Origin of the sequence: Nitrosomonas sp., assembly GCA_016703745.1 — a bacterium.
Taxonomy (GTDB): Bacteria; Pseudomonadota; Gammaproteobacteria; order Burkholderiales; family Nitrosomonadaceae; genus Nitrosomonas.
This window is the reverse complement of the sequence record JADJBK010000006.1, coordinates 519043-634385: the sequence shown is the minus strand read 5'-3', so window position 1 is coordinate 634385 and position 115343 is coordinate 519043. Positions and strand designations below refer to the sequence as shown.

General features: G+C 48.7%; 99 protein-coding genes, 3 tRNA genes, 1 other RNA gene and 2 pseudogenes (2 of these 105 only partly in view). 76 read left to right on the top strand and 29 right to left on the bottom strand.

The window, feature by feature from the left end; all coding sequences use genetic code 11:
* From IPG31_04035 to uca, 8 genes are all read left to right on the top strand, one after another.
* Window positions 1-179 carry the 3' portion of a succinate dehydrogenase assembly factor 2 gene (locus IPG31_04035; protein ID MBK6617558.1) on the top strand. 55 nt of this gene lie to the left of the window's left edge, so 179 of the gene's 234 nt are visible here — the last part of the coding sequence; its start codon lies off the left edge, out of view; it ends in the stop codon at window positions 177-179.
* 171 nt (window positions 180-350) lie between these two features.
* The gene (gene gltA / locus IPG31_04030; protein MBK6617557.1) at window positions 351-1640 is read left to right on the top strand and encodes a citrate (Si)-synthase; all 1290 of its coding nucleotides are present in this window, start codon (window positions 351-353) and stop codon (window positions 1638-1640) included.
* Between the two features lie 43 nt (window positions 1641-1683).
* Complete coding sequence (locus tag IPG31_04025; GenBank protein ID MBK6617556.1) at window positions 1684-4548, top strand: 2-oxoglutarate dehydrogenase E1 component; 2865 nt, start codon at window positions 1684-1686, stop codon at window positions 4546-4548.
* A 19-nt stretch (window positions 4549-4567) separates the two neighbouring features.
* Complete coding sequence (gene odhB, locus IPG31_04020) at window positions 4568-5881, top strand: 2-oxoglutarate dehydrogenase complex dihydrolipoyllysine-residue succinyltransferase (GenBank protein ID MBK6617555.1); 1314 nt, start codon at window positions 4568-4570, stop codon at window positions 5879-5881.
* Window positions 5882-6465: 584 nt separating this feature from the next.
* Window positions 6466-7881: an amino acid permease gene (locus tag IPG31_04015; protein ID MBK6617554.1), complete on the top strand. Its 1416-nt coding sequence runs from the start codon at window positions 6466-6468 to the stop codon at window positions 7879-7881.
* On the top strand, window positions 7878-8624 hold the full coding sequence (locus tag IPG31_04010) for an urea carboxylase-associated family protein (protein ID MBK6617553.1): 747 nt from the start codon (window positions 7878-7880) through the stop codon (window positions 8622-8624). The genes IPG31_04015 and IPG31_04010 overlap by 4 nt, the downstream gene beginning before the upstream one ends.
* Window positions 8621-9286 carry a DUF1989 domain-containing protein gene (locus IPG31_04005; protein MBK6617552.1) on the top strand — a complete coding sequence of 222 codons (666 nt, stop codon included), beginning with the start codon at window positions 8621-8623 and terminating at the stop codon, window positions 9284-9286. The genes IPG31_04010 and IPG31_04005 overlap by 4 nt, the downstream gene beginning before the upstream one ends.
* A 10-nt stretch (window positions 9287-9296) precedes the next feature.
* Window positions 9297-12923, top strand: a complete 3627-nt coding sequence (gene uca / locus IPG31_04000; protein MBK6617551.1) for an urea carboxylase — start codon at window positions 9297-9299, stop codon at window positions 12921-12923.
* 71 nt (window positions 12924-12994) lie between these two features.
* On the opposite strand, the gene IPG31_03995 is transcribed toward uca, so the two are convergent.
* The gene (locus tag IPG31_03995) at window positions 12995-13603 is read right to left on the bottom strand and encodes a glutathione S-transferase (protein MBK6617550.1); all 609 of its coding nucleotides are present in this window, start codon (window positions 13601-13603) and stop codon (window positions 12995-12997) included.
* 116 nt (window positions 13604-13719) lie between these two features.
* On the opposite strand from IPG31_03995, the gene purB reads away from it, so the two are divergent.
* The 4 genes from purB to dnaJ all read left to right on the top strand — a co-directional run bounded on the left by purB (window position 13720) and on the right by dnaJ (window position 19161).
* The gene (purB, locus tag IPG31_03990) at window positions 13720-15087 is read left to right on the top strand and encodes an adenylosuccinate lyase (GenBank protein MBK6617549.1); all 1368 of its coding nucleotides are present in this window, start codon (window positions 13720-13722) and stop codon (window positions 15085-15087) included.
* A 128-nt stretch (window positions 15088-15215) separates the two neighbouring features.
* On the top strand, window positions 15216-15818 hold the full coding sequence (gene grpE / locus IPG31_03985; protein MBK6617548.1) for a nucleotide exchange factor GrpE: 603 nt from the start codon (window positions 15216-15218) through the stop codon (window positions 15816-15818).
* Window positions 15819-15892: 74 nt separating this feature from the next.
* The gene (gene dnaK / locus IPG31_03980; GenBank protein MBK6617547.1) at window positions 15893-17839 is read left to right on the top strand and encodes a molecular chaperone DnaK; all 1947 of its coding nucleotides are present in this window, start codon (window positions 15893-15895) and stop codon (window positions 17837-17839) included.
* A gap of 215 nt (window positions 17840-18054) precedes the next feature.
* On the top strand, window positions 18055-19161 hold the full coding sequence (dnaJ, locus tag IPG31_03975) for a molecular chaperone DnaJ (protein MBK6617546.1): 1107 nt from the start codon (window positions 18055-18057) through the stop codon (window positions 19159-19161).
* 279 nt (window positions 19162-19440) lie between these two features.
* On the opposite strand, the gene IPG31_03970 is transcribed toward dnaJ, so the two are convergent.
* A complete protein-coding gene (locus IPG31_03970) occupies window positions 19441-20421 on the bottom strand; it encodes an IS5 family transposase (protein ID MBK6617545.1) in 981 nt (326 codons plus the stop codon).
* A gap of 258 nt (window positions 20422-20679) precedes the next feature.
* Here IPG31_03970 and IPG31_03965 point away from each other — a divergent pair, with 258 nt between their 5' ends.
* The gene (locus tag IPG31_03965) at window positions 20680-21708 is read left to right on the top strand and encodes a recombinase family protein (GenBank protein ID MBK6617544.1); all 1029 of its coding nucleotides are present in this window, start codon (window positions 20680-20682) and stop codon (window positions 21706-21708) included.
* A 41-nt stretch (window positions 21709-21749) separates the two neighbouring features.
* Complete coding sequence (locus IPG31_03960; protein ID MBK6617543.1) at window positions 21750-22151, top strand: hypothetical protein; 402 nt, start codon at window positions 21750-21752, stop codon at window positions 22149-22151.
* 248 nt (window positions 22152-22399) lie between these two features.
* Here the strand turns inward: IPG31_03960 and ssrA are convergent.
* Window positions 22400-22759: a transfer-messenger RNA gene (gene ssrA / locus IPG31_03955) on the bottom strand.
* Window positions 22760-23066: 307 nt separating this feature from the next.
* Between ssrA and IPG31_03950 the strand changes: the two genes are divergently transcribed.
* From IPG31_03950 to IPG31_03930, 5 genes are all read left to right on the top strand, one after another.
* Window positions 23067-23870: an outer membrane protein assembly factor BamD gene (locus tag IPG31_03950; protein MBK6617542.1), complete on the top strand. Its 804-nt coding sequence runs from the start codon at window positions 23067-23069 to the stop codon at window positions 23868-23870.
* A gap of 90 nt (window positions 23871-23960) precedes the next feature.
* Window positions 23961-24689 carry a hypothetical protein gene (locus IPG31_03945; GenBank protein ID MBK6617541.1) on the top strand — a complete coding sequence of 243 codons (729 nt, stop codon included), beginning with the start codon at window positions 23961-23963 and terminating at the stop codon, window positions 24687-24689.
* 145 nt (window positions 24690-24834) lie between these two features.
* Window positions 24835-25788, top strand: a complete 954-nt coding sequence (locus IPG31_03940; protein ID MBK6617540.1) for an acylglycerol kinase family protein — start codon at window positions 24835-24837, stop codon at window positions 25786-25788.
* An 11-nt stretch (window positions 25789-25799) separates the two neighbouring features.
* Entirely contained in the window at window positions 25800-26771 is a 972-nt protein-coding gene (locus IPG31_03935; protein MBK6617539.1) for a hypothetical protein, read from the top strand.
* Between the two features lie 90 nt (window positions 26772-26861).
* Entirely contained in the window at window positions 26862-27446 is a 585-nt protein-coding gene (locus IPG31_03930) for a DUF2959 domain-containing protein (protein MBK6617538.1), read from the top strand.
* A 54-nt stretch (window positions 27447-27500) separates the two neighbouring features.
* Here the strand turns inward: IPG31_03930 and IPG31_03925 are convergent, their stop codons facing one another.
* On the bottom strand, window positions 27501-27956 hold the full coding sequence (locus tag IPG31_03925; protein ID MBK6617537.1) for a DUF721 domain-containing protein: 456 nt from the start codon (window positions 27954-27956) through the stop codon (window positions 27501-27503).
* A gap of 23 nt (window positions 27957-27979) precedes the next feature.
* On the opposite strand from IPG31_03925, the gene IPG31_03920 reads away from it, so the two are divergent.
* Both IPG31_03920 and secA read left to right on the top strand, forming a co-directional pair.
* Window positions 27980-28897, top strand: a complete 918-nt coding sequence (locus IPG31_03920) for a M23 family metallopeptidase (GenBank protein MBK6617536.1) — start codon at window positions 27980-27982, stop codon at window positions 28895-28897.
* Between the two features lie 108 nt (window positions 28898-29005).
* Window positions 29006-31744, top strand: coding sequence for a preprotein translocase subunit SecA (gene secA, locus IPG31_03915; protein ID MBK6617535.1), 2739 nt, complete (start codon window positions 29006-29008; stop codon window positions 31742-31744).
* Between the two features lie 214 nt (window positions 31745-31958).
* Here the strand turns inward: secA and IPG31_03910 are convergent, their stop codons facing one another.
* Entirely contained in the window at window positions 31959-32405 is a 447-nt protein-coding gene (locus IPG31_03910; GenBank protein MBK6617534.1) for a universal stress protein, read from the bottom strand.
* A gap of 36 nt (window positions 32406-32441) precedes the next feature.
* A complete protein-coding gene (gene mutL / locus IPG31_03905; GenBank protein ID MBK6617533.1) occupies window positions 32442-34268 on the bottom strand; it encodes a DNA mismatch repair endonuclease MutL in 1827 nt (608 codons plus the stop codon).
* 244 nt (window positions 34269-34512) lie between these two features.
* Here mutL and rpiA point away from each other — a divergent pair, with 244 nt between their 5' ends.
* The 3 genes from rpiA to ppx all read left to right on the top strand — a co-directional run bounded on the left by rpiA (window position 34513) and on the right by ppx (window position 37619).
* On the top strand, window positions 34513-35172 hold the full coding sequence (gene rpiA, locus IPG31_03900; protein MBK6617532.1) for a ribose-5-phosphate isomerase RpiA: 660 nt from the start codon (window positions 34513-34515) through the stop codon (window positions 35170-35172).
* Between the two features lie 174 nt (window positions 35173-35346).
* Window positions 35347-36054, top strand: coding sequence for a phosphate signaling complex protein PhoU (gene phoU, locus IPG31_03895; GenBank protein ID MBK6617531.1), 708 nt, complete (start codon window positions 35347-35349; stop codon window positions 36052-36054).
* A 44-nt stretch (window positions 36055-36098) separates the two neighbouring features.
* Window positions 36099-37619 (top strand): exopolyphosphatase, encoded by a 1521-nt coding sequence (gene ppx, locus IPG31_03890; protein MBK6617530.1) that lies wholly within the window; start codon window positions 36099-36101, stop codon window positions 37617-37619.
* A 24-nt stretch (window positions 37620-37643) separates the two neighbouring features.
* Here the strand turns inward: ppx and phoB are convergent, their stop codons facing one another.
* Entirely contained in the window at window positions 37644-38366 is a 723-nt protein-coding gene (phoB, locus tag IPG31_03885) for a phosphate regulon transcriptional regulator PhoB (protein MBK6617529.1), read from the bottom strand.
* Between the two features lie 127 nt (window positions 38367-38493).
* The gene (locus IPG31_03880) at window positions 38494-39162 is read right to left on the bottom strand and encodes an arylesterase (protein MBK6617528.1); all 669 of its coding nucleotides are present in this window, start codon (window positions 39160-39162) and stop codon (window positions 38494-38496) included.
* On the opposite strand from IPG31_03880, the gene IPG31_03875 reads away from it, so the two are divergent.
* The gene (locus IPG31_03875) at window positions 39143-39871 is read left to right on the top strand and encodes an ABC transporter ATP-binding protein (protein ID MBK6617527.1); all 729 of its coding nucleotides are present in this window, start codon (window positions 39143-39145) and stop codon (window positions 39869-39871) included. The genes IPG31_03880 and IPG31_03875 overlap by 20 nt on opposite strands.
* A 16-nt stretch (window positions 39872-39887) precedes the next feature.
* Window positions 39888-42401, top strand: coding sequence for an ABC transporter permease (locus IPG31_03870; protein ID MBK6617526.1), 2514 nt, complete (start codon window positions 39888-39890; stop codon window positions 42399-42401).
* Between the two features lie 536 nt (window positions 42402-42937).
* Here IPG31_03870 and IPG31_03865 read toward each other — a convergent pair.
* Window positions 42938-43717 (bottom strand): methyltransferase domain-containing protein, encoded by a 780-nt coding sequence (locus IPG31_03865; GenBank protein MBK6617525.1) that lies wholly within the window; start codon window positions 43715-43717, stop codon window positions 42938-42940.
* Between the two features lie 337 nt (window positions 43718-44054).
* On the opposite strand from IPG31_03865, the gene IPG31_03860 reads away from it, so the two are divergent.
* Both IPG31_03860 and IPG31_03855 read left to right on the top strand, forming a co-directional pair.
* Window positions 44055-45698: an alginate export family protein gene (locus IPG31_03860; protein ID MBK6617524.1), complete on the top strand. Its 1644-nt coding sequence runs from the start codon at window positions 44055-44057 to the stop codon at window positions 45696-45698.
* Window positions 45699-45765: 67 nt separating this feature from the next.
* Window positions 45766-46071 carry an NrfJ gene (locus tag IPG31_03855; protein ID MBK6617523.1) on the top strand — a complete coding sequence of 102 codons (306 nt, stop codon included), beginning with the start codon at window positions 45766-45768 and terminating at the stop codon, window positions 46069-46071.
* Window positions 46072-46099: 28 nt separating this feature from the next.
* Here IPG31_03855 and uvrB read toward each other — a convergent pair whose 3' ends face one another.
* On the bottom strand, window positions 46100-48202 hold the full coding sequence (uvrB, locus tag IPG31_03850) for an excinuclease ABC subunit UvrB (protein MBK6617522.1): 2103 nt from the start codon (window positions 48200-48202) through the stop codon (window positions 46100-46102).
* A gap of 69 nt (window positions 48203-48271) precedes the next feature.
* Here uvrB and IPG31_03845 point away from each other — a divergent pair, with 69 nt between their 5' ends.
* From IPG31_03845 to IPG31_03780, 14 genes and pseudogenes are all read left to right on the top strand, one after another.
* Entirely contained in the window at window positions 48272-49465 is a 1194-nt protein-coding gene (locus IPG31_03845; protein ID MBK6617521.1) for a pyridoxal phosphate-dependent aminotransferase, read from the top strand.
* A 72-nt stretch (window positions 49466-49537) separates the two neighbouring features.
* A complete protein-coding gene (locus tag IPG31_03840) occupies window positions 49538-50317 on the top strand; it encodes an SDR family oxidoreductase (GenBank protein ID MBK6617520.1) in 780 nt (259 codons plus the stop codon).
* Window positions 50318-50700: 383 nt separating this feature from the next.
* Complete coding sequence (locus IPG31_03835) at window positions 50701-51117, top strand: rhodanese-like domain-containing protein (GenBank protein MBK6617519.1); 417 nt, start codon at window positions 50701-50703, stop codon at window positions 51115-51117.
* Between the two features lie 33 nt (window positions 51118-51150).
* A complete protein-coding gene (gene grxC / locus IPG31_03830) occupies window positions 51151-51408 on the top strand; it encodes a glutaredoxin 3 (GenBank protein ID MBK6617518.1) in 258 nt (85 codons plus the stop codon).
* Window positions 51409-51452: 44 nt separating this feature from the next.
* Window positions 51453-51953 (top strand): protein-export chaperone SecB, encoded by a 501-nt coding sequence (gene secB, locus IPG31_03825; GenBank protein MBK6617517.1) that lies wholly within the window; start codon window positions 51453-51455, stop codon window positions 51951-51953.
* A gap of 66 nt (window positions 51954-52019) precedes the next feature.
* Window positions 52020-52445, top strand: coding sequence for a hypothetical protein (locus IPG31_03820; protein ID MBK6617516.1), 426 nt, complete (start codon window positions 52020-52022; stop codon window positions 52443-52445).
* Window positions 52442-53443: an NAD(P)-dependent glycerol-3-phosphate dehydrogenase gene (locus IPG31_03815; protein ID MBK6617515.1), complete on the top strand. Its 1002-nt coding sequence runs from the start codon at window positions 52442-52444 to the stop codon at window positions 53441-53443. The genes IPG31_03820 and IPG31_03815 overlap by 4 nt, the downstream gene beginning before the upstream one ends.
* A gap of 206 nt (window positions 53444-53649) precedes the next feature.
* Complete coding sequence (locus IPG31_03810) at window positions 53650-53922, top strand: HU family DNA-binding protein (protein ID MBK6617514.1); 273 nt, start codon at window positions 53650-53652, stop codon at window positions 53920-53922.
* 29 nt (window positions 53923-53951) lie between these two features.
* Window positions 53952-54027: transfer RNA gene (locus IPG31_03805), tRNA-Val, on the top strand.
* Between the two features lie 73 nt (window positions 54028-54100).
* A tRNA-Asp gene (locus IPG31_03800) sits at window positions 54101-54177 on the top strand.
* 155 nt (window positions 54178-54332) lie between these two features.
* Window positions 54333-56222: a SurA N-terminal domain-containing protein gene (locus tag IPG31_03795; GenBank protein ID MBK6617513.1), complete on the top strand. Its 1890-nt coding sequence runs from the start codon at window positions 54333-54335 to the stop codon at window positions 56220-56222.
* A gap of 207 nt (window positions 56223-56429) precedes the next feature.
* Window positions 56430-57458 carry an N-acetyl-gamma-glutamyl-phosphate reductase gene (locus tag IPG31_03790; protein MBK6617512.1) on the top strand — a complete coding sequence of 343 codons (1029 nt, stop codon included), beginning with the start codon at window positions 56430-56432 and terminating at the stop codon, window positions 57456-57458.
* Window positions 57459-57492: 34 nt separating this feature from the next.
* Window positions 57493-58288: pseudogene (locus IPG31_03785) on the top strand (hypothetical protein).
* A complete protein-coding gene (locus IPG31_03780; protein ID MBK6617511.1) occupies window positions 58243-58674 on the top strand; it encodes a polymer-forming cytoskeletal protein in 432 nt (143 codons plus the stop codon). The pseudogene IPG31_03785 and the gene IPG31_03780 overlap by 46 nt, the downstream one beginning before the upstream one ends.
* Window positions 58675-58747: 73 nt before the next feature.
* On the opposite strand, the pseudogene IPG31_03775 reads toward IPG31_03780, so the two are convergent.
* Window positions 58748-59104: pseudogene (locus IPG31_03775) on the bottom strand (transposase).
* A gap of 198 nt (window positions 59105-59302) precedes the next feature.
* Between IPG31_03775 and IPG31_03770 the strand changes: the two are divergent.
* Together IPG31_03770 and IPG31_03765 are read left to right on the top strand one after the other, a co-directional pair.
* Window positions 59303-60601 carry an exo-alpha-sialidase gene (locus IPG31_03770; GenBank protein MBK6617510.1) on the top strand — a complete coding sequence of 433 codons (1299 nt, stop codon included), beginning with the start codon at window positions 59303-59305 and terminating at the stop codon, window positions 60599-60601.
* Window positions 60602-60627: 26 nt separating this feature from the next.
* Window positions 60628-61119 carry a TlpA family protein disulfide reductase gene (locus tag IPG31_03765; GenBank protein ID MBK6617509.1) on the top strand — a complete coding sequence of 164 codons (492 nt, stop codon included), beginning with the start codon at window positions 60628-60630 and terminating at the stop codon, window positions 61117-61119.
* A 5-nt stretch (window positions 61120-61124) separates the two neighbouring features.
* Here the strand turns inward: IPG31_03765 and IPG31_03760 are convergent, their stop codons facing one another.
* Both IPG31_03760 and IPG31_03755 read right to left on the bottom strand, forming a co-directional pair.
* The gene (locus IPG31_03760; GenBank protein ID MBK6617508.1) at window positions 61125-61853 is read right to left on the bottom strand and encodes a DUF2490 domain-containing protein; all 729 of its coding nucleotides are present in this window, start codon (window positions 61851-61853) and stop codon (window positions 61125-61127) included.
* Window positions 61854-62337: 484 nt separating this feature from the next.
* A tRNA-Ser gene (locus tag IPG31_03755) sits at window positions 62338-62430 on the bottom strand.
* A gap of 120 nt (window positions 62431-62550) precedes the next feature.
* Here IPG31_03755 and rfbC point away from each other — a divergent pair.
* The 6 genes from rfbC (at window position 62551) to IPG31_03725 (ending at window position 67422) form a co-directional block, all read left to right on the top strand.
* Window positions 62551-63105: a dTDP-4-dehydrorhamnose 3,5-epimerase gene (gene rfbC, locus IPG31_03750; GenBank protein ID MBK6617507.1), complete on the top strand. Its 555-nt coding sequence runs from the start codon at window positions 62551-62553 to the stop codon at window positions 63103-63105.
* Between the two features lie 21 nt (window positions 63106-63126).
* A complete protein-coding gene (gene radA, locus IPG31_03745) occupies window positions 63127-64485 on the top strand; it encodes a DNA repair protein RadA (protein ID MBK6617506.1) in 1359 nt (452 codons plus the stop codon).
* Between the two features lie 23 nt (window positions 64486-64508).
* Window positions 64509-65357 (top strand): hypothetical protein, encoded by an 849-nt coding sequence (locus tag IPG31_03740; protein MBK6617505.1) that lies wholly within the window; start codon window positions 64509-64511, stop codon window positions 65355-65357.
* An 85-nt stretch (window positions 65358-65442) separates the two neighbouring features.
* Entirely contained in the window at window positions 65443-65982 is a 540-nt protein-coding gene (locus IPG31_03735) for a polyisoprenoid-binding protein (protein MBK6617504.1), read from the top strand.
* 58 nt (window positions 65983-66040) lie between these two features.
* A complete protein-coding gene (locus IPG31_03730; GenBank protein MBK6617503.1) occupies window positions 66041-66958 on the top strand; it encodes an alpha/beta hydrolase in 918 nt (305 codons plus the stop codon).
* Between the two features lie 173 nt (window positions 66959-67131).
* Window positions 67132-67422, top strand: coding sequence for a transcriptional regulator (locus IPG31_03725; protein MBK6617502.1), 291 nt, complete (start codon window positions 67132-67134; stop codon window positions 67420-67422).
* A gap of 16 nt (window positions 67423-67438) precedes the next feature.
* On the opposite strand, the gene IPG31_03720 is transcribed toward IPG31_03725, so the two are convergent.
* Window positions 67439-68299 carry a radical SAM protein gene (locus IPG31_03720; protein MBK6617501.1) on the bottom strand — a complete coding sequence of 287 codons (861 nt, stop codon included), beginning with the start codon at window positions 68297-68299 and terminating at the stop codon, window positions 67439-67441.
* Window positions 68300-68435: 136 nt separating this feature from the next.
* Between IPG31_03720 and queD the strand changes: the two genes are divergently transcribed.
* The 3 genes from queD to IPG31_03705 are packed head-to-tail and all read left to right on the top strand — an operon-like array spanning window position 68436 to window position 70332.
* Window positions 68436-68891: a 6-carboxytetrahydropterin synthase QueD gene (queD, locus tag IPG31_03715; protein ID MBK6617500.1), complete on the top strand. Its 456-nt coding sequence runs from the start codon at window positions 68436-68438 to the stop codon at window positions 68889-68891.
* Window positions 68892-68903: 12 nt separating this feature from the next.
* Window positions 68904-69701 carry a TatD family hydrolase gene (locus IPG31_03710; protein MBK6617499.1) on the top strand — a complete coding sequence of 266 codons (798 nt, stop codon included), beginning with the start codon at window positions 68904-68906 and terminating at the stop codon, window positions 69699-69701.
* Window positions 69673-70332, top strand: a complete 660-nt coding sequence (locus IPG31_03705; GenBank protein ID MBK6617498.1) for an ankyrin repeat domain-containing protein — start codon at window positions 69673-69675, stop codon at window positions 70330-70332. Before IPG31_03710 ends, IPG31_03705 begins: the two co-directional genes overlap by 29 nt.
* Before the next feature lie 102 nt (window positions 70333-70434).
* Here IPG31_03705 and nadC read toward each other — a convergent pair whose 3' ends face one another.
* Entirely contained in the window at window positions 70435-71283 is an 849-nt protein-coding gene (gene nadC, locus IPG31_03700; GenBank protein ID MBK6617497.1) for a carboxylating nicotinate-nucleotide diphosphorylase, read from the bottom strand.
* A 42-nt stretch (window positions 71284-71325) separates the two neighbouring features.
* Between nadC and IPG31_03695 the strand changes: the two genes are divergently transcribed.
* The 4 genes from IPG31_03695 (at window position 71326) to bamC (ending at window position 77579) form a co-directional block, all read left to right on the top strand.
* The gene (locus tag IPG31_03695) at window positions 71326-72807 is read left to right on the top strand and encodes an FMN-binding glutamate synthase family protein (GenBank protein ID MBK6617496.1); all 1482 of its coding nucleotides are present in this window, start codon (window positions 71326-71328) and stop codon (window positions 72805-72807) included.
* 67 nt (window positions 72808-72874) lie between these two features.
* On the top strand, window positions 72875-75466 hold the full coding sequence (clpB, locus tag IPG31_03690; protein MBK6617495.1) for an ATP-dependent chaperone ClpB: 2592 nt from the start codon (window positions 72875-72877) through the stop codon (window positions 75464-75466).
* Between the two features lie 76 nt (window positions 75467-75542).
* Entirely contained in the window at window positions 75543-76421 is an 879-nt protein-coding gene (locus tag IPG31_03685; protein ID MBK6617494.1) for a 4-hydroxy-tetrahydrodipicolinate synthase, read from the top strand.
* 9 nt (window positions 76422-76430) lie between these two features.
* The gene (bamC, locus tag IPG31_03680; GenBank protein ID MBK6617493.1) at window positions 76431-77579 is read left to right on the top strand and encodes an outer membrane protein assembly factor BamC; all 1149 of its coding nucleotides are present in this window, start codon (window positions 76431-76433) and stop codon (window positions 77577-77579) included.
* Window positions 77580-77694: 115 nt separating this feature from the next.
* On the opposite strand, the gene IPG31_03675 is transcribed toward bamC, so the two are convergent.
* Window positions 77695-77835 (bottom strand): hypothetical protein, encoded by a 141-nt coding sequence (locus tag IPG31_03675; GenBank protein ID MBK6617492.1) that lies wholly within the window; start codon window positions 77833-77835, stop codon window positions 77695-77697.
* Between the two features lie 247 nt (window positions 77836-78082).
* Here IPG31_03675 and IPG31_03670 point away from each other — a divergent pair, with 247 nt between their 5' ends.
* From IPG31_03670 to IPG31_03660, 3 genes are all read left to right on the top strand, one after another.
* Window positions 78083-78703 carry an exopolysaccharide biosynthesis protein gene (locus IPG31_03670; protein MBK6617491.1) on the top strand — a complete coding sequence of 207 codons (621 nt, stop codon included), beginning with the start codon at window positions 78083-78085 and terminating at the stop codon, window positions 78701-78703.
* Between the two features lie 160 nt (window positions 78704-78863).
* Complete coding sequence (locus IPG31_03665; GenBank protein ID MBK6617490.1) at window positions 78864-79745, top strand: transglycosylase SLT domain-containing protein; 882 nt, start codon at window positions 78864-78866, stop codon at window positions 79743-79745.
* 245 nt (window positions 79746-79990) lie between these two features.
* On the top strand, window positions 79991-80149 hold the full coding sequence (locus tag IPG31_03660) for a hypothetical protein (GenBank protein MBK6617489.1): 159 nt from the start codon (window positions 79991-79993) through the stop codon (window positions 80147-80149).
* On the opposite strand, the gene IPG31_03655 is transcribed toward IPG31_03660, so the two are convergent.
* Both IPG31_03655 and IPG31_03650 read right to left on the bottom strand, forming a co-directional pair.
* The gene (locus IPG31_03655; GenBank protein MBK6617488.1) at window positions 80136-83171 is read right to left on the bottom strand and encodes an efflux RND transporter permease subunit; all 3036 of its coding nucleotides are present in this window, start codon (window positions 83169-83171) and stop codon (window positions 80136-80138) included. The two genes, IPG31_03660 and IPG31_03655, sit on opposite strands and share 14 nt — an antisense overlap.
* Window positions 83168-84223, bottom strand: coding sequence for an efflux RND transporter periplasmic adaptor subunit (locus IPG31_03650; protein ID MBK6617487.1), 1056 nt, complete (start codon window positions 84221-84223; stop codon window positions 83168-83170). Before IPG31_03650 ends, IPG31_03655 begins: the two co-directional genes overlap by 4 nt.
* 200 nt (window positions 84224-84423) lie before the next feature.
* On the opposite strand from IPG31_03650, the gene IPG31_03645 reads away from it, so the two are divergent.
* On the top strand, window positions 84424-84591 hold the full coding sequence (locus tag IPG31_03645; protein ID MBK6617486.1) for a transposase: 168 nt from the start codon (window positions 84424-84426) through the stop codon (window positions 84589-84591).
* Between the two features lie 148 nt (window positions 84592-84739).
* Here IPG31_03645 and IPG31_03640 read toward each other — a convergent pair whose 3' ends face one another.
* Complete coding sequence (locus IPG31_03640) at window positions 84740-85189, bottom strand: hypothetical protein (protein MBK6617485.1); 450 nt, start codon at window positions 85187-85189, stop codon at window positions 84740-84742.
* 304 nt (window positions 85190-85493) lie between these two features.
* Between IPG31_03640 and IPG31_03635 the strand changes: the two genes are divergently transcribed.
* The 8 genes from IPG31_03635 to IPG31_03600 all read left to right on the top strand — a co-directional run bounded on the left by IPG31_03635 (window position 85494) and on the right by IPG31_03600 (window position 94037).
* On the top strand, window positions 85494-85901 hold the full coding sequence (locus tag IPG31_03635; protein ID MBK6617484.1) for a hypothetical protein: 408 nt from the start codon (window positions 85494-85496) through the stop codon (window positions 85899-85901).
* Window positions 85902-86147: 246 nt separating this feature from the next.
* Complete coding sequence (locus IPG31_03630) at window positions 86148-86411, top strand: hypothetical protein (protein MBK6617483.1); 264 nt, start codon at window positions 86148-86150, stop codon at window positions 86409-86411.
* Window positions 86412-86610: 199 nt separating this feature from the next.
* Window positions 86611-87123 (top strand): DsrE family protein, encoded by a 513-nt coding sequence (locus tag IPG31_03625; GenBank protein ID MBK6617482.1) that lies wholly within the window; start codon window positions 86611-86613, stop codon window positions 87121-87123.
* A gap of 131 nt (window positions 87124-87254) precedes the next feature.
* The gene (locus tag IPG31_03620) at window positions 87255-88502 is read left to right on the top strand and encodes an exo-alpha-sialidase (GenBank protein ID MBK6617481.1); all 1248 of its coding nucleotides are present in this window, start codon (window positions 87255-87257) and stop codon (window positions 88500-88502) included.
* Between the two features lie 141 nt (window positions 88503-88643).
* On the top strand, window positions 88644-89987 hold the full coding sequence (gene gdhA, locus IPG31_03615) for an NADP-specific glutamate dehydrogenase (GenBank protein ID MBK6617480.1): 1344 nt from the start codon (window positions 88644-88646) through the stop codon (window positions 89985-89987).
* A gap of 182 nt (window positions 89988-90169) precedes the next feature.
* Window positions 90170-92083, top strand: coding sequence for a lytic transglycosylase domain-containing protein (locus IPG31_03610; GenBank protein MBK6617479.1), 1914 nt, complete (start codon window positions 90170-90172; stop codon window positions 92081-92083).
* A gap of 13 nt (window positions 92084-92096) precedes the next feature.
* A complete protein-coding gene (locus IPG31_03605; GenBank protein ID MBK6617478.1) occupies window positions 92097-93335 on the top strand; it encodes a multifunctional CCA addition/repair protein in 1239 nt (412 codons plus the stop codon).
* 300 nt (window positions 93336-93635) lie between these two features.
* Entirely contained in the window at window positions 93636-94037 is a 402-nt protein-coding gene (locus IPG31_03600; protein ID MBK6617477.1) for a hypothetical protein, read from the top strand.
* A 478-nt stretch (window positions 94038-94515) separates the two neighbouring features.
* Here IPG31_03600 and IPG31_03595 read toward each other — a convergent pair whose 3' ends face one another.
* From IPG31_03595 to cheA, 7 genes are all read right to left on the bottom strand, one after another.
* Window positions 94516-95598: a chemotaxis response regulator protein-glutamate methylesterase gene (locus IPG31_03595; GenBank protein ID MBK6617476.1), complete on the bottom strand. Its 1083-nt coding sequence runs from the start codon at window positions 95596-95598 to the stop codon at window positions 94516-94518.
* A 26-nt stretch (window positions 95599-95624) separates the two neighbouring features.
* The gene (gene cheD, locus IPG31_03590) at window positions 95625-96218 is read right to left on the bottom strand and encodes a chemoreceptor glutamine deamidase CheD (GenBank protein ID MBK6617475.1); all 594 of its coding nucleotides are present in this window, start codon (window positions 96216-96218) and stop codon (window positions 95625-95627) included.
* 4 nt (window positions 96219-96222) lie between these two features.
* The gene (locus IPG31_03585; protein MBK6617474.1) at window positions 96223-97011 is read right to left on the bottom strand and encodes a chemotaxis protein CheR; all 789 of its coding nucleotides are present in this window, start codon (window positions 97009-97011) and stop codon (window positions 96223-96225) included.
* A 130-nt stretch (window positions 97012-97141) separates the two neighbouring features.
* Window positions 97142-99448 carry a PAS domain-containing protein gene (locus tag IPG31_03580; protein MBK6617473.1) on the bottom strand — a complete coding sequence of 769 codons (2307 nt, stop codon included), beginning with the start codon at window positions 99446-99448 and terminating at the stop codon, window positions 97142-97144.
* A gap of 40 nt (window positions 99449-99488) precedes the next feature.
* On the bottom strand, window positions 99489-101741 hold the full coding sequence (locus tag IPG31_03575; GenBank protein ID MBK6617472.1) for an MCP four helix bundle domain-containing protein: 2253 nt from the start codon (window positions 101739-101741) through the stop codon (window positions 99489-99491).
* A 56-nt stretch (window positions 101742-101797) separates the two neighbouring features.
* Window positions 101798-102307 (bottom strand): chemotaxis protein CheW, encoded by a 510-nt coding sequence (locus tag IPG31_03570; protein MBK6617471.1) that lies wholly within the window; start codon window positions 102305-102307, stop codon window positions 101798-101800.
* 82 nt (window positions 102308-102389) lie between these two features.
* Complete coding sequence (cheA, locus tag IPG31_03565; protein ID MBK6617470.1) at window positions 102390-104492, bottom strand: chemotaxis protein CheA; 2103 nt, start codon at window positions 104490-104492, stop codon at window positions 102390-102392.
* A 226-nt stretch (window positions 104493-104718) separates the two neighbouring features.
* On the opposite strand from cheA, the gene IPG31_03560 reads away from it, so the two are divergent.
* The 7 genes from IPG31_03560 to IPG31_03530 all read left to right on the top strand — a co-directional run bounded on the left by IPG31_03560 (window position 104719) and on the right by IPG31_03530 (window position 111078).
* Window positions 104719-105174 carry a hypothetical protein gene (locus IPG31_03560; GenBank protein ID MBK6617469.1) on the top strand — a complete coding sequence of 152 codons (456 nt, stop codon included), beginning with the start codon at window positions 104719-104721 and terminating at the stop codon, window positions 105172-105174.
* Window positions 105175-105313: 139 nt separating this feature from the next.
* Window positions 105314-106828, top strand: coding sequence for a ubiquinone biosynthesis regulatory protein kinase UbiB (gene ubiB / locus IPG31_03555; protein ID MBK6617468.1), 1515 nt, complete (start codon window positions 105314-105316; stop codon window positions 106826-106828).
* Between the two features lie 51 nt (window positions 106829-106879).
* Window positions 106880-107968: an ABC transporter ATP-binding protein gene (locus IPG31_03550; GenBank protein MBK6617467.1), complete on the top strand. Its 1089-nt coding sequence runs from the start codon at window positions 106880-106882 to the stop codon at window positions 107966-107968.
* A gap of 3 nt (window positions 107969-107971) precedes the next feature.
* Window positions 107972-108886 (top strand): ABC transporter permease, encoded by a 915-nt coding sequence (locus IPG31_03545; GenBank protein ID MBK6617466.1) that lies wholly within the window; start codon window positions 107972-107974, stop codon window positions 108884-108886.
* Window positions 108883-109659, top strand: coding sequence for an ABC transporter permease subunit (locus IPG31_03540; GenBank protein ID MBK6617465.1), 777 nt, complete (start codon window positions 108883-108885; stop codon window positions 109657-109659). The genes IPG31_03545 and IPG31_03540 overlap by 4 nt, the downstream gene beginning before the upstream one ends.
* A gap of 4 nt (window positions 109660-109663) precedes the next feature.
* Window positions 109664-110764 (top strand): spermidine/putrescine ABC transporter substrate-binding protein, encoded by a 1101-nt coding sequence (locus tag IPG31_03535; protein MBK6617464.1) that lies wholly within the window; start codon window positions 109664-109666, stop codon window positions 110762-110764.
* Window positions 110765-110769: 5 nt separating this feature from the next.
* The gene (locus IPG31_03530) at window positions 110770-111078 is read left to right on the top strand and encodes a (2Fe-2S) ferredoxin domain-containing protein (GenBank protein ID MBK6617463.1); all 309 of its coding nucleotides are present in this window, start codon (window positions 110770-110772) and stop codon (window positions 111076-111078) included.
* A gap of 14 nt (window positions 111079-111092) precedes the next feature.
* On the opposite strand, the gene IPG31_03525 is transcribed toward IPG31_03530, so the two are convergent.
* The 3 genes in view from IPG31_03525 to IPG31_03515 are tightly spaced (at most 51 nt apart) and all read right to left on the bottom strand, a layout consistent with a single transcriptional unit that may run on beyond the window.
* Window positions 111093-113024, bottom strand: coding sequence for an amidotransferase 1, exosortase A system-associated (locus IPG31_03525; protein MBK6617462.1), 1932 nt, complete (start codon window positions 113022-113024; stop codon window positions 111093-111095).
* A gap of 31 nt (window positions 113025-113055) precedes the next feature.
* Complete coding sequence (gene xrtA / locus IPG31_03520; protein ID MBK6617461.1) at window positions 113056-114621, bottom strand: exosortase A; 1566 nt, start codon at window positions 114619-114621, stop codon at window positions 113056-113058.
* Between the two features lie 51 nt (window positions 114622-114672).
* On the bottom strand, window positions 114673-115343 hold the 3' portion of the coding sequence (locus IPG31_03515) for a TIGR03087 family PEP-CTERM/XrtA system glycosyltransferase (GenBank protein ID MBK6617460.1). The gene runs 547 nt beyond the window's last position; only the last 671 of its 1218 coding nucleotides appear in the window; its start codon lies off the right edge, out of view; its stop codon occupies window positions 114673-114675.

The following is a 115343-nucleotide window of genomic DNA, read 5'->3' as shown; positions in this document are numbered from 1 at the left end:
ATATTGTGCTGCAGCGTTTTCTCGACAATCAATACGCGCGACTGAGTGAAAGTCAGTGCCTTGAATTTGAAACGCTATTGTCACTTCCCGATCATGATCTATGGGCTATGATTGTGGCTAAGAACGATGCGTCTGATACGGCGCCATCCTCTGTTCTGGAACTTTTACGAAAAAGTTGATCCCCAGCGGCAGCAGGGAATTCATGGGGTGTATCCTCAAGCTGCGTTACATACAGTTAGTGTAACAATTTTTCGGCTGAAAACTTACCTGAGTCATCACTGGTTTGCTGCCTGGAAGCAGTCTGATCTATCGCCCCTGGCTTAATTTTAAAGATAAACGGAGTAAGTGTTATGACCAAAGAAAATACAGCTATCCTGTCACTAGGTGCAGGCAGGCAACCAGTTGAATTACCAATCCTGTCGGGCAGCGAGGGGCCAGATGTGATTGATATTCGCGCCTTGTATCCGCAGAGCGGTTTGTTCACTTATGATCCTGGTTTTGTGTCTACTGCCAGCAGTAAATCGGCGATTACTTTCATTGACGGAGACAATGGCGTATTACTTTATCGCGGCTATCCGATTGAACAATTGGCTGCCCGATGCGATTTTATGGAAGTCTGCTATCTGCTGCTCAATGGAGAGTTGCCAGATAAAAAACAAAAAGATCAGTTTGTCGGTACAGTTAAAAGCCACACCATGCTGCACGAACAGCTGGTCAAGTTTTTTAGTGGCTTCCGGCGAGATGCGCATCCAATGGCTGTCATGGTCGGTGTGGTTGGCGCCTTGTCGGCTTTTTATCATGAAGCAATGGATATTGCGGATGTCTTTCATCGTGAGGAGTCTGCGTTCCGCCTGATTGCCAAATTGCCAACCATCACCGCGATGGCCTACAAATACAACATTGGGCAGCCCTACATCTATCCACGCAATGACCTGGATTACACTGAAAATTTTCTGCATATGATGTTTGCTACACCTGCTGAAAAATATACCTCCAATCCTGTCATCGCCCGAGCGATGGACCGTATTCTCATTTTGCATGCAGACCATGAACAGAATGCGTCTACTTCAACCGTGCGGCTCGCCGGATCCAGCGGGGCCAATCCCTTTGCCTGCATCTCCGCAGGAATTGCCTGTTTGTGGGGGCCGGCACATGGTGGTGCGAACGAAGCCTGTCTCAATATGCTGGAAGAAATCGGTGATGTTTCACGTATTGGCGAATATATCAGCCGTGCTAAAGACAAAAATGATCCTTTCCGGTTAATGGGTTTTGGTCATCGGGTGTATAAAAACTTTGATCCACGTGCCAACCTGATGCGGGAAACCTGTCATGAAGTATTGAATGAACTGGGATTGCACAACGACCGCTTATTTAAGCTGGCACTGGAACTGGAGAAAATAGCCCTTGAGGACGATTATTTCATTTCCAGGAAACTGTATCCCAACGTTGATTTTTATTCGGGAATCGTACAACGTGCGCTGGGGATTCCAACTTCGATGTTTACATCAGTTTTTGCCATGGCGCGCACTGTTGGCTGGGTTGCACAATGGAATGAAATGATTTCTGATCCAGAACAAAAAATCGGTCGTCCCCGCCAACTTTATATCGGGACGCCCAGAAGGGATATGCCGAAATCCTGATTGATCCGCTCATACTTCTGCTATTGGACACATTGTGATGACGATGAATACATTTCTTGAAAACTCGATGTTGTTCGGGGCGAACGCAGCTTTCATCGAGATGCTGTATGAACAATATCTGCTGAATCCGGCGGATGTGCCTGCAGAGTGGCGAGAATATTTTGATGGTTTGCAGCAGACGGAAGCTATTTCTACCCGCGACATTCCCCATACTCCAATCATCGAGTCCCTGATGCACTCCACGGTAGTGCGAACTTCAGCAAAGCCCACACCTGCATTCGAACCCATTGTGACAAATGTGGAATCGGTTGAGCTGGAAATCAGGATTCGTAAACAGGTCGCTGTATTACAGTTGATCAATACCTATCGTTTCCTTGGAGTACGCCGGGCCAATCTGGATCCGCTCAATCTACAGCAAAAAGCGGACGTCCCTGAGCTGGATCCAGCGTTCTACGGGTTAAGCGATGCGGATATAGAACAGGTTTTTAATACCGGTTCACTAGCGGGACCACCACAGGCAACCTTGAAAGACATTATCCAGCGTTTGCAGCTGACCTATTGTGGCAGCATAGGCGCGGAATACATGTATATTGCGGATATCAAGCAAAAGCGCTGGATACAGAACCGGCTGGAATCCATCATGGCTCAGCCATCTCTTCCATCTGAGTATAAGCGCCATATACTCGAACGCTTGACTGCTGCGGAAGGATTCGAGAAATATCTGCATAATCGTTATGTTGGACAGAAACGTTTTTCTGGAGAGGGTAATGAAAGCCTGATTCTGTTGCTGGATAAACTGCTGCAACAGGCAGGCACGGCAGGGGTCAGAGAAATTGTGATTGGCATGGCCCATCGTGGGCGCCTCAATGTACTGGTCAATACATTGGGTAAAATGCCGTCTGAATTGTTTCAGGAATTCGAGGGCAAAAAACCCCAGTTGCTGACCTCTGGAGACGTCAAATATCATCAGGGGTTTTCTTCCGCCGTGATGACACCCGGCGGGGTTGTACACCTGGCGCTGGCATTCAACCCCTCGCATCTGGAAATCGTTAATCCCGTGGTAGAGGGATCGGTGCGCGCGCGCCAGCATCGTCTGGGCGACAAAACCGGTGATCTGGTGATTCCAGTGTTGATCCATGGGGACGCCGCGTTCGCGGGGCAGGGCGTGGTAATGGAAACGCTTAATCTTTCCCAGACTCGGGGCTATGGAACGGGTGGCACGATCCATATCATCATCAACAATCAGATAGGCTTTACCACGTCCGATCCGCGTGATAGCCGCTCTTCGCTTTATTGCACCGATGTCGCCAAAATGATTGACGCCCCGGTTTTCCATGTTAACGGTGATGATCCCGAAGCCGTGGTACTGATAACCGAAATTGCGCTGGATTTTCGCATGCAGTTTCGCAAGGATGTCGTAATTGATCTCATCTGTTTCCGCAAACAGGGACACAATGAACAAGATGAGCCTATGGTAACCCAGCCATCGATGTACCAAGTGATCAGGCAACATCCGGGTACGCGCAAATTGTATGCTGATAGACTGATTCAGCAGGCAGTCGTCGAAGAATCGGAAGTAGCCATGCTGGAGCAAGCTTACCGGGATGCGATGGATGCCGGTCACAATCCCAACAGGACCATTTGCTATGATTATAAGTCCCCGCATGGCGTGAATTGGGCCGTATTTCTCGAATCCAGCAAATGGAATCAGCCGGTCAAAACGGGTGTTCCAATTGAAGACTTGCGCTATCTGGCGCAGCGCCTTACCGATATCCCCGCTACATTCCAGTTACATTCCCGGATACAAAAAATTATCGACGATCGTCGTAAAATGGGTCAAGGCGAGTTGCCGCTTGATTGGGGTATGGCCGAGAATCTGGCTTATGCCTCCTTGTTGAAGGATGGGTATCCTCTTCGAATTTCGGGTCAGGACTGTGAGCGAGGTACATTTTTTCACCGACATGCGGTACTGCATGACCAGCAGCGCGAGCAGGATCAATGGGAAGATGGCATTTACATTCCGCTACGCTATGTCGCTCCCAAACAGCCCGATTTTGTGATTATCAATTCCATTCTGTCGGAAGAAGCGGTACTTGGCTTCGAATATGGCTATTCAACCGCGCAGCCTAATGAATTGGTTATCTGGGAGGCGCAATTTGGTGATTTTGCCAATGGCGCGCAGGTGGTGATTGACCAGTTTATTACGTCGGGCGAAGCCAAATGGGGGCGGCTGTGCGGCTTGGTCATGCTATTGCCACATGGTTACGAAGGGCAGGGGCCGGAACATTCTTCCGCGCGTCTGGAGCGCTTTCTGCAGCTCTGTGCAGAATACAATATTCAGGTATGCGTACCTTCCACCCCGGCACAGATTTTTCATCTGCTGCGTCGGCAGATGATTCGTGCCATGCGCAAGCCATTGATTGTGATGACGCCTAAAAGCATGCTGCGGCACAAGGAAGCCGTTTCCCCTCTGGAGGATCTTGCCAATGGCCAGTTTCAGGTTGTTATTGGGGAGACGGAAGCACTCAACGCCGCGAACATCAGGCGTGTCATTGTCTGTAGTGGCAAGATATATTATGAGCTCATCGCTTACCGGCGTGAACATGAGATTACCGACATAGCCATTATCCGCCTGGAGCAACTCTATCCATTTCCTCATGAAGAATTCCAGGCACAGATGAACCATTATGCGCACACTAGCGAAATACTATGGTGCCAGGAAGAGCCTGGCAATCAGGGCGCCTGGCACCGGATTCAGCACTATCTGTCGCGCCATATGCGGCCAGATCAGATACTGGGCTATGCGCTGCGACCCTCTGCCGCCTCGCCTTCCGTTGGCTACCTGGCACTGGATAGACTGAGACAGAAGGAAGTGATTGAAGCGGCTTTTCGTGACAAACTAGAGTGAATGATCCAAGGAGATTCTCATGTTGATCGAAGTCAAAGTTCCGGCCTTATCCGAATCAGTAACTGAAGCTACGCTGGTGAGCTGGCACAAAAAAAAGGGAGAGCGGGTTGAGCGGGGTGAAAACCTGATTGATATTGAAACAGACAAGGTGGTCATGGAATTGCCTGCGCCACAAACGGGTATTCTGACGGAGATCCTGAAAGAAGATGGCGCGACTGTTGCCGGTGAAGAGATTATTGCCAGAATCGATACCTCGGGAAAACAAACGAAAACAGCGTCTCCTGACACTGCCGCTGAAAAAGCAAAGACTGCAGACGACAAGCCGGAAAAAAAAGTAGAAACCCAATCAACATCGTCAGCAGATAAAACCACTTCCCATGGCACATCCGGGCTGCTACCCGCAGCAAAACATCTGGCGGCCGAGCATCATCTTGGAGCCGATGAGATTCAGACCATTCAGGGCACTGGCCGGGATGGGCGCATCGTCAAACAGGATATTCTTGATTATGTCGACAATAAAAACAAAGCAGAGGGCGATCAGCAGCCGGCAGACAGTTCTTTCGGATCAGTAAACACGCTCAGCGGTGGTGAAGCAGCTCAGCAGGCTGATACATCATCTCCTGCAACGACTGAGCGCCCTGAAAAAAGAGTGCCGATGACTCGTCTGCGGATGCGCATTGCCGAGAGACTGGTGCAATCACAATCAACCGCCGCGATTCTGACTACTTTCAATGAAGTCAACATGCAGGCGGTACTCGATCTGCGTGCTCTCTACAAAGAGAAATTTGAGAAAGAACATGGCGTAAAACTGGGTCTGATGTCGTTTTTCGTCAAAGCCACAGTGGCTGCGCTCAAAAAATATCCCATTATTAATGCGTCAGTAGATGGCAACGATATTATTTATCATGAATACTTTGATATCGGCATTGCCGTGGGCAGCCCGCGTGGGCTGGTCGTGCCGATTCTGCGCGATGCCGACAAACTTTCCTTCGCCGAAATCGAAACACGGATTGCCGATCTTGCCAGCCGCGCTCAGGAAGGCAAAATTACCCTCGAAGAACTGACGGGCGGGACCTTCTCCATCACCAATGGCGGTGTCTTTGGTTCGATGTTGTCCACCCCCATCATCAATCCGCCACAAAGTGCTATTCTCGGCATTCATGCCACCAAGCAGCGCCCGGTTGCCGAGAATGGCCAGGTCGTTATCCGTCCAATGAACTATTTTGCGCTATCCTATGATCATCGTATTATCGATGGGCGCGAAGCTGTATTATCACTGGCGGCGATCAAGGAAGCGCTGGAATACCCGCCCAGCCCGCTGTTCGAGCGTTAATATTGAGCCACGTCAGCGCAGCGTGGTTTCTGCTGAAGCAAGGGATAAGTTCATCATCAACAGGTCTTTCTATTGAGGAGAGAATAAAACCTTATGACTTGGGGTCAACAGCCAGCAATAAAAAAATTGTCGTTCCAAAATAGATTGGTTACACTGTCGGTAGTGACATGGTTCATGTTTTGTGACTGTTTTTTAATTAACAGATTGAGAGTGTTATAACTGGCTGCTATGGCAGCCAGGTTTATTGCAAACTAGGGTTCCGGCTTTCTGTAAACGGAAAGTGTCTGGTCCGAGAGTTTCAGGCTTCGTTGCTTGTTGTCATGACGAAGCTCCACGGAGGGATAAAAGCCCGGGAGATCATGCAGCGCCGCGTGCGTTGCACTCTCGGTCATTTTTATAACACGAGGAGTTTTGATGATGTTAAGCCCGAACTGCAGCCTGAACAGCAATACCCCATTCCTTCGTTTCCCCTTTCTTTTTTTCAGACAGCGAGTTGACTGTGATTGCGGCTGGTGCTCAATTCAGGCGTGGCTTTATTCGCCCGCAGGCGATGGGGTCGGCGCATGAGCTCGCGTCCTGAGGTGATGGTCGCTCATTCCGATGAGGCTGGGCAGCCCAGGTCAGCTGCGTTAAGTCGCAGCATGAGTATCTGGAACAGCTTTACGCTTGGGTTTGCAGTGGTTTCGCCAGTCGTTGGTCTGTATGCCATCATCGGGGTGCAAACTCAGGTAACGGGTGGAGGCTGGTTTGTGGCTCTGGTGATTTGTCTGCTGATGCAGTTGCTGGTCGCCACTGTTTATGCCGAACTGGCATCGCAGTTTCCCATCGCGGGTGGTGCCTATAAATGGGCGCGGCTTCTCGGTGGAAATATCACCGGCCACTATGCAGGTGTGATTTACGTTTGTTCCACCATCGCCATGTTGACAACGACTGCCTATACAGGCGGAATCTGGCTGTCGATTCTGTTCGATATGGCCAGCATAACCGGTAGATCGATGGTGTTGTGGGGACTGGTTTTTCTGCTGCTGTGCATGTTGATCAATCTGGCCCGTGATCAGGTATTCAAGCGCGTGATAGCACTCGGTGTTTTTGCTGAAATGATCGGTTCATTGGGTATCGCCATACTGCTATTCCTGTTTTTCCGAGAGCATCCCTTTTCAGAGTTATTTCAACATCTGGGAACGGGCAGTGCGCCAGACAGGACTTCCGCTTTCCTGGCTGCACTGGCGATTGCGGGCTGGGCCTTTATTGGATTCGATGCCTGTTCAACGACAGCGGAAGAAACACGTGAGCCCAAACGTATGGTTCCCCGGGCCATTTTTCTTGCGCTGATGGCGGTCGGTTCGGTGGTGGTATTCAACTCGGCTGCGATGACTCTGGCTCTGGATCATGATGATCTGGTCAAAACCAGTACCGGTTTTGATCCGTTAACGCCGCTGATTGCCTCACATCTGGGTGAATGGATCGAAAAACCTTTTCTGGCAATTATCGTTATCGCCTTTCTCGCCTGTGGCGCGGCAGTAGTCAGATATTCCTCACGTATCGTATTTTCAATGGCGCGGGAAGGTAATCTGCCGCAGCCACTATGTCGCATTACTCCTCGTGGTATGCCGCGTAATGCGATTCTTTTCACATTATCGTTATCCAGTCTGGGTTTGCTGCTTGGTCTGAGTGATGAAGCGGTGGCATTGATCATCTCTTTTGGCACGGGGGGGCTCTACGCCATGTTCACCATGACCACAGGTACGGCACTGTTTACCCGTCTGACAGGGCGTTGGGATCCTGCGCAGGGGGAATTGAAACTGGGTAAATGGGGATTGCCGATCAATCTTGTTGCATTTGCCTGGTCGCTGTTCGAATTCATTAATATCGCCTGGCCACGAAGCTATTTTGCCTCCTCAAACGCCCCTTGGTGGCAGCTATGGGCGGTGCCCCTGGTGCTGAGCGCGATTCTTGTTCTTACGACATTATCAATTTTGATTGACAGGAGGAAATCATGAGCAACTCAATCCATGAAGAACCGATGGCTATCTTGTGGCAGGAAAATATTCCGGGTGGATGTCACTGGTCTGGCATCTTGCGTCGGGGCATGACGTTGCGCCTGACCGATGTGGCTGGAGGTGCCAATGCGGCCACGTTATTTTTTAATGTGGAGGAGAAGCTGGAACGTTTCAATATGGCGGATACGCTGAAAACCCAGCATACGTTCTGCCTCACCCGTGGGCATGCCTGCCATTCTGACATGGGGCGTATTTTCTGCTGTATCACCCAGGATACCGCCGGCTGGCACGATTGTATCTGTGGGTTGAGCGATCGCCATCTGATTGAACGCCAGTACGGCATTACCCGTTATCAGGAATGCCGCAATGACAGGTATCGCAGTGGTCTCGATGGCCTGTTGATTGAATTAGGCAAGTGGGGACTGGGATGGCGGGATGTGGTGCCCAATATTAATTTTTTCAGCAAAGTGACGGCGGACGATATCGGGCAACTGACCTTTCACACGAACTATGCCGAGCCCGGTGCGCATGTGGATCTTGCCTTTACCATGGATACCCTGGTTGCGATTTCAACTGCGCCACATCCCCTGAATCCCGCAGTGCGCTATCAGCCGGGCGCAGTCAAGCTGGAAGCCTATGTCACGCCTTTGGCGCCGGATGGTAATGGTCGCGCTGAAAATGCACGCGCCTTGCGCAATACCGATCGGTTCTATGCTGCGGCCATAACAGGAGGACAAAAATGAATACCAACAGGATTATTGAAAGTCATCTTGATCCACAGTATGCAATCATCGATGAAATTTGTGCAGCTGGGGAACACTGGGTCAAACTCATCAAACAGGGGCAAATTTTTCGTATTGTTGATCTGGAGGGCAATCAGGCTGTCGATACTCTGTTCTTCAATGCTAAACAGCCAACAGAGCGTTACAGCGCAACCGATACCATCTGGCGGCAGAACCAGATTTACCTGGGGGAGGGCAGCAAGCTGTATTCCAATCAGGGTAATGTCATGCTGACGATTACCGCAGATACCTGCGGTCGCCACGATACGCTGGGGGGTGCCTGCTCGGCCGAGAGCAACACGACCCGCTACGCACCCGAGAAGTATTCCATGCATAGCTGTCGTGACAACTTTTTGCACGCATTCGCTCATGACCCCCTCTGTAAACAACTAAAGCTCGATAAACGCGACCTGACCTGCAATATTAATTTTTTTATGAATGTGCCGGTCACGGCGGCTGGCGGGCTGGAGTTTGCCGATGGAATGTCCGCGCCAAACAAATATGTTGAGATGCTGGCATACATGGATGTGCTGGTGCTGATTTCCAATTGTCCGCAGCTCAACAACCCCTGTAATGCTTACCACCCTACGCCGATCCGCTTGCTGATCTGGCATTCGCAATAGGAGTGTATTCATGTTTACCAAAATTCTGGTGGCCAATCGTGGTGCGATTGCCTGCCGCGTCATGCGTACCTTGCGTCACATGGGAATTCAAAGTGTTGCGGTTTATACCGGAGTGGATGCAGGTTCACGACACGTATTGGCAGCGAATGAAAGCTTCTGTATTGGCGAGGGGCCCGCGAGCGAAAGCTACCTCGATGCGGAAAAGGTGCTGGCCATTGCCCGTGAGTGTGGCGCACAGGCCATTCATCCCGGTTATGGATTTCTGAGTGAAAACGCTACCTTTGCCGAGCAATGTTGTGCCTCAAATATTGTTTTCCTGGGGCCGACACCGGAACAAATGCGTACCTTTGGTCTGAAACATACCGCGCGTGCACTGGCGCAACAATGGCAGGTTCCCCTGTTGCCCGGCACCGGTCTGCTCGATAGTATCGAAGATGCCTGCCGGGCAGCCAATCATATTGGTTATCCGGTCATGCTGAAAAGCTCGGCGGGGGGGGGCGGCATTGGCATGCGCCTGTGCTGGAACGAAGAAGAGTTGATCGATCAGTATGAAGCAGTCAGAACGCTGGCACAAAGCCACTTCAATGATGCTGCCGTATTTCTCGAGAAATTTATCGATCAGGCGCGCCATATCGAGGTGCAGATCTTTGGTGATGGCCGGGGTAAGGTTATTGCTTTAGGGGAACGTGATTGTTCGACGCAACGACGCAATCAGAAGATTATCGAAGAAACACCTGCACCCAATCTGGCACCAGCGATTCGTCAGGCAATGCTTGCGGCCGCCATTCGCCTGGGCGAGTCTATCCACTATCGTTCCGCCGGTACGGTGGAATTTCTGTTTGATGCGGCAACCGGTCAGTTCTATTTTCTTGAGGTTAATACCCGTCTGCAGGTGGAGCATGGGGTGACGGAAGCAGTCACGGGTATCGATTTGGTCGAATGGATGATATTACTGGGTGCGGAAGCACTGCCGTTGCTCGATGGCGTGGTGATCAAGCCACAGGGTGCGGCGATTCAAGCGCGTATTTACGCGGAAAATCCTGCAAAAAACTTTCAGCCTTCGAGTGGTTTATTGACGCATGTCGGGTTTCCCGATGAGGTTCGCGTGGAAACCTGGATTGAATCGGGTGCTGAAATATCTGCTTACTATGATCCCATGCTGGCCAAGATTATTGCCTATGCCGATACCCGCGAACAGGCGATTGATCAGCTGAAAACCGCACTGGATAAAACGCTGCTGTATGGCATCGAAACCAATCTCGATTACTTGCGGCAAATTCTCTCCAGTGAGCGCTTTCGCCATGGACAGATTACCACCCGGTTGCTTGCGGATTTTGGCTATCAGGCACATACGATGGAAGTGCTGAGTCCGGGTCTGCAGACTACAGTGCAGGACTATCCGGGCAGGTTGGGATACTGGCATGTTGGTGTGCCGCCTTCCGGGCCGATGGACAGCCTTGCTTTCCGTCTCGCCAACCGGCTGCTGGATCAGCCGGACGGCCTTGCAGGACTGGAAATTACGCTGGCTGGCCCCACGCTGAAGTTTCATTGCGATAGTCGGATTGCCGTATGTGGTGCGCAGATTGAAATCTGGCTGAACGATGAAGTGTTGCCATGCTGGCAGGCGCATACAGTCAAGGCGGGTTCGGTGCTGCGTTTCGGCAGGATCAATGGAGCGGGGAGTCGCGTCTACCTGGCGGTGCAGGGTGGGATACAGGTTCCAGAATATCTCGGCAGTCGCGCCACATTTATGTTGGGACAGTTTGGCGGACATGGCGGACGGGTGCTGCGCCCTGGCGATATGCTGAGTATTCTTCCTGCTGATTCCCCAGCTGTTGTTTGCCATACTCTTGCTCCTGAATGGATTCCTAAGTACTCCCATCACTGGGATATTGGCGTTCTCTATGGCCCGCACGGCGCACCGGATTTTTTCACGGATGCGGCCATTGAAATGTTTTTTTCAACCGACTGGAAAGTCCATCATCATTCCAGCCGTACCGGTATTCGCCTGATTGGTCCCAAACCGGAATGGGCGCGAGCTGATGGTGGCGAAGCCGGGCTGCACCCATCCAATATTCACGACAATCCCTATACAATTGGCGCAATTGATTTTACGGGCGACATGCCGATTATTTTGGGCCCGGATGGACCGAGTCTGGGTGGGTTTGTCTGTCCCGCAGTCATTGCGCACGCCGAGTTATGGAAGATTGGTCAGTTGCAGCCTGGTGATCAAGTCCGTTTTTATCGGATTGATTTGACTCAAGCACTGTGGCTCGACCAGCAGCAAACTGCGCTGATTGAGACACTGCGAGAAGTTGCTCCGCCGTTTGCCTCAAATTGGTCTGGCTATTCTGATCAAGCAGTTCTGTACAGATTGCCTGAAATGCCCGATCTGGAACGGGTGGAAGTCGTCTATCGTCAGGCAGGTGATCGGTACCTGCTAATCGAATACGGTCCATCCGTGCTCGATCTGGCTTTACGCTTGCGAGTGCATGCACTGATGACCAGGTTGCAGGAAGCCATTCAGGAACATAAATTGGGTGGAATCATTGATATCACACCAGGTATCCGTAGTCTGCAGATTCATTACGATCCCTATTTACTGCCACGCCAGAATTTGCTGGACAGACTGCTGGAGATAGAAACAGTATTACCACCCGCAAGCGAAATGGAGGTGCCAGGGCGCATGGTCTATCTGCCGCTTTCATGGGATGATCGCGCGACACGGCTGGCAATCGAAAAATATGCGCAGTCGGTGAGAGCAGATGCACCCTGGTGCCCGAGCAATATCGAATTTATCCGGCGTATTAATGGACTGGATAGTATCGAGGCAGTCAGGCAGATTGTTTTTGACGCAAGCTATCTGGTGATGGGACTGGGGGATGTTTATCTGGGCGCACCGGTTGCGACACCCATCGACCCGCGTCACCGGCTCGTCACTACCAAATACAATCCTGCACGCACCTGGACGCCGGAGAACGCGGTTGGAATCGGTGGTGCTTATCTGTGTGTCTACGGCATGGAAGGACCAGGTGGGTACCAGCTTGTCGGGCGCACGCTGCAAATGTGGAATCGTTATCGTCAGACCAAAGATTTCAGGCAAGACCATCCCTGGTTATTAAACTTTTTTGACCAGATCCGGTTTTATCCGGTTACGGAAACGGAGCTGCTCAAAATACGGCAGGATTTCGTAACCGGACGTTTCAAGTTATCCATGGATGACACAGTTTTCAGCTTGAAAGCGTATCAGGCGTTTCTGCGGGAGCAGGATGCGAGCATCAGTCAATTCAAAGCGCGCCAGCAAGCCGCGTTTGAGGCGGAATATCAGCGTTGGCAGGCGCAGGATCTGCTGGAATTCGCCAGCGAAGATGTCCTCGATCAGACCGATACGGCAAGTGAGCAGGATTTGCCAGACGGAGCGCATGCTGTCTGTTCCGATGTGACAGGTACGATCTGGAAATTATTGGTTGCGTCCGGGCAGCCGGTTAAAAGTGGTGAAACCCTGATCGTGATCGAATCGATGAAAATGGAAATCGCCCTCACGGCACCGGTCGATGCAGTCGTCGACAAGGTTTATTGCAAAGTGGGCGACTATATTGCCGCTGGGCAATTATTATTAATGCTGCAGGAAACCTGATAATTTCCAGGAATAACATATCAGTTGTTTAGTGCCGTGTTCGGCTATTGCCATAGGGAGCTTCTAAAAAGTCAGTCTGTTGGTATGGTTAATCTGAACGACTGCCGCTCGGCCAGCTTGTCGGCCAGACGGGCAAGGTTGGCGTAGGTAGTGCGCCAAGGATTTTGAGAGAAACGGAAGGATAAATAACCCAGTGCACAACCCAGCGTAATATCCGCTAAGGTCAGGGTTGATCCGGTACACCAGAGCTGGTCACCCAGTTCTGCCGCTGCTACCTGCAGTCCCAGATCGATTTTACGTTGCTGGCGCATCAGCCATTCCGGGCTTTGTTGTACCTGTGGGCGTTTATGTTCGAGATAAATGGTTGCACTCGCATCCATTATTCCGTCAGTCAGTGCTTCCCAGCGCTTGACAATAAATCTTGGCGCGCCTGAAGCTGGAATCAGCAGGGGATCATCCTTTAAGCTATCCAGATATTCAACGATAACGCGTGAATCATACAGCGGAGTGCCATCACTCAGCACCAATACAGGTACCTTGCCCAAGGGATTGAGTTTCGTTATCTGATTATCCGGGTTGAACGGCGGGTCGATAATGAGACCGGAGTCAATTTTTTTCTCGGCAAGTACGATACGTACTTTGCGGACATAGGGGCTGGTCAAAGAGCCAATCAGTTGCATAAGTTGATCCTTCTCAAACGATAAATCGTGATCATACAATGCAGCCTCATCCGTGAATACAGTACGTTGTGCTAAAATGCCGCCTTTTAACCAATTGATTGGGAATATCCTGGTTAATGAGCACTTCCCCGCTTCATGCACTCTCCCCATTGGATGGTCGTTATCAACAGAAAGTAGCCGGACTGCGACTTTACTTCAGCGAGTATGGGCTGATTCGCTACCGTGTACGGATCGAAATTGAATGGTTTAAGGCATTGGGTCAATCGATTCTGTTAAGAGAAGCCAATTTTCCGGTGGAATCGCTGGCAGAGCTGGATCAGCTGCTGGAAAATTTCTCTCTGAATGATGCGCAAGCGATTAAAACGATTGAAACGCAGACCAATCATGACGTTAAAGCGATTGAATATTGGTTGAAGCAGCAATTCGCCGGTCAGCCGGGTATGGCTGCATTCTCTGAATATATTCATTTTGGCTGTACTTCAGAGGATATCAATAATCTGTGCCACGGATTGATGCTGATTGATAGTCGTGATCAAGTGATGCTGCCCGCGCTTGATCGGATTATCGAGCAACTGGCGGCACTGGCAAGAGAGTTTGCCGATACGCCCATGCTGGCGCGCACACACGGTCAACCTGCCACCCCGACGACTATGGGTAAAGAGATTGCCAATTTTGTGCATCGATTGCGCCAGGGACGTAAAGGTCTGGCAAAGGTTGCCATTTCGGGAAAAATCAATGGGGCGGTTGGTAACTATAATGCTCATGTGGTGACTTATCCGGATGTGGATTGGGAATCTTTCGCACAAAATTTTGTGGAAGGGTTGGGACTGGGTTTTAATCCGTATACCACTCAGATCGAGCCGCATGACGGTCTTGCCGAGCTGTTCGATGCGTATGCCCGCATCAATACCATTTTGCTGGGTCTGAATCGCGATATCTGGGGATATATTTCACTGGGCTACTTTCGGCAGAAAACCCGAGCGGGTGAGGTTGGTTCTTCCACCATGCCACATAAGGTCAATCCAATTGATTTTGAGAATGCGGAGGGCAATATCGGAATTGCCAATGCCTTGCTGCATCATCTGGCTGAAAAATTGCCCGTCTCACGCTGGCAGCGCGATCTGACCGATTCGACGGTGCTACGTAATATGGGGGTGGCATTGGGTCATACTTTGCTCGCCTATGATTCCTGTCTGAAAGGGTTATGCAAACTGGAGATTAACCCGGTCCGCTTGTCGGCAGATTTACAGGGTGCGTGGGAGGTGCTGGCGGAACCTGTTCAAACGATTATGCGCCGGTATGGGATTGTCAATCCATATGAACAGCTTAAGGAGCTAACCCGTGGCAAAGGCGAAATCAATCAGGAAATATTGCAAAATTTTATTCGTCAGCTCGATATTCCAGAAGCTGAAAAAAACCGCTTGCTGCAGCTTTCTCCGCAAGCATACATTGGATTAGCTGCTCAATTGGCCAGACGTATCTAAACCTGGTTGGGCAGCACCATCAACGTGTTAAATCATATTCATTAAAAAAATTTTCAACCCGGCTAATAAAAGGGGTTGAAAAAAATGAATTGATCACAATATAGCGTGAATCATACTGGAGGAATTTTATGCAGGAATCGAATAATCAAGAGCCTATTGATATAAATAAACTCACGGGAGAGCTTGATGCTACAGCCACGGCAGATGTTGCTCCGTTTGCCGGTGATGAAATGATTCATACCGGAATGGAAGGTGAGACAGAATTGATGCCATCCATTGAGCAACTTTTGAAAGAGGCGGAACTGAGGGCGGTGGAGCATCATGATGCCTGGTTACGTGCCAAGGCAGAAACCGAAAATCTGCGAAAACGGACGCAGGCGGATATTACTAATGCTCATAAATACGCCATTGATAAATTCTCAGCGGAATTACTTCCGGTCATGGATAGTCTGGAAGCAGCACTCATGACCGAAAATGCCACAGTCGAGAACTTTAAGGATGGCATGGAGCTGACGCGCAAGCAGTTAATTGCAATTTTTGAGAAATTCAATATCCAGGTAATTGATCCGCAGGGAGAGAAATTTGATCCTCATCGCCATCAGGCGATGTGTACCATCGAATCGGATGCTGCTGCGAATACTGTCGTTCAGGTCATGCAAAAAGGCTATGCGCTGCACGATCGCGTTATTCGGCCAGCCATGGTTGCTGTCGCAAAATCAAGAGAAGCTTGATATTTTCGGGAAAGCTCCCACATACACTCACAGTCATTATTGATAACCAGAATTAAATTTTAAAGGAAAAAACAATGGGAAAAATTATTGGGATAGATCTGGGTACCACCAATTCATGTGTGGCCGTGATGGAAAATGGCAAGTCCAAAGTGATTGAGAACGCTGAGGGTACGCGTACTACACCCTCCATCGTGGCTTACACGGAGGAGGGTGAAGTTCTGGTGGGCGCTTCAGCCAAGCGCCAGGCTGTGACCAATCCGCAAAACACGCTGTTTGCCATCAAGCGCTTGATTGGACGGCGCTTTAACGAAGAAATGGTGCAGAAGGATATCAGCATGGTGCCTTACAAAATTACCCAGGCGGATAACAATGATGCGTGGGTTGAAGCCCGTGGCAAAAAAATTGCGCCACAGGAAGTATCTGCACAGATATTAATCAAAATGAAAAAAACTGCCGAGGATTATTTGGGAGAACCGGTTACGGAAGCCGTCATTACGGTGCCGGCGTACTTCAATGATTCTCAACGGCAGGCTACCAAGGATGCGGGGCGAATTGCGGGTCTGGAGGTTAAGCGAATCATTAATGAGCCCACTGCCGCAGCGTTGGCATTCGGACTGGATAAAAAGGAAGGAGATCGCAAAATTGCGGTGTATGACCTGGGTGGAGGCACATTCGATGTTTCAATCATTGAGATTGCGGAAGTCGAAGGTGAGCACCAGTTTGAAGTGTTGGCGACGAATGGCGATACTTTTCTGGGTGGAGAGGATTTTGATTCGCGTGTCATTGAGTATCTGGTGTCAGAATTCAAAAAGGAAAGCGGAATCGATCTGAAAAAAGACATGCTGGCCTTACAACGACTCAAGGATGCGGCGGAAAAAGCCAAAATTGAACTGTCTTCCAGCCAGCAAACAGAGGTGAATCTGCCTTATATCACCGCCGATGCGTCTGGCCCCAAACATTTGGCTGTAAAAATTACGCGTGCCAAATTAGAGAGTCTGGTCGAAGAACTGATAGAGCGCACCATTGAACCTTGCCGAATTGCAATTAAGGATGCCGGTTTGTCAGTTTCCGAGATCGCTGATGTGATTCTGGTGGGTGGGCAGACGCGCATGCCGAAGGTTCAGGATAAAGTGAAGGAAATTTTCGGCAAGGAACCGCGCAAGGACGTAAATCCGGATGAAGCGGTGGCCATTGGTGCTGCGGTCCAGGGCGGTGTTTTACAAGGGGATGTCAAGGATGTGTTGTTGCTGGATGTGACGCCGTTATCGCTCGGTATTGAAACCCTGGGAGGCGTGATGACTAAGTTAATCCAGAAGAACACTACTATTCCAACCAAAGCGCAACAGGTTTTTTCTACTGCGGATGACAGCCAGACTGCCGTGACGATTCATGTGCTACAGGGCGAGCGTGAAATGGCGTCTGGCAATAAGAGTCTGGGGCAATTCAATTTGACTGATATTCCACCCGCGCCGCGAGGTATGCCACAGATTGAGGTGGCTTTTGATATTGATGCTAATGGTATCTTGCATGTCTCTGCCAAGGATAAGGCGACGGGTAAGGAAAACAAGATCAAAATTCAGGCAAGTTCCGGATTATCCGAAGATGAGATCAATAAAATGGTCAAGGATGCGGAAGCTCATGCTGAAGAAGACAAAAAAACGTTGGAGCTGGTTAATAGTCGCAATCAGTGCGATGCCATGATTCATTCGGTCAGAAAATCCTTGAGTGAATATGGTGACAAGCTGGAAAGTGATGAAAAGACCAAAATCGAGACTGCTTTGAAAGAGGCTGAAGAAGCACTTAAACTGAGTGACAAAAGTGTAATCGATGCAAAAACGCAGGCACTGACCGAAGCCTCACAAAAACTGGCTGAGAAAATATATGCCCAGGAACAGGCGACGCAGCCAGGAGCGGCAGGACAGGCGGAGACTGGTGCGGGGGGAGGGGCAGGAGCGAGTGATAAACCGGTTGAGGGTGAAGTAGTGGATGCTGAATTCGAGGAAGTCAAAGATAAAAAATAATGGTGCCGATCAGCGTGAAGCTGGTACACAATAACTCCATGTGATGGGATGGTTTCCAGGTTTCGGGCGTATGTTTGCTTAAACCTGCATTTTGCGTTCCGATTGGAAACCATTCACCCCTCACACAATAAATTTATGGCAATTATGTTACAACCTGTTGAATTGCAATGGCAGCTCGGTGCTGCCGTTGCTGCTATTGATTGGCAGAATTCTTTATGACCCAGCGTGATTATTATGAAGTACTCGGCGTCAACCGTAATGCCGATGAAAGTGAACTGAAGAAAGTCTATCGGAAGCTGGCGATGAAATATCATCCGGACCGTAATGCGGGCAATGCAGAGTCAGAGGAACGTTTCAAGGAAATCAAAGAGGCGTTTGAGGTACTTTCAGACAGCAATAAGCGCGCAGCTTACGATCAGTTTGGTCATGCTGGCTTAAACGGTGCGGCTGGTGGAGGGGGTGCGCAGGGATTCAGCGATGCTTTCAGCGATATTTTTGGGGACCTTTTCGGAATGCGAGGGGGGCAGTCTGGCGCGCAACGTGGCGCGGATCTGCGCTATAACCTGGAAATAACGCTGGAACAAGCCGCGCGGGGAGCGGAGACGCAAATTCGTATTCCTAAAATGGATGCTTGCGATACATGCCGTGGTAGCGGCGCAAAACCGGGTTCTTCACCCAAAACCTGCCAGAAATGTAATGGTCATGGCCAGGTCCGCATGCAACAAGGTTTCTTCTCGATTCAGCAAGCCTGTCCACAGTGCCATGGCAGCGGTAAAGTCATTACTGATCCTTGCCATGACTGTCATGGTTCTGGCCGCGTCAAGCGTCATAAGACACTGAATATTAAAATTCCTGCTGGGGTGGATGAGGGTGACAGTATTCGTTTGTCTGGAGAAGGTGAAGCCGGTGTTGCCGGCAGTCCTCCTGGTGATCTGTATGTAGTGATTCATTTGGCCAGCCACTCGGTTTTTCAGCGGGAAGGCAATAACCTGCATTGTGAAATTCCCACCAGCTTTGCAACGGCTGCTCTTGGGGGTGAAATAGAAGTACCGACACTTGATGGCCATGCGCGTATCAAAATCCCGGCAGGCACTCAGACCGGTAAGATATTTCGTTTGCGTGGCAAAGGCATAACGGGTGTGCGTAACCATGTAACCGGTGATTTGCTATGCCATGTTTCGCTGGAAACACCGGTTAACCTGACTGCTCGCCAGAAAGAGCTGTTGGAAGAATTTGAGACAATCAGTCAGAAAGATGACTCACGTCATAGCCCCCGAGCCAAATCCTGGATGGACAAGGCACGTGAGTTTTTTAGCGAGTGATCATAATTACTCGGCCGGGACGCGGCTTTGTTATCATCTAAACTAAACAACCACCAGCTAAAGCTGGTGGGTTAGTGACAATGACTAAAGTCAGGATACGGGTCTTAAGACCCGTTTAGCTTTCGGTACTGAAATTATCATCACCTTTAGGGAACCTCTGAAAAACAAACATTCTGAACGGCAGTCACTCAAAAACTGACCACTACTTCAAATAGTGACGCTGATTTTTATGAAAACAGCCGTTCCTCTCTGGAAACAAGCTCATTTACTGGCTTGTTTTCAAATTTCAGACGCAACAAGACATCGACGTTCATAAGCATCACCACGGATGACGTTGGCAATGGCTGTCAGGAAGGTCAAACGGGCCGCATTTTTGGCCAGGCCGCGATAGCGATTTTTAGCATACCCAAAGCGGATTTTGATATCCCGAAACACGTGTTCGACTTTGGCGCGGCGTTTCGCCAGCTCACGGGCGGCACCGCGCAGTAGTTGAGCCGCCCCGGAATCGTCTTTCGTGAGCCTGGCCAGTTTGCCCGGACGCATCGCGATCACGCAGGCTGGAGGGCTTTCCGCCGGCATCTCCGGGCGTTTATCCAGCCCCTGATATCCGGCATCGCCATGAACAAACTGTTCCTCGCCATGCAGCAGGGCGGCGGCTTCGGCAACGTCGCTGACATGCCCCGAGGTTACTTTGAGCGTATGCACCAACCCGGTTTCATGATCGACGCCGATATGAAACTTGCTGCCGAAAAACCATTGATTGCCCTTTTTGCTGGAATGCATTTCTGGATCACGCGACCGGCTCTTATTTTTGGTTGAAGTCGGCGCGGCAATCAGGCTGGCATCGACGATGGTGCCGGCTTTCAAGAACAACCCACGCTCACCCAGCGTTTGGTTGATGACCTGGAAGATCTGATCCATTAACCCGTGTTTTTCCAGTAAATGCCGAAATTGCAAAATGGTGCTTTCATCCAGCACGGCTTCCAGACGAATGCCGCAAAAACGGCGCAGTGATTCAATCTCATACAGCGCATCTTCCATGCCCGGATCGGAATAGTTGTAGATAATTTGCGCAACATGCGCGCGCAGCATCAATTCCAAGGCAAATGGTTTGCGGCCACGCCCATTGCCTGGCGCATAGTGTGGTTCAATAACATCAATCATAGCCTGCCAAGGCAATAATCCATCAAGTTGATCGAGAAACTTCTCGCGGCGCGTGACTTTGCCCTTATTGGCGTATTCGGCATCAGCAAAACTCATCTGTTGGTAAGGTTTCATGAATAGCTTCTCGAAAAAGTTTGATGCAGAATTATATCGGTGATCGGTTATTGATCAGAGGTTCCTAAAACATCCGACGGATCTTTGCATACATAACCATGGTAATCACCTCTAGTTTCTCCTGCCTAAAACTTAAGCAGAATACGTGAATTACCTGGTCAATTTTCAACCGGTATCAGTGCCCTTTTCTGGTCAATTTTCGACCGGTGTCAACACCGCTCGCTCGCCGACTTCGCGCGCATGGTGGAAGTGTTCGACCGCTGCGGCGTGAGCTTCAGCGCCGTCACCCAGCAGATCAACTCGGCCACCTCGATGGGGCGGCTGATGCTGAACGTGCTGCTGTCCTTCGCCCAGTTCGAGCGCGAGGTCACCGGCGAGCGCATTCGCGACAAGATCGCTGCCAGCAAGGCCAAGGGCATGTGGATGGGCGGGCCGCTGCCGCTCGGTTACGACGTGAAGAACCGCCTGCTCGTCGTCAACGAGGCGGAGGCGGCGGTGGTGCGGCGCATCTTCGCCGACTTCGCCCGCGATCGCTCGACCACCCACATGGTGCGCAACTACGCGGCCGAAGGCATCCGCACCAAGACGGGCCGCACCTTCTGCAAGCAGTCGATTTACAAGCTGCTGCACAACCGCATGTACCTCGGCGAGATCGTCCACAAGGGTCGCTACTACCTGGGCCAGCACCCGCCGATCCTGACCAGCGCCCAGTGGCAGGCCACCCACGACGTGCTGGCCCAGACCGCCGAGGAACGGCGCGCGGCGGTGGCTACGGACGGGCGCGGCTTGCCGTTGCTGCGCGGACTGCTGTTCACCACCAGCGGCGAGCGGTTGATCCCGACCCGCACGACCAAGAAGGGCCAGTGCTACCGGTACTACACGCCGGCCAAGGATCGGCACTTCGGGGCGGGCGCCTCCGACTTCGGCAGCCTGCCTGCCGAGCCGATCGAGGCCTTGGTGGTGGAGCAGATCTGCCAAGTGTTGCGGGCGCCGGAGAGCGTGCAAGCGGTGTGGGACCGGGTGCGCGAAAGCGGCCTCGATCTCGACCAGGCGCGGGTGGTGATGCCGATGCGCCAGCTCGCCGCCGTCTGGCCCTCGCTGTTTCCGGCCGAGCAACGGCGCCTGGCACAGCTGCTGATCGAGCGCGTACTGATCGGCGACGACGGGCTGGAGATCCTTTGGCGCGACGCCGGCTGGGTGGAACTCATCGACGAACTGCGCCCCGGCAGCATCGGCGCGGAACTGGCGGAAGTGGAGACGACGGTATGAGCCGAATACGCAAACTCGGCGAGGCCACGGTGCAACAGCGCATGGACGGCGGCGCCGTGAAGCTCTCGACCTTCATCCCACTGCAGATCCGCAAGCGCGGCGTGCGCAAGGTCGTGATTCGGCCGGACGGGGAGAGCGCAGGCAGCACCACGCGGAACCAGTTCGACAGTCCCATGCTGGTAGCGTTGGCGCGAGCCTTCTATTGGCAACAACTGCTCGACGACGGCGTGGTGGCCAGCGGGACCGACATCGCCCAGCGCGAAGGTCTGCATCACTCGACGGTGAACGAACTGCTGCGCCTGACCCTGCTGGAGCCTGCCATCATCCAGGCCATCCTGGCGGGCACGCAGCCGCGCTGCATGAGCCTGATCTGGTTCCAGCGCAATCCGCTGCCGCTGGACTGGATCGAGCAGCGGCGGGTGGTCGAATCTTTTGATGCGTAGCGGTTTGGCGGCCAATCGGTGGCCATGGTTGACCGCAGAAAGGCCGCGCCAAGTCCCTGTAAACGCAGGGCTCGGCCTCGCGACTACCCGCAGGGCAAACGGAGAAAAGAGACTGGGCTGGCCGGGAAACGGGCCGATTCGGCACATCCGAAGGGCATGGCACCCGCAGGGCAAACCCTCGGAACCCCGCGCCACGCGGGGATGCGCGCAAAGAAAAAGGGCCTGGAGATTATCCAGGCCCTTTGGATTGGTGGAGGCGGCGGGAATTGAACCCGCGTCCGCAAGTCCTCTACAGACAGTTCTACATACTTAGCCTGGTTATTTAGTCTGACTTACCACACGCCAACCGGCAGGCTGGTGATAAGCGAGTTACCTATCATTTAATATTCTGCAAAGTAACCCTGCACAATACGATCCTCGTTAATGACTCCACCGCCTGTTGCCAGACCCGGCGTTGAGGCCCACCGGTGTGGAGTTTAGCCGGATTAAGCGGCTAAAGCGTAGTTTTCGTCGTTTGCGACTATTTTTTTTCAGTGGTTTTACGAGGTTACTGATCCTCGGTATGCCCTGCACTGCTTCGCAACCCGCGTCGAAGCCGGATCGCCCCCTGGGTAAATTTTGAAATGTTAAGAAAATTTTTGAGTGAATTAGTTCAACGTCTAATTCTAACAGATTCAGAAATAGGTAAAAATTTACTTCCAGGGGTTTGTTGGATAGCGCTGTCATGAAGAGATAACCAGCCAAAGGGCAACTCAACGGATTGATACGGCAGTAATGAAAGATGACAGGTTTTTCGCATAGCGGGTTGCGATCTACTCGCTACTGACCCGACTGGCCTTCTGCTCAATCGGTAGGGACAACGTTTGCTTTACGTTATAATCCCGACAAGATTATTTACGCCTGATATGACTCATTATGCTGCGATATTTTGTACTGGTTGGATTGATTGGGTTGCTCTCGGCATGTGGTCTATTTCCGGAAAAGAAAGTTGTCGATGATAAGCAATCTCCAAATAGCCTTTATGCCGAGGCTAAAAACGAACTGAATAGCGGTAACTATGCAGCCGCTGTCAAATTATTCGAAGCCTTGGAAGCAAATTATCCCTATGGTCGATTTGCCCAGCATGCACAGCTTGAAATAGCGTATGCCTATTATAAGGATCAGGAAAACGCATCTGCCATTGCTGCGGCGGATCGGTTTATTCAGCTTTATCCGCACCATCGTAACGTTGATTATGCCTACTACATAAAGGGATTGGCGAACTTTAACGATAACCGGGGAATTCTTGGTTACATTACTACCAAGCTGATCAGTCAGGATATGAGCGAAAGAGATGCGAAGGCATCTCGGGAGTCATTTGAAAATTTCAAGCAATTGGTTACCCGCTTTCCTGATAGTAAGTACACACCTGACGCGCTCAAGCGTATGGCATTTCTGGTAAATACTCTGGCAACGGGGGAAGTTTATGTTGCGCGTTATTACATGAAACGTAAGGCGTATGTCGCGGCGGCCAGACGAGCTCAATTCATACTTCAAGAATATCCACAGACACCGGCTATAGAGGAGGCGCTGTACATTATGGCGCGTGCTTATAACGAACTGGGTTTGATTGATTTGCGTGATGATGCGGAAAAAGTGATGCGTAAAAATTTTCCAGATAGTGACTATCTCTCAGATTCAGAGTCTCTTGGTGAAAAGCCATGGTGGAGAATATGGTAGTTGGTCTATTGGCCCAGGTGGTGAATTACCTGGGTTGGTGTGTCCGGTATAGTGCAGACACACGACCATCACTTTTTCATGAATGGCAGGATAATGAAAATGAGTAGTGATGTTTTTACGTGCTTGTCCAGAGTGCAGCTCGAACGAATGGCTGGTGCTGGCGCTCAGATTGTCGAATGCTACCGGGTATTGCAAAAAGGTGGGCTTAATATTGTGGCGGAAGTGCTGAAAGGCCAGGGTGAATTCTATGAACTGGAGCACTATCCCAAAGATGATGTGTTTGACGGGGAAACCTTTAGTCAGTATTACTATCATGCACATCGTGTCGAGGCCACAGAAAACGGGCATTTCCACACATTTATGCGTCAGCCGGGCATGCCGGATGGATTATCTTCGGTTCCCTGCGACGGGACGGAATCCTGGCCGGAAGGAAGTGATTCGCTCAGTCATCTTATTGGTATCTCAATGGATGCTTATGGTTTTCCACTGGGTTTGTTCGCAACTAATCGATGGGTAACAGCAGAGTCCTGGTACAAGGCCGAGGATGTCATTGCCATGCTGGATTATTTTAAGATCGATCATGCCTATCCTTCGTGGCCGGTTAACTTATGGATTTCCGCCATGTTGATTTTATTTCGGCCACAGATAGAAGCATTGCTGAAGCAGCGTGATCAGGTGGTTGCTGACTGGAAACGCAGATATCCGGATATTGATGTCTATGAGGATAGGGGGCTTGAGCTCACTGGCTACACGACTATTAATGTGGAGCAGCAGATCAGGTGTGTTGTGACCGCAATTGAGAAGCGGACAGTGGCTTGAATTAACTCGTTCTAAAAATTTATTTGTGAGATGCCTGCGCATACTCGTTGCTGCATAGCGCGTTATCCGTGATACCTGAAAACAGATAATCATTTGTATAAATAAAGTGTTTGGGTAGGCGCTCTCTGATGGTATTCCAGGAAATATGATAAAAACCGGTTTGATCTTTAATCCGCTGGGTGGCCAGTTTCGTAAGCGCAATACGCAGATTCGCCAAGCGCTGGCCAGTCTGTCTGAAGTGGAACAACTACAGGCCACCAGTCTGGAGGAATTCGAACAGGCAGTACGTGCATTACTGGCAAAAAATATAGAGTGGTTGATCGTGGTGGGTGGTGATGGAACCCTGCAGGGCGTTATCAATTGTCTATTTACTCAGCTACCGCCGACGCAATGGCCTGTGTTAACCATTGTGCCGGCGGGAACAACTAACATGATTTCATTGGATTTGGGAATGTGTGGCAAACCGGAGTCGATATTGTTGAAGATCAGACAGGCCCTGCAACAGTCTGAAGCGCGACAGATTGTTAAACGTTCGGTTTTGCGTATCGAGCAGACCGGTATAAAAAATGTCTATGGAATGCTGTTTGGTCTGGGTATGATCGCGCGTGGTGTTAAGTTTTCACAGAGCCGGGTCAAACAGTTTGGAATGACTGGCAATCTCTTCACCATCATTATTGTTTTGCGCTCGATTCTCGGTACATTTTTGGGACGTCCGCAGACGCAGTGGGCGCCGGTGTGTATTATGGAAAAAGATGAGGCGGGAAATATCCGTAAAAATTTTTATCTGTTTGCTTTGGTGAGTGCGCTGGAGCGGCTGTTGCTGGGGATACGTCCGTATTGGGGGCGGGAACCGGCTGCGCTGCACGCCACCTTTGTTGCGCAGTGCAGCAAAAAATTCTGGATCCGGATATGGCCGCTGATTATCGGACGTGGCCACTATTTGCAACAGACAGATGGGTATATTAGCTATAACACTTCTCAGCTCGAACTTTTGCTTGATGATGACTATATTGTTGATGGCGAGGTTTATCGGGCTTCGAGCCAGAACGGGCCGTTACGGATCTATGAGGATGGTCCGCTGCGTTTTCGTGTACTTTAGTACGTCATAGCATGCAAAGTAAATCGAGCTTTTCCGCACCACCCGCATCGCTCATAGCTGCGATCACGCCGCAGTCCATGCCAGATATACCTGAGGAATTATTACCGTTGACCGATCAGTTGCAGCAGCGTTTTGGCTCGGCGCTGGATGCGATTCTTCTGTATGGCTCCAGCTTGCATGGATCATCACCGCATGAAGGCGTTGTCGATTTTTATGTGCTGGTGGATGATTACTGTCATGCCTATGACAAAAAGGCATTACGTTATCTGAATGTTTGGCTGGCACCCAATGTTTTCTTTTTAGAGGTGTCAACTTCTGATGACGGTGGTATGCTCCGTGCCAAGTATGCTGTCATGTCAACCACACATTTCGAGAAGGCTGCGGGCTGCTGGTTTCATCCTTACATTTGGGCCCGTTTTGCCCAGCCTTTCGAGCTGCTTTATGGTCGTGATGAAACCGTGGCGCAACGTATTCGAATTGCGCAGGCGCGGGCGATCATCAAATTTCTTGAAACGACGCTGCCAATGCTGTCTCTTGGTGAGGTGAGTGTCGATCAGATCTGGGCCTCGGGATTGCAGCTAACTTATGCTGCAGAATTACGTGCCGAACGTCAGTCGCGCTCCCGTTTGTTGATGGAGATCAATCTACCTGTCTATCGACGCCTGACAGCTGCGGCATGGCCTGCTTTGCGCCCGTTGTTAACGCTGAATGGGGACAGTCAATATGTGATAAGCGTAACACCAGCTCAAAAATTCAGGGCCAGGCTGGACTGGCGGCTACGGCGCTGGCAGGGCAGGGTATTGTCAATTCTGCGTTTGAGCAAAGCGACATTGACATTCCGGGATTGCCTGGATTATGCGGCCTGGAAAATCGAGCGGCATACTGGTGTGAAAGTTGAGATTACGCCCATGCTTCGTCGTCATCCGGTGCTGTGGGGCTACAAGGTTATGTGGCAGTTATTGCGGCGCGGTATTTTGCGTTGAAAAAAGTTATAAGGAGATAAATTGATCATGAAACGGATGGTGTGGCTATTCCTGAGTTTATTGGTATGTTTGCTGGCAGCGTGTTCCAGTATGTACTACAGCGGGCTTGAAAAAATAGGAATTCCCAAGCGGGATGTGCTGGTATATCGGGTTGAGAAGGCGCGCGACACACAGGAAGAAACCAAGCAGCAGTTTAAGTCTGCGTTGGCACAGTTCACAGCCGTAACGCGTTTTGATGGCGGCAATCTTGAGAAGCTATATAACAAACTGAATAGCGAATATGAGGCCAGCGTCAATATGGCAAGCGAGGTGAAAGAACGTATTGCTGATATCGAAGGAGTATCTGTCGCTCTGTTTGAGGAATGGGAGACGGAGATCACGCAATACAATAATCCGGCTCTCAAGCAGCAAAGTCAGAATAAGCTGACTGCAACCCGTAGTCATTATCGTCAATTGATTACGGCGATGAAAAATGCGGAGGCGAGAATTCAGCCCGTGTTGTCAGTATTTAAAGATCAGGTCATGTATCTCAAGCATAATCTTAATGCACAGGCGATTACTTCGCTGAAGAGCGAGCTGGGTAATCTGCAATCTGATGTTTCCACCTTGATTGTTTCAATGGAAAACTCCATTAATGAAGCCAATCTTTTCCTCTCTAACATGGAAAAAAACTAGCAGATATTTCGCTTCTGATGTGTGGAGGATATTGAAAGGATAAAAACTATTTTCTTATGCTTGTTGCTTGTTGTTGTTCAGGAACCTGATCAGTGCCTGTCCAAGTGGCGATTCGCAGGGCAATGTGGCGATCAGGTCATTCAGATGATGAATAGCTGATGGGTTGAGTTGGTGAACGCGTTTGAGTGGGTCTTGTACATGGTTTCGAGAAGGGTTGGGTTGCACGGCTATCCTAATCTCTTTAATTGTAAGATTATTTTTATTGAGATGCCGCAGGATAGCGGGTGCCCATTGACGTAGCTTGCTGGCGACCACACCGTTATCTGCATAGATTGGAACGATGCCGTCAGTGCATTTCCCCGCCATACAGCGATTCTGAATAGACGATGGAATAATCTCCAAAAGCCTGTTTTGTATTTCAATTAACTGATTTGCCTGATTGAAGATGGGTTCATAATCAGGCGAGTTACCAAGAATAGTTAAGTAATTTCTTAAATTAGAGATCGACATAGTTAATTAATAAGGAAGCGCCGATGAATATTATTCTTATTTCTAGCCGATTAGGGCAAGCAAAATCATTAACCTTGACACGCTACCACATATTCATGGGGTTGCTACTATTGCTGGTGATAGTGGTTTTTTTTGCTATCACGCTGAATCGCTTTGCCGGAGAGGTTGTGGATAAAATTAATCATCCGATGCTAAGTGCTGTGCTGCAGAATTCGGAGTCCAAAAGAAATATTAAAATCCAAGAGCATTTGAACAAAAATCTGGATTTTATGGCGGCTAAAGTGGGGAAGATGCAAGTACAGCTGTTTCGCTTAAACGAATTAGGGCGGCGGTTAGTGGATTTATATGGTATTGATCCACAGGAACTCTCCTTTGATCAGCTGCCGGGGCAGGGTGGGGTCGATAGAGAAATCCACGAGCGGAACCTATCCTTAGACGAACTCAACCAGACATTACACCTGGTTGCCCGATCTCTGAGAGACAGGGCAGATAAATTGACGGTGCTGGACAGTCTATTATTAGGTGATCGAATCGAACAAGAAATGCTGCCAAGCGCAATGCCATTGGAGACTGGTTGGTTTTCTTCGGATTTTGGTATGCGGATCGATCCTTTTACCGGTAAAAAAAGCTTCCATGAGGGTGTCGATTTTCCCGCTAAGCCCGGCACACCAATCAAAGCTGCTGCTGGTGGGGTGGTTGTCTTTTCTGCCTATCAACCCGGTTATGGTAACATGGTAGCCATTGATCACGGCAATGCACTGGTTAGTCGCTATGCGCACGCATCCAGGTTGTTGGTTAATGTAGGGCAAGTCGTGTTAAAAGGACAGAAAATTGCGGAAATCGGTAGCACCGGGCGTTCTACCGGGCCGCACTTGCATTTTGAAATCAGACATAATGACATACCACTTAATCCTTCCAGGTTTTTGAAAAAGACTAACTAGTCAGGTTATTTGTCTGGCTGTAAATACAATCCAGATAGAATTTAATTCACCAGGAAATATTCCTGATTAATCCTCAATCGTTGGCAAGCACTAACAAATCACCACTCCATGTTAAATAATTTACTGAAAAAGTTTTTTGGTAGCCGTAATGATCGGCTTGTCAAGCAATATATGCAAACTGTGCGCAAAATTAATGAGTTTGAGTCAGCTATTGCAGTGTTAACGGATGTTGCGTTGCAAGAAAAAACAAATGAATTCAGAAATAGGTTGGCGAATGGCGAAACACTGGATCAATTGATGATGGAAGTATTTGCAGTGGTGCGTGAAACCAGCAAACGCGTATTGGGTATGCGTCATTTTGATGTGCAGTTGATCGGTGGCATGGTACTGCATGAAGGCAAGATAGCTGAGATGCGTACGGGTGAAGGGAAAACGCTGATGGCAACGTTACCAACCTACCTGAATGCTTTGTCTGGCAAGGGTGTGCATATTGTGACGGTCAATGATTATCTTGCCAGACGTGATGCGGAATGGATGGGGCAGATCTATCGTTTTCTGGGACTGACTGTTGGCGTGGTGGTGTCACAAATGCCGCAGGAAACCAAACAGGCGGCCTATGCGGCGGATATCACCTATGGTACGAATAATGAATATGGCTTTGATTATCTGCGTGACAACATGGTTGGGCATGTTATCGAGCGAGTGCAGCGACCCCTTAATTTCGCCATTGTTGATGAAGTGGATTCGATTCTGATTGATGAGGCGCGCACACCCTTGATTATTTCCGGTATGGCGGAAGGTGATACCGAGATTTATACCAAGATCAACAAGCTTATCCCAAAGCTGGTTAAACAGGACAATGAGAAAAGTGTGGGTGATTTCAGTGTGGATGAAAAAACTCAGCAGGTACTGATAAGCGAGACAGGATTCGAACATGCTGAGGCATTGCTAAGCGAAGTCGGATTATTGTCTGCAGGAACCAGTTTGTATGATCCAGCAAATATCAATCTGATACACCATCTCAATGCAGCGTTGCGTGCGCATAATCTGTATAACCGTGATCAGCATTATGTGGTTCAGGATAATGAAGTCATTATTGTGGATGAATTTACCGGTCGGCTTATGCCGGGGCGGCGTTGGTCGGAGGGATTGCACCAGGCGGTAGAGGCAAAAGAGAATGTCGCCATCCAGAAAGAAAACCAGACGCTAGCCTCCATCACTTTCCAGAATTATTTCCGTATGTACGAGAAACTTGCTGGCATGACCGGAACGGCGGATACGGAAGCATTTGAATTTCAGCAGATCTACGGACTCGAAACCGTGGTGATTCCAACACATCGTTCGATGGTTCGAGAAGATCGCATGGATCAGGTTTTTCGTACTACCAAGGAAAAATATCAGGCTATCCTGGCAGATATCAAGGATTGTTATGAGCGCGGACAGCCGGTCCTCGTCGGTACGACCTCTATCGAAAATAATGAACTGTTGTCAGGTTTGCTGAAGCAGGAAAAACTGCCGCATCAGATACTGAATGCCAAACAGCACGCCCGCGAAGCGGATATCATCGCTCAGGCGGGCCAGTCCAAAATGGTTACGATTGCGACTAATATGGCTGGACGTGGTACCGATATTGTATTGGGAGGGAATCCCGAACCTGATGTTCATCGTATTCAGGCTGATACTGCACTGGATAATACAACCAAAACTGAGCGCATCAAGGCTATACAGGATGACTGGCAAATCCGCCATGACGAAGTGATCAAGCTGGGTGGATTGCATATTATTGGAACAGAACGACACGAGTCTCGTCGTATTGATAACCAGTTGCGAGGACGTTCGGGTCGGCAGGGCGATCCTGGTTCCAGTCGTTTCTACCTGTCACTGGAAGATTCGCTGCTGCGTATTTTTTCCTCGGATCGCGTCGCCAGCATCATGACCAAACTTAACATGCCGGAAGGGGAGGCAATCGAGCATCCCTGGGTGACTCGTGCAATTGAAAATGCGCAGCGCAAGGTTGAAGCGCGTAATTTTGATATTCGCAAACAATTGCTGGAGTACGATGACGTTGCTAATGATCAGCGGAAGGTGATTTACCAGCAGCGTAGTGAATTACTGGAAGCGGACCAGAATATTTCCGATACCATCAGCGCTATTCGGGAGAATGTCATCGACGGAATGGTCAGCCTGTATATGCCACCACAGAGCATCGAGGAACAGTGGGATATCGCCGGGCTGGAGAAAGTGCTGCTGGCTGAATTTAATCTCCATTTGCCTGTTCAGCAATGGCTGGACGAAGACCAGGATTTGCATGAAGAGAATTTACGGCAACGCATTATTGAAACGGTCAATACTTTCTATACGAATAAAGTGGTACAGGCAGGCACGACCTTAATGCAGCAATATGAACGAATGGTGATGCTGCACACACTTGATAGCCACTGGCGTGAGCATCTGGGAGCGCTGGATCATTTGCGGCAGAGTATTCATTTGCGCGGCTATGCACAAAAAAATCCCAAGCAGGAATATAAACGGGAGGCTTTCGAATTATTTACCGGAATGCTGGAATCCGTTAAAGCGGAAGTGACCAGAATTTTACTGACCGTGCAGATCAGGAACGAACAACAAGTGGATGCTGTTGCTGATGCACCTGTTCCAGGGGGCATGCAGTACCACCATGCTAACTATGAAGATGTGGTGGGTGATGGTGTGCCATCAGCAAAAAATCAGGACGACACCGAGAGCAAGGTACAGCCTTATATTCGCGGGAATGACAAGGTTGGACGCAATGATCCTTGTCCGTGTGGTTCAGGAAAAAAATACAAACAATGCCATGGCAAGCTTGAGTAATACTGAAAGCAGACTCGTCTGATAAGAAGCCATGAAGAAATAAGTCTGACAATTGGATGCGTCTGGCGGGATGTAAAGCGAGAGGAGGAGCCATAGCCCGGCTATGGTGACGACGAACAACGCCGCAATGTGCCCGCCAGAGGTGATTCAGGTGTTATTTTATGAGCGACCTCTAAAGCTCTAAACACCATTAATACCATTCGAATCGCTCAAATCAACTTTCCGTGCCACGAATCAATAATACGGGTATTGACGAACTTCTGGCCACGCCTTCCGCTACACTACCCAGCAGCAGGCGAGTGAATCCCGAATGACCATGTGAGCCGATTACGATCAGGTCAGCCTGCCAGCGCTCAGCTTCCGCAATAATTGCTTGTGCAATTTTCTGATTGCCAGCCGAGATTGATTGCGTTTGCGCTGTCAAGCCCGCTTGCTGAAATAATGCGGTAGCTTCGGTCAGTATTTTTTCACCAGCGAGTTGCACAGTTTTCTGCAATTCTTCGTAGTTGATGTAGTCTTCATCCACCAGATAGGCAATATCAGTGTAGATATGAACGAGTGTAACCTGCGCATGAGTAAGTTTTGTCAATGCGATGGCTTGCTGCAGAGCAAGTTTCGCCGTCGGACTGCCGTCAACTGGTACCAGAATTTTTTGAAACATGTGATCTCCTAAAAATAGTCATTGATAAATTTGCGATTATTTGCCGCGCATGAACATTTTATCAAGTTCTGCCTGGCTGATCTCAAACCAGGTGGGTCGTCCATGATTGCATTGATCGGCGCGATCGGTTTGCTCCATTTTCCGCAGTAACGCATTCATTTCAGTTAGAGTTAGCTGGCGATTGGCACGTACAGCACCATGGCATGCTATTTTGGCCAGTAACTCATTGTATTGCGCAGTTAGCAGCAGTTTGGGATTGCCTTCCCTGATCTCCTGCAGCACGTCCCGTGTCAGTTTCTCAATATTGGCATCCTGTAACATGGCGGGAACCGCGCGGATTACCAGCGAGGTGGCGGATAGCCATGCTATTTCAAAACCCAGATCCTGCAAAAGCGGCTGATTTTCTTCAGCAGTTGCCATGTCGAGGCTGTCAGTATGAAATGTTACGGGTATTAATAAACGTTGTACTGCTGGTTTGCGTTGATCCAGCGAGGTTTTTAGCTGTTCGTAAACGATACGCTCGTGTGCGGCATGCATATCTACCAGGACCAATCCTTTCGTATTTTGCGCCAGCAGGTAAATACCATGAAGCTGACCGATAGCAAAGCCAAGAGGTGGAGCGGTTTCCCCATGTTCGGATGAATGGTTGCCACGCACGTCAACTGTTTCAGTTTGGTTGCCATACAGAATTTCATAGAATGGCGCGGGTGACTGCGCAATCGTTCTAATCGGCAGGCTTTGTTGCTGGTAATGGCTGCTTCCTTTAAAGCCATGTTGAGTCAGCCGGTCATCTGTAGCCTGCTGTTGTTCGCCGGTCTGGTCAGGTGGGTTCGGGCTGAGTGGCTTGGGCATCATGAGCGTAGCCGCATCTGAACCACGCCGAGATGCCAGTGCCTTGCTGACAGCGTGATAAATAAATTGATGAATCGCGCGGCTTTCATGGAAGCGGACTTCTATTTTGGTTGGATGCACATTGACATCGATCTGCCCAGGTTCAATATCCAGATACAGCACAAAAGCGGCGTGGCGATCGTGATGCAGTATGTCCCGGTAGCCTTCGCGCAAGGCATGTGTTATCAGCTTGTCGCGGATGAAGCGACCATTGACAAAAAAGTACTGCGTATCACTCGTTGCACGGGAATAAGCTGGTAACGCCAACATGCCACATAATCCGACGCCAGCGGAGAGTTCATCAAAGCGGATGGCAGCTTGTGTGAATTCTTCACCCAATATGACCAAAATGCGTGAATGGATTTCTGCTGCTGGATAGTGATGACGCAGTTTTCCATTTCGCTTCAGACTGAAGGTCACGCCGGGATGTGACAGTGCGATCCGCTGAAAAATGGCTTCACAATGCGCGAATTCAGTTGATTCGGTTTTGAGAAATTTGCGGCGGGCAGGTAAATTGAAAAAAAGATCGCTTACCTCAACAGTGGTACCAACGGCATGGGCAGATGGCTCAATTGGTAACAAGCGTGTTCCTTCCGCCCTGATTTGCCAGGCATGTTCACCGGTCAAGTGGCGGCTGACGAGCAACAGATTGGATACCGAGGCAATGCTGGCCAGTCCCTCACCACGAAAACCCAGGCTGGTAATGTTCTGCAGATCTTCCTGGCTGTCAATCTTGCTGGTGGCATGCCGCATCAATGCCAGGGGTAACTCTTCTGCAGCAATTCCTGTGCCGTTATCGGTAATTCGTATCTGTTTAAACCCACCTTGATGGATTTCTACAGAAACTTCGGTGGCGCCAGCGTCAATGGAGTTTTCCATCAGCTCTTTCAGAACAGAAGCCGGACGCTCAACCACTTCTCCAGCTGCGATTTGATTGATCAGGCCATCGGGGAGTAGTTTAATGGTGCGCATAAAAATTCGCTCTACAGAATATATTCATGTTCATTCTAATTACGCTAACTTAATTCCTATTTATTAATTACAAAATGGATGCCAAGTTATGATACGCTTTAATCGGACTGTGGGATTCATGGGCGGGCGTGCTGCAGCAGATAGTGAAACCGTTAATTGGGCAATCCTTGGAAAGAATACAAGTAAAACTAAATTTTGGAAGCTGTCTTTTAGAAGAGTGCTTCAGCGTAACTTATAAAACAATATGACTCAAGACGAACAAAAGCAGGCAGCCGCGCAGGCTGCGATTCAGTATGTACCCAAAGGTAGCTTTGTTGGTGTGGGAACGGGTTCCACCGCAAATCATTTTATTGATGCACTTGCTACGATCAAGCACCAAATTGAAGGTGCAGTGGCAAGTTCGCAAGCAACCGCTGATCGGTTGAAGAGGCACGGAATTGAGGTGGTTGATCTCAATTCCGTTGATAATCTTCCGGTTTATGTGGATGGCGCTGATGAAATTACCCGTCATCTGCATATGATTAAAGGTGGTGGCGGGGCGTTGACCCGCGAGAAAATTGTGGCCGCGGTAGCACGAAAATTTATCTGTATTACCGATCAGAGTAAGCTGGTCGATGTATTAGGAAATTTTCCGTTACCAGTCGAAGTTATCCCCATGGCGCGCAGTTATGTGGCGCGTGAAATTGCGCTGCTCGGCGGGCAGCCGGCACTACGTGTTGGCTTTACAACCGACAATGGTAATTTGATTCTCGATATCTATAATTTGAATATAGTGAATGCGGTTGAACTTGAAACCACTTTGAATCAGATTGCCGGTGTTGTCACTAATGGTTTATTCGCCAGAAGAGGTGCGGATTTATTATTATTGGGAACACCACAAGGCGTTGAAACCATAAAGTTATAATATTCTTTTCTGAAAAATGGTTCGTTTAGAACCATGAATTTTCAGAAATTTAAATTAAATAGATGCTGTGTGATCCCTCATGAATACAAAGCCTTTCAATTGAGGGGTCGCTGCAATCAGTTTGTCATTTTTTTCACCTACCATTGATATTTTAGATTTTCCAAGGCTATTCACATGATCACAAAAGAGCATATTTCCAAAAAATTTGATGCCGATCTTGAAGAAGTCCGCACCAGTGTCCTGCAAATGGGGGGGTTTGTTGTACAACAAGTAGAACAGGCGGTTGAGGCATTATCCACTGGCGATGAGCAGGCTATTGAGCAGATCGTTGAAAACGACCACCGGGTCAATGCCATGCAGGTGAAAATTGATGAGCTGAGTTGCCAGATTATTGCCCGCCGTCAGCCAACGGCTGGTGATCTGCGTATGATCATGACTGTTATCAATACCATCACTGATCTGGAGAGAATTGGTGATGAGGCGGCTAAAATCGCCCGAATGGCCAAAATGATCTACGATACGGATCGCCTGCAAGTGCCCCGTTTTATTGAAATCAAACACATCGCCAACCTTACGATTGACATGGTGAATAAGGCACTTGATGCGTTTGCTCGTCTGGATCCCAGCGTATCAGCTAAGATTGTGCGTCAGGATGATGAGGTGGACGAAGAATTTCGCTCGATTATTCGGCAGTTAATTACCTTTATGATGGAAGATCCTCGCAAAATTTCGACTGCCATTGAAATTTTGTTTGTTGCCAAGGCGATAGAGCGGATAGGAGATCACGCAAAAAATATGTCTGAATACGTGGTCTATATGGTCAAAGGTAAAGATGTGCGGCATACCTCTGCCGATGAGATCGAGCGTGAGGTCAATGGGTAATGTCCCCGATCCCAAAATTACAAAAATACCCAGCCATCTGATCCATGCATGAATACTCAACCCTGGCGGCAGTTGACCTGGGATCCAACAGTTTCCATCTGCAGGTGGCAAGAGTTGTAGACAAACAGCTCTACCCGCTGGACGACCTTAAAGAGATGGTGCAACTTGCGGCAGGTCTGTCCGAGGATAAACTGCTGCATGAAGATTCCCAGCTGCGGGCATTGGCATGTCTGGAGAGGTTTGGTGAAAGATTGCGTGGTCTATCGCAACATGCAGTACGTGTCGTAGGTACAAATTCTTTGCGTGTCGCCAGAAACGCCGCAGATTTTCTGGAAAAAGCGGAACAGGCCATTGGATTTCCAATTGAGGTAATTGCTGGGCATGAAGAAGCCAGGCTTATCTACTTGGGTGTGGCGCATAGCCTCCCTGCTTCAGATAAAAATCGACTGGTTATAGACATCGGCGGGGGATCAACCGAATTAATCATTGGTAACCGCTTTGAATCCAGTAAGCTTGAGAGCCTTTATATGGGGTGTATCAATTATAGCCAGCGATTTTTCCCGGATGGAAAAATAGGTAAGGGTGGCATGAAGCGCGCAGAGCTTGCTGCCAGAACGGAAATTCAGGCAATTTCTACGGATTTTTCCTCAGAGCACTGGCAGGAAGCATACGGAGCATCTGGAACCGCACGCGCGCTAGCACGCATACTCGGTGTAAACCAGTTTAATGACGGTGACGAATCAGAGGTTATCACGTCGGCAGGGCTGGACAGATTACGTGATCATCTCCTTAAAGCTGGAGACAGCCGCAATTTGGGATTGGCTGGTTTGCAATCCGATCGTGAAAAAGTCATTGTTGGTGGTTTTGCCATCATGGCTGCTGTTTTTACTGAATTGAAGATTACGCGCATGGCCGTCACTTCTGGCGCCTTGCGTGAAGGTGTTTTATGCGATTTGCTGGGACGATTTCATCAGGAAGATATACGCGAGGTTTCTGTGCAGCAATTCGTGCGCCGCTATCGCATTGATTCAAAACAAGCAAACCGGATTGAATCACTTGCTGTTATGCTGGGAGAGCAGCTGCTGGTAGATTTTCCGGATGAAGAGGTGGTTGAGAATGCCTTGAAGATACTTTCATGGGCAGCGCGTTTACATGAAATTGGGATCTGCGTGGCGCATACCAGCTTTCACAAGCATTCAGCCTATATTCTGAATAATGCCGATATTCCTGGTTTTTCCAGAATGGAGCAGTCGCAGTTGAGTCAGTTGGCGCTGGCAGTGCAGGGTTCACTTACCAAAGTCAGGGAATTTATTGGTAATCCGATCAATTTGACGCGTGTAGTCGCACTGCGCCTTGCGGCAATTTTCTATCACAGCCGTACCGGCATTGAATTACCAGGTATGAAAATAGTTATAGAGGGTAGAAAATGCAGGCTGCTTATTCCGCAGAAATGGCTGGAATCTTATCCGTTAACGGATACGTTACTAGTCGCTGAAAGTGAGGCATGGGCTAAAGTCAATATTGATTTTAATGTGGAAAATTACTCCAGCCAGCACGCCCCCTGATTGCATCACGGTTTGGAGTGAATATTAATAACTGACTTCTCTTTTGACTGAGAACCGGTAACCGGTCCCCCTCACAGTTTGAATGAGATATTCCTTCTCCGCTGCTTCTAGTGCCTTGCGTAACCGGCGTATGTGGACATCAATGGTACGGTCTTCTACAAAAACATGGTCTCCCCATACCCTATCCAGCAATTGGGCGCGGGAGTGGACCCTTTCGGAGTGCGCCATCAGATAATGCAGCAAGCGAAATTCGGTTGGGCCAAGTATGATTTCTTGCGGATAGATGCCTTCTGGCATATCCGAGATTGTTACTCTATGGGTGGTCGGGTCGAGCCGCAACCCGCTGATATCAATTACTTCATCAGATATTTCTGGAATACGTCGGCGTAAAACCGCTTTGATACGGGCATTTAATTCACGCGGTGAGAAAGGTTTGGTAATGTAGTCATCCGCACCTACTTCCAGTCCGGAAATTTTGTCGGTTTCATCCACGCGGGCTGTCAACATGATGATGGGGATCGGTTTTGTACGCGTTCCGCTGCGCAGCAACCGAACAAAATCGATGCCACTCATGCTGGGTAACATCCAGTCTACCAGTATCAGATCAGGCAAGACCTCATTGACCATTGCAATGGCCTGTTCTGCTGTTTCAGCGCTTAGCGAAACATAGCCAGCATTTCTCAGGTTATAGGAAATCAACTCCTGAATAGCAGGTTCATCTTCAACCACCAGAACTGTCGCGGACATTTGGCACCTCGTTTATACGTTAAATTATTTAAATCATATAAAGAAAATCTTGCAGATTTATGACAGACTGACCATGCTGTCATGATACGGATGCCTGTGAGTAAATGGATTTCAGGTTAATCAGGTATTAATCCTGTTTTTTGCTGGATTCCTTGTATTCAACCAGGGTTTGCATGGATTGCAGCAGGGTGGCGAGTGTGGGCCAGATATTTTCCATAATTTTTTCCTGAGCGCGTTCATTGGGATGAATACCATCCGCGAGGAAAAATTCACGATGTTCGCCAAATCCCTCTAGCATGAATGGAACGAACTGTAGTTGATGATGTTGTGCGAGGCGGGGAAAAATATCACGAAACTTTCGAGTGTAACTTATGCCATAATTGGGCGGCAATTGTATTCCAACCAGTAATGGCGCGGCATTGTGCTGTTTGCAGGTTAGCACGATTGTTTCCAGATTATCATATATAGACTGAATCGACTTGCCTTGCAGGCCATCGTTGCCACCAAGTGCGATTACGACAATGACGGGTTGGTGCATGGCAAGCGCCTGTTCGATACGTTTGCGCCCACCCAGAGTAATTTCTCCACTGATGCTGAGATTGATTACTTCGTAACTGGATGACTGAGCTTGCAAACGCTGCCGGAGCAAGTCCACCCAACCGGAATGCGATGGTAAACCATAACCAACGGATAAGCTGTCTCCGAGTATCATGATTTTGGTGCCAGTTGCAGACCAGGCAGTATGAGAACCTAAGGTAACAAATAACCAACCTACGATGAGTAAAAATTTTTTCATGGCAAAAAATCTGTCGATCGAACCGTCCATACAAATAAAAGATCAGCCTATCATACAAGCGCAGGAACTGACGAGAGAGATAGAAACTGGCGAAACCAGATTGACAATCCTGAAGGAAGTTAGTTTGCAAGTGAATGCAGGTGAGTCCATCGCCGTGGTTGGTGCATCCGGTTCGGGAAAATCTACCTTGCTGGGTTTACTGGCCGGATTGGATGAACCAACCATGGGAACCGTTTTTATTGATGGGCAGGATATATTCAAGCTTGATGAGGATGAAAGGGCTGTGCTGCGTGGCAGATTATTGGGATTCATGTTCCAGTCGTTTCAGCTGCTGCCGGCATTGACCGCGCTGGAAAATGTCATGCTGCCGTTGGAATTGGCTGGTGCGAATCAAGCGCGTGATGCCGCCCTCAATTGGCTGATGCGGGTTGGGCTGGAGAAACGGGCAAAGCATTATCCCAGGCAATTATCGGGAGGGGAGCAGCAGCGTGTCGCCATCGCGCGGGCGTTCGTTACCCAGCCGAAACTGTTGTTTGCTGATGAGCCAACCGGTAATCTGGATGCGGCGACAGGATTGCAAATTATTGATCTCATGTTTGAACTTAATCGTGAACAAGGGACTACGCTGGTATTGGTCACGCATGATGAGAAACTGACTGAACGTTGCGCGCGGATGGTGAAACTGGCGGCAGGCAGAACTGTTAACTAATAAGAAGGATGCTCGAATGAATTTGTTACGACTCTCCTTGCGAATGTTGTTACGTGACTGGCGTGCAGGGGAATTGCGAATTCTTGTTCTGGCTCTGATCATTGCCGTAAGCGGTATAACTACAGTCGGTTTTTTTGCCGATCGGGTGCAGCGTGCTCTGGTACGTGAGAGTAGTCAATTGTTGGGTGGCGATCTGCTGGTCAATTCCAGTCAGGTACTACCTGCCGAATATGAGCAGCAGGCTAGACGTTTTCGCCTGCAAACGGTTGCATTGACCCGGTTTCCGAGCATGGTCAGTTATGCAGACAATAATCTGTTATGCGCCATCAAGGCGGTCACGCCGGGATATCCATTGCGCGGAAAACTCCAGCTGGCTGCGCTCTCAGAAGATGGCGAACCTTCCCGGTCTCCTGAGCGTGTTGCCCAGGGTATCCCCGCTCCTGGAACCGTTTGGATCGATGAAAAAATAATGGTGGGACTGGATGTCAAACTGGGTGATAAGCTTGAAATTGGCATGATTGAGCTGACCGTTACGGAACTGGTTGCGAACGAACCTGATCATTCAGTGGGGTTCATTAACATGAATCCTCGGTTGCTGATCAATGCACAGGATCTTGCCGCCAGCGAGCTCATTCAGACGGGAAGTCGTGTCAGTTACCAGTTGCTAGTCGCAGGAGAAATGGCCGATGTCGCCGCTTATCGAAGCTGGCTCGAGCCACAGCTTGCACCAGGAGAAAGCGTTGAAGGCATCCAGGATGCGCGTCCAGAGATTCGTGCGGCGCTGGATCGGGCTGGGAAATTTCTGGGGCTGGCTGCACTCGCGAGTGTGGTCGTTGCTGCTGTGGCGGTTGCCCTGGCGACACGTCGCTTTATTCAACGGCATCTCGACGGCTGCGCGGTGATGCGCTGTCTGGGTGCAACCCAGTCGGTGCTGCTGCGATTGTACCTTTATCATTTTCTCATGCTGGGAACACTCGCCAGTTTATTAGGTTGCACATTAGGGATAGTTGCGCAGGAATTTTTGTCTCGCTGGCTTGCCGAGCTGGCGGGCACCGTGTTGCCGCTCCCGGGAAGTTTGCCGGCAGTGCAAGGTATGTTGACCGGCATGGCGCTGTTATTGGGTTTTTCTTTACCACCGCTGCTGAATTTGCGACAAGTGCCCGCGTTACGTGTCATTCGGCGAGACATGGATAGCGTGAATCTGCATGGTTTCGCCGGGTATGTGTTTGGGTTAATTATGCTGTCCATACTTTTTATCTGGAAAGCGGGTGATGTCAAACTTGGTTTGTTGATTATGCTGGGATTTCTGCTGGCAATTGTGGTATTTGCCACGATTGGCTGGGTAATCATCCGTTTGATGTTATTGATGCGTGCGCAGGGATCGGGTGCGTGGCATTACGGTCTTGCTAACGTCAAGCGGCGCACGCTGGCAACTTTGGTGCAGGCAGTCGCGCTTGGATTGGGAATGATGGCGCTCATGACCCTCACGTTGATTCGCACGGATCTGCTGCAGGATTGGCAAACCCGCCTGCCCCCCGATACCCCCAATCGTTTCCTGATCAATATTCAGCCCGATCAACAACCCGCACTGGTTACTTTTTTTGAACAGCACGAGATTGCGCAGCCGGAGATGTTTCCGATGGTGCGTGGTCGCTTGATCCGAATCAATGATGAAACCGTGCGCTCTGAGGATTATGATCACAATCCTCATGCCAAGCAGTTCATCATGCGTGAATTCAATCTGTCGTGGATGGATACCCTGCAACAGGATAACGAAATCGTTGCCGGGCAGTGGTGGCAGTCTGAAGAAGCCAATATCAACGAATTGTCAATGGAAGCAGATTTTGCTAAAACCATCGGCGTAAAGTTGGGTGATCAGATGACATTTCATATTGCAGGTGAAGATTTTACAGCGACCATCACCAGTTTGCGCAAAATTGACTGGGATACGTTCCATGTCAATTTTTTTGCAGTCTTGCGTCCGGGCTCACTCGATAATTATCCAGCCACGTATGTCACGAGCTTTTATCTGCCATCGTCCCAGATTGGTGTCATGCCATATCTGGTACGCACTTTCCCCAATATTTTGATAATCGATGTCGCCAGTATGATCGAACGGGTGCAAACCATGATCGCTCAGGTGGCCCGTGCAGTTGAATTTGTATTTATGTTCACCTTGCTGGCCGGGTTTATCGTGTTGTACGCCGCAATTGCGGCTACTCAGGATGAACGCAGATATGAAGCAGCCATCTTTCGTACACTGGGTGCCAGAAAACGCCAGCTTGCCCGTGCCTGGTTCGTTGAATTCGCAATTCTCGGGGGGCTGGCGGGTATTTTTGCAGCGGCAGGTTCCGGCGTGCTCGGCTATATCATCAGTGAACGCACGCTACATTTATCCTATACGCCCAACCCCTGGCTTTGGCTAACCGGTATTCTGATTGGCGTAATCAGCGTAACGGCGGCCGGATTGATTGGCACGCGCTCGACGTTGTCGCAGCCACCTCTACTAACCCTGCGCAAGGCCGGATAATTGAGCACGGCTGGTGAGCATGAGACTTGATCGCTATTGGTACATTAACTGTTGCACTTGGTTCTTGAATCCGCCATCTGCGATGCATTGAATGCAATCTATATTCGCATGGACGCTCAGGAAGCCGAACGCTGGCATTAGGATAAACGGGTAGGGAGTGTTGAACAAGAAATCGTGACTGTGTTTTTAACAGAAAACGAAGATACGCGAGCCTGGTGGAATCGGCGTGCGTAAAACCGATACTCGCTTTGATTTATCCGCTGGGTTTACACCATCACCACCACCAAATACAGCATGTGCGGCCATAAAGTACCTTCCGAGGAAACAGTGCAGCTTCCCGTTTTTGATTCGAAGGATTATTCGGGCTGACCGAAGACAATATGTTGTAACCAGATCAGGCGCGGCGGATAGTTTCAGCACCTCTTCCGCGTTGAGTCCAGTGAAAGTTCCGTCTATGTGTGCAGTTCGGTGGATCTGCACCAACCGTGCCGATCCACGGATTAAAGCGCTTATCATCAAAAAACCTGATCAGGGCATCAGTCTATAATACCTTTCGACTCAAGAAATTCGGTTGGGATATCCGCATTTTTGCGACCTGCTATTGCAAAATAATACAACGGCTCTCCATCTATTGAGAGTCTGTGTCGGTATCGTTCGATGTGATAAACATCGAGATACTCAGAAAATATCAACTCTCGAATCATTTTTGAAAATCCTGATTTATCATTCGTATCGAAAAATGTTTCTTTTATATTAAATGCCAGCCATCCTTTTGTTTTGACTATATTCAGAGCTTCTATAAATGCTTTTACAGGGATATCCCCAAAACCCAATGCGGCAACCGTTACCATGCAATCACACTGCCATGATGCAATATCCTCTTTTTTTTCCGTGCTCAATTGAGTGAGATCTTCAACATAATACGCATCATATAAACCGGGTCTATCACGAACCATGGCCTCATATGCTTCCGGAAGTATATCTATACCGACCAAGCGTGATACTCCATATTTTTTTAATGCTTCTCCCATCATGCCATTCCCGGCGCCAAAATCCAGCACACGTAATTTAGATAAATTACCTCCAGATTGCTTTAAAGATGCCTCAAGTATGGTTGATACTTTTTCTGGTGATGTACATTTCAGGCGATCATAAAATATCTGCTCATACAGACCGTGTATCTGATATATCTTGTCGTAGTCGTGGAATCTGATTTTGCGCTGACCATCTTCTTCCTCAAGATAGAAGTAAACCTCGTCCTGGTTAAGTTTGGATGATTCGTTTTTTGGAAATTGTATTCTATGTCTTTTTAGCATGATTCTCTTGTTGTGCTCGGCTGTATGGGTCTGGCCATAAAGATGCCTTAAAAATAACGCAATAAATATCAACATACTGTAAAAATAATGAATCTGATACAGTATGTTGCGCGACATCAACCTGATCTTCCTTTTTAAGATAGCACAAGAAAAAACTATTCGGCTGAATAAAAGGACGAGAAATATTTTTGATCGTATTGATTTCAAGGAAAAGAATTTGTCGTGGTGGGGCGATTTGTCACTGCCTTGCCTGGTGGCAAGGCAAGTACCATTTTGCATGTATGTTAAAATGGCGGTTTCCTGGGCTATGTACTTCATTCGATATCATTCTTTAACCATGATGCAGATAAACTTCAATACCTTGAATTTACAGTTGATAATGATTTTCAAAAAATATTTTTTTACAGTGCCTTGTCGTATAAAAAAATATATGACAGTAGGTTTGCTTTTTGGAGCGAGTATTGCGAGCAGCCCCGTATTTTCAGAGGATGCTGGAACCGATAGTCGATATAGCTGGCAAGCTGTTCCTCCTGTTACCCCCATGCCGAGGGTTGGAATTTTTGTCAAACCGCCTGTCGGTCCAGGCTATTATTCGTTACTCGACTGGTTTAAAGGAAATCACCGTGAGAAACCGCCTGTTTCCCCCTACCCGCCTTTCGCATTATTGCCAACTTCAGCTTTTGACGTAGATTTTCGCTATCTGGAAAAATCCGAATACGAAAGAGATTTATTCGATCCCGTTAAACGGATGCATCTGGGTAATGACTGGTTGTTGTCCTTTGGTGGCAGCTTCTGGTATCGCTACATGCATGAAACTGACAGCCGTATCAATGCTGCTGGTACCGACAATAATCATCATTTGGTACGTACCCGCCTACATGCTGATCTTTGGTATCGTAATCAATTCAGATTATTTGCCGAGATGATCGATGCGCGCGCTTTTGGTCTTGATCTTCCAGCACAGCCAATTGATAGAAACCACACCGACATACTCAATCTGTTTGCCGATATTAAATTAGGCGATCGGGAAGGTGAGACGGCCTATCTGCGTGTTGGGCGACAGGAATTGCTTTATGGCTCGCAACGTTTGATTTCGACCCTTGACTGGGCAAATACTCGTCGTACCTTCCAAGGTGTTAAAGCATTCTGGCATACGCCTGCATTCAATCTTGATACATTCTGGGTACGGCCGATGCGTACCGAGCCCCATCAATTTGACAACTGGGACAAAGACCGTAATTTCGTGGGTTTGTGGGGAAGTTACAAGGGAATTCAGGACCAGACAATTGACCTTTATTATCTCAGTCTGATTGATAACAGATCGGTTTCGGCAGCTAATATTCAGCAGGGTAATACCTTGCAGGGAAACTCGGTACTACATACGATTGGTACCCGTTGGATTGGCAACTTGCAAAGATTGGCTTATGAACTGGAAGGTATGTATCAGTTTGGCAATCGCTCCGGTCAGGATATCTCGGCATTCGCGATTGCATCGGGAGTCGGGTACCATTTGCCATTGCCCATGAACCCTCAGTTCTGGTTACGCTATGACTTCGCCTCAGGCGACAATAATCCACGGAATGGGCAGAGTAATACGTTCAATCAGCTCTTTCCATTTGGACATTACTACATGGGATATATGGATCGTATCGGCAGACAGAACATCCATGATTTTAATGCCCAGTTCACGATGCATCCCCAGCCCTGGTTTACATTTATTGGGCAATATCATCGTTTTTACCTCGCCAATAAACGGGATTATCTTTATAACGCTGCGGGTGCTCCCACACTGCGTGATATTAATGGGCAATCAGGTAGTCATATTGGCGATGAAATTGATTTTCGAGTAAATTTCCACTTGAGTCGTCATCATGATTTATTGCTGGGTTATTCCAAACTCTTTACGGGCAATTTTGTCAAAAACCAGCGCCCAGGAGTATCTCCCGAACTCTTCTATGTGCAATATAACTTTCGTTTCTAGTGTGAATCTATCCTGTTTATTTTTTTAAGGAAAATAAGTGTTAAATAAAATTGCTGTTTTGTTGGTCATGTTTGCTCTCGGTATTGTGAGTACGATTACTGTTCAGGCGGAATCACCGCCAACAGTTGCCGTCTTGCCTGCGAATGAGGGCGTTGTTGTTTCGTCAATTGATACGACCGGATATACCTATATTGAATTATCCAATAATGGCAAATCCTTCTGGATCGCAGCTCCATCAACTAAAGTAAAAAATGGTGATCATCTGCGTTTTGTGGAAAGCATGTCCATGCATAATTTCACCAGCAAGACACTGAATCGGACTTTTGATAGGTTGATTTTTGTGACTTCTACCCAGGTTAAGGTCAATCCTTAAACTCAGGGTGGGCAGATTAGCCGGAATATCAGTCTTTTCTGACTCTTCTTCCCCTTTTTTTAGTTAATGCCGGCATGCTGCCGGTATTAACGATTTCTTCGCCAGGTAAGGTTGTGGTGCCGATGAACAGTTTGTTTCTAAGCTGTCTGATTTCGTCGCGTATATGTGCTGCTTGCTCAAATTCAAGGTTCTTCGCTGCAACCAACATATTTTTTTCAAGTAGTTGAATTTCCTTCGCCAGCTGTGATTCATCCATACTGGAATAACGCGCTTCAGTTTGAGCAATCTGAAGATTCTGCGACGTGTTTTCTGGGGCATAAATGCCATCAATCATATCTTTTATCTGTTTGTTTACACTACGAGGAACGATATGATGCTGCTGGTTAAATAATATCTGTTTGGTGCGGCGTCTTTCGATTTCATCCATCGCGTTGCGCATGGAGCTGGTTATTCTGTCAGCATACAGAATCGCGGTTCCATTGATGTGGCGTGCCGCACGTCCCATGGTCTGAATCAGGGAGCGTGTTGAGCGCAAAAATCCTTCCTTATCCGCGTCAAGTATCCCAACCAGCGAAACTTCCGGTATATCCAGTCCCTCCCTCAGTAGATTGATTCCGACTAACGCATCAAATTTCCCCAAGCGTAGATCGCGAATAATCTCGACTCGCTCTACCGTGTCGATATCGGAATGTAAATAGCGAACGCGAATACCATGTTCCGAAAAATAATCGGTCAGATCTTCCGCCATACGTTTGGTCAATGTGGTTACCAGTACCCGCTCATTCTTGGCGGCGCGAATGGTTACCTCGGACATCAAATCATCGACTTGTGAAGTAATAGGACGAACCATGATGATGGGATCAACCAGACCGGTTGGCCGTGCGACCTGTTCGACAATCTGCCCGCTATGCGTCATTTCATAATCAGCTGGAGTTGCCGAGACAAAGATCGTCTGCGGCATGAGCCGCTCAAACTCGTCAAATTTCAGTGGACGATTATCCAGGGCGGAGGGCAGTCTGAATCCATATTCCACCAGATTCTCCTTTCTGGAACGATCCCCTTTGTACATGCCCCCAATTTGCGGGACAGTCACATGGCTTTCATCGATAATCATCAGCGCATTTTGGGGGAGATAGTCGATCAGGGTTGGTGGAGGATCCCCTGCTTGTCGGCCAGATAAATGGCGTGAATAATTTTCGATACCTTTACAGAAACCCAATTCATTCATCATCTCCAGATCAAAACGGGTGCGTTGCTCGATACGCTGTGCCTCTACCAGTTTGTGATGTGCATAGAGCCAGTTTTTTCGTTGTTCCAATTCAGTTTTGATGGTCTCGATCGCGCGTAGGGTCGTACTGCGTGGCGTAACATAGTGGCTCGATGGAAAAACGGTATAGCGGGATACTTTTCGTAAAATATGACCGGTGAGAGGGTCAAACAGCGCTATGCTCTCGACTTCGTCATCAAATAATGAAATGCGCAGCGCAGTTTCTGCGTTTTCTGCCGGAAAAATATCGATTATATCCCCGCGTACCCGGAAGGTCCCACGGCTGAATTCAAATTCATTACGCTGATACTGCATTTCAGTAAGGCGTGTGATAACTTCCCGCTGGGTAGCCTGTTCATGTTCACGTACATGCAGGATCATGCCGTGATAATCGACCGGATCACCAATCCCGTATATGCAGGAGACAGACGCAATAATGATGGCGTCGTCTCTTTCCAGCAGCGATTTCGTTGCCGATAGCCGCATTTGTTCGATATGCTCGTTAATGCTTGAATCCTTCTCGATGAACAGATCGCGCGAGGGCACATAGGCTTCTGGTTGGTAATAATCGTAATAGGAAACGAAATATTCCACTGCATTTTCTGGGAAAAACTCGCGCATTTCTGCATAGAGCTGAGCAGCTAAAGTTTTATTTGGCGCCATGATAATGGCAGGACGTCCCAGTTGCGCCAACATGTTAGCAATGGTGAAGGTTTTGCCAGAACCGGTCACGCCCAGTAAAGTTTGAAATGACAAGCCTGACTGTACTCCATCTATCAGTTGGCGGATGGCTTCGGGTTGATCTCCCGCAGGCTGGAATGCCTGATTGAGCTTGAAAGGGCTGCCGGGAAAGGTAATAATCACAGTATAATTTTCCGGTTATCGGTCATTTAATTTTAATACGCGACAATCGCACATATTTGGAGCCCATTCGTGAAACTCTCGCAACGTGTTCAAGCCATCAAGCCTTCTGCTACGTTAATGGTGACCGCCCAGGCAGCTAAACTTAAAGCGGAGGGTAAGGATATTATTGGGCTGGGAGCGGGTGAACCCGATTTTGATACACCTCAGCATATCAAAGAAAGTGCGATTGCTGCAATTCAACGTGGCTTTACCAAGTATACCGCTGTGGGAGGAACTCCTTCGCTCAAGCAAGCGGTTATCAATAAGTTTAAGCGGGAAAACAATCTGGACTACACCGCCAGGGAAATACTGGTTTCCAGTGGTGGTAAGCAGAGTTTTTTCAATCTGGTATTGGCAACGATAGACTCCGGAGATGAAGTGATCATTCCGGCGCCTTATTGGGTTTCCTACCCGGATATTGTACTGATTGCGGAAGGTAAGCCGGTATTTATTCCTGCCGGTATCGAGGATAATTTCAAGATAACGCCTGCACAACTTGCCGCCGCAATTACGCCGCGTACCCGTATGTTCGTGATTAACAGTCCCAGCAATCCTTCAGGGAGTGTTTACGGCCTGACTGAATTGAAGGCGCTGGGAGAAGTGCTGCGCCAATACCCCGACATTCTGATTGCAACCGATGATATGTATGAGCATATCCTGCTCAGTGGCGATAAATTTGTCAATATTCTCGATGCCTGCCCTGACCTGAAGGAGCGCACGGTGGTGCTGAATGGTGTATCCAAGGCCTACGCCATGACTGGCTGGCGAATTGGCTATTGTGGCGGGCCCATTGACGTTATTACCGCTATGGAGAACATACAATCGCAAAGTACCTCCAACCCTAATTCCATTGCGCAGGTTGCGGCTGAAACGGCATTGAACGGTAATCAGTCCTGTATCATTCCAATGATCACGGCTTTCAAAGAGCGTAATGAGTTTCTTACCGATAGTCTGAATGCTATCCACGGTCTTCGCTGCCTGCTTTCCAAGGGTGCGTTTTATGCATTTGTTGACGCACGCATGGCAATCAACCGATTGTATGCGCAACAGCTGATAACAGAGGCAAATGATGTTGCATTCAGCGCCTATCTGCTTGAGAAATCAGGAGTCGCAGTTGTTCCAGGCTCTGCTTTTGGTTCTGAGGGTTATATTCGTCTGTCATTTGCTACGTCTATGGAAAATTTACAGGCGGCAGTTAAACGGATGGAGGATTTGCTGAATTGATTATCCCTGAAGCCGATTTGCTTTACGCATGCAACATGAGATTCTATAAAAAATATTTGAGGAAGTGACATCATGGGATTTCTGGTCAACAAAAAAATACTAATTACTGGTCTGCTTAGCAGTCGTTCCATTGCTTATGGTATTGCGCGTGCAATGCACCGAGAAGGAGCAACGCTGGCATTTACTTATCAATCAGACGAATTGCAGGAACGTGTCAGAAAACTGGCGGCAGATTTCGATAGCAAGCTGCTGTTTCGCTGCGATGTTAGCAAAGATGAAGAAATTGACCAGTGTTTCCAGCAGCTGGCCGGTTGCTGGGATGGGCTCGATGGCATCGTACATTCCATTGCATTTGCGCCACGTGCAGCTTTAGCGGGTGATTATCTGCAAAGTGTGACGCGCGAGGCTTTCCATATTGCGCATGATGTGAGTTCGTATAGTTTTGCAGCATTAGCAAAATCCGGGCTGTCATTAATGCAAGGCAGGCAAGCAGCGTTGCTGACCCTCAGTTATTTGGGCGCGGTACGCGTCATGCCAAATTACAACGTAATGGGTTTAGCCAAGGCGAGTCTGGAGGCCAATGTGCGTTTTATGGCTTCTAGTTTGGGAAAACATGGGATCAGAGTGAATGCGGTCTCTGCTGGACCGATCAAAACACTTGCGGCATCTGGTATTGGTGATTTTGGGAAGCTATTAGGGTATACAGAAAAAGTTGCTCCACTCCATAGGAATGTCACCATTGATGAAGTTGGTAATGCCGCTGCATTTTTGTGTAGCGACCTTGCCAGCGGTATTACCGGGGAAATCACTTATGTGGATGCAGGTTTTAATACTGTTGCTTTTGATTTGTAGCCTGTTTTCCAGAACCATGGGCTCAGCATTGAAGTATAAAACCTTGGAACGCTAACGTATAGCCCACTCTGTGGGCTTATATTTTTCCGATATAGTGACACTTGGTATGGGATGATTGCCTGTGATAGAAACAACTGGTTTTAGTATCGCCTCGTTATCATAATCCGCAGACCCGTGAAAACCGGTAAGTTTTTGTGTATTCCGGGAGCAATTGACGTTCGTCAGTTATGTCTGGTCAGACTCGTTCGCTAATCCCGCACCGACGAATACCATAAACGGTTAAGGTAGCGTTGGTACAAGGTGTCAGTTAATTAATCGTCACGTGGAAAAATAGTGTAAGCATTCTTTGTTAGAATAGCGCTTTTTGTGAGACCGGGCTTTAAATGATGGAATCTACCTTTTTAATCGACAACATGTTTTTTGTGATCGCTGCCATGTTGAGTGGCGGGATGTTGCTATTTCCTCTGATTATGCGTCATGGTGCAAAAGAAATCGACGCGCAGCAGGCCGTTCGGTTGATCAACTACGAACATGCTGTTGTATTGGATGTGAGAGATGATGGCGATTATGCCAGTGGGCACTTGCCTGACTCCGAGCACATTCCACAAGCATCGGTACAGGAACGCCTGGGCGAACTGGAAAAATACAAAAAAAAACCTATTATCATCATCTTCACACCAAATTTGCGCGCAGCACAGACAGGTGCAATTTTGCATAAAAATGGCTTCGAACGCGTATTCAGTCTTAGTGGAGGTATTGATGGCTGGAAGCGAGAGAATCTTCCACTGGTTAAAGAGTAGCCGATCGTATTTTTTAGCAGGAATTATTTACCTATGCCCAAGGTTATCATGTACGTTTCCGGTTTTTGTCCATACTGCACCATGGCAGAGAAATTATTACGCGCGCGTGGTGTGGAAGAAATTGAAAAGATCCGCGTGGATTTACAGCCGGAACAGCGAATGGAGATGATGCAGAAAACGGGTCGTCGTACCGTGCCGCAAATTTATATTGGACAAACCCACGTTGGTGGTTACGATGATCTGGCATTGCTGGACCAAGAAGGGGGAATTGTTAGTTTGCTGGCAAACTAAAAACCATGTATCAATTTTAATTAACGTATCTACCGGGATTAAGCATGACTGAGCAGAAGCAACCAGTTTTCGTTATCGAAAAGATTTATGCCAAAGATATTTCACTGGAAATACCCAATGCACCCGAAATTTTTCTGGAACGTGAAGCGCCGGAAATTAATTTGCAACTGGGCACAAAAGATGCACTTATCAACGGTGATATTCATGAAGTGGTGCTAACCGCGACCGTAACAGCCCGCCTGAAAGAAAAGGATGTCGTGATGTTTCTGGTTGAGGCTCATCAGGCTGGTATTTTCCGGATTAAAGATGTTCCAGGTGATGATATTGAACCGGTACTGGGTATTCTGTGCCCCAATATTCTGTTTCCCTACCTGAGGGAAACAATCTCGGATGTTGTTACCCGCGCGGGTTTTCCTGCGGTTATTCTTAATCCAGTAAATTTTGATGCGATTTATCAGCAAAAAAAACAACAGCAAGAGCAAGCGCAAGCTGATGACAATACATCAAAAGACTCATCTCCACTGGATAGTGCCACCAAGCATTGATTGATGGGTGATCGACGCATTGGTTGCAGGTATTATTGCCTGCTCTTTTTCTTCTGTGGACTAGTCTTGCTGCTTTCTTTCAGTCAGGTGATGGCGGATGAGAAAAATACAAAGCTGTTTCTTTCGGTCGTTAATCCAGCATCCCTGCTGTATGATGCCCCCTCGCACAACGCTGAGAAATTGTTTGTTGTCAGTCGAAATTTGCCGCTCGAAATGTTAACCAGACTGGCAGAGTGGACTAAGGTGCGAGATAGTCTCGGACGCGTTGCCTGGATAGAGAGCAATAACCTGAGCACCAAACGCTTCGTCATTGTCAATACGGCTATTGCTAATATCCATTTATCTGCTAATACTGCTTCTGATATCGTATATCAGGCTGAACAAGATGTAATCCTGGAATGGCTTGAAACGGTTTCTGGTCAATGGGCAAAAGTCAGACACCCGGATGGTGATACCGGATTTGTCAATACTGCTCAGATCTGGGGATTATGAATATTCTGGTTCTGGGTGCTGGTGCTTGGGGTACAGCACTATCCATCCACCTTGCAACTCGTCATCCAGTCACTTTATGGGCACGCAGTCAAGATCATCTGGACGAGATGCTCCAACATCGCATGAATCAGCGCTACCTGCCTGGGCATAATTTACCAAAATCTATCCAGCTTACTGCTCAACTAAATAGCGCAATAAGGCAGGCTGAATTGATCCTGGTAGCTGTTCCCGTTTCTGGTTTGCGAGATATTCTGATGCAGCTGACCGCGTTAAACTGTGCGCTCCCACTGGTGCTTGCCTGCAAAGGATTGGAAGTGTCCTCTGCAAAACTTCCACATCAAATTGTATCGGATGTCTACTCACCCACAGCTTTGTGTGGTGTACTATCCGGACCAAGCTTTGCCCAGGAAATAGCGCAAGGTCTACCGGCAGCGCTGACATTGGCTGCGCATGATTCCCATTTTGCTTCAATGATAGCAGGCAAAATTCACACTACCTATCTACGCGTTTACGCCAGTAGTGATGTCCTTGGCGTAGAAATTGCTGGTGCACTCAAAAATGTTATTGCGATTGCCGCCGGGATTGCCGATGGAATGGCGTTTGGTAATAATGCTCGTGCGGCCCTGATTACACGTGGACTGGCAGAGATAACCCGGTTAGGAGTGGCACTTGGTGGATGCCATGAAACTTTTATGGGTCTGGCAGGCGTGGGGGATTTAATATTGACCTGCACGGGTGATTTATCCAGAAACCGTCAGGTTGGCTTGTTATTGTCTTCAGGAATGCGCTTGCCGGAAATCTTGTCTCGTATTGGTCATGTCACTGAAGGCGTCTATACTGTAAGTGAAGCACATAATTTTGCAGGTAGACTGGGTGTTGACATGCCTGTTACAGAAGCGGTTTACGAAATCTTATATGAAAATATGCCGGTACAGGACGCAATCCAGACTATGCTGGAAAGAGAGCCGAAGCCGGAAGTGTGTCATTATAATAATTGATTTAAATCAATATGATATTTATTGAGTAAATCTATAAAAAAATAAAAAACCCATACAAATCAAATGATATGGCAATAAATAACCGGAAATATTTACGTATCGCCGCTTGACGAGCGCAAAATGCCTTGATATAAGTGCACCTGCACTATTTTTGAATTATTGTTTTATATTTTAGTAAACCTTGAAACAAGATAAAGGGGAATGTCATGAATAAATCTGAACTCATCGATGCTATCGCTCAATCTGCTAATCTTACTAAAGTTCAGGCTGGTGAGGCACTGAACGGCGCTTTGGCTGCTATCAAGAAATCTCTTAGTGAAGATGACAGCGTCACTTTGGTAGGCTTTGGAACATTCAAGGTAGGCAAACGGGCGGCACGAACTGGCCGTAATCCACGAACAGGTGCAGCCATCAAGATAAAGGCGGCCAAAGTACCTAAATTCACCGCTGGCAAAGCACTTAAAGATGCGGTAAAATGACCTGCTTTGCAACAAAGTGTCAGTAGCGAGGGTGCTTAGCTCAGCTGGTAGAGCGTCGCCCTTACAAGGCGAATGTCGGCGGTTCGATCCCGTCAGCACCCACCATGCAATGTGCCTGAATGTGTTAAAATGCAAGAATTCTGCAGTCAAATTAGCTTAACAGTAGCAGGAACGACCAGGAGTGGTAGTTCAGTTGGTTAGAATACCGGCCTGTCACGCCGGGGGTCGCGGGTTCGAGTCCCGTCCACTCCGCCATAATTTTCAAACAAATTCGGACGCGATTCCGATTCATAATGCATTATCGCAATCCCTTCAAGATGTGTGCTTTACGGCAGTTTTAACCGTGATATCGATTCACCTAAATATTGTAAATCGCACACTGCTTCTACCTAATTTTCTGGATTTTTGCCGTGTTTGATTTCGTTCATAAAAAGAAAACTATTGTTCAGGTTGTTTTGTTCATTGCGGTTCTGCCATTTATGTTCTGGGGAATCCAGTCATATCGTGGTGACGGCACTGAAGGTTATGTTGCCAAGGTAGGTAGCGAAGAAATTAGTCGCCGTGATTATGAGCAGGCATTACGTAATCAGCAGGAAAACTTACGAAATATGCTTGGAGATAAATTTGATAGCACGCTACTTGATAATCCTCAGATGCGATTAAGTGTGCTGGAAAATTTGATTCGGCAGAAATTGGCACAACAGGAAGCCGCTTCTTTGGGTTTGACAATTCTTGAAACGCAGCTGGCAGCAGAAATTCAGGCAATCAGTTTTTTTCAGGAAAACGGGAAATTTTCTCTACAGCGTTATCAGGATTTACTGCAGCGCCAGGGGATGTCTGCGAGTTTGTTTGAATCCAGACTAGCTAATGAATTAAAGCAGCAACAGCTTCTGGAGGGAATCACCAAGAGCGTGATTATGCCGGAAGCAGTAACTGAAAAACTTTTTCGTTTAAGTGACACCAAGTACAACATTAATCGATTTGCGTTACATTCCGATCAGTTTGTCGACCAGATTAATCCGGATGAGACTGAAATACTGACCTATTATGACAATCATTATCGTGATTTCATGCTGCCTGAACAGTTAAGGGTTGCATATATCGTTCTGTCGATTGATGAATTGGCAAAGCAGGAGGAAGTGACTGCGGAAGAAACCAAAAAATATTTTAGTGACCATCCAGATGAATTCGGTCGCCCGGAAGAGCGTCGTGCCAGCCACATTTTACTGACCGCTTCAGCAGAAATAACTGAGGAAGCCAGAGCCGAGATTAGGAATAAGGCCGAACAGCTTCTGCAGGAACTGCAACAAAACCCTGAGAGATTTGAAGAATTGGCAGCAGAAGTATCCGAAGATCCTGGCTCCGCCAAAATGGGAGGAGATCTTGGTTTTTTTGGCAGGGGTTTAATGGTTAAAGCATTTGAGGATGAGGTATTTTCTATGCAGCCGAAGGAAATCCGTGGGCCGATAGAAACCCTCTTTGGTTTCCATATTATTAAACTTGCTGAGATTAAATCAGCTGATGTAGCAAGCTTTAATGAAGTGAGTGACCATATTGAAGCGTTGCTTAAACATCAGAAAGCATCAGAAAAATTTGGTGAGCTTGCTGAAGATTTCCGGAATATCGTTTTTGAGGAAAACAATACATTACAGGTAGCGGCAGATATGTTTAATCTCCCTATACAAGAATCTGACTGGATTAGCCGTCAATCAATAGAGCCGCCACTTGTCACGCATCAATCGGTATTGGATGAAATTTTTTCACATAATGTTATCCATAGCCAATCTAATACTGGGGTAGTTGAAGTACAGCCTGACACATTGCTTGCTGCTAGAGCACTTGAGCATCGACCCGCTACTGCCCAATCCATAGAATTGGTACGAGATCAGGTAATTTCTCGCTTAAAACTACAGTTGGTGCAAAGTCTGGTTTCTGAAAAAGGACAGGAAATTCTGGCTCGCCTTCAAGCGGGAAAAACGGATGATGAGTTGGATTGGGGGGGAGCTGCTGAAATTTCTTATACTCAGGCGCAAGGTATCGATCTCGAAACCTTGCGTCTAGTCAGCCAAGTTGATACAAGCCAGGTATTTCCAGTTTATATTGGAAAATCAACCCAACAGGGCGGATATGATCTGATCAGAATTAACCAAATTACTGAATCTGTCGGGGAGCTGGCAGATGGAAAAAATAAGGCTTTTATCAACCAGCTACAACAACTTCGCAGCCAGGAAGAGTTGGATGCCTATCTATCCGGACTCAGACAGCGCTCAGAAGTGCAAATTAAAGAAGAAAGCTTTTAAACTAGTCCGTGTTTGACTGACACCCCTGTCGGTCACCAATCTCCTTGAGTATTTTGTTGTCGCAAGCAATCGGTAAAACCCTTTTACGGGGTGAACTCATGAGCTTATGGGCTGAATAGATACTTCTTGGCCAGTCTTTTCTTTGTCCGTGATGACAGCACCAATGGGTTAAAATAGAGCTTTCCGAATCATTACTATCTTTTATAAATGATTAAAGTTGGCATCGTTGGTGGTACCGGCTATACGGGTGTTGAGCTCCTACGCATATTGGTGCGACACCCGGAGGTAACGATAAAAGCAATTACTTCTCGTCAGGAAAGTGGGCAGGGAGTTGATGTTCTTTTTCCAAGCTTGCGTGGTTTGATTGATCTGCAATTCAGTGATCCGGCACAGGCTAATCTTGAGCAATGTGATGTCGTTTTTTTTGCAACCCCTAATGGAGTGGCGATGCATCAGGCAGCCGCGTTGCTGGCTGCAAATGTAAAAATTATTGATCTTTCTGCTGATTTTAGAATTAAGGATATTCTGCTATGGGAAAAATGGTATGGGATGAAACATTCTGCTCCCGACTTGATAGCGGAAGCAGTTTATGGATTGCCAGAAGTTAATCGAGAAAAAATACGTCATGCACGGTTAATTGCGAACCCAGGCTGTTATCCGACAGCAGTACAGCTGGGTTTTTTCCCGCTGATCGAAGCCGGAGTGGTAGATAGTGATTGTCTGATAGCGGATACCAAGTCGGGTGTATCCGGGGCGGGGCGTAAGGCAGAAGTGCCTATTCTTTTTGGAGAGGCAGCTGATAATTTTAAGTCTTACGGTGTACCAGGGCATCGTCATTTGCCGGAGATCCGGCAGGGGTTATCCGAACGGGCGGGTAGAGCTGTTGGTTTGACGTTTGTGCCACACTTGACTCCAATGATTCGCGGCATTCATGCCACACTTTACGCCAGATTAACCAAAGAAATTGATTTGCAGGCGTTATATATGGATCGCTATCGGGGGGAACCTTTTGTCGATGTGATGCCAGCAGGCAGTCACCCAGAGACCCGTTCTGTTCGCGGCTCCAATATTTGCCGGCTTGCTGTTCATCGCCCGCAACAGGGTGAGATGGCAGTAGTTTTATCCGTAACAGATAATTTGGTCAAGGGCGCGGCCGGACAGGCAGTACAGAATATGAATATAATGTTCGGGCTGGGAGAGGTGACTGGTATTGATCTCGTTCCTTTACTACCCTAAACCCTCGATATGATAATAAGAGATAATCAAGCAGATGCGTAGTAAAACCAATATCAGTGCACCGGTTATGGTGGTAAAAGCCCATGTACCTTGGTACAAACGTGTACTGTTAACTGCCATTGGTTTGCTGCTGGTTGCTTTGCTCGCTTATGGTGCATATGAAACTGGCAAAGGAACGGGCACAGTGGATAGTGGAAATGTTGCCACTAACGATCCAGCACTTGAGCAGATACTTGAAGCCAGTAATTGCCTGAAAAAATATAATGAGGCGCTTTGTACACAGATAGCCGACCTCGTGAGACAACTACAAATTAGTAATGCCACACGAGTGGATCTAGCCAAGCAGGTAAAATCGCTGGATGAAGAAAATGAGCGCTTGCGTGAAGATTTATCACTCTTTCAGCGGTTGATATCCGGGAATGATGAAGCTGCAGATGCTGAGCTCGTTATCCATCGATTTTCACTGGAACCAAGCCAGATCCCAGGCGAGTATCTTTATACACTCTTGCTGGCACAGGGTGGCAAGCGACTCAAGAATTTTATAGGTAATCTGGAATTTGCCGTTGAATTAAAACAGGATGATGATAAGAAATTGATTTCCTTGGTGGATGAGAATGCATCTAAGGGATTCCCAGTTAATTTTCGCTATTATCACCGTTTGGAAAAAAGCTTTCAGGTACCTACGGAGACAGTCGTTGAAAGTCTGCAGGTCAGAATATTTGAAAATGGTGAAAGCAAACCTATTCTGACAAAAACAATCCAGTTACTCCCTTGAGGAATCCACATGTTTTGGCAAAAAAACAAAGCAATCAGTCATATTGATACCCTGATTGGATCTAATACCGCCATTGCGGGCGATATTCATTTTGCAGGGGGGTTGAGAGTGGATGGGCGTGTGTGTGGCAGCGTGGTGGCAGAAGGCGAATCACTTTCCATGCTGGTGTTAAGTGAGCAGGGCGTGATTGAAGGCAAGGTGAAAGTGACACATATGGTGGTCAATGGTACGGTCAAAGGCCCGATCTATGTTGAACAGGAACTCGAGCTGCAGTCACATGCGAGAATTATGGGGGATATTCATTACCGGTCTGTTAAGATTCACCAAGGGGCCTCAGTGGAAGGGAAAATGATTCGCATAGAAGGGGTCCAATCTGAGAAGCTGGTCACTCTGATTGCACCGCCTCAGCAGCAGAAGAAAACCAAAGAAGAAAGTGACTAAAATCAGGATACGGGTCTTAAGATCCGTTAAAAAACTGCGTCGAACAGCACAGCGGCGAGGAACGGTTACCCATCAACCCGTATTTTTCCAGTAAATGCCGAAATTGCAAAATGGTGCTTTCATCCGGCACGGCTTCCAGACGAATGCCGCAAAAACGGCGCAGTGATTCAATCTCATACAGCGCATCTTCCATGCCCGGATCGGAATAGTTGTAGATAATTTGCGCAACATGCGCGCGCAGCATCAATTCCAGGGCAAATGGTTTGCGGCCACGCCCATTGCCTGGCGCATAGTGTGGTTCAATAACATCAATCATGGCCTGCCAAGGCAATAACCCGTCAAGTTGATCGAGAAACTTCTCGCGGCGCGTGACTTTGCCCTTATTGGCGTATTCGGCATCAGCAAAACTCATCTGTTGGTAAGGTTTCATGAATGGCTTCTCGAAAAAGTTTGATGCAGAATTATATCGGTGATCGGTTATCGATCAGAGGCTCCTTAAGTCTCTCCCGCAGATATCACTGGTGTGCATTTCTTTGATATGGCCGTGCGACAATTTGTCGCATTGACTGGTAACGGATGCACTATAGAATGACTTGTTCCAGACAAAACCAATTAAATGGAGGGGTTGATGAAAACGATCATAGTGCAGGTAACAGAAATAGCTGTTTTTTTACTGGCGTTACTGGTGGTTTCGGGTTGTGCATCATCTAATTTGCCCAAGACGGACATACTGGCTGAAAACAGGTCGACAGCATCCTCGGAGGTTGGTAGAGCGGATGCACCGGGTGCCGTGAAGGAAGGGGAGCATAACCATCGCGCTCAAAAAATGCCGCCTAAGCCAAACGGGGTGATTAGTCTCGATGTCGTTGAGAAAAATGGGAAAATCTATCTGCTGTTGGGAGAACGCGAAGATGAAGCGCAATCTTTGGTGCTCCAAGCTTCCCGAGATGGTGGCAAGAGCTGGTCGCAACCGGTTGCGGTTGATGCCGGCCAAACCTTTGCTCCATTGCTGACACGCAGTAACGACGCACGCCTTGCGGTTTCCGGTAATAACTTGCTGGCTTTTTGGACGAGCTTTAAGGAGGCGGCGCCATTTGGCCGTGGCCCCATGGCAGTGGCGTATTCTGCCGATGGTGGCCAACACTGGCAGCCTGGCGCCAGCCCAGCTGACTGGCAAGAAGGTTCGCACGCTTTTTTTTCGGTGGATGGTAATGGAAAACAGATGCATGCAGTATGGCTCGACAGTCGTAATGGACCTTCGCAGATTAAGGGTACACAGGGTATGCGCCATGCTTTTTCCAGGGATGGTGGCAAAAACTGGAGTCAGAACGTTACGCTGGACGATGTAACCTGCGCCTGCTGCTGGACGGCCGCTCGATTGCATAAGGATGCGCTCTATGTGCTGTATCGGGATAAGCAGCCGTCTGACATGTCGATGGGCGTTCTGCGCGGGCAGGAATGGCAGCATCTCGGAACAGTAGGTGAATTCAACTGGTTTTTTGAAGGTTGTCCGCATGTTGGTGGTGGCATGGCTTTCGGTTCCGGTAAGAATGATCAATCCGTTCATGCGGTCATTGGGACGGGATTGCCCGAGCAGAGTGGAATTTATTATCTACATAGCGATGATGGCGGCAAAAACTGGGCGCAACCTGAAAGAATGGGAGATGACACCGGGCTGCATGGCGATATCGCGATCGACGCTAATGGCAGGCTGGTAGTGGTATGGGATGCCCTTACTGATGATGGATTAGCAATCTATGCCGCAGAACGGTTGCGTAATGGAACGTTTACCGAGCCGGTCAAACTTTCTGCGTCAGGTATCAGAGCGGCATTTCCACGTGTGGTAGCTGCCGGGAATAAATTTCTGGTTGTGTGGACACAAAGCAAGGATGGCAAACGTGAAGAACTGGCCATGCAGCACTTCTGATCTACGACTATTTATAGAGGCCAAAAATGAAAAAGTGGATGATCTATCTTATGCTTGCTGTGTTGTGGCTGGCACCAGCCTGTTTTGCCAATCCTCAATCGGCGACAATTCACCCTTTCGTGAAAGGCAGCTTTGCGCAGATTCTGGCCCAGAATGCCGGAAAACCTTTTTTGATGGTATTCTGGTCGGAAACCTGCACCTACTGCATGGAAGAGTTGACTATGCTGGGAAAATTACAGAAAAAATATCCTGAACAAGCAATCGTGGTAGTGGCGACCGACCCCTTTCTGGATGAGAAAATCGTCTGGAAAACTCTGGCCGAACACGATCTTCGATTAGCCTACACTTGGGTGTTTGGCGAATCTTTTCCCGAAATAATTTACCGGGATGTAGATAAAGGCTGGCGTGGCGAACTGCCGTTAACCCTCTTCGTTGATGCGCAGGGAAAGCAGTTCAAACATCTGGGTATTGTCAACGAGGAAATCCTGCATGCCTGGTTTGAAAGACCAACACTTTGAAATCATTAAAAATTCATAAAGAGCTGTACTGCCAGAATATGCTGCATGAGATCTGGTCGCGGATTTTTTTTGGTGTTAATAAACTGGTTAAGGTAGCCAATCTCGAAAACGGTATGCTGATTGAGGCGGTAGAACACCCCGGCGAATCCACGATTCAGGGCAAATCCGTCACGCAGACCGGAATCAGTATTGTTCAGGTTGATAAATAATTCATCATAGAATGCCAGCCCAAAAGCGGGTGAAATAGAGGGCAGGGGAATGGACAGTTTGATAAACTGACGGAAGCGATAACCTGTATCTTCCGATCTGGGAAGGCCGCTGAAGAAGCGTTGCTCCAGGCGAGTGCGACTAGTAAGCGTACCGAATGAAAATTTGTCGCTCCACAGGAGTTGCTGCCAGATACGGTGCTCGTCAAATGCTTTTCTGGCAGCAAACGGCAAGCTGGTGGGTACCCACGCATGACCAAGCCAGACGCTGGTTTTGTCATTGACTGCATAACCGAGACCGTTGCGTACCATGCCTTGGGAGAAGCGGGAAGTATCGTTGCCAAACCTGCCTTGCCCCTCTACCCAGTATTTGAAATTTTTCCAATCCGGATTGATGGCGCCAAAGCTACCCGTTGCGACGAAAACACCCCAAGTCTGAAAATCTTCTTCTATATTCTCAGCTGCAGCAGAAGTGGACAATAAACCAAGCGTAGCCAGGACTGGCCAATATTTGATCGATTTCAGCATAATTTGAGTATAAGTGGTTATCTGGATTAATAAAAACAATGAAGTTATTTAATCTTTATTGAGAATTATTCCGGATTCTAGCATTGATTTTGTGAAGTTTATGTGAGGTAGCCTTTTGTTGGAAATGGCCGGAAAACAGTAAATAGGCATGGGTTGCAAACAGAAGGTATTTCTAAATGTATTGTAATGAAATGTGGATTTTTAGAGATGCCCTATAATGACCATCTATCTGCTGTTATATCATCTGCCATGGTAAGGCAGAGCAGCGAGATTTCTCTTTGGGCTTTGCTGCCTTGATTGTTGTATCTGTGAGTTTCATATAAGGATAAGTTTTCAGAAGTACTTGAACTTACCCTCAATATTGCCCGCATTTTAATCTTGTTACCCACATTTCCCGCTGTTGCCCAGTGCTATCTTAAATCTATTGAAACTATTTATTTATAAGGGTATATTTGGCAACTGTGGGCGACTGCTGGGGCATAGTTGGCGGAGAGGGTGGGATTCGAACCCACGTGCCGGGAAAACCCGACCATCTGATTTCGAGTCAGCGCCGTTATGGCCACTTCGGTACCTCTCCCTGTCTATGTGCTAATTACTAACTACTAACAGTCATCGTAAGTGCGCATATTTTACCAGTATTTGGTCATAGTTAGCCATTGGGCAGAATCAGGACCGTAATTGAATTTGGAGCTTGCTCATGAGAATAGTGACACTAAAAATACCGGATGTTTGCTTGATTGAGCCACGCGTATTTGGAGATGAGCGTGGTTTCTTTTTTGAAAGCTATAACCAGCTTGAGTTTGTTGCCGGAATTAAACGGTCTGTAAATTTTGTGCAGGCCAATCATTCGCGTTCGGTCAAAAATGTTTTGCGTGGGTTACATTATCAGATCAAGCAACCCCAGGGCAAACTGGTACGGGTGGCAGCGGGAGAGGTGTTTGATGTGGCGGTGGATCTGCGACGTCATTCCCTCACTTTTGGGCAATGGGTGGGGGATATTCTGAGCGCAGAAAATAAAAAACAGCTCTGGGTTCCCGAGGGGTTTGCACATGGTTTTGTGGTACTTTCGGAGTTCGCGGAATTTTTATATCAAACTACTGACTACTGGGCGCCGGAATATGAGCGCTGTATCTTGTGGAATGACCCAACTTTGGCGATAGACTGGCCGGTTGAGTCTGAACCGGTGCTTTCTATGAAAGATATGCAGGGTAAATTATTTGAGCATGCGGATGTATACGAAGAAGCTGTTTGATTTGCTGCAAGCGGATGGGTGATGGCTAGAATCAAGGTATGTTATACCTGTAGTGGCTGTGGGGGTCAGACATCCAAATGGCAGGGGCAGTGTCCCCATTGTCAGGAGTGGAATACGCTGATAGAGGAAGTGGCTAATCGAGATATCTCCCGATTTGTCATGGATGCGGCAGCAGGGAAAATACTTAATCTGAGTCAAGTAGACGCGGCAGATGCACCACGTTTTTCCACCGGCCTGGCTGAATTTGATCGTGTGCTGGGTGGTGGTTTGGTGCCAGGAGGCGTGGTCTTACTGGGTGGCGATCCCGGCATTGGAAAATCTACTTTGTTGTTGCAAGCGTTATCGCGCATGTCAAAGCAACAGTCAGTGCTTTACGTCAGTGGCGAAGAATCCGCTCAGCAGGTCGCGTTGCGTGCTCGCCGTTTATCATTGGATGTGAATTCTGTCAATCTACTAGCTGAAATTCAGCTTGAAGTTATTATCGCTACGTTATCCCATCATCCAGCAAAAATTGCGGTGATTGATTCGATTCAAACAATTTATACCGATAGTCTGCAGGCTGCACCAGGTTCGGTATCGCAAGTGCGAGAATGCGCAGCTAGTTTGACCCGCTTTGCCAAGACCAATGGCACGAGCATTATTCTGGTTGGTCATGTCACCAAGGAGGGCGCTCTGGCGGGGCCGCGTGTGCTGGAGCATATGGTTGATACCGTGCTCTATTTCGAGGGTGATACGCATTCTGCATTTCGTATGATTCGTGCGTTCAAGAATCGCTTTGGTGCCGTCAATGAGCTGGGAGTGTTTGCCATGACGGAAAAGGGCTTGCGTGAGGTTGGCAATCCCTCCGCACTTTTTCTCTCTCATCACAGCAGTGTGGTACCGGGCACTTGTGTGATGGTGACACAAGAGGGTACGCGTCCATTATTGGTGGAAATCCAGGCATTGGTAAATGAAACGCACGCGCCCAATTCTCGCCGTCTAAGTGTGGGGTTAGAACTGAATCGACTGGCTATGCTGCTGGCGGTATTGCATCGTCATACCGGTATGGCCTGTTTTGATCAGGATATTTTTATTAATGCAGTGGGTGGGGTAAAAATTAGTGAGCCAGGGGCGGATCTCGCCGTATTACTGGCAATTGTTTCTTCTTTGAAAAACAGGGCATTGCCTGAAAAATTGGTGGTGTTTGGTGAAATTGGACTGGCTGGAGAAGTCCGCCCGGTACAACGCGGACAGGAGCGACTCAAGGAGGCTGCCAAGCTGGGATTTTCCCGCGCTATTATTCCGAAAGCCAACCAGTTCAAACTGCCAATTGAAGGGATTGAGATTTTTGCGGTAGAGCGCATTGAAGAGGCAGTTAATCATGTGCGCAATCTTTCATAATTTACTAGACGCTTTTAAATTTTATGATCAGTGAGTTAATAAATGAGCAGGTGATGAATTGGTTGAGTCATCCCATCTTACAAAGTGGGATTGCACCATTTCTGGTAGCGTTGATCGCCGCATTTCTGTTTGATCGTCTCCACTTGTCTGGAATGGCGATATTGGCTGGGTTCTGTACAACCGTTTATCTGATTGCTGATTTTAATTTTGAGTCTTTGACCATTACCAGGAAAATTATCCTGATGGGAATCGTTGCCGGAGCATTGGCGCCGGTTATTGCCATTGTTCCATCAACTTGGCGTATGGTGCGTTATTTTCTAGGAGCTAGTGCTGCAGCAGTAACGCTGTGGGTATTCTGGTCAATTTTGATACCAAAACAGCTTGTGGAAAGCCTGGCTCTGGGAACAGGGTTGGCTCTATTTGTTACGTGGCAGGTAAGGGTAACGGATAGCCTGTCTTCTCAGCCGGTGCGCGCAGGTGCGGCTGGATTAGGAATGGGTATGGGTGCAGGATTTTGTTCGCTTTTGGGGGCTTCCGCTCTGCTTGGTCAATTGGGACTGTCGATGGGCGCGGCAAGTGCTGCCTACCTATTTTTGCAAATGGTACGAAACCAGCCTTTGTCATGCGGACGCACATTTACTCTGCCGGCTTCGTTAATACCAGCTTTACTGGTTAGTGCGGCACTGGTACTGGCAAAACTGCCCTGGTATTGCCTGCCTGTTATGGCATTGATTCCATCGACAGCATACTTGCCAATTATGCAAACCAGATCATACCGGATACAAATTATGGTATTTTCACTCATGACTATGATGGTTGCGAGTGTTGCGGTGGGTCTTGCGTGGTATGCTGAGGGAGCTGTTTTGTCATAGATAGCTGGAGCATCCTGAATTCTTAATATATTTAAAAGGTGAAACCATGATATCTCGATTGATTGCTTATTGGTTTGTTCTGCCGATGATGTTGCTGAGTTTGCAAATAGTTGCGGCAGCCGAAAATTATGATATTGATCCTACGCATACCTATCCGAATTTCACAGTTAGCCATTTGGGATTTTCTACGATGCATGGACGATTTGACAAAACCAGTGGAACATTTGCGTTTGATCGGGAAAATCGACAAGGTACTGTCGATATTACGATTCAGACCGCGTCCATCAGCACCGGTCATGAAAAACGTGATGATCACCTGCGCTCTCCTGATTTCTTCAATACGGTTGAATTTCCTGTGGCAGCGTATAAATCGCGTAGCGTGAAGTTTGAAGGTGATGAACCGAAAAGTATTGATGGAAATCTGACTTTGCTGGGTATTACCAAGCCGGTGACGCTGACTATTATCGCGTTTAAGTGTGGACAGAATCCGATGAACAATAAGGCAATGTGCGGAATAGATGCGGTTGGCAGTCTAAAACGTTCAGATTTTGGAATGAAATATGCGTTGCCTGGCGTGGGTGATGATATCCAGTTGATGATTAGTGTCGAAGGGTATAAAAAATAATAACTATTTAAAAATGTAATTAATTGGTTCGATTTTCTACAAACAGCAGTTCGCGTCTGTGTCCCAAAATACACAATATCATTATCTGCAGTTACCAACGCACATCGATGACAAAAGCAACCCCCGTGATTATCACCAAATTGCCTATACCGATTGGGGAGATCCGGATAATTGCCACATTGTTTTGTGTGCACATGGGCTGACCCGAAATTGCCGTGATTTTGATTTTCTGGCGAGAGCACTGGAAAGTGATTTCAGGGTAATCGGTGTGGATATGGTTGGTCGTGGCCGAAGTGACTGGCTGCCAGATGCTATGGGGTATAACAGTCCCCTGGTTTATCTGTCTGATTTTGAGAATTTGTTCAGGCATGTCTGTACAAAACAGAACCGTACTATCAAGCTTTATTGGGTAGGTGTTTCTATGGGCGGGTTACTTGGCCTGTTGCTGGCAGCGCGTACACATATACCCACCCCTATTCAGGCACTGGTGATCAGCGATATTGGCCCTTTTCTACCCGCTACCATATTAAGGCCGTTTGCTGAATATGTTGGAAAATCACCAAAATTCAATAATCTGAATGAGCTGGAAGGCTATCTACGCTGTTTGTCAGCCGTATCGGGTGAAATGACAGATTTACAATGGCGTCATATAACGAAATATAGTGCACGGGAAAATGCCGATGGCACGGTCACATTACGCTACGATCCTGCAATCTCAATTTGTTTTCAACCGGATATTGTAAGAGATATTGATTTGTGGACACATTGGGATCGTCTTGATTGTCCGGTTCTGGTGCTAAGAGGAAAAGAGTCGGATATATTGCCGGCGCAGATGGCCATTAAAATGAAGGAAAGACACGCAGATACCGTGGTTATCGAGTTGCCGGGTGTAGGGCATGCACCCTTGTTGGTGGATTCTCGACAAATTCAGATTGTCAGGAATTTTTTATTACGATGCAAATCTCATAGTCAATGAGAATGTTATTTTATAAATTATTCCAACTCTAATTTAGATTAGGAGGTAGAGCGGTCTTTTATTGTGGGGATGGGAAGCTTAAGTTAAGTGGATTTATGACGTTTACAAAAACTGGTATCACTATTAAATAAGTATTTTTATATCATAACCCATTATTATTAAGCGAAAATATTATGAAGCTTTTTAAAAATATTCCCAACCCCAGAGAGATTCGTGTAAAGCTTGGATTAAATCAGCAGGAATTCTGGAGTAAAGTCGGTGTTACACAGAGCGGTGGATCCCGCTATGAGAGTGGGCGTGAAATGCCAAGAGCGGTCAGAGAATTAGTCAGGCTGGTGCATATTGATGGCATAGACTTGACTAAAGTCAAACGAGATGACCTGGCTATTGCCGCTATGCTTAAAGCACAATATCCTGATCTCTACAAAAGTCTGAAGAAATCAGCCAGGCAATTGAATCAGTAAAGTGTGGTGTCATTTATCAATCATTGACTTGCACCAGAATGCCTAGCTCACTAATGCTATTTGCAAATTGCTCCATCCGTTCTCTGCTGGCACTGGATAAATTGACTGCTTCGGCTTGTAATGAAGGGCGTGCCAGGCTGTATAGCAGCACGCCTTTAATATCGGTACCTTCTTGCAGCAAGGTACGTACAAAATTTAGATAAGCTTGTGTTTCTTTCTCATCAGGCGCAAGCCCATTCCAATTAAAAATACAAGTCTGTAACCAGGTTGGGCAGAGTAATGCGCTTAATTGCAGATTTTTACGCATTTGTTGCAGGCTGGAACGGGTATGATTGATCCGCATGCGACCCTCCCTGGTTACGCTATCCACCTTGAACCAAACTTCGCCATTGAGTTGTGCCATCTGGCGTAACCCTGCCTGAACTGCAGCGCGATGAATCAGGCTGCCATTGGTGATTAGTCGAAGTTTCAGTGTGACAGGTAGTGGAAAACGCTGGATCACTTTGCCAATCAGCGTGATAATCTCGGAGAACTCACTTGCACTGGTGGGCTCCCCGTTTCCGGATAAAGCAATATCATGAATGATTCTGGCTGCTGGTGGTACGTGCTGCTGCATAAAGTCGCCAAACAATAACTGCTCAAGGAAACCGCATAACTCGCTTTCCAGTTTGTACAGATCGATTGGTGGCGCAGTACCACGCTTAAGATTGGGTACCTGGCAATATACACAGCGCCAGTTACAGGCGTTGTTCGGGTTGAGATTGATACCAATCGAGAGTCCACCGGCGCGGCGCGAGATAACGGGATAAACGTAGGTCAGCGCGGCACTGTCACGATCGTGATTATCAGTGCCTAAGATTTTACTGTTAGTTGGCAATGGTATAATGCCTGTTTCATTTGTTGAATGTAGATGTCAGCGTACTTCTAAAAACTAATTCTCGCTATTATATCCAGATAGCGATCACCAGATGGTGACCAGAATTTGTTCTCATATTCGATTCCCACTGTTACCCATGCTGATTACCCGTAAATTTGAATTTGATGCTGGACACAGAATTTCGACGCACGCCAGTCAATGTCGGAATTTACATGGACATCGCTACGTGCTGGAAATTACCCTGTCTGGCAAGATTGTCAGTGACGAAGGTGTTCCGGAGCAGGGAATGGTTATGGATTTTTCGCAAATCAAATCTATCGTTCATCAGGCACTGATTAATCAATGGGATCATGCTTTCCTGGTTTATGCCCAGGACAAAGTAGTGCTGGATTTTTTATTATCAATTCCTGAGCATAAAACAGTTGTACTTGATTTGCAGCCAACGGCCGAGAATCTTGCGTTGATTGCTTTCGACATACTCGATCATGCCTTCAGAAGGTGCTATATGGAGCAGTTGCAGCTTGATCATGTACGATTGTTTGAAACTCCTAATTGCTGGGCAGATGTCGCCCGTACTAAGGCAGAATCTTAACTATCATATGTTATGTTTGTAGACTCGCATTGCCATCTTGATTTTCCTGATCTGGCTGATCATCTTGACGAATTATTACAGAATATGCGGGCCAGCCAGGTGTCGCACGCATTGTGTGTCGGCGTTGATCTTGAAAACTTTCCACGTGTACTGGCACTGGCGCAAGCCTATCCACATCTTTTTGCATCCGTTGGTGTGCATCCTGACCATGAATTGCCTGAAGAACCTGATGTTACCTGTCTGGCTAAATTGGCTGATCAACCTAAAGTTATTGCTATTGGGGAGACCGGGCTGGATTACTTCCGGTTGACAGGTGATCTGGAATGGCAACGTGAGCGTTTTCGAAAGCATATTCGTGCCGCCAGACAGTGTGGTAAGCCCTTGATCATTCATACCCGTGCCGCAGCCGAAGATACGCTGTGTATTATGGCGGAGGAAAATGCTCAGTCTATCGGCGGGGTAATGCATTGCTTCACAGAAAGCTGGGAAGTCGCCAGGCGTGCGCTTGACATGAATTTCTACATTTCCTTCTCTGGAATTATTACTTTTAAAAATGCAAAAGTCATTAAAGAGGTAGCCATGAAAGTGCCAGCTGATCGTATGCTGATTGAAACTGATTCTCCTTATCTTGCCCCCGTGCCACATCGTGGAAAAATTAATCAGCCAGCTTATGTATGCCATGTTGCTGAGGAAATTGCACGTCTACGGAGCATGACGCTATCTGAAGTCGCTCAGATAACCACTAATAATTTTTTTAATCTATTCAATATCGAGAAGGCCAATGATAATCCGGAAGCAGGGTTTTCTTAACCTAAGCTCAGGAGCTGTCCTCTTATGGATGTTGGTTCTGAGTATGCAGATTCAGGCGGGTGTAGATGAGGATTTGATACGTGCAGTAGAGAATAATAGTACTCACCAAGTCACAAATTTACTTAATAAGGGCGCGAATCCAGATGCTCGCAATTCACGTGGTTATACCGCGCTGATGCTGGCAGCTCGTCATAAAAAAACTAAATTGGATAAGTTGCTCCTGTCGGCCGGTGCCGATGTTAATCTGCGTAATAAATATGGGGAAACAGCCATCATGCTGGCAAGCTATCATGGTCAGATAGATGTGGTTAAGCAGCTCCATAAAAATGGGGCGGACTTTGACCATGCAGGCTGGAATCCACTAATTTATGCAGCCACCAATGGTTATCACGAGATCGTTACATTCTTACTGGATTCTGGTGCGAACATTAATGCCACAATCGACAACGGCGCGACAGCTTTGATGATGGCAGTACGCGGCAATCATTATGAGACTGTCAAACTATTGATCGCACGGGGGGCAAGTTTGCAGATTAGTAATGAAACGGGAGAAACCGCGATCGATTGGGCAAATAAAGGAGGGCGCAGCAGCATGGTGCAACTATTGCTGAAGTATGGCCATACAGACTGATATGGAACCCTCCAAAAGCACTATTAAACATTAACTGTTACGGTTGGTTCTTGAATCAGTCACTTGATTCCTGATTTATAAAAAAACTGAATTACCTCAATATCATACATCTTCAAAGCGCATCGATAGATCGACCGCCTGGATGTGTTTGGTTAAGCTGCCGACCGAGATACGGTCTACGCCGGTTTCTGCCACCAGGCGTACGTTGTCAAGCGTGATGTTCCCTGAAGCCTCCAGCACGGCTGGCTGACCAGCAAACTGTTGATTGAGCTTGACAGCTTCACACAGGTCAGCCACGCTGAAATTATCAAGCAGTACCATGCTTGCGCCTGCCCGCAATGCCTGTTGCAGCTCATCAAGTGTTTCCACCTCGATTTGCACCAGGACATTGGCGGGTGCGATTTCTGCAGCTTTGTGCAGAATATTTTCTATGCCACCGGCAGCGATGATATGATTTTCCTTGATTAGAATGCCGTCAAAAAGTCCGATACGGTGATTTATTCCACCCCCGCAACGCACGGCGTATTTCTGGGCGATACGCAATCCTGGAATGGTTTTGCGGGTATCTACAATAGATGCTGCCGTGCCTTGGATGGCCGCCACGAATTGCCTGGTTCGGGTGGCCACCGCAGAAAGAGTCTGCAGAAAGTTAAGTGCGGTTCGTTCCGCTGTCAGCAAAGGCCGCGCCGCACCGCGCACGCCACATAAAATCTGCCCAGCCGATGCGGATTGACCATCGGCAATATGCCAGTCAATTCTGATGGAGGGACAAAGCTGCCGAAAACAGGCTTCAAACCAGGCCGTGCCGCAGACAATAATTGATTCGCGCGTTACCACGCTGGCGCTCAGACAAGCGTCACCCGGCACCAACACAGCCGTCAAATCGCCAGCACCCATATCTTCTGCCAATGCCTGACAAACCTGGTTGATAATGAATTCATTATTCAACATACTGCATATCCATCCCTTTATCGTTCAAAAAGACCCTGCCCTATGCCTACCAGCCTGTTTAACCTGATTATCTTCAGTATTGGCACCATCCTCGGGCTGATCGTCGTTGGTGCAATTGTTACCTTCTTCATTCGCGATGTTACTCAAAAAGAACACGCTATTCTGCGTAATTATCCCATTATTGGCCGATTGCGCTACTTCTTCGAGACGCAGGGAAAATATTTTCGCCAGTATTTTTTTGCCAGTGACCGCGATGAAATGCCGTTCAATCGCGCGACCCGGGCATGGATCTATAAAAACGCAAAAAATAAGGGGGGTATTGTTGGCTTTGGTTCCACTTACGATTTACGTGAGCCGGGAGCATTTATTTTCGTCAATGCCGCTTTTCCCATCCTGGAAGAAGATCAACTGCCCGCACCAAAATTATGTATCGGAGACGGCTACTGCACACATCCCTTCCAGGCCAAATCCATATTCAATATCAGCGGCATGAGCTACGGCGCAATTTCAGCACCAGCCGTGCGCGCGTTATCGCTTGGCGCTGCTAAAGCCGGATGCTGGCTAAACACCGGCGAAGGTGGTCTTTCTCTCTATCATCTGGAAGGAGAGTGTGACCGTATCATGCAGATCGGAACCGCAAAATACGGTATTCGCGATCAACAGGGTAACTTCTCGGCTTCCCGGGCAAAAGAAATCGCAAGGCAGGTCAGTGCGTTTGAAATCAAACTTTCACAAGGCGCTAAACCGGGTAAGGGCGGGGTGTTGCCGGCTTCGAAAGTCAGTCTGGAAATAGCCGGGATCAGGGGGATATCCGTTCATCAGGATTCCATCAGCCCGAATCGTCACCATGATATCGGCAGCATTGACGAGTTGCTCGATCAGATCAGCTTCATTCGTGAGTTGACCGGGCGACCCGTTGGTGTGAAGACTGCGATCGGAGGCTGGAGATTCATCAATGAATTGTGTGATTCGATCCTTCGGCGCGGACTGGAATATGCGCCAGATTTTCTAACGATTGACGGTGGCGAGGGTGGAACAGGCGCGGCACCCCAAACATTGATGGATCATGCCGGCTTGCCCATTGCCGAAGCATTGCCAAGAGTAGTGGATGCATTGATCGAATCTGATTTGAAACAGCGTATTCGCGTTGTTGCTGCCGGTAAGCTGGTCACTTCCGCACAAGGCGCCTGGGCACTGTGCGCCGGCGCGGATTTTATCAATTCAGCCCGAGGTTTCATGTTCGCGCTTGGCTGTATTCAGGCAATGCGCTGTCATTTGAACACTTGCCCAACTGGTGTGACCACGCATAATCCACGCCTGCAGCGAGGACTGGTCGTGGAGGAGAAATACCTGCGTGTCGCCAATTACGTCGCCAACGTGAACCGCGAAATGGACATGATTGCACACTCATGCGGATTGCGTCACGCACGAGAATTTACTCGCGAGCATGTGCGTATCGTGCAGACTGCCGGGCAAAGCACCGCACTCAATATGCTGCATCCTTATCCGCAGGCAAAAGTCTGAATACTTGAAATTTGCAGCTTACGCCGCATATTAGTAGTGACTCAACCTATTTCAACCAGGAGATCATATGCGTTTTGACAAATTCACTACCCGATTTCAACAGGCTCTCGCTGATGCACAAAGTCTGGCGACCAGACAGGATCATGCCTACATCGAACCTCAACATTTATTGCTTGCGTTACTGCAACAGGAAGATGGCGGCACGGTTTCATTGTTGCAGCGGGCTGGCGTCAACGTGCCGCCCCTGCGCCAGGCACTGATACAAAACCTTGAGCGCTTGCCCAAAGTGGAAGGGACTGGCGGGGAAGTTAATGTTTCCCGCGACCTGGGCAATCTTCTGAATCTGACTGACAAAGAGGCTCAGAAAAAGGGAGATCAGTTCATTGCTTCGGAAATGTTTTTGTTGGCCGCACTGGATGACAAAGGCGAAACAGGCAGCCTCCTGAAGCAATATGGCGCTAACCGCTCCGCACTGGAGCAAGCTATCAATACGGTGCGTGGTGGCGAGAAGGTAGCCGACGCGGAAGCAGAAGGCAGTCGTGAAGCACTGAAAAAATATACGCTGGATCTGACCGAACGGGCACGCATGGGTAAGCTCGACCCGGTTATCGGCCGCGACGATGAAATCCGGCGCACAATTCAGGTATTGCAACGACGTACCAAAAACAATCCGGTACTGATCGGTGAGCCGGGTGTGGGCAAAACCGCTATCGTCGAAGGACTCGCGCAGCGGATTGTGAATGGTGAAGTTCCGGAAACACTGAAAAACAAGCGCGTACTCTCGCTGGATATGGCTTCATTGCTGGCAGGCGCAAAATACCGGGGAGAGTTTGAGGAGCGGCTTAAAGCGGTTCTGAAAGAATTGTCACAGGATGAAGGGCGTACCATCGTTTTTATTGATGAATTGCATACCATGGTCGGCGCAGGCAAGGCGGAAGGCGCAATTGATGCCGGCAATATGTTGAAGCCCGCATTGGCGCGCGGCGAACTACACTGTGTTGGTGCAACCACACTCGATGAATACCGTAAATATGTTGAAAAAGATGCGGCGCTCGAACGCCGTTTTCAGAAAGTCATAGTAGACGAACCGAGCGTGGAAGCGACGATCGCCATTCTGCGCGGTCTGCAGGAAAAATATGAATTGCATCACGGCGTGGAAATTACCGATCCGGCAATCGTTGCTGCTGCCGAGCTTTCGCATCGCTATGTCACCGACCGTTTTTTACCCGACAAGGCCATTGATCTGATCGATGAAGCGGCTGCGCGCATTCGCATGGAACAGGATTCCAAGCCTGAAATCATGGATAAAATGGGTCGCCGTCTGATTCAGCTGAAAATAGAGCGCGAGGCAGTTAAAAAAGAAAAAGATGACGCTTCCAAAAAACGGCTGGCCTTACTTGAAGAGGAAATCAACAAACTCGAACGTGAATATGCGGATCTGGATGAAATCCTGAAAATCGAAAAATCACGCGCCAGGGGATCACAAGACACCAAGGAAGGATTGGAGCGACTGCGCCGGGAAGAAGAAGCCGCGCGGCGCAGCGGTGATTTGCAGAAAGCCGCAGAACTGCTTTACCGCGACATTCCGCAGCTGGAAGCACGCTTGATCGAACAAACTCATCAGGCTGAGGTTTCCGGTGAGAATGTGCAGCCAAAACTGTTTCGCACACAAGTGGGCGCGGAAGAAATCGCTGAAGTCGTCTCACGTGCAACTGGCATACCAGTTGCAAAAATGATGCGGGGAGAGCGCGAAAAATTAATACACATGGAAGCCAAATTACATGAGCGTGTTATTGGTCAGAATGAAGCCGTACAACTGGTTTCCGATGCTATCCGACGTTCGCGTTCGGGTCTGGCTGATCCGGATCGACCCTACGGTTCTTTTCTTTTCCTTGGGCCAACCGGTGTGGGAAAAACCGAATTATGCAAAATACTGGCTGCGTTTCTGTTTGACTCGGAAGATCATCTGATACGGGTGGACATGTCGGAATTTATGGAGAAGCATTCTGTTTCAAGACTGATCGGCGCGCCACCAGGATACGTTGGTTATGAAGAAGGTGGTTATTTGACTGAACAGGTGCGACGCAAACCTTATTCAGTCATTCTGCTCGATGAAGTTGAAAAAGCGCACCCGGATGTCTTCAATGTGCTGTTGCAAGTACTGGATGATGGCCGCATGACCGATGGCCAGGGGCGCACGGTTGATTTCAAGAACACGGTGATCGTCATGACCTCCAATCTGGGTTCACAAATGATTCAGCAAATGGCTGGGGACGATTATCAGGTGATCAAGCTTGCTGTCATGGGAGAAGTCAAAACCTACTTCCGCCCGGAATTCATTAATCGTATCGATGAAGTCGTTGTTTTTCATGCACTGGATGAACGTCATATCAAATCAATCGCAGCAATTCAACTGGGGTATCTCAGATCAAGATTGGCGAAATTGGAAATTAAACTGAGTATTGACGAGCCAGCGCTTGCCGAACTGGCACAAGCCGGTTTTGATCCGGTTTTCGGTGCCCGTCCTTTGAAAAGAGCGATTCAATCCCAGATAGAGAATCCGCTTGCCAGGGAATTGCTGGAGGGACGCTTCGGAGCGGGCAGCACTATTTCTGTAACCTGCGAAAATGGAATCATACGATTTGTCGAAGGTGGCTGAGGACCATGTGAAGTTAGAAAGCAAGGAGTGCGTATTCAGGTAAAATGGCCATCATTTTTCTTTGGAAGAAACGCCCATGTTTACAGGTAGTCTGGTAGCAATGGTGACTCCCATGCTGGAAGATGGGGGGCTGGATCTGGACAGATTCTGTTCCCTGATTGACTTTCATGTGGAGCAAAAAACGGACGGTATCGTGGTGGTTGGCACGACTGGTGAATCACCAACAGTGGACTTTGAGGAACATCACCTGTTGATTCGTACTGCTGTTAAGCATGCTGCAGGGCGTATTCCTGTCATTGCGGGTACGGGTGCCAATTCAACTCGGGAAGCCGTCGAGTTAACCGTATTTTCAAAGAACGCCGGTGCTGATGCCTGCCTGTCGGTTGCGCCTTATTACAACAAGCCGACTCAGGAAGGTCTGTACCAGCATTTTAAGGCTATCGCTGAGGCAGTGGATATTCCACTGATTTTATATAATGTGCCCGGACGAACGGTTGTCGATATCGAGAACGACACAGCAATCAGGCTGGCGCAGATTCCCGGCATCATCGGTATTAAGGATGCCACCGGAAATATTGCGCGTGGATGCGATTTGTTGATGCGAGTGCCTGAAGGTTTTCTGGTTTATAGTGGAGATGATGCAACTTCACTGGCATTGCTGCTGCTTGGTTGTCATGGCGTTATTTCGGTTACGGCAAATGTCGCGCCAAGACGTATGCACGAAATGTGTGATGCAGCGTTTACGGGTAAGTTGGCGGAAGCGCGGCATATCAATAATCAGCTGTTCAAACTGCATACCAATTTATTCGTGGAAGCCAACCCCATTCCAGTCAAATGGGCAGTTGCCCAGATGGGGTTTATTGGAAATGAATTGCGTTTGCCATTGACGGTGCTATCCAGCAAGTATCACGAATTGATCAAGGAAGCCATGCGACATGCTGGCGTTATCACGTAAGGGTTGTTCATGCGGAACAGGCAGTATAAACACAAACTCACTATATCGTGTCTTGCACTTCTGGTTTTGCTGTCAGGTTGTAATCTATTGCCTGAAGCAGACAAAATTAACTATAAGTCGGCAGGTAAACTGCCTCCACTTGAAATCCCTCCAGATTTGACTTTGCCTGATACTGAAGATCGTTTTACCGTTCCGGATATCAATACACCAGGAAGTGCCACCTTTTCCGCCTATGATGGTCGTGTGCAGGGTGGTCAGGGTAATACACGCACCGAATCTTCTATTTTATCTGCAACCGAAATGCAGGGAGATGTTCGGATGGCTCGCGCCGGTACGCAGCGCTGGTTGGTAGTGCCGCGTGCACCAGAGGTCGTTTGGCCACAGGTTAAGGAATTCTGGCAGGATATGGGGTTCTTGCTCAAACTGGAGGCGCCAGACGTCGGCATTATGGAAACTGATTGGGCGGAGAATCGTGCCAAGATTCCACAAGATATTATTCGCAGCGCGCTCTCCACTTTTCTGGATGGTTTGTACTCGACCGCAGAGCGGGATAAGTTTCGTGCCCGTCTGGAACGTAGCGAAACTGGTAATACTGAGATTTATATCAGTCATCGAGGGATGATTGAAGTACTTGCTGATCGAAGTACTAATCGTACAATTTGGCAGCCAAGACAGGCTGATCCTGAACTGGAAGCAGAAATGCTAACGCGAATGATGAAGCATTTTGGGGTGGAGGAGGAGCGGGCGATTATTGAAGTAGCCGCCAGTGAAAATGTTGCTGAAACACGTGCCTTCATTGATAACAGCAGGGAAGGCGTGCTGATTATTAAAGAAGCATTTGATCGTGCGTGGCGCAGAGTGGGGTTGGCTCTGGATCGGGTAGGATTTACAGTGGAAGACAGGGATCGAACCAACGGCATTTACTTTGTTCGCTACGTTAGCGCGGAAGAAGCTCGCCAGGTAAACAAGGGGGAAGGATTGCTATCAAAGATTGCTTTCTGGAAAACCGATACCGATAAAGTGGCTGAAAAATATCAAATTCAAGTTAATGAAATTGGTTTGAACAGTGAGGCCGTGATAAGAAACGTTGATGGAACACCAGCTGAATCCGCAATTGCCAAGCGTATTACCAGTTTGTTATACGAGCAATTGAAATAGAGACAGCCAATAGCTTACGCGCTATTGATAGCAATGCATTACAATCACACCATTGACCATAAAAAAACCGCCAAATGGCGGTTTTTTTATGGTCAGGTCTTAGTAAAGAATAATATTATTCTTTGGAATCTTGTCCTGCACCAGACTGAATTTTTTCAAAAGCTTCTTTTTGGGTAGTAGGTTGTGGTTGTTCTGGGCGTCCACATGCTGCTAATACCATTGCTGCGACGATAGCCAATACATATACAGATTTCATTGTAAATTCCTTAATAAGATTGCACAAAAACTACATTGTGGGTTCACAGTATATAACGAGACGGGGGCTTTACTCAAGAACTAAAATAAGCGATAAGTGCCGGATAGCGCTCCGCTGTCGAGTAGTTTGAGTCCTTGGGTGGGGAATAAAATAACGATTTCAAAATAAGGCTTAATGCAATTTAGAAAGTAAATCAGGCGCCTGTTATCTGTATAAAATGGGTGAATCACATAACTAGGGGACTGAATTGGAGAATCCTGAGCAAAAAGAAAGTAACACATCCGAATTGCTGCAGTTAATTGTGGTGCAAAACCATAATGAAGTCATCAGTGTGAGGGAGATAAAAAATTCTTTGCATGAGAGAGGGTTTGGCGTATTGCTGGCCATTGCCGCATTGCCACTATGTTTACCGGTTCCGGTGCCGCCAGGGTATACCACTTTTTTTTCGATACCACTATTTATTTTTTCCGTGCAGATGATGTGGGGTATGAAATCACCCTGGATTCCTCAATGGCTGGCAGCCAAGCAAATCAAAAAAGTAAATCTCGATAAAATGGTACAGAAAGCCACGCCCTGGTTGCGTAAAATCGAGAGCTATCTCCACCCGAGATTGACTTATATCAGCACGCATGCGTGGGAACGTATTATTGGTATTTTTGCATTTATATTTTCACTTTCAATTGCACTGCCGATTCCGTTAACTAATTTTCCTCCTGGCTGGGGTATTCTTATCATGTCTTTGGGATTGCTTAGCAAGGATGGGTTAACTATTATTGTGGGTATGATCGTTGGTACCGTGGGGGTTGGCATTACTCTGGTGGTGTTGGCTCTTTTATGGATGGGAGTCTCTATGCCGGATTTTTTTTGATAACAATAAGCGGAGAGAATTGACCGTCTATTTCGATCAGGTTTATTGATATATGCTGGTGTATATTATCTTCAAGATCAATTGGTAAGGTGGATGATATTTATGCTGTCACGTTCTGTGCCGCTTTATGGGTACCAGAATATTTCCAGGATAACTACCTATGGCTTCCTATTTCTCTAATCTGTTCTCTCAAAAATCAATAGGTTTGTTGTGCGGGCTATTACTCGCGTGCACCCATGCAAAAGCAGGTAACTTCAAAACATTACTTGCATTGGGACAACAGTATGAGCATGGTGAAGGTATCCCTAAAGACTACGCTAAAGCGATGGAATATTACTGCCTTGCTGCGCGGCGGGGTTCGTCCGATGGACTATACGCACTAGGGTGGATGTATGCCAATGGGCGCGGGGTAACGCGAGATGAAAAGACTGCCGCAGCATTGTTTACCCGAGCAGCTAAAAAGAAACACCCGGGTGCGCAAAAAATGATTGCTTACCTGCCATCAGACAATCGATCCAATACCACTTTACGTGGTTGTGAAATAGTTTCCTCTGCGAGCATCAATTATGCGGGCAATCAACAGATGACTTACCCTGTAGGGCAACAATCCGTTATCTCGTTAGTGTATAAATTAGCGCTGGAATACCGGGTGGATCCAAATTTAGTACTGGCTATTATTTCTGTTGAATCTGCTTTTAACAGTCGTGCGGTTTCTCCAAAAAATGCCCAGGGACTCATGCAGCTTATCCCGGCGACTGCCCAACGTTTTCAGGTCAAGGACAGTTTTGATCCCGAGGAAAACATCAAAGGTGGACTTGCCTATCTAAGATGGCTGCTTGCCTATTTCAGGGGAAATGTTGCGTGGGTGGTTGCTGCTTATAACGCAGGAGAAGGTGCGGTTGAAAAGTATCGTGGTATTCCTCCTTATCCTGAAACCGTTAAGTATGTCGACAAAATTCTCCAGCGCTACCAGAAAACTATTCATCCTTATCAGCCCGAAATAATTAACCGATCATCTTTCATCTTCACATCTGCAGAGTAATAAATATTAATTGGTGCGTAAACCAGGATTTGTTGGTTTTTTTTGTTTTTAAGGAAAGACAAAGCTGGGTTAATTTTGGGAATAATGCGCCATATCCATAACTTAACGTTAATTTTCATTTTTACCAAGTCCGTTAATAGCCGATTCTCGCTATATTTCAAATAAACAGGTATTCGAGTATCTGATTACAGGCTTCTCCTTTACGCTTTCTGATTTCGCTATCGTATGCCACGATCATGAGCGGCATGATGACTATAGCGGATGGGGGGCGCTATGGCATTTATCTGATCGCCGCACATCGCAAAGGTGCCAGCTTTCAGCGCATTCAAAGCCCATGGAAAAGGTGGTTTATTTTCTATGCCTATGTCCTCTCATACCCAGGAGGTATGGTCAACGTATCCTGAACCAGAGCGCGTACAGCGCCGGAACAAAAAGCAGTGTAATTGCGGTGCCAACCAGTACGCCACCGATCAATACATAGGCGAGCGGTCCCCAGAAACTGTCGAGCGTCAGGGGAATAAAGGCCAGCGCAGCGGCCAGCGCTGTCAGGACAACCGGGCGGGATCGGTGCACGGCAGCCTCCACCACGGCAGGTAGAATTTCCATGCCCGCTGCGATGTTGTCTGACACTTGCTGGGTGAGAATCAAGGTGTTGCGCATCAGAATACCCGCCAAACCCGTCAATCCAAGAAGTGCAACAAAGCCAAAAGGCTGGTTGAACAGCAATAAAGCGATTACTGCGCCTATTAAACCCAGGGGAGCCGTTGCCACGACGATAAAGGTGCCGGAAAATGAACGCATCTGCAACATGATGAAGATCAGCATCAGGCCAACCATAAGTGGCTGCAGTTTCTCGATCGAGGAATCGGCACGAATTGAGTCTTCGACGGTTCCGCCAATATCGATGCGGTAATCTTCGGGCAATGCCTGCCGGATATTTTTGAGATTTTCCCAGATGTCCGCAGTAATATCACTCGACTGCGCGCCACGCGCTTCCGCATTCACTGCGATGAAAAGTTCGCGATTGTAGCGCCGGATAACCGGGTCTTCATAACGCACCTGCTGTTCGCCAATTTGCGCCAGAGGCACTTTGCGTCCATCCTGGGTTTTTATTTCCAACGCCAATAGATCTGACTTGTTATCCTTTAGACCACGTGCACGCACCTCCACCGTGCGGATACCATGCCGCACCTCTGTAACGGACAAACCATCGAGCTGGAATTGAAGCTGCTGCGCAATATCCTGGGGTGTCAGTCCAGTCAGGCTCAGTTGGTTTTGATCGATGGCCAGATGGAGTATTGGTGCTCGCTCATCCCATTCCAGATGGGGGTCATGCGCGTAGGGGTTGGTTTTCATGACATCCCGCACCTGATGCGCAATTTCCCGTAGATTGACCGGATCTGGACCAACGACACGAAATGTGATAGGCCAGACAATGGGCGGGCCAAACAATAATGTCGTTACCCGGACCCTTGCTTCCGGAAATGCGCCGTTGACAATATGATGATCAAGCGCTGCCATAATTTTATCGCGCGCAGCCGCGTCTTTCGCCACGATAATGAGTTTGGCAAAAGCCGGGTCGGGCTGTTCTGGATTGACCGCAAAGAAAAAGCGTGGCACGCCCGCACCAATGTAGGACGAGTACGTTTTGATCTCCGGCATTTCAGCAAGAATCGCTTCCATTTTCTGTACCGTCGCATCGGTATTGATGATGGCGCTGCCCTGCGGCATAAAAATGCTGACCAGTATTTCCGGACGATCAGAGCTGGGGAAGAACTGCTTTTGCACTGGCCCGATCAGTCCGGCAATGCTTGACAGCAGCAAGGCGATGGTACCGAATACAATGGTTTTCCGATGCAGCACGCACCAGCGGATCAGTGCGCGAATTTTATTGTAGCGCGGTGTCTGATAAAGCTTGCCTTCATCGGCTGCATGTTTCTGCTGGTCAGGCAACAGCAAAGTGCCTAAATAAGGTGTAAAAGTTACTGCCACGATCCAGGATGCCAACAGCGAATAAGCAAGTACCCAGAAAATATTACCTGCATATTCACCTACACCCGATTTTGCAAAACCAATTGGCACAAAACCCGCTATGGTAACCAGCGTTCCGAACAGCATCGGCGCTGCGGTGACGGTCCAGGCATGAGTTGCGGCGCGTACACGGTCCCAACCTTCGGACATCTTCACCACCATCATTTCAATCGAGATAATGGCGTCATCCACCAGTAATCCAAGCGCGATAATCAACGCGCCGAGTGAGATACGATCAAGATTGATGCCGCCTGCCTTGATCAGGAGGAAAGTGATGCCCAGCGTGATCGGAATGGCAATCCCGACTACCAGCCCCGCATGCCAGCCGATTGCCAGCAAGGTTACGCCCATTACAACCATGACGGCAACCAGCAGCTTGATCTGAAAAAGATCGACAGCAGCAGAAATGACCTCGGCCTGATTGGTCAGTTGTGTCATGGACATGCCAAGTGGCAGGCGGCCACGCTCAGCTTCCAAAAAAGTGGCAAGACGTTCTCCGAGATCCAGGCCGTTCTCACCTTTGCGCATGACGACGCCCAGCACAACCGCATCCTCGCCTTGCGCCCGGACCAGGTAACTCGGGGGGTCCTCATAGCCACGACTGATGGTTGCAACGTCATCGAGGCGCAGCAGGCTATCGCCAATGCGGATTGGAATGGCGGCAAGCGCTGCGGGATCAGCAAGATCGGTATCCAGCCGGATATAGATGCGTGGCCCGGCTGTTTCCAGAAAACCAGCAGGCACCATGCGATTGTGCGCCTCAATCGCATCAAAGATTTGCTGTGGAGAAATTCCCAGATTGATCAGCCGAGCGTTATCAAACTCGATATAGACCCGCTCGCTGCGCTCTCCCAATATCAGCGCTTTATGCACGCCTTCAACCCGTTGCAGACGGTCGCGTATCGCTTCTGTTGCACGTGTCAGCTGCCACATGGGCATGCCGGGGGCGGTAAGTGCGATGAGCGTGAAGTAAACGTCAGAAAAATCCTCGTTGATGATGGGCCCAACCACTTCTCGCGGAAGACGGGGCGCCTCATCCACCATGCGTTTGCGCACCTGGTAGAAAAGATCCAGAATCATGGCGTTGGTAACATAATCATGAAATTCCACCTGCAAATCAGCCCGACCTGGACGAATCGTGGTTTCAATGCGGTATAGATGTTCTACTTCCTGAACACGTTTTTCCAGACGATCCACTACCTGGTTTTGGATTTCCTCCGTAGTAGCGCCTGGCCAAAGTACCGATACCACCATTACCCGTACGGTAAATGCGGGATCTTCCGCGCGCCCCAGCGAAAGAAAAGCGTAGATGCCGGCAAAAACTGAAAACAGAATAAAAAACAGCGTAACCGAACGTTCGCGGACAGCAATCTTGGAAAGATTAGGGAAACTCACTGCGTCAGCGCCTGAACGGCCATGCCAGGTTTAAGCAGGTTGACTCCCAGTGCGATGATGCGGTTATTCTCCGCTAGATCGGCACGTACCCAGGCATGCTCATTATCCAGTGCAATAACCTGGGCGGATACTGGTTGCGCCTTACCCTCGCGCAACTGCCAGATGCGCGCGCCTTCGCCGCGTTCATCCAAGGCGCCGAGTGGAATTTTCAGTGTACTGTCTGCACCGCTGTTTTTTATGAAATGGGTTTTTACGATCCGCCCCAGTAATAAATCCTGGTGATCCTGCTTGATGCGATAACGTGCGCGCCAGGTACGGCTGGCAGGATTGGCCGCGCCTGCCGCCTCACGCAGCAGCAGTGGCACATTGCCATCAGGCAGATCGGCACTGCCTGATTCACGCGGCAGGGCAGTCTCAGGGAAAAATACCTCCACCTCCCGCTCACCATCGTGTGCCAGCACCGCAATTGCCTGTCCAAACGAAATGACCTGGCCAGGCTCGCCGCTCACCTCAATCAGTACGCCGGATGCTTCCGCACGTAACCTGGCGTATCCCAAAGCATGTTGTGCCTGCTTTTCTCTTGCCCGTGCCGCATTCAGCCGGGCACGAGCTTCTTGTTCAGTCAGTTTGCTCCGGTCAAGCGCTTGCTTGCTCACGAAATTTCTTGCCAGTAATTTCTGGTCTCGATCTACGTCTGCTGTTGCGGTAGCAAGTGCGGCTACTGAGGCTGCCCGCTCAGCTGCGGCAGTCTGGATCGTCTGCAGCAGATCGCGTGTATCCAGTTCAAACAAAAGCTGATCTTTTTTAACCTGTTGTCCGGCATGAACGTGGCGCGCGGCAATGCGTCCACTCAGCTGAAATGCCACTGGTGTTTCATAGCGCGCACGCACCACGCCGGAGAGCTCCAGTGCGGATTGATCATCGGCGCTGGCCAGAACGGTTTTTACCCAGGGAGCCGTTGTTTGAGCCGAATCCGCCTTCTCATCGATCGAGCAGGCCGAAAATCCGAAAACAAAACAACCGCAAATTAGAAGTCGAGTAAGGGTAGTCATGATAACGAAGTGATTGCAGTGATTGCCCGATTCTAACAGGTTGACCCCCGCACCCTTGGTCTAAAACCAAACAACAACATAAAGTATAACGTGCGGCAAAAAGGTAACTGACGCGGAAAACTGCGTTCACACAAAATGTGAAATCATAACCAGACAAAAAATATTGCGCCAATGCACATGGCTTTAGCCTGGATGCTGGCGTGCGTTGCACCATGAATCAGCGTAAGAAATTGAAACGTCTGTGCCGTTACATCACGCGGCCGGTGATTGCCAGTAAATGGCTGACACGCAATGCTGCTGGGCAGGTGGTACTGACGCTAAAGACGCATCAGGATACTGAAAACAGTACTGACCATCACCTGCTTTGATCGAGCCGGAGCGCCTCGTCTCTCATGACCCCGACCTCTCGAACCGTTCAGTGCGAACCCCGATGCCGGGTGGTGCGGCAGGGTTGCCTCCTAAGAATGGAGGCTCCTTGTGCCGATTATGGATATGTGTATCTTCAATACGATTTATTTACAAACCGCTGGTTCCGTTTGACTTGATTCTTGCTTTATTCAGTTGGTTGCCCATTTGACCGGATTGCGCGGAAGAATTCATGGATGCCTGCTCGGCAGCGATCGCACTATGGTAAGCGGCTTTTGCCAGATTCTCCCGGGCAACCTGATCGTACTCCTGAATTTTATTCACGATGCGTAATTTAAGATATTTTCCATTTCTGCCGAGAAAACTGGTGCTTGGCTTGTTTTTAAGAATTTCTATTTGTATTTCTTTTTTATCCTGCATTTTGCTAGCCAAATGCCTGTGTTGTTCTGCTATTGCGATGTGATCGAGATAACTGCTGCGCGCCTGATTGACAGGCTGCATGTTGACACCTTCATTTGATGCAAATGTATTAGCCGATAAAACGATATTCAAGAAAAAAGCCAGCAATGAAAAAACGGTCAGAGATTTTTCTGTTTTCATAGTAGCAATAGCTCCAAGTAAATTGATACGCCACCATATTAATAAACTTCGGTCAATGCGTATATTGGGGAAACTATTGTTTTGCGCTAATGGAAACCATTAGAAGCTGATATGAAAAACACAAAATTGTAATTACCCGGAAACAATTGTCGAAATCGATACAAAAACACGCTAAATACCGTTTGTTTTATATGTTTCTCTAATGGTTTCGCTTAGATAAAAATAAGCGCCTCCCCGATTCTCTTGACTGCATAACTTACCTAGAATGACTACCGTGATGATATTGATTTTAGGAGAGATGATCATGAAAACAGGAAAAAGCGGGCTGGTAAAATGGATGGCTTTATTGACGCTGGTAGTGATGGCAATGCCCATCAGCGGATTCTCTGCGGAACAGGACGTACAACTCGGCTCAGTAACAATGAGCAGCGATGGAACGGTTAATCATCTTGCGCTGGCTGCTTACTATGAAAATCATGCTGATGAAATGCATGCCAGAATAGAAGAGCAGATTGAAGCGTTGAGTCACAAGCCTAAAAGTGGTTTCTTTGGAAAAAACGGAAGAAATATTAAAAAACACGTTGAATATAAAATTCATGAGTTTGAAAAAGAAGCTGAAGAAAGTTTAAAGAAAGCTGCGTATCACAAAGAAATGGCTGAAGAACAATCGATCCGTCCGGCATTCGTCACTTCAGGTAAAAAGAAAAGTTAAGTGATTCGGTTAACATACGAGGAAGCATTTGGATCAATCCTAAATCCAAACCTCCAGGTTTTTAGCAAAAAGCCCACTACGGTGGGTTTTTTATTGCCTTCCTTCCTCACTGAGATAAATAATAGCAAAGCCGTCATGTATGATAAGTTACCCGCTCCAAGCCGGCGGATCACTTCTAATGCTTCCGGCTCATCGCTCGGGCTGCGCATACCGCCCGCTGTCTGACTTAAAATAGCCGGATGATCAGTGGCGGCGCAACTCGGCGAGAGCTTCCACCTATTGTTCCAGCTGCGCCAGCCAGTCTCACACCCTCAAGTAACCTTGCGTTATGCGCAGCGCCCGATTCGTGACCTGAATTTATTGGCGCGCTATGGCATTCACCTGATCACCGTGCATCGCAAAGATGCCAGTATTGGCGAAGGATCAAGTCCGTGGTGGATGCTGCTGATCGTGATCATGCTGACGTCGATACTGACCGAAATGCTGAGCAACAATGCGAGGCGGTGCTGATACTGTTTTCTGGTCGTTGTAACCTTCCTCATAACTGCCATTTTTGTTTTCAGCGGGGTATCAGTGCGACAATTTGTCGCATTTACAGTGTCTTGCCGCCATGTTATGTTGGATTTCCTTTTTTACTGATACAGGATTGATGAAATCGGGAAAAGGTAAATATGTGCCATTTTTTATTAATAATTTATAGAGGTATGTGATGAATTTCGACAAAAAGTATCTGGTCTTTCTGTTATCCCTGCTTGTGTTCATGTTATGTTTTGGCAATGCACAGGCAATGAATCCAAATAAACGGCAGAGTATAGTCGTCAAGCTGAATTCGTTTGATGCCGCCAATTGGGAAGATCCCGTGGCGGGTGGACACAACTGGCAATCAGTTTGTATGGCAATGGGAATAACCGATCATGTACTTGGCAGGAAACTGGGACCGAGATATGCCAATGAAGTGACGCTTTTCCTGAATCTGAGTGCAGTGGAGCTGGCGGATACAGTTGATGTGCCTGATCTTTCCATTTTCACCTGTTCGAGTGGAAAGAATCTGCAACAGTATTGGGATGATCTGATCAGTAAAGGTGTTTCCATCATGGTTTGCCCAGGATGCGCTGTGATTGGCGGCGTTACGCCTGATATCGTGCGCGAGGGTGCGCATATGGGCAATATGCCAAGCGTACAGCAGCTCTTCTTGCGCGCAGATAAAGTGATTGATTTTTAACTTATTGAATAGTCAGTAACCAGGAGTCCCAATTAAGCATGGCGGTTTGTGTGTGGTTGCCTGCACAGATTGCCATGCTTTTTTTTGATGCATAAAGAATATATAAATTTTCGTGATAACGAAGGGTTTTTATGTTTCGACTGATCAAAACCATGGCATCCAGTACAGGCTTGTTTCTGATTTGCATGCTGGCTTTTCTGCCGTCAATAAATGGCCAGGCACAGGCTTGGATAATCGACAATCCTGCGGAAAAAGGAGCGAGACTGCCGCGCCTTGTGACCGTGCCCGATGGTTCAGTGTTGCTAAGCTGGGTGGAAACGACTCATGCTGGGAAAAAAGATGAGCATCATGCACTCAAGTATGCACTCCGCAATAAGGGGCAGTGGGTCAGAACTGGCGTGGTGACAAAGGGGAGTAACTGGTTTATCAACTGGGCAGATTTTCCATCGGTCGTGGCAATAGATGCCCATTTTTGGGTAGCGCACTGGCTGGTTAAATCTCCCGGGGGGCGCAGTTATGATTACGATATTCACCTATCCATTTCAACTGACGCAGGGCTGAGCTGGCAATCCGCAGTCAAACCGCATCGTGACGGCGTCGCGGCTGAACATGGGTTCGTATCAATTTTTCCAGTTGGGGGCAGTGCGGGCATCATCTGGCTGGATGGCCGTGACTATCAGACGGGTGGCATGGGTAAATTTGCGCTGCGCTATACGAAGCTTGACCGGGACGGCACTCTGCATGCTGAGGAAGTGATCGACGATGACACCTGCACCTGTTGCTGGACGGCAGCGACAACGTCAATAACCGGCCCGGTCATTGCGTGGCGTAGTCGGCGTGCTGGTCATGTCCGTGATCATCATATGGCACGCATGGAAGAGGGAAAGTGGTTAAAACCCGTTAAGCTTGGCCAGGATAACTGGGTAATCGATGCTTGCCCGGTCAATGGCCCCGGATTAATTGCCAATGACAATCAGGTGGTATCGGCGTGGTTTACGGCAGCAAATAACCGGCCAACAGTACGTGCGGCGCTTTCCCATGATGGTGGTAAACATTTTTCCGGGCCGCTTGAGGTAGATGCCAGCCAGCCATTGGGGCGGATCAGTCTTGCCTGGTTAGATAAAAAAACTGCTGTGATTGCCTGGTTGGGTGCAATCAATAAAATCAGCAAACGATCTCCGCTTATACTGCGTGCACTCTCAATTGATGGCACGCTTCATCCCACACTCAAATTGCTGGATATCGATCCGGGGCGCGCAACCGGCGTGCCACAGATGGTGCGCGCCAGCGATGGTGAGCTCATACTGGCCTGGACGGCGCCCGCGCCGGAATATGGCCTACGTACTTTGGTTCTGCCTGTTGGTGTACTGAAGAATTAAAGTTGTTTTCAGCAGCCCATTTTTTGAAATTTTTCAGAAATGCCTTGCAATCCACAACGAAATCAGGGAAATTTCATGGTTGTCGGAATGAAGTTAAATAAAAAACCGACTTTGGGGAATAATTCAACAGGGAGGAGAGAAATGAAATACAAAAGTATCGAGGAATTCAGGAATTATGTTGCGGAAAGAAACCCTGGGCAACCTGAGTTTCTGCAAGCGGTAACCGAGGTAGTGGAAAGCTTGTGGCCGTTCATTGTGAAGCATCGGCGCTATGCGGAGCATGGTCTGCTTGATCGCCTGATCGAGCCGGAACGGGTGATCATGTTCCGGGTTGCCTGGGTGGATGATCATGGAGAAGTAAAAGTCAACCGTGGTTACCGTATTCAGCATAATTCTGCGATCGGACCTTACAAGGGTGGTACGCGCTTTCATCCCTCGGTTAATCTTTCCATCCTCAAGTTTCTGGCATTTGAGCAGACCTTCAAGAATGCTCTGACAACACTACCAATGGGTGGCGGTAAAGGCGGATCAGATTTTGACCCGAAAGGCAGAAGTCCAGGCGAAGTGATGCGTTTTTGTCAGGCGTATGTCAGCGAATTGTTCCGGCATATTGGCGCGGATACCGATGTGCCAGCGGGTGATATCGGAGTGGGTGGCAGGGAAATCGGTTTTATGGTCGGGATGGTCAGAAAATTGACCAATCGTTCCGACTGTGTGTTTACCGGTAAGGGATTAAGTTTTGGAGGGTCATTATTACGTCCGGAGGCCACAGGTTATGGCGTGGTTTATTTTGTGGATGAAATGCTCAAACATGCGGGTCGTTCGCTCGATGGGTTGCGCGTGGCCGTATCCGGGTCAGGAAATGTCGCGCAGTTTGCGATAGAAAAAGCCATGGCTTTGGGTGCCAAGGTAGTGACGATCTCTGATTCCAGCGGCAGTATTGTCGATGAAGCCGGTTTTACAACGGAAAAACTGGCCATTCTGGCTGAAATCAAGAATCACCTGTATGGCAGAGTCAGTGATTATGCGGAACGTGTAGGTGTCAAGTTTCTGCCCGGCGAGAAACCGTGGTATGTGCCGGTTGATGTGGCGCTGCCCTGTGCCACGCAAAATGAGATCAGCGAGGATGATGCGGCTATTCTAATTAAACAGGGAGTGAGCTGTGTGGCGGAAGGAGCGAATATGCCCTGTACGGCAGGAGCGATTGAGCGTTTTGAACATGCCGGGGTATTATTTGCACCGGGCAAGGCGAGCAATGCTGGCGGGGTATCCACCTCTGGTCTGGAAATGAGTCAGCAGGCAATGCGGCTCTCATGGGGGCCTGAAGAGGTGGATATGCGTTTACTGGGCATTATGAAAGCGATTCATCAATCCTGTATCGATTACGGCACAGCCGATGATGGCCGTGTCAATTATATTGATGGTGCTAACATTGCCGGTTTTGTAAAAGTATCTGATGCGATGCAGGCGCAAGGCGTGATTTGATAGTGTTGAATTATCTATCCGATTTGCCCTGATAGGGGAGGCTAGTCAGAAGAAGTGGGTAAAGACGGCTTTGCTCATGATATTGACTATTTTTCTTTCCAGTAAAACTGGTTAGTCATAACGAAGCGGGGTGAGAAGGGTTGGGTAAATTCAGTATGACAGTTTCTGGATACGGGCATGTCGTGAAAAAAATTCTGGGCGGATGGGTGTTATTTTGGTGGGTCGGGTTGTTGTCTGCCAATATGGATGGAGATTTCATCAAAATCCAGGAAGCATTTCGTGCAAAGGATGTGACGAAAGTCACTTTTTATGCGGATCGTCTGCGCCAGCACCCGCTGGCGCCCTATGCGGAATACTATCGTTTGCGCCTGTCCGCTCAGAAGTATGACGAAACCCGGGTTAAGGATTTTCTGGCAAGGTATCAAAGCAGTTATATCGCCGATAAATTACGGGGAGAATGGCTGCAGATATTAGGGGAGGGTCGGCAATGGGCGGCATTCAACGAGGAATTCCCCAAACTGGTTCAACAGGATGATCATGTCGTATGCTTCGCGTTGTACATGAAGCTGCTCAATAGCGACCAGACTGCAGTGGCGGAATTAAAATCACGCTGGCTGAGTGGGCGCAATATGCCAAGAGGTTGTGTTGCTCCCTTTCAGGAATTAATTCGATCTGGAAAAATCTCGACAGATGATATCTGGTCAAGAATTCGGGCGGCGCTGGCGGCAGGTAATACCAGCGTTGCCAAAGAATCCAATAAGCATCTGGCTGCCGGTCAGGCAATTGATCCACGCAGAATCGATGCGGCAACAAAAAATCCTGCACGCTTTCTCGATCAACAAAAAAATATCAAAACCCGTGCTGATAAAGAGGTAGTTTTATTTGCCTTGCTGCGGTTGTTGCGCAGCGATACCAATCATGGGCTGGCACGCTGGTTGAAAGTGCGCGGGCAGTTTTCTGCCACTGATCAATCTTATTTTTTGGGTAATCTTGCTTATTGGGCGGCTATCCGTCAGGACGAGCGTGCATTGAACTGGTTTACGCAAGCCGTGAGTGGTAAAACAACCTATCCGCTGTCCGCAATCAATCATGCCTGGTGGACGCGAACCGCACTGCGCCAGCATAACTGGCAGATGGTGCTGCAAAGCATCGAAGCCATGCCGGAGTCAATGCGGCAGGAGGACGCGTGGCGCTATTGGCGCGCGCGCGCGTTCAAGGCAACCGGCAAGAAAAGTGATGCCAATAAGCTGCTTGCACAGTTAAGTAATGAGCACAGCTACTATGGGCAACTCGCCAAGGAGGAGCTGGGCGTGATGATGAGTATTCCGGTGGTACGGCATGCTCCCAGTGAGCAAGACATCCGCGCGATGGAAAATAATCCGGGTATCCGGCGTGCGCTTACGCTGTATCGGCTTGGCCAGCGCGTGGAAGCCAATCGTGAATGGAGCTGGACTATCAGTCAGTTTAATGATCAGCAGCTATTGGCAGCTGCCAGGGTTGCCGAACGTCACCAGATTTATGATCGCACCATCAATACGGCACTGAAAACCGTTTCCCAGCATGATTTCAGCTTGCGTTATCTGGCGCCGTATCGCACCCAAATGGAGCCGGTCATCAAGCAACAACAGCTTGATGAAGCGTATGTTTATGGGCTGATTCGCCAGGAAAGCCGGTTTATCGCCGATATCAAATCCAGCGCGGGCGCCATGGGGTTGATGCAGTTGATGCCGGCGACAGCCAAATGGGTTGCCGGTAAGCTCGGGATACCAAAATTTCAGACGGGTATGGTGACTGAAATCAATACCAACCTTCAGTTAGGAACTTATTATCTCAGGCATGTGCTGGATCAGTTCGACCAGCAACCCCTGCTGGCCGCTGCCGCCTATAATGCGGGACCTGGGCGGGCGAGGCGCTGGCGTGATGTCAAGCCCCTGGAGGGGGCGATTTATGCGGAGACCATTCCTTTCAATGAAACGCGCGACTATGTTCAGGTTGTCCTGAATAATTCGATGTATTACGCCAGCCAATTCAATCATCAGCGCAGACCTACTCTGAAAGAGCGGCTGGGAATCGTTGCCGCCAAACAAGTCAACTAGCCGTTATCCGGGAATGAAGACCTACCTGGTTGGCGGTTCCGTGCGTGACGAGTTACTCGGATTGCCCGTCCAGGATCATGATTATGTTGTCGTCGGTGCAACGCCAGCGCAACTTGAACAAATGGGCTACCGTCCGGTCGGCAAGGATTTTCCGGTTTTTCTGCATCCCCAAACCCATGAACAATATGCGCTGGCGCGTACCGAGCGCAAGGTTTCTCGCGGATACAGAGGATTTGAGATTTATGCGACACCGGAGGTAACTCTGCAGGAAGATCTGGCGCGGCGTGATCTGACTATCAACGCGCTTGCCAAGGATGAGCATGGTGAGATTATCGATCCATTTGGTGGTATCGCCGATTTGCAGGCTGGTATTTTGCGGCATATCGGCCCGGCATTTGTCGAAGATCCGGTCAGGGTTTTGCGGATCGCGCGTTTTGCCGCCCGCTTTGGCTTCCAGGTTGCTCCTGAGACGCTCGCACTGATGAAGCAGATAGTGCACGACGGCGAAGTCGATGCGCTGGTGGCCGAACGTGTCTGGCAGGAAATGGCGCGCGGATTGATGGAAACACATCCATCGCGCATGTTTTATGTACTGCGCGAGTGTGGCGCGCTGGCGCGGATCATGCCGGAAGTTGATGTTCTGTTTGGTGTGCCGCAATCCCCGCACGCCCACCCCGAGATTGATACCGGCGTGCATGTCATGATGGTCATCGATCATGCAGCAGCCAGACAATATGCGCTTGAAGTACGTTTTGCCGCGCTGATGCATGATCTTGGCAAAGGGACAACACCGCCGGAGCAATGGCCGCAGCATGCTGGCCATGAGGTGCGAGGCATCGCGCTCGTAGACGCGTTGTGCGAGCGCTTACGCGTGCCGGGAGAAGCAAGAGCGCTGGCTCTGCTGGTCACACGCTTGCATGGCGAAGTGCATCGTGCACTGGATTTAACCGCGACTGAAATCGCTGAGCTATTGCGCTCAACCGATGCGTATCGCAAACCTGACCGGTTTGACGCATTTCTACAGACCTGCGCCAGTGATTTTCATGGTCGTCCTGGTTTTGCGCAACAGGAATACCGGCAGATGGCGCATTTGCAGCGAGCGTTGCAGGCGGCAATTCAAGTCGACGCCGGTGCCATTGCCGGTCGGTTGCAACGAAATAATACGGGGAATGCTCATTTGTCCATGCTGATCAATCAGCATATCTACTCGGCAAAAGTAGCGGCAATCAAGGAGATTCTGATATTACGGTGACAGTTTACTAAATATACCAATAATGCCATATTGTCAGCATGGCTTGCTTACTTCGTATTGTAATATCCGGCTATTTGGTTCGGAGGATTAGATCGAAAAGTTAACGGCAATGACTGGCCGTGAATTTAAGGCGAAGAAATGCGGTCCCCCAAAAAAAGTAAAGGGTGGGAGCTAAGTATATTTAGTAAACTGTCACCGTAATCCGTGTTGGGGTTCATGCCTCACCCCAACCTACGCGCTATATTTCGTAATTTGCGGTTATGGCGAGCGTTATGCCTTAAAAAATAAAAGGAGAAAATCATGAATATTAATCACGCTCTACTCTTCGTCGCGTTCACCGCCGTTCTGTCTGGATGCGCATCAAATCAGCTGAAGTTATCTGTCGAACTTCAGCAAGAAATAGATACTCCTCTTTACTGCAATAGCGAAGATGAATGCAAGGTTATGTGGGAGCGTGCAACATTCTTTGTAAATGACAATGCTGGTTTCAAACTGCAAATTCATAACGACACCATCATCCAAACATACAACCCAACTGAATACTCAGTAAACTTAGCCTTCAGTATATCGAGGGAACCCTTGGGTAATGGAAAATATCAAATCTGGACTAAGGCCTGGTGTGCCAATATGTTTGGATGCCAACCAAATCAAGACGAAGCTATCGCCAAAGCAAAACGTTATATGCGCACAGGTCAGAAATAAGGTAATTACGGTGATAATTACGGTGACAGTTTACTAAATATATTGATTATGCAACATTGCCAGCATGGCATAGTTAGTGTATTTGGTAAACTGTCACCGTAATTTTGTTAGATCGAAAAGTTAACGGCAATGACTGGCCGTGAATTTAAGGCGAAGAAACGCGGCCCCCCAAAAAAAGTAAAGGGTGGGAGCTAAGTATATTTAGTAAACTGTCACCGTAATCCGTCACCGTAATCTGTAATCGTGTCACCGTAATCGATAATAGAACGTAGGTTGGGGTGAGACACGAACCCCAACACGACAGCCGTTCAATCACCAGCCAGCCATAATCAAGGCAATAGGGGTCTAACCCTTTTGCATTTTGTGCAGGAGTGCGCCCATGCTGGGCGCACAAAAAAAACCGCCTCCGGTTCCCCAGAGGCGGTTTAATTGGTTTGGCGTTTGCGTTGGGGTTCGCAAGCTCACCCCAACCTACGCACTACACCCGAATAGCGTAATTCCCCATCGTGGTGATTTTAGCCATGACTCGTCTGGTCATTTCAGACAGTGGTACGATTTCCTCAACCGCACCGATCGCAATCGCTTCTTTGGGCATGCCAAAAACCACGCAGCTGGCTTCATCCTGAGCAAAGTTGCAGGCGCCTGCTTCACGCATCGCCAGCATACCGGCTGCGCCGTCCTTGCCCATGCCAGTCAGGATGACGCCAATTGCATTGCTTCCCGCGTATTTGGCGGCGGAATGAAACAGCACATCCACCGAAGGCCGGAAACGGTTGACGGGCTCAGCCTGGCTTAATTCTGTGACATAGTTAGCGCCATTTTTTTTCAGTAACAGATGCGAGTGTCCCGGAGCCAGATAGGCGTGGCCAGGCAGCACACGCTCCCCTCCTTGCGCTTCCATCACACGAATTTTACTGAGCCGATCCAGACGTTCCGCAAATGAGCGCGTAAACGCTGGCGGCATGTGCTGCGTGATCAGAATCCCCGGACAGTCGGATGGCAGAGCGGTCAAAAACTCCTTGAGCGCCTCGGTGCCGCCTGTTGAAGCACCAATAATAATCAGCTTCTCTGTTGACGTGGCCTGTTGTCTGAATGTGGTCGGCTGCGCCTGTACCTGGCGAGCTTCATGCGTGCCGGCAGAAGGTTCCAGACGGCGAACACGTGCTGTGCTGGCCGCTCGAAGCTTGTCCGTGATTTCATCTGTATAGCTTTCCATGCCATTACGAATATCCATTTTTGGCTTGGCAATATAATCTACCGCACCCAGTTCCAGCGCGCGGAATGTGGCATCCGAGCCCTGATCAGTCAGGGTTGAAACCATGACCACCGGCATCGGCCGCAGCCGCATCAGTTTTTCAAGGAACGTCAATCCATCCATTTTTGGCATCTCGATATCCAGCGTCAGCACATCCGGATTGCTGGCGCGGATCATTTCTCTTGCCACCAGGGGATCGGGAGCAGCCCCGATGACCTCCATATCCGGCTGACTATTGATAATCTGTGTCAGTAAATTCCGGATCAGGGCAGAATCATCGATTATAAGTACGCGAGTTTTTTTCATGATATTTCAGATAGTAACGAAATCAATTACGCCACGGTTTTCGCGGCCATTAACAGCAAACGGTTGTAGCGCTGCTCACGCTGCAGGATGGTATCGTTGTGCAATACATATAATTTTTTCATCAACACCTTGCCGCTTCTTGGGAAAAAATGAATCTTGCGCGGATTGATGCCTGCCAGATCAGTAGCCAGCACACGGATTTGATGTTTGGCGAGGTAATCTTTGACAAACCTGGCATTCTGCGAGCCAACATGAGTGGTGATCATTGCCCGCTGCACATTTCCGCCACCAAATACCTTCGCAACCAGATTGGCGCGGCGCGCACCACGCCGGAGCACTTCCCGTAGCAGTATTTCCATGGCGGAATCCCCGAAACGCGCGCTCGGCAATTGCGCACCGTAATCATCCTTGCCTGACGGCAACATGAAATGGTTCATTCCACCGATGCCGCTTTGAAAATCATAAATACAGGCGGAAACACATGACCCGAGCACGGTTGACAACACCATATCCCGAGTGGTGACGTAGTATTCTCCTGGCAACAACTTGACCGCCTCAAGCTTGAGATACTGATCGTAGTAAAAATTAGTTGCCTGATCAGGGTTGTCTGGATTGCCGATTTTATTACCCACCCGGTTTTGAATCCTGTTTGACGGGTTTATAAATGGTACGGCCACACAGCTTGATCAGATCAGCGGCATGCGTAAAAACCTCAGAGTGCCCCATAAACAGGAGTCCTTCCTGGTCGAGAAGCGGTGCAAATTTTTCCAGAATCCGATACTGTGTTGGTTTGTCGAAATAAATCATAACGTTCCGACAGAATATCGCTTCAAACTTCCCACGTAATGGCCATTTGGCATCCAGCAGGTTGAACTGGCGGAATGTAATCATGTCCTGCAATTCACGCTTTACCTGAACATACCCCGCCTGGCTGCCACTGCCTTTGAGAAAGAAACGTTTGATCCGTGCCGGCGACATATTTTCCAGCCGCTCAGTTGCATAAACTCCCTGCGTGGCAGTCGCCAGCACATTCGTATCAATATCAGTTGCCAGAATACGTACTGGCGGCTTGATTGAGCCAAATGCCTCCACCATGGTGATTGCCATCGAGTAAGCCTCCTCGCCGGTGGAAGCCGCGCTGCACCAGAGCTTCATCACTTGTCCGCTTCTTCTTTTTTTGATGTGTTCGGCCAATACCGGAAAATGATGTTCTTCACGAAAAAATGCCGTCAGGTTGGTCGTCAGCGCATTGACAAACGCCTCCCATTCCTGATCTTCAGCATTTTTGTCCAGATGGTTCAAGTACTCGCCAAAACCTTGTGAACCGGTTGCACGCAGTCGTTTGGATAACCGGGTATACACCATTTCCTGCCGATTATCGGCCAGTGCAATACCTGCGCGCGCATAAATCATGCGCTTGACCGACTCGAAATCATGCGGTGAAAACGGATATTCACGCAAGGTTTTTTCAGCGGATAATTCTGTACTCACAATAAATCCTGTACATGATCTGGCACCATTACCGCTGGTTGCAATCTGTCAATCAAAATTCCTCCCACTCGCCATCAGAACCGGTTTTGGCCAGCGCAGTCGCGGCTGGTTTCGGAGTACCGCTGGCCTGTGGCAGGCGCTTGACATTGGTTGCCCGATTGGGACCGCGCCGTTCCACAAACGGCTGGGTTGCGCCAGCGCCCTGTTCCAGCTTGAATGTGGCTACCGCTTGTGCCAGATGCTCCGCCTGCTCACGCATCGATTCGGAAGCTGCCGCTGCCTGTTCCACCAGCGCCGCGTTCTGCTGGGTGATTTCATCCATCTGGGTAATAGCCTGATTAACCTGCTCTATCCCGAGGCTTTGTTCCTGGGAAGCCGCCGATATTTCACCCATGATATCGGTGACCCGTTTGACTGACAGCACCACCTCTCGCATCGTTTTTCCGGCATCGTCAACCAGTTGCGTGCCATCCTCGACCTTATGTACTGAGTTGCCGATCAGTTCTTTGATTTCTTTGGCTGCCGCTGCCGAGCGCTGCGCCAGCGTGCGCACTTCGGTTGCCACTACCGCAAAACCTCGTCCCTGTTCACCCGCCCGCGCGGCTTCCACTGCGGCGTTCAGCGCCAGAATGTTAGTCTGAAAGGCAATGCCGTCAATCACGCTGATAATATCCACAACCCTTTTGGAGCTTTCATTGATCGCGCTCATGGTCTGCACCACCTGCTCAACCACCTCGCCGCCCCTGACCGCAACTGCCGAGGCGGAAGACGCCAGTTGATTCGCCTGGCGGGCATTGTCCGCGTTCTGCTTCACGGTGGAAGTCAGCTGCTCCATGCTGGCGGCGGTTTCTTCCAGATTGGCCGCCTGTTCTTCGGTGCGCTGCGATAAGTCAACATTACCATCGGCAATTTCCTTGGAGGCCGTTCCAATCAGCTCCGCCGCTTCCTTGATCTGGTCAATAATCTGGGTCAGTTGGGTTACGGTCAGATTGGCATCCTCTTTTAACTGGCCGAACATGCCCTGATATTCTTTGGTCATGGGCTGCGTCAGATCTCCCTTGGCAAGTGCATCCAGCATGCCTGCAAAATCATTCAGCCCCTGCGCGGTAGTTTCCATCAACGAGTTGATGCCCTCGGCCAACTGTCTGAAAAATCCATCCTTGCCAGCCAATGTCAGACGTTTGCTAAAATCGCCGGCAACCGCCGCCCGCACGACTTCAACCACTTCTTTTTCCACGGTCAGTTCCTGGGTGCGATCCAGCCACTCGACTGCCGCACCGGCACGTGTACCATCCTCATTCATTACCGGGGTCAGCGTGAGCGAATACACATGTCCGTTCACTTTGACGTCATTCATCTCCTGCTGCTGGTCGAGACTGGCCAGGCGGCTCTTCAATGCCTTTCGCATCGCGGCCTCGTCCTTCTCGTTCACCAATATTTCATGCACCTTCCGGTTCATGAAAATAATGGTGCCTGTTGCATCCGCGATCATGGCGGCGGACGAAGCGATATCAAGCGCGTTACGGATACGCAGATTCTCGATATTCATGCGCTTGGTCTCGGTAAAATCGACCCCCGCACGAATTTGCATGGATTTGAGTGCTTCCGTCAACCTGCCAAGTTCATCATGCTGCATGATAGCAATCTGGCTGGTATAGTCACCTTGCGCCATTTTCTCCAGATGAGAGGTCAACATTTCGACTGGCAAGCGAATATTGCGATACAACATCACACCGAGTCCGACTGAAAACAGTCCTCCGGCAATCAGACTGCCATAAACCAGCCAGGACTGCTGCCCCGTCAACCAGAGTGCCGTCACTGCCGCAACCATGGGCAAAGTGGCGAGCAGGATAATCTGCGTCCGTAGCTGCAACTGCTTCATTTTTTGACCGATTGTCCCTGCAATGCCCTTGCTGATGACTTCCCCGCCCACGATCTGCACGTTTGCCCGCCCTTCGCGCATCTCGCGATAGAGCGTCTCCGCTGCCTGTATCTGTTCACGTGATGGTTTGCTGCGTACCGACATATGCCCGGTGACCCGACCCTGCTCCCGGATAGGCGTGGCATTGGCAAATACCCAGTAAAAGCCTCCCTCCTTGCTGCGATTCTTCACCAGGCCGCTCCATGGGCGTTCCTGTTTGAGTGTTGTCCATAAATCCTCGAATGCTTCGGGTGGCATGTCCGGATGCCTGACCAGGTTGTGCGCCTGGCCAATCAACTCTGCTTCCGTGTAACCACTCATCTCAATGAACGGCGGGTTGACATAGGTAATCACCCCTTTGGGCGTGGTTTTGGAGACCAGAAACTCTCCATCCTTCATTTCCAGCTCAATGTTGGTTACCGGCATATTGATGCGCATACTATTCTTCCTTTCCCTTGATATTCTTTAAACTCTGCGGCTAAAACTCTTCCCAATCGCCATCCGTACCCGTGCTGGCTGGCACTGGCATTGCCGCGGGTGCTTTTGTCCGGGATGCCTGAGTCCCTTTCGCCTGTGGCAGGCGCTTGACATTGGTTGCCCGATTGGGACCGCGCCGTTCCGCAAACGGCTGAGTTGCGCCAGTACCCTGTTCCAGCTTGAATGTGGCTACCGCTTGTGCCAGATGCTCCGCCTGCTCACGCATCGATTCGGACGCCGCCGCTGCCTGTTCCACCAGCGCCGCGTTCTGCTGGGTGATTTCATCCATCTGGGTAATAGCCTGATTGACCTGCTCTATCCCGAGGCTTTGTTCCTGGGAAGCCGCCGATATTTCACCCATGATATCGGTGACCCGTTTGACTGACAGCACCACCTCCCGCATCGTTTTTCCGGCATCGTCAACCAGTTGCGTGCCATCCTCGACCTTATGTACTGAGTTGCCGATCAGCTCTTTGATTTCTTTGGCTGCCGCTGCCGAGCGCTGCGCCAGCGTGCGCACTTCGGTTGCCACTACCGCAAAACCTCGTCCCTGTTCACCCGCACGCGCGGCTTCCACTGCGGCGTTCAGCGCCAGAATATTAGTCTGAAAGGCAATGCCGTCAATCACGCTGATAATATCCACAACCCTTTTGGAGCTTTCATTGATCGCGCTCATGGTCTGCACCACCTGCTCAACCACCTCGCCGCCCCTGACCGCAACTGCCGAGGCGGAAGACGCCAGTTGATTCGCCTGGCGGGCGTTGTCTGCGTTCTGCTTCACGGTGGAGGTCAGCTGCTCCATGCTGGCGGCGGTTTCTTCCAGATTGGCCGCCTGTTCTTCGGTGCGCTGCGACAGATCGACATTACCATCGGCAATTTCCTTGGAAGCCGTTCCAATCAGCTCCGCCGCTTCCTTGATCTGCACGATAATGCCGCCCAACTGAGCCACGGTAATGTTTGAATCCGCTTTTAACTGGCCAAACATGCCCTGATACTCTTTGGTGATGGTTTGAGTCAAATCCCCATGGGCGAGCGCGCCCAGCACCCGTAACGTATCCTTCAACGCAGCTTCGCAGACCACCATCAACTGGTTTAGCCCATCAATCATTTTGCGAAACTCATATTGATAGTTATCCACCTTTCCTCGACGGGAAAAATCACCTGCTGCCACGCCCTCGACCAGATAACTGATTTCGCTGCTGATTCCCTGCAAACTTACCTTGACTGCCTGCATGGCTTCAGTAACTTTTGCTTTTTCACCCGGAAGTTTCTCCATCTCCACCGACAGATTCCCCTGTGCATAATGCGCCATGACTTCGATGGCTCGCATCTTGACCGCGATATGGGAGGCGGCCAGCTCATTGGTCGCGGTGACCATTTCACCATAGCTGCCAGGAAACTGACCGACCGGAATACGATAACTTATCGTGCCTGCTTCATGCTGCTGCAGCATTTTTTGCTGCGCGCTGGCGTAACCAGTCAACACCTCACCCATTTTGCGCATTGATTTCAGCAGGGTAGTTATTTCATCCCGACCTGTTACCTCGATCCGCTGGTCAAACCGTCCGGCCGCGATACCATTGGCGACGTTAACCGCCTGGCTGATTGAGCGATTAAGCCCGCGAACAATAGCGCCACCCAGGATGGCGGCAAAGAGTATTCCCGCAACAGTTGCGGCAATCACCGCCACCAGCGCCGAAGAAAAATTAGCCTGTGCCTCTGCATATTCCTCGGCGGCCACGCGGTCCTGCAGTTGTACCAGCTCAAATAACGTGTTGCGCACCGACTCGAATTTTCCGTTGGCATCGCGCGTGGCATTTTCCTGTGCGGCGACAAATTCACCATTGATGGCGTGATTCAAAGTCTGGTTACGCGAAGCCTGATAGACCTTCCATTGCTCGGCAAAGCGGCCAGCAAACGTTTGCTCCTCGGGTGTCAGAACGGTTGCGGTGTATTTGCGCCACTTGTCATTGATCAGCGTATCCAGCACGACGACCTGATTTGCCCGTTTCCGGGCATTTTCAGTATCTTGCAGGTTGGCCGTCATGACCGCATGCAGGCGTCCCTGTTGCAGGCTGTCCAGAATACCTGCCAGATCCGCGAGCGGGACAGTCCTGTCTCGATACACGGTTTCCAGCTTTTTATTTGCCTGGTTCATCCCGTACAACCCCACTGCACCGATGGCGATTAATAACAGCGATAAAACACTCATCATGAGAATTAACCGCGATTTGATGGTCATGTTTTGTAACATGTGTACTCCCTGGAATAAGATAAGTAATCTTTGAAAATACTATTGCCTGAATCTGTTCAACTGGCCGTATCCAGCAGCCCCATATCCTGACTGCCCATCAGTTTCTCGATATTTACCAGGATTAACATGCGATCTTCCACCGTTCCCAGCCCCATGATGTATTCGGTATCAATGACTGCGCCAAATTGTGGAGTGGTGCGTACCTGTTCCCTCTCCAGATTGATGACATCGGAAACGCTGTCCACAACAATGCCTACCACCCGACCGGATAAATTCAGAATGATGACGACCGTGAACTGGTCATAATGAGCTTCGCCCAGATTGAATTTGATCCGCATATCAACGATTGGCACGATCACTCCACGGAGATTGACCACCCCCTTGATGAATTCAGGCGCGTTGGCAATGCGGGTAATCGCGTCATAGCCCCGGATTTCCTGAACTTTCAGAATATCGATACCATATTCTTCCTTGCCTAGCCGGAATGTCAGAAATTCACTGTTGGCCGAACCCAATATTGAATTGGGCAATTCACTTCCCGCTGCATGGGTTTGTGTTTGCTGCATGGGGCCTGCTCCTTTGTCCTTTTGTAAGCCTGCTTCGGTAACGTGTTAAACGGCATATTGTGTGAAGAATTTGATTTTTTTATCAGGCGGCATCTGCCTGTGACTGTTTGATCATGCTGACCAGTGCGGCTGCGTCAAGAATCAGCGCAACACTGCCATCTCCCATGATGGTCGCGCCGGATACGCCTTGTACCCGGCGATAATTACTCTCCAGACTTTTGATGACAACCTGATGCTGCCCGATCAGAGCATCGACGAACATAGCGGCCTTGCAGCCTTCGGCGTCGAGAATGACCAGGATTCCTTCATGAATCTGTGCTGCGGCTGGCTGCAATCCGAGTACCTCATGCAGGGCGATGACCGGAAGATACTCGCCCCGTACCTGTACCACTCGTCCCTGTCCTCTGACGGTACGAATATCTGCTGCCTGCGGCTTGAGCGATTCGGTAATGTAGGTCAGCGGCACGATGAACAGTTGATCGCCCACCGACACCGATAATCCGTCCAGAATCGCCAGTGTCAGGGGAAGGCGAATGGATATTTTTGTGCCCTGACCAAGGGTGGAATTAATTTCGACACGTCCGCCCAGTGCCTGAATATTGCGTTTGACCACATCCATGCCGACACCCCGGCCAGAAACATCGGTTATGACCTCCGCCGTGGAGAAGCCTGCTTCAAAAATCAGCATCCATATTTCCTGATCCGTTATGGTTTCGCTGATTGGCAGACCACGCTCGCGTGCCTTGGCCAGAATCTTTTCAGCGTTGAGACCGGCGCCATCATCCATCACCTCGATAACGATGCTGCCACCCTGGTGCGAGGCACGCAGCGTGATCGTGCCCTGCGCCGGTTTGCCAAGCGCCACTCTTTTCTCTGGTGACTCGATTCCATGGTCGAGACTGTTACGGATCAAATGGGTTAATGGATCGGTGATTTTTTCGATCAAACCTTTATCCAATTCAGTACCTTCTCCAATGGTTTTGAGCTCGACCTTCTTGCCCAGTTTGGCCGCGACATCTCGCACCACTCTGGGAAAGCGGCTGAAAACAAAGCTGATTGGCATCATGCGGATCGACATCACGGATTCCTGCAAATCCCGCGTGTTCCGTTCGAGCTGGTTTAGTCCATTGAGTAATTTTTCGTGAATAACCGGATCAATTTGCGAGGCTGTCTGCGCCAGCATCGCCTGTGTAATGACGAGTTCACCGACGAGATTGATCATCTGATCCACTTTCTCAATGCTGACACGAATGGAAGACGATTCACTGCTGGCTGCCGCCTTGGGCCTGGCTGGTTCCGCCGGTGTTTTAACTGATTCGGCTGGCGGGTCAGTCTTGATTGTTTCCGCAGCTGTTCCGGCTGGCGGCGCATTCATCATGACAGCCGGTTTGTCAGCAGCGGGTGAGATATTGTCAGCTGGTGCTTGAGCAGTTACTTCGGCTTCGATAACCAGCGTAACCGGATCAACGATAAAAGCCAGTGCTTCCCAAATATCTTCCTCACTCTCCATTGTGGTGAGTTTCAGACAGCAGATCTCCTGTTGTTGTGGCGCACTCAAATTCTCAAGACTGCTCTGCCGAGCCAGATCAGCCAGCAGTTTTGTCATCACCACGTCGCTCAGATTCTGGCAGGAAAAATGGATGCGGTACGTGATTGGTATGTTTGCGGAAGCTTCTTCTGGGGCATTGCTATTGGTCGGTGGAATCGCTTGCGTGGCGGGCGTTTCGTGCAGAGAATATTCGGGTGCCTTATTTAATTCTGTTACAGCAGAGAGGAGGGCGGCTTCATTTACGGCAGTTGCGGTCATCAATTCTTTCAGTTTTTGGGAAGCGACCATTGCCTCGGCGGAATTGACCTGTCCTTCACCACTATGGCCATTCAATTGCTGCTTCAAAACATCACTCGCCTGTAAAAAGGCATCAACCATTTCACTGCGTAATGTCAATTCACCTTTGCGTAATTTGTCCAGCAATGATTCCAGCATATGCGTCATTTCGGTCATATCTGTAAAACCAAACGTGCCAGCGCCACCTTTAATGGAATGTGCCGCCCTAAAAATGGCATTCAGATCTTCCGGATCTGGAGATTGCACGTCCAGTCCAAGCAGAAGGGTTTCCATCTCCGCCAGCAGCTCGCTGGCTTCCTCAAAAAATATCTGGTAAAACTGCTCAAGATCAGCGCTCATTGTGACTCCCTTCAGAAAGTTTCCGGTAAATTACGGCATGATCCATGCGATTGTTGATGTGAATAAAACTGTGAACACTGTTTATTTCTCATTCCCTCTGAAAGTATCTGTGATAAATAACAACACAACCTGGGGATTCAACATTGCATTTCAGTGAGATTCCCTTGTAATATCGGCCTATAAGTTATTAACAACAGTCAATAAATAGAAAATGAGGATTCGAAAAATGAAGGTAGGTCAATATGTCATCCGGCGGCAGGATCGACATGCTGCTATTGCTTTTGTTGAGCAGAAACTTACTCAAGAACCTCAATGGATTGGGGTTGATGAGAATCAACAGTTAATTGCGAAACAAGAATATTTTGGTAGTTTGATTGATCCGGATGGAATGAATGCCTGGTGCGAAAAATGGCTGAATGATGTGCAATGGGAGCAGCTTAGGCAAGCGATTTCAGTTGGATGTGACGTGCAGGAGAATCGACAGTTACAACCCCTTAAGACGATTAGCCTGAGCCATCAGGCATGGGAGATTCTGGCGGATCTGGCTCAGCAGAGCGACACAACATTATCGAATGTCATCATCACCCATCTGGGTAACGTGAATTTTACTGCCTGCATACAAACTGAAACAGATTACAATCGTAACAGTCTTAATCAGGATAACCCGGCGATGAGCTCCTGAACATATGATGTACCTGGCCATGCGATAAACGGTTTGGTTAGCAATACTCAAGGGGTTTTCTGTCTCATCATGCTGCTGTTATCGAAAGATGGGTTTTTAAATAACCTCTGATCTGTTTTTTTGAACCAGGCCAATATTCATGCGTTTTTTCCGATTGTTTAAAATCATCCTGATCGCCTTGCGCTTTGGTCTGGATGAAGTGGTGCTTTGCCAACTGCGCGTGCGCGCACTCTGCAAAATCAGCAGGTTGCTGCCATTCCGTGGTGGGCTGAAATTGCCGCGTGCGGTGAGATTGCGTCTGGCGCTGGAGGCGTTGGGGCCAATTTTCATCAAGTTCGGGCAGATGCTTTCTACCCGCCGCGATCTGCTTGCCCCTGATTTTGCCGACGAGCTGGCCTATTTACAGGATCGGGTTCCTCCCTTTCCATCGAAACAGGCAATCGGTATTCTGGAAAAGGTTTATGGCCGCCCGGTTCATGAAATTTTTCTTGAGTTTGAGGAAACACCGGTTGCCAGCGCATCGGTAGCACAGGTGCATTATGCGGTTTTACAGAATGGCTCTCTGGCTGCCGTCAAAATTCTTCGCCCTGACATTGCACCGGTAATTGCTCACGATGTTGCTCTGATGGAAACTGCTGCGTGGCTGCTGGAGGCGGTCTGGCCTGACGGCAAGCGGCTGAAGCTGCGTGAAGTCGTTTCGGAATTTGCCCGCCATCTGGAAGACGAACTTGATCTGGTCCGTGAGGCGGCCAACTGCAGCCAGCTGCGCCGCAATTTTCTCAATTCTCCATTGTTGCTGGTTCCCGAGGTCTACTGGGATTATTGCCATCCGGAAGTCATGGTCATGGAACGTGTTATTGGCACACCTATCAGCCATGTCGATGAGTTGCGCGCACAGGGAATCGATGTTCACCAGCTTGGGCGTATGGGAGTGGAAATATTTTTTACCCAGGTGTTTCGGGATGGTTATTTTCATGCCGACATGCATCCGGGAAATATTTTTGTGGGTAGTAATGGCTGTTATATCGCGGTTGATTTTGGCATCATGGGGTCTCTCAGTGATGAGGACAAAAACTATCTGGCACAAAATTTTCTGGCTTTTTTCCGTCGGGATTATCGTCGTGTTGCACAGGCGCATGTTGAAGCGGGCTGGGCACCAAGAGATACCCGGGTTGATGATTTTGAGGCGGCTATTCGTGCGGTGTGTGAGCCGATTTTTGACCGTCCCCTTAAGGACATCTATTTTGGCCGCGTGCTGTTACGTTTGTTTCAGGCTTCGCGTCAATTTAATGTTGAGATTCAGCCACAGTTGGTATTGCTGCAGAAAACCTTGCTGAATATTGAAGGATTGGGGCGCGATCTTGATCCGGATCTGGATCTGTGGAAAACCGCGAAGCCTTTTCTTGAAAACTGGATGGCGGAGCAGGTTGGGTTTCGTGGGCTGATCAGCCAGCTGCAAAAGGAAGCGCCAAACTGGGCAACGATCTTGCCACAGTTTCCACGACTGCTGCATTACAATCTGAGCCAGGAACGCGCACAGAGTCTGGAAGAAAAATTGGGGGAACTCGTCAAGCAGGAAAAACGGCAAAGCCGTTTACTCGCGTTACTGGCGGCGCTCCTGGCAGCGCTACTGCTTGCTAATATTTATTTGTAGCCTGTGAAAACCTGATTTTGCTAGAATCCGCCTTTTTGACTCAGTCTAGCCATGGCATTACTGGAACTGCACAATCTCACCCGACGTTTTAACGACTTTGTTGCGGTCGATAACATTAGTCTGAGCATCACCAAAGGCGAGTTTTTTACGCTTCTGGGGCCGTCTGGCTGTGGGAAAACCACCTTGTTGCGCATGATTGCCGGATTTGATACGCCGGATTCCGGTCAGATTTTGCTCGATGGCCACGATATTACCAGGCTGGCACCCGAGAAACGTCCCATCCACACCGTTTTTCAGAGTTACGCGCTGTTTCCGCACATGACTGTAGCGCAGAACATTGCTTTCCCTCTGCAGATGGCTAAGGTTGCTCCAGCCGAGATAACTGATCGAGTCAGTCGGACCATTGAAGAAGTCCGCTTATCCAGTTTTGCACAACGTTATCCACATGAGTTGTCCGGTGGGCAAAAGCAGCGTGTCGCACTTGCACGCGGACTGATCAATCGTCCTCGTTTGCTATTGCTGGATGAACCGTTAGGTGCGCTGGATGCAAAACTGCGTGAGGATTTACAGCGTGAGCTGATTAATCTGCAAAAAGAAGTCGGTATTACCTTTATCTTCGTCACGCATTCCCAGGATGAAGCGCTCGCGCTATCGCAACGCATCGCGGTTATGAATCAGGGGAGAGTGGAGCAGATAGATGAGCCGAGTATCATTTACAGCCAGCCAGTCAGCCGTTTTGTGGCGGATTTTATCGGTAAGATCAATTTACTCAGTGCAGAAGTCATGCAATTGACTGATGCCATGATGACTCTACAGATAGAGTCGCTTGGGGTGTTATCGTTGCCTGCAAACAAAAAGGTAGCTATCGGTGATCAAGGTGTGATCGCCATTCGACCAGAACAAATCAGCCTGCACCGCACCTCTCAAAATTCAGAAGCAGTGCATACATTTACTGGCAGGGTATCGGATTTTCTCTATGTCGGTGATGTTACTACCTATGTGATCGAATTAATCAATGGTGTTCGTCTGGAAGCTCTGTTGGCCAATGCGACGCCGGGTGTGGCGCGATTCTTCGAAGTAGGGGACACGGTGACTGTGTCCTGGCCGATGACAGCCGTGCAATTTCTTAGGGACGGATAGAGCATGCACCGCCAGAATCGAGTCAAGTGGCTCATCAGCCTTCCGCCTATGCTGTTTTTGCTGGTATTTTTTGTTGCGCCCAGCCTGATCATGTTTGTGACATCATTTCGCTTTCCCGGTGAATTTGGTGGGCTTGCTCCGTTGAGTGCTTCTGATCTTGCCGCAGGGGCGCCATCGGATTTGTATGGGCTGACGCTGGAAACCTACCGTTTTTTTTGGGGTGATACGCTCTACGCCGAGATATTTCTGAAATCCTTTCTCGTTGCTGCGGTAACAACCCTGATCTGCCTGCTGCTTGCCTATCCGCTAGCACTGCTCATTGCCCGCAGCGATAAGCGTCATCGCAATCTGATGATCCTGCTGGTGATCTTGCCGTTTGCCAGCAATTTTCTGGTCCGTATCTATGCCTGGATGATCATTCTCGGGCCGGAATCGGGGCTCAATCATGCTGTCAACAGCCTGCTGGCATGGATGGAATTTCCGCCGGTGATGCTGCTGTTTTCCCCATTTTCGGTATTGGTGGGGATGGTTTATATCCACCTGCCTTTCATGATTCTGCCGCTTTACACCAACCTGGAGAAGCATGATCCGGTCTTGCTTGATGCGGCTCAGGATCTGGGGGCAAATCGCTGGCAACGCTTCTGGCGCGTTACCTGGCCGCAATCGGTACCCGGCGTGTTCTCCGGTGCCGCATTGGTGTTCATACCGGTATTGGGCATGTTTGCCGTGCCGGATATTCTTGGTGGAACCGGTGATATCCTGATCGGCAACCTGATCAAAGACCAGTTTCTCGGCACGCGCGACTGGCCATTTGGTGCAACACTTTCTATCATGCTGATGTTGGTGGTTATGGCTGTTGCTGGTTTTGCCGCATGGCTTGCCCGTCCGCGCGTTGCAGTCTCTTCCTCATCAACATGAGACATCCAAATTTTTTGCTGTGGCTGATGGCCATATTGGTGTATGCCTTTCTCTACATTCCGTTGATCATCGTAGTCGTTTATTCGTTTAATGATTCGCGTCTCAATGCGGAATGGGTCGGATTTACCCTTGACTGGTATCACAAGCTATTTCGCAATGAAGAGATACTGATCGCCGCACGCAACTCACTCATCATCGCGGTCAGCGCCAGCGTGCTTGCAACTACACTTGGCACCATGGCGGGATTAGCGATTCATCGCTACCGTCTCAAGGTTTTGCCTATCCTGGCCTTTTCACCGGTTGCGATGCCAGAAATTCTGCTTGGGGTATCCCTGTTACTGTTTTTTCTGCAGGTGCTCAATATGACATTGGGGCTGATTTCGGTCATTATTGCTCACACGACGTTCAGTGTCGGATTTGTTGCTATTATTGTACGGGCGCGGCTGCAGGGAATGGATGACAGCATTTTCGAAGCGGCACGCGATCTTGGCGCTACTCCGTGGCAAACTTTCCGGCTGATCACCCTGCCACTTATCATGCCAGCCATCATCGCCGGTGCGTTGATGTCATTTACGCTGTCAATCGATGATTTTGTGATCACGTTTTTCACCAAGGGCGTGGGTGAACCAATTCTGCCTATCCAGATTTACACCATGATTAAGATCGCGGTTACACCGGAGGTGAATGCGATATCCACCTTATTGATGTTGCTGACACTTGTTTTGGTTATGCTCGCCACTCGCTTCGACAAAACTATTCTGCACGGGAGATAAGTGCGTGAAACGAGGCATCATTCTGTATGGATTGACAGGGCTGCTAATCGGTTTGCTCACCGCCTGCTCGCCGCAGCCGGAAGCTGATAGTAATCGTGCCGATAATGTACTGCGCCTGTTCAACTGGAACAATTACATTGGTCCCGAAACGCTACGCCGTTTCGAGCAGCGATGCCGCTGCCAGGTAACCCAGGATTACTATGCCGACAATGAGGAGTTACTCGCCAAGCTCGCTGCTGGCGCGACTGGCTACGATCTGCTTGTACCAACCGGCAATGCCATGGATACGCTGATTCGACAGAGTATGCTCAGATCTCTGGATAAAACGCTGTTGCCCAATCTGAATAATATCGATGAGGTTTACCTGAATACAGTGTTCGATCCGGGCAACCGGTATTCGGTCCCCTATGCTACTACCATCACACTCATTGGTTTTAATCGTGAAAAAATGGAGGAGCTGGGACTGCCAACGGATAGCTGGGCAATTATTTTTGAGCCAGTCCATTTACAGAAAATCAGGGGGCGGGTAACGGTACTCGACAGTCAGCGTGAATTGATGGCAGCCGCACTCAGTTACCTGGGTTACAGTGTCAACGATACCGATCCCCGGCACTGGCAGCAGGCCAGGGAGCTGATCATCCGCGCCAAGCCCTATTGGGCCGCATTCAATAATACCAGCTACATCCGCGAACTTGCCGTGGGTAATCTGTGGGTAGCGCATGGTTATTCGAACGACATGTTTCAGGCCGGGCAGGATGCACAAAAAACTGGACGACCATTCACGGTAGATTTTGTCATTCCCAAGGAAGGCGCCACACTTTCACTCGATAGTATGGTGCTGCATCGCAGTGGTCATCGACCGGATCTTGCGCACCAGTTTATTGATTTCATGCTGGAAGGAGAAAACTCAGCCGAATTGACCAACCTGACAGGTTCCGGCAATCCCAATCAGGTCGCGAAAAAATATATTCGTGCCGATATTTCCAGTCACCCCGTCATTTTTCCTGATATTCCTCAGCTTGCCCGGCTGGAAATGCTCGAAGAGCTCGATCACAAGCAGCGGCGCCTATTAAGCCGTATCTGGACAGAAATTAAATTGAGGTAATGAACATGAGCTACTATCAACATCACGTTTTTTTCTGCGTCAATCAGCGCGATAACGGCGAGCGCTGCTGCAATGATTGCGGCGCACAAGCCGTGCGAGACTACGCCAAAGCAAAAATCAAGGCACTCAAGCTTGATGGTAAAGAAAAAATCAGGATCAACAACGCCGGCTGCCTGGATCGCTGTGCGGAAGGTCCAGTCATTGTCATCTATCCGGAAGCGGTCTGGTATACCTATATTGATGAAGAAGATATCGATGAAATCATTGAATCACACTTGCAAAACGGACGTATCGTCGAACGCTTGAAAATATGATATTGCCGCACTGATTAGGCAACCTTGGGCAGATATCCGGCTGATAATTCGCCATTTTCACTGAAGGTATGACGCAAAAAAGATTCAAACATCAACAATGTCCATATCGATGCACTGAAATCACGGCGTCCGGATTGATGCTGATCAAGCATTTTTTCAATAAAGGCCATGTTAAAGATACCTGTGTCAGCCAGCGTGTTACCCAGCAGCCCGGCGCGAACACGCTCACGCAATGGTCCGCGAAACCAGCTGGCGAGCGGTACGGCAAAACCCATTTTATTACGGTACAGCACGGTTTGTGGTAAGTATGCTTCCATCGATTTTTTCAGGATATATTTACCTTCCTGCTGACGCAGCTTCAATGAGGGTGACAATCCGGATACCCACTCCACCAGTTCATGATCAAGCAACGGCACGCGTACTTCCAATGAATGTGCCATGCTGGCACGATCAACTTTAGTAAGAATGTCGCCAACCAGATAGGTTTTGATATCCAGATACTGCACCAATGACAATCTATCTTGTGTTGGACTGTTGGCCGCATAATCTCGCAATACTTCTACTGCCTGATAGCCCTGCAAACTTTTGCGAAACGAGGGGGAGAACAGTTGTGCACGCAGCTCATCACCCAGGATGGATACGCTGTGAAAATAGCCTTCTACTGAATCACGCGCTAGCGTTTCGAAAGTTGCCTTGGCACGCAAGAATCTTGGCGCCCAGTCAGCCTTGGGATAGAGTTGACCCAGTATGCCAAATAATGGCCGACGTAATCCGAGTGGAAGCTTCTCACGCAGTTTTTCTTCCATCATATGCCAGCGATAGCGGCGATAACCTGCAAAGTTTTCATCTCCTCCATCCCCGGATAATACGACTGTCACATGTTTTTTGGCCAGCTCACACACACGATAAGTCGGGATAGCGGAACTATCCGCAAAAGGTTCATCATAAAGTGCTGCGAGTCGATCAACAAGGTCGAGATCATCCTGTGCAACCTGTTCGACAAAATGTCGGGTTGAATAGCGTGTCGCCACTTGCTGCGCATATTCTGACTCATCAAAGGCGGGATCAGAGAAGGCGATCGAGCAGGTATTAGTCGGCTCATTCATTGTTTCCGCCATCATCGCCACAACTGCACTGGAATCCACGCCGCCAGAGAGAAAGGCACCCAGTGGAACCTCGCTCATTAACTGACTGTTGACTGATTTACGCAGTTGGGCAACGAGTGCTTCCCCGGTTTCCTGCTCACTTAGTCTTGCTTGCTGGATAAATGGAACATCCCAGTATTGCTGGGGCTGGATGGCAGTTTGTCCTCGTGTCAGTTTCAGGTAATAGCCTGGCTTAAGTTTGAAAGTGCCATTAAAAATGGTTCTGGGTTCAGGAATATAGCCATAGGCGAAGTACTCTTCAATCGCCAGATGGTCAAATGCTCTGCTCAACTCCGGATAAGCAAGCAACGCTTTCAGCTCTGAAGAAAAAAGAAATAGCCCATTATTCAGCAGGGCATAGTAAAGCGGTTTTATTCCCAGTCGATCACGTGCCATGAAAAGTATTTGCCGGTTTCGATCCCATAAGGCAAATGCAAACATGCCGTTGAAGCGATCAACACAACGCTCACCCCACTGCTCCCAGGCGTGCACGATGACTTCGGTATCGCAATGGGTTCGAAATTGATGACCCAGCATAGTCAACTCCGTTACCAGGGTCTGAAAATTATAGATTTCACCGTTAAATACGACGACAACACTACCATCCTCATTAAATAGCGGTTGCTGGCCACCCGCTACATCCATGATCGACAAGCGGCGATGCCCCAAACCTAGACTGGGCTCGATATGGAGTGAACCTTCATTAGGCCCGCGATGTATCTGGGTCTGGTTCATCCGTTCCAGTAATTCCCGGTTGATTTCGCCACCGCGTGTATCAAAAATTCCTACGATGCCACACATGCTTTTATCCTGTTAGAAATAAATTCCATGACTATTTCTGATTTTTTGTTGAGTCTAGGTCTTCCCTGATCGCGGGCATCATATCTGCAACGAACTGACGCATCAATAAAATCGCCTCCTGTGGATCAGTCTCGTAATGAGCCGCAATAATAATTTCGGCACCGTCGTCTCCTTGTCCAAATAACTGGTTAACGGCCATTAAAAACTTAACCATATAGGGATTGCTGGTTTCATAGTCACCAAGCCACCACCAGCGCCATGTCAGTAGTTTGTCAGTAGATGCACGCAATTGATTCTGTGTAACCGTTAGCTCTGCATTATCCACGGATATGTCCTGTCTGGAGCTGAGCACATCGATCCAGCCACTGTTACTGGCAACCAGGGTATTTCCATAATTAATCAGCTCGTTACCTTGTTTCTGATTGCGGTAATAAGTCACGTAGACGCTGACACGTCGATCATTATTACTGAAATGCCCGATATATTGGACAGGCGAACCCACATAAACTGGCGCCCAGTCAGACAATGGAGCCGTTTCAGGCTGCCATTTATCAGAATGATTAATTATAGTAAGGGCTGGTATAGACTGCTGATGCAGGGAGGTACTTAAGTGCTGCGCGTATAACGGCCAGATTGCTGTAATGATCATGATTAACCCGGCTACACCCCATGTCGCTTTACTTGTTACACTTGATTGAGAGCCGTCTTTTGTTTGTTCGGTTTGGATAATCGACTGAACTGGTTGCTGGTCCTCGCGCCAGAATGAACCTGCCCAGAATAACAGTAGCATCACAATTCCAAAAAAGAGCCAACCATAAATCAGATGATCCACCCCAACCGCTAGAGTCATGTTGCTGAGGTGACCGGTCATGACGATAAGATAGGCGCGGAGACCATTTGCGATAATGGGCACGATAATCGACAGCCCAATAAATATGATGCGCCTGCTCAGGCTCTGATAGGTAAGATAGGCATAGAGCGTACCCAATGTTACTGAAGCAATCAGATAGCGCACCCCACTGCAGGCTTCGACTACTGACCAATTACCGCTGGGTACGCTAAAAAAACTACCTTCGCGATAAACAGGTATTCCGGTTAACTGAAGCGCTCCAACTGTAAAATCGGCCGTAAAGTTAATTAGCGGCGGAATGAGGGAATCTCCAAATGGGACTGCAAAAAATAAATAGATAAGTGGAAAAACAGTGGCGATAAAAATTTTATTACCAAGCATCGCCCATACGATGACCGGGAGCATTGCAACCAAGACATATTGTTGCACAATCATGACGCTGGCAAGCGTGGCCAGTAGCCAGATAAATCCCAATCCGGCCAACAATAAAAGTGGCAGATAATCGGATTGATGTGCAATAGTTTTCAGTGTTTCTCGCCTGCCCCAAACCATATACAGGCTGAAGGGGACGATCAAAAAACCATGCGCATAGGTATCAGAACGTATCCAGATCGCTACAATTGACCAGACCGTTTCATGATAAATGCCTAAAACCAGTCCGATTACCGTGAATGTCAGCAGCAAATTGACACTTCTATTGCTTACCTTGGCATGTGCAACAGTGGGCAATTCTATTCGTGTTGTCATAATAAGCAGCTTTCCAGAAATTCTGTCGGTTAATTAAACAGATGCGAGTTTTTATCGTCTTGCTTCAGTATCAAAAATTGTTTCCAGCATGGTATCTAAGCGTGACAGGCTGTTTTGCCAAGTATAGTCCGCCATGATCCGGTTACGGGCTGCTTGACCTAAAATTGCCCTATTCCAATTCTCCAGAATGCGTAATGCCTGATCAGAAAATTCAGTCTCATTATTCGCAACCAGCAATTCTTCTCCATCAATTGCATTAATTCCTTCAAGTGCTTGCGGAGAAACGATTACCGGTTTTTGCATCGCCATGGCCTCTAATACTTTGTTCTGGATGCCACGGGCGATTCGCAGCGGAGCAACTGCCGCGACAGCGTGCTGCAAATAAGGCCGGATATCCGCCACCATACCGGTAATACAAATACCAGGCAAGTTTGCCAACAACTGTACAGTTTTGCCTGGCTTGGCGCCTACGATATAAAACCAGGTATTCGGTCTTCGCGCGCGAATGATTGGAAAAATGTGGCGTGCAAACCAATCTACCGCATCAATATTTGCCCAATAATCCATTGCGCCAGTAAAAACCAGCACTTCGATTCCAGCTGGATAAGGGTTAGGATAATTCTGACCAGGCGAGAAAAAACTGGTATCGACCCCATTATTGAAGAAAGTTGTTTTTTGTGCACATTCAGGGGCAAGCTGCCGAAACAAGGATGCTTCTTTTT

Coding starts and splice junctions, on each gene's coding strand:
- gltA (MBK6617557.1), top strand. CDS start 351: ATGACCAAAGAAAATACAGCTATCCTGTCACTAGGTGCAGGCAGGCAA.
- IPG31_04025 (MBK6617556.1), top strand. CDS start 1,684: ATGAATACATTTCTTGAAAACTCGATGTTGTTCGGGGCGAACGCAGCT.
- odhB (MBK6617555.1), top strand. CDS start 4,568: ATGTTGATCGAAGTCAAAGTTCCGGCCTTATCCGAATCAGTAACTGAA.
- IPG31_04015 (MBK6617554.1), top strand. CDS start 6,466: ATGGTCGCTCATTCCGATGAGGCTGGGCAGCCCAGGTCAGCTGCGTTA.
- IPG31_04010 (MBK6617553.1), top strand. CDS start 7,878: ATGAGCAACTCAATCCATGAAGAACCGATGGCTATCTTGTGGCAGGAA.
- IPG31_04005 (MBK6617552.1), top strand. CDS start 8,621: ATGAATACCAACAGGATTATTGAAAGTCATCTTGATCCACAGTATGCA.
- uca (MBK6617551.1), top strand. CDS start 9,297: ATGTTTACCAAAATTCTGGTGGCCAATCGTGGTGCGATTGCCTGCCGC.
- IPG31_03995 (MBK6617550.1), bottom strand. CDS start 13,603: ATGCAACTGATTGGCTCTTTGACCAGCCCCTATGTCCGCAAAGTACGT.
- purB (MBK6617549.1), top strand. CDS start 13,720: ATGAGCACTTCCCCGCTTCATGCACTCTCCCCATTGGATGGTCGTTAT.
- grpE (MBK6617548.1), top strand. CDS start 15,216: ATGCAGGAATCGAATAATCAAGAGCCTATTGATATAAATAAACTCACG.
- dnaK (MBK6617547.1), top strand. CDS start 15,893: ATGGGAAAAATTATTGGGATAGATCTGGGTACCACCAATTCATGTGTG.
- dnaJ (MBK6617546.1), top strand. CDS start 18,055: ATGACCCAGCGTGATTATTATGAAGTACTCGGCGTCAACCGTAATGCC.
- IPG31_03970 (MBK6617545.1), bottom strand. CDS start 20,421: ATGAGTTTTGCTGATGCCGAATACGCCAATAAGGGCAAAGTCACGCGC.
- IPG31_03965 (MBK6617544.1), top strand. CDS start 20,680: ATGGTGGAAGTGTTCGACCGCTGCGGCGTGAGCTTCAGCGCCGTCACC.
- IPG31_03960 (MBK6617543.1), top strand. CDS start 21,750: ATGGACGGCGGCGCCGTGAAGCTCTCGACCTTCATCCCACTGCAGATC.
- IPG31_03950 (MBK6617542.1), top strand. CDS start 23,067: ATGCTGCGATATTTTGTACTGGTTGGATTGATTGGGTTGCTCTCGGCA.
- IPG31_03940 (MBK6617540.1), top strand. CDS start 24,835: ATGATAAAAACCGGTTTGATCTTTAATCCGCTGGGTGGCCAGTTTCGT.
- IPG31_03935 (MBK6617539.1), top strand. CDS start 25,800: ATGCAAAGTAAATCGAGCTTTTCCGCACCACCCGCATCGCTCATAGCT.
- IPG31_03930 (MBK6617538.1), top strand. CDS start 26,862: ATGTACTACAGCGGGCTTGAAAAAATAGGAATTCCCAAGCGGGATGTG.
- IPG31_03925 (MBK6617537.1), bottom strand. CDS start 27,956: ATGTCGATCTCTAATTTAAGAAATTACTTAACTATTCTTGGTAACTCG.
- IPG31_03920 (MBK6617536.1), top strand. CDS start 27,980: ATGAATATTATTCTTATTTCTAGCCGATTAGGGCAAGCAAAATCATTA.
- secA (MBK6617535.1), top strand. CDS start 29,006: ATGTTAAATAATTTACTGAAAAAGTTTTTTGGTAGCCGTAATGATCGG.
- IPG31_03910 (MBK6617534.1), bottom strand. CDS start 32,405: ATGTTTCAAAAAATTCTGGTACCAGTTGACGGCAGTCCGACGGCGAAA.
- mutL (MBK6617533.1), bottom strand. CDS start 34,268: ATGCGCACCATTAAACTACTCCCCGATGGCCTGATCAATCAAATCGCA.
- rpiA (MBK6617532.1), top strand. CDS start 34,513: ATGACTCAAGACGAACAAAAGCAGGCAGCCGCGCAGGCTGCGATTCAG.
- phoU (MBK6617531.1), top strand. CDS start 35,347: ATGATCACAAAAGAGCATATTTCCAAAAAATTTGATGCCGATCTTGAA.
- ppx (MBK6617530.1), top strand. CDS start 36,099: ATGCATGAATACTCAACCCTGGCGGCAGTTGACCTGGGATCCAACAGT.
- phoB (MBK6617529.1), bottom strand. CDS start 38,366: ATGTCCGCGACAGTTCTGGTGGTTGAAGATGAACCTGCTATTCAGGAG.
- IPG31_03875 (MBK6617527.1), top strand. CDS start 39,143: ATGAGTAAAAATTTTTTCATGGCAAAAAATCTGTCGATCGAACCGTCC.
- IPG31_03880 (MBK6617528.1), bottom strand. CDS start 39,162: ATGAAAAAATTTTTACTCATCGTAGGTTGGTTATTTGTTACCTTAGGT.
- IPG31_03870 (MBK6617526.1), top strand. CDS start 39,888: ATGAATTTGTTACGACTCTCCTTGCGAATGTTGTTACGTGACTGGCGT.
- IPG31_03865 (MBK6617525.1), bottom strand. CDS start 43,717: ATGCTAAAAAGACATAGAATACAATTTCCAAAAAACGAATCATCCAAA.
- IPG31_03860 (MBK6617524.1), top strand. CDS start 44,055: ATGATGCAGATAAACTTCAATACCTTGAATTTACAGTTGATAATGATT.
- IPG31_03855 (MBK6617523.1), top strand. CDS start 45,766: ATGTTTGCTCTCGGTATTGTGAGTACGATTACTGTTCAGGCGGAATCA.
- IPG31_03840 (MBK6617520.1), top strand. CDS start 49,538: ATGGGATTTCTGGTCAACAAAAAAATACTAATTACTGGTCTGCTTAGC.
- IPG31_03835 (MBK6617519.1), top strand. CDS start 50,701: ATGATGGAATCTACCTTTTTAATCGACAACATGTTTTTTGTGATCGCT.
- grxC (MBK6617518.1), top strand. CDS start 51,151: ATGCCCAAGGTTATCATGTACGTTTCCGGTTTTTGTCCATACTGCACC.
- secB (MBK6617517.1), top strand. CDS start 51,453: ATGACTGAGCAGAAGCAACCAGTTTTCGTTATCGAAAAGATTTATGCC.
- IPG31_03815 (MBK6617515.1), top strand. CDS start 52,442: ATGAATATTCTGGTTCTGGGTGCTGGTGCTTGGGGTACAGCACTATCC.
- IPG31_03810 (MBK6617514.1), top strand. CDS start 53,650: ATGAATAAATCTGAACTCATCGATGCTATCGCTCAATCTGCTAATCTT.
- IPG31_03790 (MBK6617512.1), top strand. CDS start 56,430: ATGATTAAAGTTGGCATCGTTGGTGGTACCGGCTATACGGGTGTTGAG.
- IPG31_03780 (MBK6617511.1), top strand. CDS start 58,243: ATGTTTTGGCAAAAAAACAAAGCAATCAGTCATATTGATACCCTGATT.
- IPG31_03770 (MBK6617510.1), top strand. CDS start 59,303: ATGAAAACGATCATAGTGCAGGTAACAGAAATAGCTGTTTTTTTACTG.
- IPG31_03765 (MBK6617509.1), top strand. CDS start 60,628: ATGAAAAAGTGGATGATCTATCTTATGCTTGCTGTGTTGTGGCTGGCA.
- IPG31_03760 (MBK6617508.1), bottom strand. CDS start 61,853: ATGCTGAAATCGATCAAATATTGGCCAGTCCTGGCTACGCTTGGTTTA.
- rfbC (MBK6617507.1), top strand. CDS start 62,551: ATGAGAATAGTGACACTAAAAATACCGGATGTTTGCTTGATTGAGCCA.
- radA (MBK6617506.1), top strand. CDS start 63,127: ATGGCTAGAATCAAGGTATGTTATACCTGTAGTGGCTGTGGGGGTCAG.
- IPG31_03740 (MBK6617505.1), top strand. CDS start 64,509: ATGATCAGTGAGTTAATAAATGAGCAGGTGATGAATTGGTTGAGTCAT.
- IPG31_03735 (MBK6617504.1), top strand. CDS start 65,443: ATGATGTTGCTGAGTTTGCAAATAGTTGCGGCAGCCGAAAATTATGAT.
- IPG31_03725 (MBK6617502.1), top strand. CDS start 67,132: ATGAAGCTTTTTAAAAATATTCCCAACCCCAGAGAGATTCGTGTAAAG.
- queD (MBK6617500.1), top strand. CDS start 68,436: ATGCTGATTACCCGTAAATTTGAATTTGATGCTGGACACAGAATTTCG.
- IPG31_03710 (MBK6617499.1), top strand. CDS start 68,904: ATGTTTGTAGACTCGCATTGCCATCTTGATTTTCCTGATCTGGCTGAT.
- IPG31_03705 (MBK6617498.1), top strand. CDS start 69,673: ATGATAATCCGGAAGCAGGGTTTTCTTAACCTAAGCTCAGGAGCTGTC.
- nadC (MBK6617497.1), bottom strand. CDS start 71,283: ATGTTGAATAATGAATTCATTATCAACCAGGTTTGTCAGGCATTGGCA.
- IPG31_03695 (MBK6617496.1), top strand. CDS start 71,326: ATGCCTACCAGCCTGTTTAACCTGATTATCTTCAGTATTGGCACCATC.
- clpB (MBK6617495.1), top strand. CDS start 72,875: ATGCGTTTTGACAAATTCACTACCCGATTTCAACAGGCTCTCGCTGAT.
- IPG31_03685 (MBK6617494.1), top strand. CDS start 75,543: ATGTTTACAGGTAGTCTGGTAGCAATGGTGACTCCCATGCTGGAAGAT.
- bamC (MBK6617493.1), top strand. CDS start 76,431: ATGCGGAACAGGCAGTATAAACACAAACTCACTATATCGTGTCTTGCA.
- IPG31_03675 (MBK6617492.1), bottom strand. CDS start 77,835: ATGAAATCTGTATATGTATTGGCTATCGTCGCAGCAATGGTATTAGCA.
- IPG31_03665 (MBK6617490.1), top strand. CDS start 78,864: ATGGCTTCCTATTTCTCTAATCTGTTCTCTCAAAAATCAATAGGTTTG.
- IPG31_03660 (MBK6617489.1), top strand. CDS start 79,991: ATGATGACTATAGCGGATGGGGGGCGCTATGGCATTTATCTGATCGCC.
- IPG31_03650 (MBK6617487.1), bottom strand. CDS start 84,223: ATGACTACCCTTACTCGACTTCTAATTTGCGGTTGTTTTGTTTTCGGA.
- IPG31_03640 (MBK6617485.1), bottom strand. CDS start 85,189: ATGAAAACAGAAAAATCTCTGACCGTTTTTTCATTGCTGGCTTTTTTC.
- IPG31_03635 (MBK6617484.1), top strand. CDS start 85,494: ATGAAAACAGGAAAAAGCGGGCTGGTAAAATGGATGGCTTTATTGACG.
- IPG31_03625 (MBK6617482.1), top strand. CDS start 86,611: ATGAATTTCGACAAAAAGTATCTGGTCTTTCTGTTATCCCTGCTTGTG.
- IPG31_03620 (MBK6617481.1), top strand. CDS start 87,255: ATGTTTCGACTGATCAAAACCATGGCATCCAGTACAGGCTTGTTTCTG.
- gdhA (MBK6617480.1), top strand. CDS start 88,644: ATGAAATACAAAAGTATCGAGGAATTCAGGAATTATGTTGCGGAAAGA.
- IPG31_03605 (MBK6617478.1), top strand. CDS start 92,097: ATGAAGACCTACCTGGTTGGCGGTTCCGTGCGTGACGAGTTACTCGGA.
- IPG31_03600 (MBK6617477.1), top strand. CDS start 93,636: ATGAATATTAATCACGCTCTACTCTTCGTCGCGTTCACCGCCGTTCTG.
- IPG31_03595 (MBK6617476.1), bottom strand. CDS start 95,598: ATGAAAAAAACTCGCGTACTTATAATCGATGATTCTGCCCTGATCCGG.
- IPG31_03585 (MBK6617474.1), bottom strand. CDS start 97,011: ATGATTTATGCGCGCGCAGGTATTGCACTGGCCGATAATCGGCAGGAA.
- IPG31_03580 (MBK6617473.1), bottom strand. CDS start 99,448: ATGCGCATCAATATGCCGGTAACCAACATTGAGCTGGAAATGAAGGAT.
- IPG31_03575 (MBK6617472.1), bottom strand. CDS start 101,741: ATGTTACAAAACATGACCATCAAATCGCGGTTAATTCTCATGATGAGT.
- IPG31_03570 (MBK6617471.1), bottom strand. CDS start 102,307: ATGCAGCAAACACAAACCCATGCAGCGGGAAGTGAATTGCCCAATTCA.
- cheA (MBK6617470.1), bottom strand. CDS start 104,492: ATGAGCGCTGATCTTGAGCAGTTTTACCAGATATTTTTTGAGGAAGCC.
- IPG31_03560 (MBK6617469.1), top strand. CDS start 104,719: ATGAAGGTAGGTCAATATGTCATCCGGCGGCAGGATCGACATGCTGCT.
- ubiB (MBK6617468.1), top strand. CDS start 105,314: ATGCGTTTTTTCCGATTGTTTAAAATCATCCTGATCGCCTTGCGCTTT.
- IPG31_03550 (MBK6617467.1), top strand. CDS start 106,880: ATGGCATTACTGGAACTGCACAATCTCACCCGACGTTTTAACGACTTT.
- IPG31_03545 (MBK6617466.1), top strand. CDS start 107,972: ATGCACCGCCAGAATCGAGTCAAGTGGCTCATCAGCCTTCCGCCTATG.
- IPG31_03540 (MBK6617465.1), top strand. CDS start 108,883: ATGAGACATCCAAATTTTTTGCTGTGGCTGATGGCCATATTGGTGTAT.
- IPG31_03530 (MBK6617463.1), top strand. CDS start 110,770: ATGAGCTACTATCAACATCACGTTTTTTTCTGCGTCAATCAGCGCGAT.
- IPG31_03525 (MBK6617462.1), bottom strand. CDS start 113,024: ATGTGTGGCATCGTAGGAATTTTTGATACACGCGGTGGCGAAATCAAC.
- xrtA (MBK6617461.1), bottom strand. CDS start 114,621: ATGACAACACGAATAGAATTGCCCACTGTTGCACATGCCAAGGTAAGC.